The 115343-nt window shown below is 67.3% G+C and carries 100 protein-coding genes, 2 tRNA genes and 3 pseudogenes (1 of these 105 only partly in view); 70 read left to right on the top strand and 35 right to left on the bottom strand.

Translation table 11 applies throughout. The features are described 5' to 3' along the window. Positions 1-132 precede the first annotated feature (132 nt). The 7 genes from LGM56_RS08085 to gltA all read left to right on the top strand — a co-directional run bounded on the left by LGM56_RS08085 (position 133) and on the right by gltA (position 6150). Complete coding sequence (locus LGM56_RS08085) at positions 133-957, top strand: GntR family transcriptional regulator (protein ID WP_039358249.1); 825 nt, start codon at positions 133-135, stop codon at positions 955-957. A 170-nt stretch (positions 958-1127) separates the two neighbouring features. Then, positions 1128-1544, top strand: a complete 417-nt coding sequence (gene sdhC, locus LGM56_RS08080) for a succinate dehydrogenase, cytochrome b556 subunit (protein WP_206138036.1) — start codon at positions 1128-1130, stop codon at positions 1542-1544. A gap of 4 nt (positions 1545-1548) precedes the next feature. After that, the gene (gene sdhD, locus LGM56_RS08075; protein ID WP_011355745.1) at positions 1549-1917 is read left to right on the top strand and encodes a succinate dehydrogenase, hydrophobic membrane anchor protein; all 369 of its coding nucleotides are present in this window, start codon (positions 1549-1551) and stop codon (positions 1915-1917) included. Between the two features lie 3 nt (positions 1918-1920). Further along, positions 1921-3699, top strand: a complete 1779-nt coding sequence (gene sdhA, locus LGM56_RS08070; protein ID WP_089497371.1) for a succinate dehydrogenase flavoprotein subunit — start codon at positions 1921-1923, stop codon at positions 3697-3699. 21 nt (positions 3700-3720) lie between these two features. Then, positions 3721-4422: a succinate dehydrogenase iron-sulfur subunit gene (locus LGM56_RS08065; RefSeq protein WP_011355743.1), complete on the top strand. Its 702-nt coding sequence runs from the start codon at positions 3721-3723 to the stop codon at positions 4420-4422. 87 nt (positions 4423-4509) lie between these two features. After that, complete coding sequence (locus LGM56_RS08060; RefSeq protein ID WP_011355742.1) at positions 4510-4782, top strand: succinate dehydrogenase assembly factor 2; 273 nt, start codon at positions 4510-4512, stop codon at positions 4780-4782. Positions 4783-4848: 66 nt separating this feature from the next. Continuing rightward, a complete protein-coding gene (gene gltA, locus LGM56_RS08055; RefSeq protein WP_011355741.1) occupies positions 4849-6150 on the top strand; it encodes a citrate synthase in 1302 nt (433 codons plus the stop codon). Between the two features lie 90 nt (positions 6151-6240). Here the strand turns inward: gltA and LGM56_RS08050 are convergent, their stop codons facing one another. Further along, positions 6241-7218 (bottom strand): helix-turn-helix domain-containing protein, encoded by a 978-nt coding sequence (locus LGM56_RS08050; RefSeq protein ID WP_226203995.1) that lies wholly within the window; start codon positions 7216-7218, stop codon positions 6241-6243. A gap of 72 nt (positions 7219-7290) precedes the next feature. Here LGM56_RS08050 and LGM56_RS08045 point away from each other — a divergent pair, with 72 nt between their 5' ends. The 5 genes from LGM56_RS08045 to LGM56_RS08025 all read left to right on the top strand — a co-directional run bounded on the left by LGM56_RS08045 (position 7291) and on the right by LGM56_RS08025 (position 12207). Then, positions 7291-7680, top strand: coding sequence for a VOC family protein (locus tag LGM56_RS08045; protein ID WP_089442941.1), 390 nt, complete (start codon positions 7291-7293; stop codon positions 7678-7680). A 110-nt stretch (positions 7681-7790) separates the two neighbouring features. Beyond that, entirely contained in the window at positions 7791-9059 is a 1269-nt protein-coding gene (locus LGM56_RS08040; protein ID WP_226203993.1) for a DUF1479 domain-containing protein, read from the top strand. A 191-nt stretch (positions 9060-9250) separates the two neighbouring features. Beyond that, the gene (locus tag LGM56_RS08035; RefSeq protein WP_226203991.1) at positions 9251-10009 is read left to right on the top strand and encodes a dimethylarginine dimethylaminohydrolase family protein; all 759 of its coding nucleotides are present in this window, start codon (positions 9251-9253) and stop codon (positions 10007-10009) included. A gap of 98 nt (positions 10010-10107) precedes the next feature. Continuing rightward, positions 10108-10572 (top strand): Lrp/AsnC family transcriptional regulator, encoded by a 465-nt coding sequence (locus tag LGM56_RS08030; protein ID WP_089427955.1) that lies wholly within the window; start codon positions 10108-10110, stop codon positions 10570-10572. Positions 10573-10674: 102 nt separating this feature from the next. Then, positions 10675-12207, top strand: coding sequence for an amino acid permease (locus LGM56_RS08025; protein WP_226203989.1), 1533 nt, complete (start codon positions 10675-10677; stop codon positions 12205-12207). Between the two features lie 167 nt (positions 12208-12374). Here LGM56_RS08025 and LGM56_RS08020 read toward each other — a convergent pair whose 3' ends face one another. Both LGM56_RS08020 and LGM56_RS08015 read right to left on the bottom strand, forming a co-directional pair. Beyond that, positions 12375-13100, bottom strand: a complete 726-nt coding sequence (locus LGM56_RS08020) for a glutathione S-transferase (protein WP_226203987.1) — start codon at positions 13098-13100, stop codon at positions 12375-12377. A gap of 143 nt (positions 13101-13243) precedes the next feature. After that, positions 13244-13567 (bottom strand): cupin domain-containing protein, encoded by a 324-nt coding sequence (locus LGM56_RS08015; RefSeq protein WP_226203985.1) that lies wholly within the window; start codon positions 13565-13567, stop codon positions 13244-13246. A 401-nt stretch (positions 13568-13968) separates the two neighbouring features. Here LGM56_RS08015 and LGM56_RS08010 point away from each other — a divergent pair, with 401 nt between their 5' ends. The 7 genes and pseudogenes from LGM56_RS08010 to asd all read left to right on the top strand — a co-directional run bounded on the left by LGM56_RS08010 (position 13969) and on the right by asd (position 20702). Next, positions 13969-14790: a hypothetical protein gene (locus tag LGM56_RS08010; RefSeq protein ID WP_226203983.1), complete on the top strand. Its 822-nt coding sequence runs from the start codon at positions 13969-13971 to the stop codon at positions 14788-14790. Between the two features lie 30 nt (positions 14791-14820). Next, positions 14821-15571 (top strand): annotated as a pseudogene (locus LGM56_RS08005) (Tat pathway signal protein). A gap of 285 nt (positions 15572-15856) precedes the next feature. Then, positions 15857-17266 carry a 3-isopropylmalate dehydratase large subunit gene (gene leuC, locus LGM56_RS08000; RefSeq protein WP_089427948.1) on the top strand — a complete coding sequence of 470 codons (1410 nt, stop codon included), beginning with the start codon at positions 15857-15859 and terminating at the stop codon, positions 17264-17266. Between the two features lie 3 nt (positions 17267-17269). After that, positions 17270-17416: an entericidin A/B family lipoprotein gene (locus LGM56_RS07995; protein WP_089474479.1), complete on the top strand. Its 147-nt coding sequence runs from the start codon at positions 17270-17272 to the stop codon at positions 17414-17416. Between the two features lie 68 nt (positions 17417-17484). Then, complete coding sequence (leuD, locus tag LGM56_RS07990) at positions 17485-18135, top strand: 3-isopropylmalate dehydratase small subunit (RefSeq protein WP_039358292.1); 651 nt, start codon at positions 17485-17487, stop codon at positions 18133-18135. Positions 18136-18214: 79 nt separating this feature from the next. Further along, a complete protein-coding gene (gene leuB, locus LGM56_RS07985; protein WP_089497362.1) occupies positions 18215-19282 on the top strand; it encodes a 3-isopropylmalate dehydrogenase in 1068 nt (355 codons plus the stop codon). A 298-nt stretch (positions 19283-19580) separates the two neighbouring features. Next, positions 19581-20702, top strand: a complete 1122-nt coding sequence (asd, locus tag LGM56_RS07980; protein ID WP_069251145.1) for an aspartate-semialdehyde dehydrogenase — start codon at positions 19581-19583, stop codon at positions 20700-20702. Between the two features lie 103 nt (positions 20703-20805). On the opposite strand, the gene flgE is transcribed toward asd, so the two are convergent. After that, entirely contained in the window at positions 20806-22050 is a 1245-nt protein-coding gene (gene flgE / locus LGM56_RS07975; protein ID WP_226203982.1) for a flagellar hook protein FlgE, read from the bottom strand. Positions 22051-22907: 857 nt separating this feature from the next. Between flgE and LGM56_RS07970 the strand changes: the two genes are divergently transcribed. The 12 genes from LGM56_RS07970 to LGM56_RS07915 all read left to right on the top strand — a co-directional run bounded on the left by LGM56_RS07970 (position 22908) and on the right by LGM56_RS07915 (position 36322). After that, complete coding sequence (locus LGM56_RS07970) at positions 22908-25100, top strand: FimV/HubP family polar landmark protein (RefSeq protein ID WP_226203980.1); 2193 nt, start codon at positions 22908-22910, stop codon at positions 25098-25100. After that, positions 25100-25912, top strand: coding sequence for a tRNA pseudouridine(38-40) synthase TruA (gene truA / locus LGM56_RS07965; RefSeq protein ID WP_179254913.1), 813 nt, complete (start codon positions 25100-25102; stop codon positions 25910-25912). Before LGM56_RS07970 ends, truA begins: the two co-directional genes overlap by 1 nt. Beyond that, a complete protein-coding gene (locus LGM56_RS07960) occupies positions 25909-26610 on the top strand; it encodes a phosphoribosylanthranilate isomerase (RefSeq protein WP_226204230.1) in 702 nt (233 codons plus the stop codon). The genes truA and LGM56_RS07960 overlap by 4 nt, the downstream gene beginning before the upstream one ends. 55 nt (positions 26611-26665) lie before the next feature. Further along, complete coding sequence (gene trpB, locus LGM56_RS07955; protein ID WP_089442928.1) at positions 26666-27859, top strand: tryptophan synthase subunit beta; 1194 nt, start codon at positions 26666-26668, stop codon at positions 27857-27859. 9 nt (positions 27860-27868) lie between these two features. Further along, entirely contained in the window at positions 27869-28720 is an 852-nt protein-coding gene (locus LGM56_RS07950) for a DNA-methyltransferase (RefSeq protein WP_089497357.1), read from the top strand. 41 nt (positions 28721-28761) lie between these two features. Continuing rightward, positions 28762-29577, top strand: coding sequence for a tryptophan synthase subunit alpha (trpA, locus tag LGM56_RS07945; protein WP_089442926.1), 816 nt, complete (start codon positions 28762-28764; stop codon positions 29575-29577). Positions 29578-29641: 64 nt separating this feature from the next. Beyond that, on the top strand, positions 29642-30514 hold the full coding sequence (gene accD, locus LGM56_RS07940) for an acetyl-CoA carboxylase, carboxyltransferase subunit beta (protein WP_089497355.1): 873 nt from the start codon (positions 29642-29644) through the stop codon (positions 30512-30514). A 101-nt stretch (positions 30515-30615) separates the two neighbouring features. Continuing rightward, positions 30616-31926, top strand: coding sequence for a bifunctional tetrahydrofolate synthase/dihydrofolate synthase (folC, locus tag LGM56_RS07935; protein WP_226203978.1), 1311 nt, complete (start codon positions 30616-30618; stop codon positions 31924-31926). Positions 31927-31955: 29 nt separating this feature from the next. Then, on the top strand, positions 31956-32801 hold the full coding sequence (locus tag LGM56_RS07930) for an SPOR domain-containing protein (RefSeq protein ID WP_226203976.1): 846 nt from the start codon (positions 31956-31958) through the stop codon (positions 32799-32801). A gap of 6 nt (positions 32802-32807) precedes the next feature. Further along, positions 32808-33302, top strand: coding sequence for a CvpA family protein (locus LGM56_RS07925; RefSeq protein ID WP_069251156.1), 495 nt, complete (start codon positions 32808-32810; stop codon positions 33300-33302). A 51-nt stretch (positions 33303-33353) separates the two neighbouring features. Next, the gene (gene purF / locus LGM56_RS07920; protein ID WP_089427935.1) at positions 33354-34886 is read left to right on the top strand and encodes an amidophosphoribosyltransferase; all 1533 of its coding nucleotides are present in this window, start codon (positions 33354-33356) and stop codon (positions 34884-34886) included. A gap of 245 nt (positions 34887-35131) precedes the next feature. Next, positions 35132-36322: an O-succinylhomoserine sulfhydrylase gene (locus LGM56_RS07915; protein WP_089497352.1), complete on the top strand. Its 1191-nt coding sequence runs from the start codon at positions 35132-35134 to the stop codon at positions 36320-36322. Between the two features lie 123 nt (positions 36323-36445). On the opposite strand, the pseudogene LGM56_RS07910 reads toward LGM56_RS07915, so the two are convergent. The 3 genes and pseudogenes from LGM56_RS07910 to LGM56_RS07900 all read right to left on the bottom strand — a co-directional run. Further along, positions 36446-37393 (bottom strand): annotated as a pseudogene (locus tag LGM56_RS07910) (NAD-dependent epimerase/dehydratase family protein); the annotation flags it as partial. Further along, positions 37380-38426 carry a GDP-mannose 4,6-dehydratase gene (gmd, locus tag LGM56_RS07905; protein ID WP_089497350.1) on the bottom strand — a complete coding sequence of 349 codons (1047 nt, stop codon included), beginning with the start codon at positions 38424-38426 and terminating at the stop codon, positions 37380-37382. The pseudogene LGM56_RS07910 and the gene gmd, both read right to left, overlap by 14 nt. 37 nt (positions 38427-38463) lie before the next feature. Beyond that, the gene (locus LGM56_RS07900; protein ID WP_226203973.1) at positions 38464-39528 is read right to left on the bottom strand and encodes an acyltransferase family protein; all 1065 of its coding nucleotides are present in this window, start codon (positions 39526-39528) and stop codon (positions 38464-38466) included. A 499-nt stretch (positions 39529-40027) separates the two neighbouring features. Between LGM56_RS07900 and LGM56_RS07895 the strand changes: the two genes are divergently transcribed. Together LGM56_RS07895 and LGM56_RS07890 are read left to right on the top strand one after the other, a co-directional pair. Beyond that, positions 40028-42220 (top strand): hypothetical protein, encoded by a 2193-nt coding sequence (locus LGM56_RS07895; RefSeq protein WP_226204228.1) that lies wholly within the window; start codon positions 40028-40030, stop codon positions 42218-42220. A gap of 26 nt (positions 42221-42246) precedes the next feature. Next, the gene (locus tag LGM56_RS07890) at positions 42247-43713 is read left to right on the top strand and encodes a flippase (RefSeq protein WP_089497347.1); all 1467 of its coding nucleotides are present in this window, start codon (positions 42247-42249) and stop codon (positions 43711-43713) included. A gap of 13 nt (positions 43714-43726) precedes the next feature. Here the strand turns inward: LGM56_RS07890 and LGM56_RS07885 are convergent, their stop codons facing one another. Further along, positions 43727-44779: an RNA-guided endonuclease InsQ/TnpB family protein gene (locus LGM56_RS07885; RefSeq protein WP_226203971.1), complete on the bottom strand. Its 1053-nt coding sequence runs from the start codon at positions 44777-44779 to the stop codon at positions 43727-43729. Between the two features lie 89 nt (positions 44780-44868). Between LGM56_RS07885 and LGM56_RS07880 the strand changes: the two genes are divergently transcribed. After that, the gene (locus LGM56_RS07880; protein WP_226203969.1) at positions 44869-47334 is read left to right on the top strand and encodes a glycosyltransferase family 4 protein; all 2466 of its coding nucleotides are present in this window, start codon (positions 44869-44871) and stop codon (positions 47332-47334) included. A 409-nt stretch (positions 47335-47743) separates the two neighbouring features. Here LGM56_RS07880 and LGM56_RS07875 read toward each other — a convergent pair whose 3' ends face one another. Further along, on the bottom strand, positions 47744-48919 hold the full coding sequence (locus LGM56_RS07875; protein ID WP_226203967.1) for an acyltransferase family protein: 1176 nt from the start codon (positions 48917-48919) through the stop codon (positions 47744-47746). Between the two features lie 217 nt (positions 48920-49136). Here LGM56_RS07875 and LGM56_RS07870 point away from each other — a divergent pair, with 217 nt between their 5' ends. Further along, positions 49137-49280, top strand: a complete 144-nt coding sequence (locus LGM56_RS07870; RefSeq protein WP_175967895.1) for a hypothetical protein — start codon at positions 49137-49139, stop codon at positions 49278-49280. A 230-nt stretch (positions 49281-49510) separates the two neighbouring features. Then, positions 49511-50398 (top strand): UTP--glucose-1-phosphate uridylyltransferase GalU, encoded by an 888-nt coding sequence (galU, locus tag LGM56_RS07865; protein ID WP_011355704.1) that lies wholly within the window; start codon positions 49511-49513, stop codon positions 50396-50398. A gap of 388 nt (positions 50399-50786) precedes the next feature. Here the strand turns inward: galU and LGM56_RS07860 are convergent, their stop codons facing one another. Next, a complete protein-coding gene (locus LGM56_RS07860) occupies positions 50787-51905 on the bottom strand; it encodes an acyltransferase family protein (RefSeq protein WP_226203965.1) in 1119 nt (372 codons plus the stop codon). Positions 51906-52162: 257 nt separating this feature from the next. On the opposite strand from LGM56_RS07860, the gene LGM56_RS07855 reads away from it, so the two are divergent. After that, complete coding sequence (locus LGM56_RS07855; protein ID WP_011355701.1) at positions 52163-52612, top strand: HU family DNA-binding protein; 450 nt, start codon at positions 52163-52165, stop codon at positions 52610-52612. Between the two features lie 278 nt (positions 52613-52890). Next, positions 52891-53682, top strand: coding sequence for an AadA family aminoglycoside 3''-O-nucleotidyltransferase (locus LGM56_RS07850; RefSeq protein WP_226203963.1), 792 nt, complete (start codon positions 52891-52893; stop codon positions 53680-53682). 152 nt (positions 53683-53834) lie between these two features. Here the strand turns inward: LGM56_RS07850 and LGM56_RS07845 are convergent, their stop codons facing one another. The 3 genes from LGM56_RS07845 to LGM56_RS07835 form a co-directional block, all read right to left on the bottom strand. Next, positions 53835-54308 (bottom strand): VOC family protein, encoded by a 474-nt coding sequence (locus LGM56_RS07845; protein ID WP_226203961.1) that lies wholly within the window; start codon positions 54306-54308, stop codon positions 53835-53837. Positions 54309-54695: 387 nt separating this feature from the next. Beyond that, complete coding sequence (locus tag LGM56_RS07840; protein ID WP_089457862.1) at positions 54696-55853, bottom strand: porin; 1158 nt, start codon at positions 55851-55853, stop codon at positions 54696-54698. A 404-nt stretch (positions 55854-56257) separates the two neighbouring features. Then, complete coding sequence (locus LGM56_RS07835; RefSeq protein ID WP_226203959.1) at positions 56258-57193, bottom strand: YihY/virulence factor BrkB family protein; 936 nt, start codon at positions 57191-57193, stop codon at positions 56258-56260. 142 nt (positions 57194-57335) lie between these two features. Here LGM56_RS07835 and fdnG point away from each other — a divergent pair, with 142 nt between their 5' ends. The 10 genes from fdnG (at position 57336) to LGM56_RS07780 (ending at position 68000) form a co-directional block, all read left to right on the top strand. Continuing rightward, on the top strand, positions 57336-60407 hold the full coding sequence (gene fdnG, locus LGM56_RS07830) for a formate dehydrogenase-N subunit alpha (protein ID WP_226203957.1): 3072 nt from the start codon (positions 57336-57338) through the stop codon (positions 60405-60407). A 10-nt stretch (positions 60408-60417) separates the two neighbouring features. After that, complete coding sequence (fdxH, locus tag LGM56_RS07825; protein ID WP_166890531.1) at positions 60418-61332, top strand: formate dehydrogenase subunit beta; 915 nt, start codon at positions 60418-60420, stop codon at positions 61330-61332. Then, on the top strand, positions 61329-61955 hold the full coding sequence (locus LGM56_RS07820) for a formate dehydrogenase subunit gamma (protein WP_021162866.1): 627 nt from the start codon (positions 61329-61331) through the stop codon (positions 61953-61955). The genes fdxH and LGM56_RS07820 overlap by 4 nt, the downstream gene beginning before the upstream one ends. Positions 61956-62061: 106 nt before the next feature. Next, positions 62062-62997 (top strand): formate dehydrogenase accessory protein FdhE, encoded by a 936-nt coding sequence (gene fdhE / locus LGM56_RS07815; RefSeq protein ID WP_174971920.1) that lies wholly within the window; start codon positions 62062-62064, stop codon positions 62995-62997. Positions 62998-63073: 76 nt separating this feature from the next. Continuing rightward, positions 63074-64513, top strand: coding sequence for an L-seryl-tRNA(Sec) selenium transferase (gene selA / locus LGM56_RS07805; RefSeq protein ID WP_089427919.1), 1440 nt, complete (start codon positions 63074-63076; stop codon positions 64511-64513). Beyond that, positions 64510-66435: a selenocysteine-specific translation elongation factor gene (selB, locus tag LGM56_RS07800; protein ID WP_226203955.1), complete on the top strand. Its 1926-nt coding sequence runs from the start codon at positions 64510-64512 to the stop codon at positions 66433-66435. Before selA ends, selB begins: the two co-directional genes overlap by 4 nt. 32 nt (positions 66436-66467) lie before the next feature. Next, positions 66468-66563, top strand: a tRNA-Sec gene (locus tag LGM56_RS07795). Positions 66564-66626: 63 nt separating this feature from the next. After that, entirely contained in the window at positions 66627-67382 is a 756-nt protein-coding gene (locus LGM56_RS07790; protein ID WP_226203954.1) for a Fic family protein, read from the top strand. 110 nt (positions 67383-67492) lie between these two features. After that, positions 67493-67588: transfer RNA gene (locus LGM56_RS07785), tRNA-Sec, on the top strand. A gap of 199 nt (positions 67589-67787) precedes the next feature. Next, positions 67788-68000: a hypothetical protein gene (locus LGM56_RS07780; protein ID WP_226203952.1), complete on the top strand. Its 213-nt coding sequence runs from the start codon at positions 67788-67790 to the stop codon at positions 67998-68000. A 77-nt stretch (positions 68001-68077) separates the two neighbouring features. On the opposite strand, the gene LGM56_RS07775 is transcribed toward LGM56_RS07780, so the two are convergent. From LGM56_RS07775 to LGM56_RS07765, 3 genes are all read right to left on the bottom strand, one after another. After that, on the bottom strand, positions 68078-68503 hold the full coding sequence (locus LGM56_RS07775; RefSeq protein WP_226203950.1) for an NUDIX hydrolase: 426 nt from the start codon (positions 68501-68503) through the stop codon (positions 68078-68080). Positions 68504-68817: 314 nt separating this feature from the next. Continuing rightward, complete coding sequence (locus LGM56_RS07770; protein ID WP_089474503.1) at positions 68818-70206, bottom strand: nucleobase:cation symporter-2 family protein; 1389 nt, start codon at positions 70204-70206, stop codon at positions 68818-68820. A 142-nt stretch (positions 70207-70348) separates the two neighbouring features. Next, positions 70349-71305 carry a LysR family transcriptional regulator gene (locus LGM56_RS07765; RefSeq protein WP_226203948.1) on the bottom strand — a complete coding sequence of 319 codons (957 nt, stop codon included), beginning with the start codon at positions 71303-71305 and terminating at the stop codon, positions 70349-70351. A 103-nt stretch (positions 71306-71408) separates the two neighbouring features. Between LGM56_RS07765 and LGM56_RS07760 the strand changes: the two genes are divergently transcribed. Next, the gene (locus tag LGM56_RS07760) at positions 71409-72146 is read left to right on the top strand and encodes an SDR family oxidoreductase (protein WP_226203946.1); all 738 of its coding nucleotides are present in this window, start codon (positions 71409-71411) and stop codon (positions 72144-72146) included. Positions 72147-72154: 8 nt separating this feature from the next. Here LGM56_RS07760 and LGM56_RS07755 read toward each other — a convergent pair whose 3' ends face one another. Next, positions 72155-73132 carry a LysR family transcriptional regulator gene (locus tag LGM56_RS07755; protein ID WP_226203944.1) on the bottom strand — a complete coding sequence of 326 codons (978 nt, stop codon included), beginning with the start codon at positions 73130-73132 and terminating at the stop codon, positions 72155-72157. A gap of 133 nt (positions 73133-73265) precedes the next feature. Between LGM56_RS07755 and LGM56_RS07750 the strand changes: the two genes are divergently transcribed. From LGM56_RS07750 to LGM56_RS07740, 3 genes are all read left to right on the top strand, one after another. Beyond that, positions 73266-73982: an SDR family oxidoreductase gene (locus tag LGM56_RS07750; protein ID WP_226203941.1), complete on the top strand. Its 717-nt coding sequence runs from the start codon at positions 73266-73268 to the stop codon at positions 73980-73982. A 207-nt stretch (positions 73983-74189) separates the two neighbouring features. Further along, positions 74190-74525, top strand: coding sequence for a putative quinol monooxygenase (locus LGM56_RS07745; RefSeq protein WP_089497331.1), 336 nt, complete (start codon positions 74190-74192; stop codon positions 74523-74525). Next, positions 74522-75679 (top strand): iron-containing alcohol dehydrogenase, encoded by a 1158-nt coding sequence (locus LGM56_RS07740; RefSeq protein ID WP_226203939.1) that lies wholly within the window; start codon positions 74522-74524, stop codon positions 75677-75679. Before LGM56_RS07745 ends, LGM56_RS07740 begins: the two co-directional genes overlap by 4 nt. 80 nt (positions 75680-75759) lie before the next feature. Here the strand turns inward: LGM56_RS07740 and LGM56_RS07735 are convergent, their stop codons facing one another. Further along, positions 75760-77940, bottom strand: a complete 2181-nt coding sequence (locus LGM56_RS07735) for an ornithine decarboxylase (RefSeq protein WP_226203937.1) — start codon at positions 77938-77940, stop codon at positions 75760-75762. Positions 77941-78451: 511 nt separating this feature from the next. Between LGM56_RS07735 and LGM56_RS07730 the strand changes: the two genes are divergently transcribed. Together LGM56_RS07730 and potE are read left to right on the top strand one after the other, a co-directional pair. Beyond that, positions 78452-80752: an Orn/Lys/Arg decarboxylase N-terminal domain-containing protein gene (locus tag LGM56_RS07730; protein WP_226203935.1), complete on the top strand. Its 2301-nt coding sequence runs from the start codon at positions 78452-78454 to the stop codon at positions 80750-80752. A gap of 46 nt (positions 80753-80798) precedes the next feature. Then, a complete protein-coding gene (potE, locus tag LGM56_RS07725) occupies positions 80799-82184 on the top strand; it encodes a putrescine-ornithine antiporter (protein WP_226203932.1) in 1386 nt (461 codons plus the stop codon). A 21-nt stretch (positions 82185-82205) separates the two neighbouring features. Here the strand turns inward: potE and LGM56_RS07720 are convergent, their stop codons facing one another. Then, positions 82206-83114, bottom strand: coding sequence for a LysR family transcriptional regulator (locus LGM56_RS07720; RefSeq protein ID WP_226203930.1), 909 nt, complete (start codon positions 83112-83114; stop codon positions 82206-82208). A gap of 174 nt (positions 83115-83288) precedes the next feature. Here LGM56_RS07720 and LGM56_RS07715 point away from each other — a divergent pair, with 174 nt between their 5' ends. Further along, positions 83289-83873 carry a putative glycolipid-binding domain-containing protein gene (locus tag LGM56_RS07715; protein ID WP_089497324.1) on the top strand — a complete coding sequence of 195 codons (585 nt, stop codon included), beginning with the start codon at positions 83289-83291 and terminating at the stop codon, positions 83871-83873. A 45-nt stretch (positions 83874-83918) separates the two neighbouring features. Here the strand turns inward: LGM56_RS07715 and LGM56_RS07710 are convergent, their stop codons facing one another. Beyond that, positions 83919-84911, bottom strand: a complete 993-nt coding sequence (locus LGM56_RS07710; protein WP_089497323.1) for a sulfonate ABC transporter substrate-binding protein — start codon at positions 84909-84911, stop codon at positions 83919-83921. A 298-nt stretch (positions 84912-85209) separates the two neighbouring features. Beyond that, the gene (locus LGM56_RS07705) at positions 85210-85617 is read right to left on the bottom strand and encodes a DUF427 domain-containing protein (protein WP_089442892.1); all 408 of its coding nucleotides are present in this window, start codon (positions 85615-85617) and stop codon (positions 85210-85212) included. Between the two features lie 288 nt (positions 85618-85905). Here LGM56_RS07705 and LGM56_RS07700 point away from each other — a divergent pair, with 288 nt between their 5' ends. Continuing rightward, complete coding sequence (locus LGM56_RS07700; protein WP_226203928.1) at positions 85906-87567, top strand: ABC transporter substrate-binding protein; 1662 nt, start codon at positions 85906-85908, stop codon at positions 87565-87567. A gap of 100 nt (positions 87568-87667) precedes the next feature. On the opposite strand, the gene LGM56_RS07695 is transcribed toward LGM56_RS07700, so the two are convergent. The 7 genes from LGM56_RS07695 to LGM56_RS07665 all read right to left on the bottom strand — a co-directional run bounded on the left by LGM56_RS07695 (position 87668) and on the right by LGM56_RS07665 (position 94017). Continuing rightward, a complete protein-coding gene (locus LGM56_RS07695; RefSeq protein WP_089457884.1) occupies positions 87668-88615 on the bottom strand; it encodes a TauD/TfdA dioxygenase family protein in 948 nt (315 codons plus the stop codon). 156 nt (positions 88616-88771) lie between these two features. Continuing rightward, positions 88772-89725 (bottom strand): TauD/TfdA dioxygenase family protein, encoded by a 954-nt coding sequence (locus LGM56_RS07690; protein ID WP_226203926.1) that lies wholly within the window; start codon positions 89723-89725, stop codon positions 88772-88774. Between the two features lie 148 nt (positions 89726-89873). Further along, positions 89874-90719, bottom strand: a complete 846-nt coding sequence (locus LGM56_RS07685; RefSeq protein ID WP_226203924.1) for an ABC transporter ATP-binding protein — start codon at positions 90717-90719, stop codon at positions 89874-89876. Between the two features lie 40 nt (positions 90720-90759). Then, entirely contained in the window at positions 90760-91581 is an 822-nt protein-coding gene (locus LGM56_RS07680; protein WP_226203922.1) for an ABC transporter permease, read from the bottom strand. A gap of 39 nt (positions 91582-91620) precedes the next feature. Continuing rightward, positions 91621-92463, bottom strand: a complete 843-nt coding sequence (locus LGM56_RS07675; protein ID WP_226203920.1) for an ABC transporter permease — start codon at positions 92461-92463, stop codon at positions 91621-91623. Between the two features lie 21 nt (positions 92464-92484). After that, positions 92485-93552, bottom strand: a complete 1068-nt coding sequence (locus tag LGM56_RS07670; RefSeq protein ID WP_089497317.1) for an ABC transporter substrate-binding protein — start codon at positions 93550-93552, stop codon at positions 92485-92487. A 141-nt stretch (positions 93553-93693) separates the two neighbouring features. Further along, positions 93694-94017: a hypothetical protein gene (locus LGM56_RS07665; RefSeq protein WP_226203918.1), complete on the bottom strand. Its 324-nt coding sequence runs from the start codon at positions 94015-94017 to the stop codon at positions 93694-93696. Between the two features lie 391 nt (positions 94018-94408). Here LGM56_RS07665 and LGM56_RS07660 point away from each other — a divergent pair, with 391 nt between their 5' ends. The 12 genes from LGM56_RS07660 (at position 94409) to LGM56_RS07605 (ending at position 104964) form a co-directional block, all read left to right on the top strand. Beyond that, on the top strand, positions 94409-94591 hold the full coding sequence (locus LGM56_RS07660; RefSeq protein WP_041493341.1) for a Flp family type IVb pilin: 183 nt from the start codon (positions 94409-94411) through the stop codon (positions 94589-94591). Positions 94592-94680: 89 nt separating this feature from the next. Further along, positions 94681-95154, top strand: a complete 474-nt coding sequence (locus tag LGM56_RS07655) for a prepilin peptidase (RefSeq protein ID WP_089497315.1) — start codon at positions 94681-94683, stop codon at positions 95152-95154. 20 nt (positions 95155-95174) lie between these two features. After that, positions 95175-96212 (top strand): Flp pilus assembly protein CpaB, encoded by a 1038-nt coding sequence (gene cpaB / locus LGM56_RS07650; RefSeq protein WP_089497314.1) that lies wholly within the window; start codon positions 95175-95177, stop codon positions 96210-96212. 54 nt (positions 96213-96266) lie between these two features. Beyond that, a complete protein-coding gene (locus LGM56_RS07645; RefSeq protein ID WP_226203916.1) occupies positions 96267-97649 on the top strand; it encodes a type II and III secretion system protein family protein in 1383 nt (460 codons plus the stop codon). A gap of 13 nt (positions 97650-97662) precedes the next feature. Further along, a complete protein-coding gene (locus LGM56_RS07640) occupies positions 97663-98043 on the top strand; it encodes a CpaD family pilus assembly lipoprotein (RefSeq protein WP_226203914.1) in 381 nt (126 codons plus the stop codon). 19 nt (positions 98044-98062) lie between these two features. Beyond that, positions 98063-99286 (top strand): AAA family ATPase, encoded by a 1224-nt coding sequence (locus tag LGM56_RS07635; RefSeq protein WP_226203913.1) that lies wholly within the window; start codon positions 98063-98065, stop codon positions 99284-99286. Then, positions 99283-100716 carry a CpaF family protein gene (locus LGM56_RS07630; RefSeq protein ID WP_413226761.1) on the top strand — a complete coding sequence of 478 codons (1434 nt, stop codon included), beginning with the start codon at positions 99283-99285 and terminating at the stop codon, positions 100714-100716. Before LGM56_RS07635 ends, LGM56_RS07630 begins: the two co-directional genes overlap by 4 nt. Beyond that, entirely contained in the window at positions 100713-101690 is a 978-nt protein-coding gene (locus tag LGM56_RS07625; RefSeq protein WP_226203911.1) for a type II secretion system F family protein, read from the top strand. Before LGM56_RS07630 ends, LGM56_RS07625 begins: the two co-directional genes overlap by 4 nt. Then, complete coding sequence (locus LGM56_RS07620) at positions 101687-102631, top strand: type II secretion system F family protein (protein WP_089427880.1); 945 nt, start codon at positions 101687-101689, stop codon at positions 102629-102631. The genes LGM56_RS07625 and LGM56_RS07620 overlap by 4 nt, the downstream gene beginning before the upstream one ends. Next, positions 102628-103506: a tetratricopeptide repeat protein gene (locus LGM56_RS07615; RefSeq protein ID WP_226203909.1), complete on the top strand. Its 879-nt coding sequence runs from the start codon at positions 102628-102630 to the stop codon at positions 103504-103506. Before LGM56_RS07620 ends, LGM56_RS07615 begins: the two co-directional genes overlap by 4 nt. Next, entirely contained in the window at positions 103503-103931 is a 429-nt protein-coding gene (locus LGM56_RS07610) for a TadE/TadG family type IV pilus assembly protein (RefSeq protein WP_226203906.1), read from the top strand. Before LGM56_RS07615 ends, LGM56_RS07610 begins: the two co-directional genes overlap by 4 nt. Further along, a complete protein-coding gene (locus LGM56_RS07605; protein WP_226203904.1) occupies positions 103924-104964 on the top strand; it encodes a TadG family pilus assembly protein in 1041 nt (346 codons plus the stop codon). Before LGM56_RS07610 ends, LGM56_RS07605 begins: the two co-directional genes overlap by 8 nt. On the opposite strand, the gene LGM56_RS07600 is transcribed toward LGM56_RS07605, so the two are convergent. The 6 genes from LGM56_RS07600 to LGM56_RS07575 all read right to left on the bottom strand — a co-directional run bounded on the left by LGM56_RS07600 (position 104937) and on the right by LGM56_RS07575 (position 112291). Further along, positions 104937-106190, bottom strand: a complete 1254-nt coding sequence (locus LGM56_RS07600; protein WP_226203902.1) for a glycosyltransferase family 87 protein — start codon at positions 106188-106190, stop codon at positions 104937-104939. The genes LGM56_RS07605 and LGM56_RS07600 overlap by 28 nt on opposite strands. Positions 106191-106205: 15 nt before the next feature. Beyond that, positions 106206-107282, bottom strand: coding sequence for a glycosyltransferase family 2 protein (locus tag LGM56_RS07595; protein ID WP_226203900.1), 1077 nt, complete (start codon positions 107280-107282; stop codon positions 106206-106208). Between the two features lie 274 nt (positions 107283-107556). Beyond that, the gene (locus tag LGM56_RS07590) at positions 107557-108819 is read right to left on the bottom strand and encodes a glycosyltransferase family 87 protein (RefSeq protein ID WP_226203897.1); all 1263 of its coding nucleotides are present in this window, start codon (positions 108817-108819) and stop codon (positions 107557-107559) included. Positions 108820-108825: 6 nt separating this feature from the next. Continuing rightward, complete coding sequence (locus tag LGM56_RS07585) at positions 108826-109923, bottom strand: glycosyltransferase family 2 protein (RefSeq protein ID WP_226203895.1); 1098 nt, start codon at positions 109921-109923, stop codon at positions 108826-108828. A gap of 345 nt (positions 109924-110268) precedes the next feature. Further along, complete coding sequence (locus tag LGM56_RS07580) at positions 110269-111255, bottom strand: ABC transporter substrate-binding protein (protein WP_089427873.1); 987 nt, start codon at positions 111253-111255, stop codon at positions 110269-110271. Positions 111256-111412: 157 nt separating this feature from the next. Further along, positions 111413-112291, bottom strand: a complete 879-nt coding sequence (locus LGM56_RS07575) for a LysR family transcriptional regulator (RefSeq protein WP_089427872.1) — start codon at positions 112289-112291, stop codon at positions 111413-111415. A gap of 100 nt (positions 112292-112391) precedes the next feature. Here LGM56_RS07575 and LGM56_RS07570 point away from each other — a divergent pair, with 100 nt between their 5' ends. Together LGM56_RS07570 and LGM56_RS07565 are read left to right on the top strand one after the other, a co-directional pair. Beyond that, positions 112392-113963, top strand: a complete 1572-nt coding sequence (locus LGM56_RS07570; protein WP_226203893.1) for an MFS transporter — start codon at positions 112392-112394, stop codon at positions 113961-113963. A gap of 24 nt (positions 113964-113987) precedes the next feature. Next, positions 113988-114167 (top strand): annotated as a pseudogene (locus LGM56_RS07565) (AEC family transporter); the annotation flags it as partial. A gap of 77 nt (positions 114168-114244) precedes the next feature. Here LGM56_RS07565 and LGM56_RS07560 read toward each other — a convergent pair. Next, on the bottom strand, positions 114245-115343 hold the 3' portion of the coding sequence (locus tag LGM56_RS07560) for a LysR family transcriptional regulator (protein WP_226203891.1). Its footprint extends 80 nt past the window's final position; only the last 1099 of its 1179 coding nucleotides appear in the window; its start codon lies off the right edge, out of view; the stop codon is at positions 114245-114247.

The raw sequence follows: 115343 nt of genomic DNA, 5'->3' as shown, positions 1-115343 counted from the left end.
TGCACCCGCGAACCCTTGCTCGACCCGGAGTGTAGGAGCCGTCCGGCTCAAAGTCAAACGGTATCATATGTCTTATATAAGACAGATGTTTTGCGGAAATTGAGTGGACTTAAAAGTGCGGTTTGTGATGAAATGCGCGCCATGACATCGAACCAGGCGAATACCGCGAATCAGACCGGCGCAGGCGGCCCAGGGCAGCCGGGCGCGAGCGATCCCGCACCTTCGCCCGCGGCGGCTCCGTCGCCGACGTTCAGCCCGTTATACCAGCAGATTAAGTCATTAATCACGCAAAGTCTCGAAACCGGCGAGTGGAAGCCGGGCGAGATCATCCCGAGCGAGGTGGAGCTGGCGGCCCGTTACAAGGTCAGCCAGGGCACCGTCCGCAAGGCGATCGACGAGCTGGCCGCCGAAAACCTCGTGGTCCGGCGGCAGGGCAAGGGCACTTTTGTTGCGACGCACAATGAAGATCGCGCGCAGTTCCGCTTCCTGCGGCTGCTGGCCGACGACGGTGCCGAGCATCCGCACGTGAGCCGCCTGCTCGAATGCCGTCGCCTGCGCGCGCCGGCCGAGATCGCGCGGCAACTCGACCTGAAGCCGGCCGATCCCGTCGTGCAGGTGCGCCGCCTGCTGGAGTTCGAGAACGAAGTGACGGTGCTCGACGAGATCTGGCTGCCGGGCGCGATGTTCCGCGGGCTCACGTTCGAGCGGCTGAGCGAATACAAGGGGCCGCTCTACGCGATGTTCGAGACGGAGTTCGGCACGCGGATGATCCGCGCGACGGAAAAGATCCGCGCGGTGGCGGCGGAGCCGGCGGTGGCCGACCTGCTGCACGTGCCGGCAGGTTTCCCTTTGCTGTCGGTCGAGCGTGTGTCCTATACATACGGAGACCGGCCGGTGGAAGTGCGTCGCGGCTGGTATGTCACAACCGGGTACTACTATCAGAATGACTTGAGCTGACGGTGTATCGGCTCAAGCCGAGTGCGTTCGCGTTCCCCACGTTCGCGAAGCACGTTTCGGGCCGCCTTTGTTCTTGTTCGCGCAACTATCCAGAGCAGACTTTCGCTGCAGCGCGATATAAAAAGGCGCTAAAATCGCGGATTAGTGTGACAACATAGTAGGGGTCTAGCATGACTGATGCAGTAAGAAAGCCGAGGCCGGAATACCGGAACATCGGACTCGCCGATATCACGATGAAATATCGCATGCCGCTGGCAGCGACTTTGTCGATTCTCCACCGAGTCAGCGGCGCGCTGCTGTTCTTGTTCCTGCCGTTCCTGCTGTTCCTCTTCGACCAGAGCCTCACGTCCGAGCTCAGCTTCGAAGTCTTCAAGGCTTTCCTCTCCAACATCATCGTCAAGCTGATCGTCCTCGCACTGTCGTGGGCCTTCTTCCACCATTTCTGCGCCGGCATTCGCCACCTGCTGATGGACGTCAACCACGACGCCGTCACGAAGGAAGGCGGCAAGCGGACGGCAGTCGTCGTCTTTGTCGTCTCGATCGCGCTGACGATCGCCATGGCACTCAAACTGTTCGGAGCATTCTAAGAAAATGGCAGCCAATAACCGAATCGGCTCGAAGCGCCTCGTCGTCGGCGCACATTACGGCCTGCGCGACTGGCTCGCGCAGCGCATCACCGCCACGATCATGGCGGTCTACACGGTCATCCTGCTCGTCCTGTTCTTCGGCGCGCACGATTTCTCGTACGAAGGCTGGGCATCGATCTTCGCCGCGCAATGGATGAAGCTCGCGACCTTCGTGATGCTGCTTTCCCTCTTCTACCACGCATGGGTCGGCGTGCGCGACATCTGGATGGACTACGTGAAGCCCGTCGGTGTGCGCCTGCTGCTGCAATCGCTGACCATCGTCTGGCTGCTCGCATGTGCGGGCTACGCCGCGCAGATTCTCTGGAGAGTGTAAAGAATGGCTGCAATCAAAACTAACCTCCCGCGCCGCAAATTTGACGTCGTGATCGTCGGCGCAGGCGGCTCCGGCTTGCGCGCAGCGCTGCAACTGTCGCGCGCGGGCCTGTCGGTCGGCGTGCTGTCGAAAGTGTTCCCGACCCGTTCGCACACGGTGGCCGCGCAGGGCGGTATCGGTGCGTCGCTCGGCAACATGAGCGAAGACAACTGGCACTTCCACTTCTACGACACGATCAAGGGCTCCGACTGGCTCGGCGACCAGGACGCGATCGAATTCATGTGCCGCGAAGCGCCGAACGTCGTATATGAACTCGAGCACTTCGGCATGCCGTTCGACCGTAACGCGGACGGCACGATCTACCAGCGCCCGTTCGGCGGCCACACCGCGAACTACGGCGAGAAGCCGGTGCAGCGCGCCTGCGCGGCCGCCGACCGTACCGGTCACGCGCTGCTGCACACGCTGTACCAGCAGAACGTCGAAGCGAAGACGCAATTCTTCGTCGAATGGATGGCGCTCGACCTGATCCGCGACGCGGAAGGCGACGTGCTCGGCGTGACGGCCCTCGAGATGGAGACGGGTGACGTCTACATCATGGAAGGCAAGACGACGCTGTTCGCGACGGGCGGCGCAGGCCGGATCTTCGCGGCATCGACCAACGCGTTCATCAACACCGGCGACGGCCTCGGCATGGCTGCGCGTTCGGGCATCGCGCTGCAGGACATGGAGTTCTGGCAGTTCCACCCGACCGGCGTGGCCGGCGCGGGCGTGCTGATCACCGAAGGCGTGCGCGGCGAAGGCGGTATCCTGCGCAACGCGAACGGCGAGCGTTTCATGGAGCGCTACGCGCCGACGCTGAAGGATCTGGCGCCGCGTGACTTCGTGTCGCGTTCGATGGACCAGGAAATCAAGGAAGGCCGCGGCGTGGGTCCGAACAAGGATCACGTGCTGCTCGACCTGTCGCACATCGGCGCCGAGACGATCATGAAGCGTCTGCCGTCGATCCGCGAAATCGCGCTGAAGTTCGCGAACGTCGACGCGATCAAGGAACCGATCCCGGTCGTCCCGACGATCCACTACCAGATGGGCGGCATCCCGACCAACATCCACGGTCAGGTCGTCGGCACGACGCGCGGCGGTCACAAGGATCCGGTCAACGGTTTCTACGCAGTGGGCGAATGCTCGTGCGTGTCCGTGCACGGCGCGAACCGCCTCGGCACGAACTCGCTGCTGGACCTCGTGGTGTTCGGCCGTGCGGCCGGCAACCACATCGTCGAGCACGTGAAGAACCAGAAGGAACACAAGCCGCTGCCGGCCGATGCGGGCGAATTCTCGCTGGCACGTCTGGCGAAGCTCGACAAGTCGACCTCGGGTGAATACACGCAGGACGTCGCGAACGACATCCGCTCGACGATGCAGAAGCACGCAGGCGTGTTCCGCACGTCGGAGCTGCTGAAGGAAGGCGTCGACCAGATGGCCGGCCTGAAGGCACGCGTGGAAAACATCCACCTGAAGGACAAGTCGAAGGTGTTCAACACCGCGCGCGTCGAAGCGCTCGAGCTGGAGAACCTGATCGAAGTTGCTCGCGCAACGATGGTGTCGGCGGAAGCACGCAAGGAAAGCCGTGGCGCACACGCCCACAGCGACTACGAACACCGCGACGACGAGAACTGGCTGCGCCACACGCTGTGGTACAGCGAAGGCGATCGCCTCGACTACAAGCCGGTTCAAATGAAGCCGCTGACGGTCGAATCCGTGCCGCCGAAGCCGCGCACGTTCTAAGCCGAGTCAAAGGAATCCGAAATGGCAAAACGCATTTTTGAAGTCTACCGCTACGATCCGGACAAGGACGCAGCGCCGCGCATGCAGACGTACGAGCTGGAGCTCGAGCACGAGCGCATGCTGCTCGACGCACTGGTCAAGCTGAAGGCCGTGGACGAAACGCTGTCGTTCCGCCGTTCGTGCCGTGAAGGCGTGTGCGGTTCGGACGCGATGAACATCAACGGCAAGAACGGTCTCGCGTGCCTGACGAACCTGAACGACCTGCCGCAGAAGATCGTGCTGCGTCCGCTGCCGGGCCTGCCCGTCGTGCGCGACCTGATCGTCGACATGACGCACTTCTTCAACCAGTACCACTCGATCAAGCCGTACCTGATCAACGACGCGCCGCCGCCTGAGAAGGAACGCCTCCAGTCGCCGGAAGAGCGCGACGAGCTCGACGGCGTGTACGAGTGCATTCTGTGCGCAAGCTGCTCGACGTCGTGCCCGAGCTTCTGGTGGAACCCGGACAAGTTCGTCGGCCCGGCGGGCCTGCTGCAGGCTTACCGCTTCATCGCGGACAGCCGCGACACGGCCACCGGCGAGCGTCTCGACAACCTGGAAGACCCGTACCGTCTGTTCCGTTGCCACACGATCATGAACTGCGTCGACGTTTGCCCGAAGGGCCTGAACCCGACGAAGGCGATCGGCAAGATCAAGGAACTGATGGTTCGCCGCGCGGTTTAATATGATGACCCCCAAGCTCACTGCGTTCGCTGCCCCCCGAGGGGGCGTCGACTTCCTTGGGGCGGCCCTGCGGGAGTCTGAGTTGTGATGAGCGACGATTCGCATCAATCCGACCCGCACCGCCGCGCACGCCTTCGCTGGCGTGCGCGGCGGGGTCTGCTGGAGAACGACATCATTTTCGAGCGTTTCTTCAGCAGATACGAGCATGACCTCACCGATGCAGACGTAGGCGCGTTGTCGCGCCTGCTCGATCTGAGCGACAACGACCTGATGGACTTGCTCCTCGCGCGCAAGGAACCAGAAGGCGACCTAGACAGCCCGGATATTCACCGGCTGTTGGAGATGCTGCGCAACGTGTAACGCCAAGGTGTAACACGCTGTGCCCGTTATCGAATCCCGTTTCTTTATTTCGATTGAGGATGTGCCATGACTCCGTCTGATGTTAAAGCCACGCTATCGTTCAGCGACAACTCGCCGAGCGTCGAACTGCCGATCTACAAGGGCACGATGGGCCCGGACGTGATCGACATCCGCAAGCTGTACGGCCAGACCGGCAAGTTCACGTACGACCCGGGCTTCATGTCGACGGCAGCTTGTAATTCGGCGATCACGTACATCGACGGCGACAAGGGCGAGCTGCTGTACCGCGGCTACCCGATCGACAACCTCGCGCAAAACGCGGACTTCCTCGAAAGCTGCTACCTGCTGCTGAAGGGCGAACTGCCGAACGCAGCGCAAAAGAAGGAATTCGTCGACACCGTCACGAAGCACACGATGGTGCACGAGCAGATGCACTTCTTCTTCCGTGGCTTCCGTCGCGACGCGCACCCGATGGCGATCCTGGTCGCTGCAGTCGGCGCGCTGTCGGCGTTCTACCACGACTCGCTCGACATCAACGATCCGCGTCACCGTGAAGTGTCGGCGATCCGCATGATCGCGAAGCTGCCGACGCTCGTCGCGATGGCGTACAAGTACAGCATCGGCCAGCCGTTCGTGTATCCGAAGAACTCGCTGTCGTACAGCGCGAACTTCATGCACATGATGTTCTCGAACCCGTGCGAGGAGTACAAGGTCAACGACGTGCTCGTCCGCGCACTCGACCGTATCCTGATCCTGCACGCCGACCACGAGCAGAACGCATCGACGTCGACCGTCCGCCTGGCCGGCTCGTCGGGCGCGAACCCGTTCGCCTGTATCGCTGCCGGTATCGCCTGTCTGTGGGGCCCGGCGCACGGTGGTGCGAACGAAGCCGCGCTGAACATGCTCGAGCAGATCGGTTCGCCGGACAACATCCCCGAATTCATCAAGCAGGTGAAGGACAAGAATTCGGGCGTGAAGCTGATGGGCTTCGGTCACCGCGTGTACAAGAACTACGACCCGCGTGCGAAGCTGATGCGCGAGACGTGCTACGAAGTGCTGAACGAACTGGGCCTGCACGACGACCCGCTGTTCAAGCTCGCGATGCAGCTCGAGAAGATCGCGCTGGAAGACGAATACTTCGTGTCGCGCAAGCTGTACCCGAACGTCGACTTCTACTCGGGCATCGTCCAGCGCGCGCTGGGCATCCCGACGTCGATGTTCACGTGTATCTTCGCGATGGCACGTACGGTCGGCTGGATCGCACAGTGGAACGAAATGATCGGCGATCCGGAGCAGAAGATCGGCCGTCCGCGTCAGCTGTTCATCGGCGATACGCCGCGCGAAGCGAAGCCGCTCAACGCACGTTAAGTCGTGCGCGGCGCGAACGGCCGGCAGGCCGCTCGCGTCGGGCGATCGCAACGCCACGACACCCCGACGGGTCATCCCGTCGGGGTGTTTTCATTTGGGCGGTCGCGGTTCGCTCCGGCCCGCGCGGCGTTCCAGCGACGGCGGGCGCGTGTCGAGTGCGGGTGCGTCGTGATCGGGCGCGTGGCCGTGCTGCACGAAGAACTGCCGGTATGCGCCGGGCGTCATCCCGCGTGCGGCGAGGAACTGGCGGTTGAAGTTCGCGGCATTCGGAATGCCGCAGCGCGCAGCCACCGTCGCGATCGGCCAGTCGGTGCCGACGAGATGACGGCACGCGTGCGCGAGCCGCAGCCGCTGCACGTAGCGGCCGACGCTTTCGCCGAGATGCCGGACGAACAGCCGCTGCAACGTGCGTTCGGACATATGCGCGGTGGCCGCGAGCGCGTCGATGCGCAACGGCTCGTGGAAGTGCCGGTCGATCGCGTCAAGCACGCGGTCGAGGCGTTCGGCTTCGGGGGCGGCTGCGTCGGTTTGGCGTGTCGTGCCGTCGGCCCGCTCGTACGCGTGTGCGGTGGCGAGCGGTTCGCCGCCGGCTTCCGCGAGATCGGCGAGCGTGTCGAGCGCGGCCGCGAGCCGGGTGCGCGGCGACGGATCGAGCAACTGCGGCAGCCGCACGCGCATCGCGCGGGCTGCATCCGCGTCGAAGCGCAGGCCCGGTGCGGCACGCCGCAGCAGCGAGCGCAGCGGTGCATATTCGGGGCAACAGTCGGCCAGACGCCGCGCCCAGTCGCCGTCGAACCAGATGACGAGCGCGACTTCAGGCGCATCTCGATCGATGCGTGCATTCGACGACCACGTATGCGGCAGGTTGGGCGGCACGAGCACCAGATCGTCGTCCGCGTAGTGCGCGACGTGATCGCCGATGAAGCGCCGGCCGCGGCTGTTGAGCGTCAGCGTCAGTTCGTATTCGGGATGGCGATGCCATTCGAACGGGATGCGCGCGAGCTGACGGTGATACACGCGGATCGAACAGCCGGGGGCGAACGTCACGTGCTCGTACTGCGGTTTCATTGCGGCCTCCGGGGGAGAGCCGGCATCGCGCCGTGGCATGATCGTGAGCGATCGTCACGACGGAGCGATGCCATGTTTTCACATGTTTGCGTGGGGGTGGCCGACACCGCGCGCGCCTACGATTTCTACGCGCCGCTGTTCGCGGAACTTGGGCTGCGCCTGAAATTCCGCGAGCCGGACGGCTGGTCGGGCTGGATGCCGGCCGACACCGACCGGCCGCTGTTCTTCTTCGGCCACCCGCTCGACGGCCGCGCGCCCGAACCGGGCAATGGCCACACGATCGCGTTCGTTGCGCCGACCCGCGCGCACGTCGATCGCTGCCACGCGCTCGCGCTGCGCCACGGCGGCACCTGCGAAGGGCCGCCGGGCCTGCGGCCGGACTATCACCGCGACTATTACGGCGCGTATTTCCGCGATCCGGACGGCAACAAGCTGTGCGTGGTCTGCCATCGTCCGGCGTGATGCCAGGTTGTCAGGATTGTATCGATAGTTGGCCGGATAGTGGTAATCGCGACTGCGCGCCGGCCGTACGCTGACAGCACATCACGACACCTGTCAGCGAGGAGACCACGATGCAACTGACGATTGACGACTTGCCTGCCGCGATTCGCGACGCGAAAAGGGCGCTGCGCGCCGACCTGCCCGGTTATGCGGCCACGTTCCGCGAACTGGAGGGCGACATCGCGCGGCAGGTCGATGTGATTCGCCGCGCGCATGCGCATGGTCGTGACGTGATTCCGGTGGTGCCGTTCGCGGACATCGCGAGCGGGGCCGTCGATCCGCACGCGGTTGCCGCGATCCGCACGCACGGCGCGGTCGTGATCCGTGGCGTATTCGATGCGCAGCAGGCGCGCGACTGGAACGACGAGATCGGTGCCTACCTGGACGCGAACCGCTTCACCGACCGGCTGCACGCACGTGCCGAGGACCGCTATTTCGGCAACCTCGCGTCGGGCAAGCCGCAGATCTACGGCGTTTACTGGTCGAAGCCGCAGGTGGCTGCGCGCCAGTCGCCTGCGTTGACTCAAGCGCGCGTGTTCCTGAACCGCCTGTGGCGGCACACGGACGGCGGCCGCACGCACTTCGATCCCGACCAGGTGCCGGCCTATGCGGACCGGATTCGTCGCCGCCCGCCCGGCTCGACGTCGCTCGGGCTGTCGCCGCATGTCGACGGCGGTTCCGTCGAACGCTGGCTCGGCGCCAATTTCCGCAAGGTCTACCGTCACGTGCTGGCCGGCCGCTGGCGCGATTACGACCCGTACGACGCGGCGTTTCGTCCCGATGTCGAGGAGATTCCGTCGCCGGCCGTGTGCTCGATGTTCCGCACCTTCCAGGGCTGGACCGCACTGACGCCGCAGGGGCCCGGCGACGGCACGCTGCAGTTGATCCCGGTGGCGAACGCGATGGCCTATGTCGTGCTGCGGGCGTTGCAGGACGACGTGGCCGACGACGACCTGTGCGGCGCGCGCCCGGGCCGCGCGCTGTCGATCCGGCCCGAATGGCACGCGCTGCTGCTCGACGCGCTGGTGCCGATCCCGCACATGGAGCCGGGCGATGCGGTGTTCTGGCACGGCGACGTCGTGCACGCGGTCGAGGATGCGCATCGCGGTAGCGGCGACAGCAACGTGATGTACATCGCCGCCGCGCCCGGTTGCGCGAAGAACGACGCGTACCTGCAGCGCCAACGCGCTGCGTTCCTGCGCGGCGAGAGCCCGCCCGATTTCCCGGCCGATCATTTCGAGGTCGAATTCGACGGGCGGGGCGGGGAGGACGATCTCACGGTGCTCGGCCGTTCGCAGATGGGGTTCGGGGCGGGCGCGTTGCCAGCGTGCCGCCTGTGAAAGCGACGGCTCGCCGGGTGGCGAACGGCGGGCTGCCGGATCCGCTGCATGTCGCGCGCAATTCGACGCAATCGGCTGTCGGCGCAACTGAAATCGACGCGAATTGCGCAATTTGGCTTCCGATAATGGTCCGGACACAACGCAGCCGCCCCGTGTGAAGCACGGGTGTGGCGCTGACCATGGAGGAGTCGATGCAATTCACGCAAGCGATCGTTCGCCGCCCCGCGCCGTCCTGTGGCGCGGGCCTGACCACCGCCGAACTCGGCGCGCCCGATTACGACAAGACGCTCACCCAGTTCCACGCGTATTGCGAAGCGCTGCGCACGCTCGGCGTCGCGCTGACCGAACTGCCGCCGCTGGAGGCATTCCCCGATTCGCACTTCGTCGAGGACACCGCGGTGGTGACGCCCGAATTCGCGGTGATCACGCGCCCCGGTGCGCCGGCGCGGCGCGGCGAGACGGTGCACATCGAAGCGGCGCTGGCCGCGCATCGCGACCTGCTGCCGATGCAGGCGGGCCGGCTCGACGGCGGTGACGTGATGCAGGTCGGCAAGCGCTTCTACATCGGCCTGACGGGCCGTACCGACGCCGACGGCATCGCCGCATTCGACTCGCTCGTGTCGCGCTACGGCTATTCGGTCGTCGCGGTGCCGGTGGGTGCCGGCCTGCATCTCAAGTCGGTCGTCAACGCGCTCGGCGACGACACGCTGCTCGTCACCGAAGCGCTGGCCGCGCATCCGGCCTTCGCCGACTATCGCCGGATCGCGATTTCGGCCGCCGACGAATACGCGGGCAACACGCTGCGCGTGAACGGCACGCTGATCACCCCGGCCGGCTACCCGCGCGTGCACGACGCGATCGCGTCGCTCGGGCTGCCGCTGCACGTGATCGATACGAGCGAGTTCCGCAAGATGGACGGCGGCCTGACCTGTCTGTCGCTGCGGTTCTAGCCGATTGGCGCGCGGCCGCTTCGGCCGGATAATGTGGCCCCCGCGCGGAACCGGAGACGTTCCGCGCATCAGCCACGACCCGACCGGAGCGAACGCGGATGACCGACAAGAAGATGCAGCTCGACAAGATCGATCTCCGGATCCTCGACATCCTGCGCACCGACGGGCGGATTTCCTACCGGAAGCTGTCCGAGCTCGTGAACCTCACGCCGCGGCCGTGCCAGGCGCGCGTGGAGCGGCTCGAGGCGCTTGGGGTGATCGAAGGGTACCGCGCGGTGATCAAGGCGCCGCGCGCGACCAAGCCGATCGTCGTGATCGCGCAGATCACGCTGGCCGACCACGGGCGTTCGCAGGCGCCATTCGAGGACGAAATGCGGGCGAATCCGGCGGTGCTCGATTGCTGGCTCGTCAGCGGCACGTTCGATTTTCTCGTGCGGCTCGCGTGCGAGGATCTCGACGAGTACCGGCGAATCGCGAACCTGTGGCTGGAAAGTCCGCGGTTCCGGATCGAGAAGATCGTGACGACGGCCGAACTGCAGGCGATCAAGCGCAGCGTCGTGTGATGCAGCCGGCCGGGAAGGACCGGCTTCGACGCGAATGACCCGGCCTGACGATTTGCATTCCGAATCAAATCGTCAGGCCTGAATCCAATCAGGGTGAACACTATGGATGCTTTGCAAGCGGCAGCGGAGACGGCCGCACCGTCCGGAACGACGCTGAAGCGCCGTCTGCAGGGCCGCCACATCGCGATGATCGCGATCGGCGGCTCGATCGGCACGGGGTTGTTCGTCGCGTCGGGGGCGTCGGTCGCGCAGGCGGGGCCGGGCGGGGCGATCGCCGCGTATATCGCGATCGGGCTGATGGTGTACTTCGTCGTCACGGGCCTCGGCGAGATGGCCGCGCTGATGCCGGTATCGGGCTCGTTCGCGATCTACGGCGAGAAGTACGTCGACGAAGGCTTCGGCGTCGCGCTCGGCTGGACCTACTGGTACAGCTGGGCCGTGACGATCGCGATCGAGCTGGTCGCCGCGCAGATCGTGATGCGCTACTGGTTTCCAACCGTACCCGGCATCTGGTGGGGCGCCGGTTTCCTCGTGCTGATCTTCCTGCTGAATACGCTGTCGGTGCGCGGCTTCGGCGAATCGGAATACTGGTTCTCGCTGATCAAGGTCGTCACCGTGGTCGCGTTCATCGCGGCGGGGCTGCTGATCGCCGCCGGCCTGATCGGGAACGGGCATCCGGTCGGCTTGCGCAACTTCACGACGGGCGATGCGCCGTTCGTCGGCGGCGTGCACGCGATGATGAGCGTCGCGCTGATCGCGGGCTTCTCGTTTCTCGGCACCGAGCTGGTCGGGATCACGGCCGGCGAATCTGAAAACCCGCGCAAGACGATCCCGCGCGCGGTGAAGCAGATCTTCTGGCGGATCATGCTGTTCTACGTGTTCGCGATCTTCGTGATCGGGCTGCTGGTGCCGTACACGGACCCGAACCTGCTGAAGAGCGACGTGACCGACATCGGCGTGAGCCCGTTCACGTTGGTGTTCAGCCATGCGGGATTTCGGCTCGCGGCCGGCGCGATGAACCTCGTGATCCTGACGGCCGTGTTGTCGGCCGGCAATTCCGGGACTTACGCGGCCACGCGGATGCTGTACAACCTCGCGGCGGAAGGGCGCGCGCCGGCGATGTTCGCGACGCTGTCGCCGGGCGGCGTGCCGCGCAACGCGCTGTACGCGACGATGGCCGTCGGCGGGCTGTGCTTCCTCACGTCGCTGACCAACAACCAGAGCATCTATCTGTGGCTGCTGAATACGGTCGGCATCACCGGCTTCATCGCGTGGCTCGGCATCGCGGTCTGCCATTACCGGTTCCGCAAGGGGTTCCTGAAGCAGGGCTACCGGCTCGATCAGCTGCCGTACCGCGCGAAATGGTTCCCGTTCGGGCCGCTGTTCGCGATCGCGATCTGCATCGTGATCTCGCTCGGGCAGGATTACCAGGCGTTCTTCGCGGCCCGCATCGACTGGATGGAAGTGCTGTCGATCTACGTGTGGATTCCGCTGTTCGTCGCGATCTGGTGGGCGTATCGCCGTGCGCGCAAGAGCCGGCTCGTGCGCTACGAGGAGATGGACATCGGGCCGTGGCTGACGCGTTCGGTCGAAGCCGTCGATGCAGCGACCACGCAGCACGGGCAGTCGCACTGACTGCCTGGTACGGAAAGCGCGGTAACGGGAGCCGGCATGTTTTGTCCGGCCGGCTCCGATGCATGCGGCTGGCGTGTGGCGTCATCTGCATGAGACGCCGGTCGCCGCGTGAGCAGGGGGCATCCGCTGCCCTACATGAGGGAAGCGGCGCGGATGCCGTGCCTGCGTTACTTGTCCAGCTCCGGATAGTGCCGGAAGATGCCCATGTCGTTGAACGGGATGCGGCGTTCCGACTCGAGATAGAGCGCAACAGGCGTATGCAGTGCAACGCGGTCGTGCAGTGCAACCAGCGCCGCGATCTGCCGCTCCGCACGCTTCATCGCTTTCGGAAACGCGTAGCGCAGGCCCTCGATCAACTGGAACATCGACAGGTCCGCATAGCTGAGTGCGTTGCCGACGAGGTAGCCGCTCTTGTGCGGATTCTGTGCGAGCACACGCTCGAAGTATCCGAGGAATTTCGGCAGCCGGTTTTCGAGGAAATCGGCGGCACGCTCGGCGGCTTCCGCCTGCTGATCCTCGTAGTAGAGGCCGCTTGCGATCGGATGGTGCGTGTCGTGGATCTCGGTGACGAAATCGGCGACGGTCAACTGAAGCTGGTGCACCCACAGCCGGCCGGCTTCGTCGGCGGGCGCGAGCCCCAGCCGCGCGCCGAGAAACAGCAGGATGTTCGCGGTCTGCCCGATGACGACGTCGCCGGCTTTCAGGAACGGCGGCGCGAACGGCACGCATTCCGCCTTCGAGCTGTCCATCATCCGCATCATTGCCGGCACGCCCATGCCGCGCCCCGATTCACGCGCGACGTCGACATAATCGGCTTCGGCCGCTTCGAGCGCGAGCCGCACGTACTCGCCCCGGCCCTGGATCTCGGGCCAGTAATACAGTTCGTATCGCATGCTGTCTTCCCGTTCGTTGAACCGGCTGCCGCCGGCATCGTGACGACCGGGCGGCCGCGCGTCGCGCGCCACCCGCTGCGAATAGACAGTCTAGGCGATCGCAGGAAAAGTGCCGCGTGCGTCGCGCGTGCGTCGTACATGCGTTATGCGCCGCGCTCGCCGCCTTCGGGGCCGTAGAAGAACACCCACGTCGAGAAGTCGTCGGAGAAGCCGATGAAGCGGTGTTCCGCGTGTGCCGGGACGAACAGCACGTCGCCGGCCGCGACTTCGCATTCGCGTCCGGCGACGACGACGCGTGACGTGCCCGTGGCGATCGCGTAGACCTCGTCGCGCGTATGCGGCTTCTGCTTGTCCTCGATGCCCGGCCGGTACAGCTCGACGTCGAGCGTACCGTGGCGAAACAGCGTCGTGAACAGCGTGCCATCTTCGTCGAGGCGGGCGAGCGATTCGTTCAGGCCGAGCTTCATGGCGGGGGCTCCGGATCCGGATCGTGGGGGGCATGCGCGTTGCGCCATCGTATCTCGAAATCAGGAGCGCGATGTGCAGCGCCCGACGAGGCGGGCGAATCACGTCGCTCGCCACCGATGAAACGGTGGCCGCACATGCTCGCCATGGATGAAACGCGTGCGTCCATCGATGAAACAGCGTGACGATCGTCCGCATTCGATCGACAGGTTCACCGCGATTTAATAAACGCCCACTACGATCCCGCATCGTCGATCGACCGATGCGCAGCGATTCGATTCGAGCGTCGACCCTGCCATCCATCGCCCAACCGTGCGACGCAACAGGTCGTCATTCCCGTGAACCCGCGATTTGCAACGTCGTGATCGGCTGCTGGCGTTGCTCGCATCATTTCGTATTTCTCATGAATCGAACCCCGTCGGCTTCTTTACGCAGAAAATTCCTGGCTGCCGCACCCGCGGTTGCCGTGGCGCCGTGGTTGAGCGCTTGCGGTGGCGACGACGTCACGTCGGCGCCCGTCACCGATGAGGCGCTGGCCGCGCAAATGTCCGCGAAGCTCAACGCGCAGCTCGGCGATGCCGCGACGGTCAACGCGATCGTGCCTGCGCTGACCGATGTCGGCTTCACGTGGGACCTGCCGACGGTGCCGGCCGCGCAAATCGGCGCGATCGTCGCATACAGCTTCGGCAATCGCCCGAACGCGGCAAGCGGCAATACGTCGAGCACGGGCGGCAACCAGTCCGCGCTGCCCGATCCGGGGCCCGTCAACGAAGCGCTCGCGGACGCCGTCTACCGTATTCGGCAACTGAAACCGGTCAAGGTCTACGCGCAGTGGGAGATTGCGCGCTTTCTCGTGTCGAAATACGGGATGGGCGCCGACGTGCTGTCGTCGATCGAGCCCGTGATCGCGAGCGACGGCACGATCGTGTACCTCAGTACGGCGGGCGTGGCCGCCGAGGCCGTGGCGCGCGCGGGCGGCGCGGCCGCGATGGGCAGCGTCGCGGTGGTCGGTCATCGGGACCACGCGAAGCGCTGCATCCAGACCTCGCAACAGGCGGGCATGAAGGCGGCCGCGGTTGCCGAGGTGTCGTTGCCGACGCTTTACGACCCGCTGTCGGGCCAGCCGTGGACGCGTAACCGCAGCCTGTACCTCGTGCACGACATGTATGCGCAGATGCTCGGCCGTGCGATCGGCGCGACGATGCAGGCGTTCCCGAAGGGCTGACGCATTTTCTTTCTCCCGATTCCGATGACCATGCAGACCCGCCGCCATTTTCTCGCTTCCGTTTCCGCTTCCGCGCTGGCCGCGACCGGCGCCGCCGGTACGCCGGCCTTCGCGAGGGACGCGCCCGTTTCAGACGCCGAACTGCAACGCCAGATGCTCGGCAAGCTGACGAACGAACTGAACGACCGCGCTGCCGCCACCGACGAGACCGGCTACCTGTTCGAAACGTTTTTCTCGTGGCTGCCGCCGACCGTCCAGAACACGGCCATCAACACGATTGCCGCCTTCAGCTTCGGCAGTCGCGCCGCGCCGGTGCCGGGCCCGGTGAACGAGGCGATTGCCGACGCCGTGTTCCTGCTGCGCCAGACAGTTGCCGTGCGGATCTTCGCGCAGCAGGGAAGTCGCGAGCGTGCTCGCGTCGAAATACGGGCTGACGGCCGGCGTGACGTCGATCGCGACCCCGGCCCTGGCCGCCGGCAGCCCGATCCCGACGCCAGACGGCGTCGCTGCCGCGATCGTCAAGCAGGCCGGCTCGGCTGCGGCACTCGGCAACGTCGGGGTCGTCACCCATACGGATCAGGCGTCGCTTGCCGTGCGCGTGTCGAACGCCGCGGGGATGCAGGCCGCGGTGCCGGCGGACCTGGCGCTACCGTCGCTTTACGACGCGTCCGCGCAGATGCCGGCATTGCGGCGCCGCGATCTCTACCTGCTGAGCAACGTCGGCGTGCAACTGGGCATGCTGCGGCTCGACCTGATCAAACGCGAGTACCCGAACGGCTGACACTGCCGGGCGTTCGCGGAACATCTCCCGTTCATCGACCTCTTCCATTCCGGAACCGTCATGTCCTTTCGCGTGTCGCCGTGACATGCGCAGCGCGGTGGCGGCCGTGGCCACCGCGCCGTGGTGCCCGCGTTGCCGGGTAATGCTTATCCGGGTATCGCGTGTACCACCCAACCCACTGTTTTTATTCACTTTTTTCGTTATCGTGGTACTCCGTGGGCGGATTTTGCGTGGCATAATCGATCACATCCGCAAGGCTTGTAGTCACAACGACCCCGCATACCCATGGCACAGACTCTCTACGACAAACTGTGGAACACCCACGTGGTCCACACCGAGGAAGACGGCACGACCCTGCTCTACATCGACCGTCAGCTGCTGCATGAAGTCACGAGCCCGCAGGCGTTCGAAGGGCTGAAGATGGCGCAGCGTCCGGTGTGGCGCATCAGCGCGAACCTGGCCGTGTCGGACCACAACGTGCCGACCACCGATCGCAGCCACGGCATCGCCGATCCCGTCTCGAAGCTCCAGGTCGACACGCTCGACGCGAACTGCGATGCGTTCGGCATCACGCAGTTCAAGATGAACGACGTGCGCCAGGGCATCGTCCACATCATCGGGCCGGAACAGGGCGCGACGCTGCCGGGCATGACGATCGTGTGCGGCGATTCGCATACGTCGACGCACGGCGCGTTCGGTGCGCTCGCGCACGGCATCGGCACGTCGGAAGTCGAGCACGTGCTCGCCACCCAAACCCTGCTGCAGAAGAAGAGCAAGAACATGCTCGTGAAGGTCGAGGGCACGCTGCCGCGCGGCTGTACCGCGAAGGACATCGTGCTCGCGATCATCGGCAAGATCGGCACGGCCGGCGGCACGGGCTACGCGATCGAATTCGGCGGCTCGACGATCCGCGCGCTGACGATGGAAGGCCGCATGACCGTCTGCAACATGGCGATCGAGGCTGGCGCGCGCGCCGGCATGGTTGCGGTGGACGACACGACGATCGATTACCTGTTGGGCCGCCCGTTCGTGCCGACCGGCGCGGAATGGGACCAGGCCGTCGAATACTGGCGCCAGTTCAAGTCGGACGACGGCGCGCAGTTCGATCGCGTGGTCGAGCTGAACGCCGCCGAAATCGTCCCGCAGGTCACCTGGGGCACGTCGCCGGAAATGGTCACGTCGATCGACGGCCGCGTGCCCGATCCCGAGCGCGAGAAGGATCCGGTCAAGCGCGATGCGATGGAGCGTGCGCTGGCCTACATGGCGCTCGAGCCGAACACGCCGATCGAATCGATCAAGGTCGACAAGATCTTCATCGGCTCGTGCACGAACGCGCGAATCGAAGACATCCGCGCAGCCGCGTATGTCGTGAAGAAGCTGAACCGTCGCGTCGCGTCGAACGTGCGGCTCGCGATGGTCGTGCCGGGCTCGGGCCTCGTGAAGGCACAGGCCGAGCGCGAAGGGCTCGACAAGGTGTTCACGGACGCCGGCTTCGAATGGCGCGAGCCGGGCTGCTCGATGTGCCTCGCGATGAATGCCGACCGGCTCGAGCCGGGCGAGCGCTGCGCATCGACGTCGAACCGCAACTTCGAAGGCCGGCAGGGCGCGGGCGGTCGCACGCACCTCGTGAGCCCCGCGATGGCGGCGGCCGCGGCCATCGAAGGCCATTTCGTCGACATTCGCCAGCTGGGGTAACGCGTGACGGCATCGAAGATCATTGCGCGGCTGGTTGCCGCGCTGGCGCTCGCAGGGCTGGGCTTCGGCCTGGCGGGCTGCAATACCGTCCAGGGCTTCGGGCAGGACGTCAACGCTGCCGGCAGCGCGCTGAAGCGCGCCGCGGAGTGACGTCCCCCACCGAGAATTTGTCGATGTGCGCCGGCTGAACGCCGGCCCTTCAACCGGATAGACGGATCATGGAAAAATTCACAGTGCATACCGGCGTCGTGGCGCCGCTCGATCGCGAGAACGTCGACACCGACGCGATCATCCCGAAGCAGTTCCTGAAGTCGATCAAGCGCACGGGCTTCGGTCCGAACGCGTTCGACGAATGGCGTTATCTCGATCACGGCGAGCCGGGCCAGGACAACTCGAAGCGCCCGCTGAATCCCGACTTCGTGCTGAACCAGCCGCGCTACCAGGGCGCATCCGTGCTGCTCGCACGCAAGAACTTCGGCTGCGGCAGCTCGCGCGAGCATGCGCCGTGGGCGCTGCAACAGTACGGCTTCCGCGCGATCATCGCGCCGAGCTTCGCCGACATTTTCTTCAACAACTGCTACAAGAACGGCCTGCTGCCGATCGTGCTGACCGAGCAGCAGGTCGATCACCTGTTCAACGAGACGGTCGCGTTCAACGGCTTCGAGGTGACGGTCGATCTCGACGCGCAGGTCGTCCGCACGGGCGACGGCCGCGAGTATCCGTTCGAGATCGCCGCGTTCCGCAAGTACTGCCTGCTGAACGGCTTCGACGACATCGGCCTCACGCTGCGCCACGCGGACAAGATCCGCCAGTTCGAGGCCGAGCGCCTCGTGAAGCAGCCGTGGCTCAACACCAAGCTGGTCGGCTGAGATCGCCTTTCGGGCGGGCGCGCCGGCGGCGCGTTCGCCGGCCTGCCTCCATAAAAACCTACCCAGTCAGGAATTTCGCATGAAGATTGCAGTGCTGCCCGGCGACGGCATCGGTCCGGAAATCGTCAATGAAGCGGTGAAGGTGCTGAACGCACTCGACGAGAAGTTCGAACTCGAACAGGCGCCGGTTGGCGGCGCGGGCTACGAGGCGAGCGGCCATCCGCTGCCCGACGCGACGCTGAAGCTCGCGAAGGACGCCGACGCGATCCTGTTCGGTGCCGTAGGCGACTGGAAGTACGACTCGCTCGAGCGCGCGCTGCGCCCCGAGCAGGCGATCCTCGGGCTGCGCAAGCACCTCGAGCTGTTCGCGAACTTCCGCCCGGCAATCTGCTATCCGCAGCTCGTCGATGCGTCGCCGCTGAAGCCCGAGCTGGTCGCGGGCCTCGACATCCTGATCGTGCGCGAACTGAACGGCGACATCTACTTCGGCCAGCCGCGCGGCGTGCGCGCCGCACCGGACGGCCTGTTCGCGGGCGAGCGCGAAGGCTTCGACACGATGCGCTATTCGGAACCGGAAGTGCGCCGCATCGCGCACGTCGCGTTCCAGGCGGCCCGCAAGCGCGCGAAGAAGCTGCTGTCGGTCGACAAGGCGAACGTGCTCGAGACGTCGCAGTTCTGGCGCGACATCATGATCGACGTGTCGAAGGAATACGCGGACGTCGAGCTGTCGCACATGTACGTCGACAACGCGGCGATGCAGCTCGCGAAGGCGCCCAAGCAGTTCGACGTGATCGTCACGGGCAACATGTTCGGCGACATCCTGTCGGATGAAGCGTCGATGCTGACGGGCTCGATCGGCATGCTGCCGTCGGCGTCGCTCGACAAGAACAACAAGGGCCTGTACGAACCGTCGCACGGTTCGGCGCCGGACATCGCGGGCAAGGGCATCGCGAACCCGCTCGCGACGATCCTGTCGGCCGCGATGATGCTGCGCTATTCGCTGAATCGCGCGGAGCAGGCCGATCGCATCGAGCGTGCGGTGAAAACGGTGCTCGAACAGGGCTACCGCACGGGCGATATCGCGACGCCGGGTTGCCAGCAGGTCGGCACGACGGCGATGGGCGACGCGGTGGTCGCGGCGCTGTAACGCGATCATGTAGAAAGGGCGCGAACAGGCCGCGAAATCGGCCGGTTCGCGTGCGGTTGGCCGTTGTGCGGGCCACCGGCTTTGTGTAGACTCGAACGATGGCGCATCTTTCCCTGATCTCCCCGGTCTTGAAACTCCACGGCAACACAGCCCGTGCGGGTGCGCGCGCCATCGTCATCACGAAAACCATTACCACGAAAACGATCATTAAACGCTGATCGTCCGTCGTGCCCGCCTATTTCCCCGCGCGGTCACACCGGGGACGGAATGGCGGGGAAGCTCCATCAAAGGGTTAGTCATGAACGTAGGTCTCGTAGGTTGGCGCGGCATGGTCGGTAGCGTCCTGATGCAGCGCATGCAGGAAGAGGGCGATTTCGACCTGATCGAACCGGTGTTTTTCAGCACCAGCAACACGGGCGGCAAAGCGCCGTCGTTCGCGAAAAACGAGACTACGCTCAAGGACGCGACCAACGTCGACGAGCTGAAGAAGTGCGACGTGATCATCACGTGCCAGGGCGGCGACTACACGAACGACGTGTTCCCGAAGCTGCGCGCGGCCGGCTGGAACGGCTACTGGATCGATGCGGCATCGTCGCTGCGGATGAAGGACGACGCGGTCATCATCCTCGATCCGGTCAACCTCGACGTGATCAAGGACGCGCTCGTCAAGGGCCAGAAGAACTTCATCGGCGGCAACTGCACGGTCAGCCTGATGCTGATGGCGCTCGGCGGCCTGTTCCGCGAGAACCTCGTCGACTGGATGACGGCGATGACCTACCAGGCCGCATCGGGCGCGGGCGCGCAGAACATGCGCGAACTGCTGGCGCAGATGGGCACGCTGAACGGCGCGGTTCAGGCGCAACTCGCCGATCCGGCTTCCGCGATCCTCGACATCGACCGCCGCGTGCTGGCCGCGATGAACAGCGACGCGATGCCGACGAGCAACTTCGGCGTGCCGCTCGCCGGTTCGCTGATCCCGTGGATCGACAAGGATCTCGGCAACGGGATGTCGAAGGAAGAGTGGAAGGGCGGCGCGGAAACCAACAAGATCCTCGGCAAGCCGGCGATGGGCGAGCCGGGTTCGATTCCGGTCGACGGCCTGTGCGTGCGAATCGGCGCCATGCGCTGCCACTCGCAGGCGCTGACGATCAAGCTGAACAAGGACGTGCCGCTCGACGAGATCAACGGCATTCTCGCATCGGCGAACGACTGGGTGAAGGTCGTGCCGAACGAGCGTGAAGCGTCGATGCGCGACCTGTCGCCGGCGAACGTCACGGGCACGCTGACGGTGCCGGTCGGCCGCCTGCGCAAGCTCGCGATGGGCGGTGAATACCTGTCGGCGTTCACGGTCGGCGACCAGCTGCTGTGGGGCGCGGCCGAGCCGCTGCGCCGCATGCTGCGCATCCTGCTCGACAAGTAATTGCGTGTCCGGCCCGCGAGACGCGGGCCGCGGTGCACGAGATTGCGCGCCGCGTCTGCCTTGACGATATCAAGGCGGGCGCGGCGCGTTTTTCATGTGCGGGTCAGCGCATGTTCAGGAGCGTCTGGTCGACGGCCTGCTGCGTCTTGATCGTCTGCGCATTCGCCTGGTAATCGCGCTGCGCCTTGATCAGGTTCACGAGCTCGGTCGTCAGGTTGACGTTCGAGTTTTCCAGCGCGCTTCCCTGCAGCGTGCCGTGGTTCGTGCTGCCCGGCGCGGAGATCTGCGGCACGCCCGACGCGGTGGTTTCCACATACTGGTTGCCGCCGATGTTCTCGAGCCCGTTCGGGTTGTTGAAGTTCGCGAGCGCGATCAGGCCGAGCACCGCGCTCTGGCCGTTCGAGTAATTGCCGGTGAGCTTGCCGTCGGTGCCGATCGAGAACGTCGTCAGCGTGCCGCTCGCGAAGCCATCCTGTGCGAGGTTGTTCACGCCGCTTTTCCCGCCGAACTGCGTCGTGCCGGTCAGGTCGAGCGTCAGGTTTTGCGGATTGGTGCCGCCCGACGCGTTGGGGATCGAGAACGCGAACTGGCCGAGGCTCGGCGTCGGCTGACCGGTTGCGGCCGACGTCGTCGAGCTGATCCGGCCCGATGCGTCGAACGTGACGGTGCCGAGATTCGTCGGCGTCTGGCCCTGCACGCCCGCGTAGGCCTGCCAGGTACCTGCCGCGTTCTTCGCGAAATACATCGACACCTGTTGCGAGCCACCGAGCGTGTCGTACACCTGGATCGACGAATTGTAGTTGTACGTGGTGTTGTCGCCCGCGTTGAACGGTGTCTTGGCCGGCACCTTGTCCTGCGAATTCAGGTTGAACTGGCCGGTGATCTTCGTCGTTGCCTGCGGCGCGATGTTGGTGGTCGGCGCTTGCAGCGGCGCGGTCGCCGCGGTGTTGATCGCGCCGCCCGGCCCTGCCGCATAGCCCATCAGGTTGCGGTTCTGCGCGTCGACGATGGCGCCGCTCTTGTCGCGGTGGAATACACCGTCGCGCGAGTACGTCGTCACGCCGTTGTTCGACATCTGGAAGAAGCCGTTGCCGTTGATCGCGATGTCGAGCGACGACTTCGTCGTGTTGATCGTCCCCTGGCCGAATTGTTGCTGCACCGACGTGAGCCGCGTGCCGATGCCGATCTGCGTGTTGGTCGACGTCGCGACCGAGTTCGCGTACATGTCGGCGAAGTTCGCGCGACCCTGCTTGTAGCCAACCGTGTTTGCGTTCGCGATGTTGTTGCCGATCACGTCGAGATGGTTCGCCGCGCCGGCCAACCCGCTCAAGCCCTGTTGATAGCCCATGTTCGATCCCCGTAACGAGCTGGTGAGTAAATGCAGTCGTGCGACTGCGCGATGCCTCCCTGACATCTCACGGCGTCAGTCAGGTCGACCGCGTTCCGCTGTTCCGGCGGGTGCGGGCGCGATGGTCGAACTGCGCCGATTCTTGTTTGAGGACGATCCTAGCGACGGCAATTATTTGATCTGTGTAATTTTGTGTAATGAAATTGAATTGTTGTCGAAATGATCGATTTCGTATGAGCAATGAAGCTGGGGCGAGGCGGTAAAGCCTTGTGGGGCGGGGGTTTGGCGGCGATGGCGTTCAATTCGACGATCAGAGAGGGGAATTGGCCTCTTATCGATCAATTGAAATTCATTTGAATGGGGTGATGGCCGACTGGATTTATTTTGATTGGCGCTTGTTAATCCATTAACGGCAAGCAACGCGAATTATTGAGCAAACGCACCTGATTCCCCGGTCGTGGTTCCGTGTCGGCCCGCGGGTTGTGCGAACCGCATCGTTGAGTGAGCAAAGGCATGCGGGATGCGTTCGGCATGCGATGCGGCCGGATGGCTTTGCATCTGGGCATCTGAGCGAGGCGCACTTCCGGTCGATCGGGGGCGCCGGCCGCAGCGTGCGCAACCGGATACCCCACGCGGCCCGATCACGGGGCGCACCGACGCGCGCACGCAATCGGTTGCACCTGTCGGCGATGAATTCGGCCCGAACCTGATCACGTGAAGTAAACTACGCGGTTACGACGCACAGACCCGCCGAAAGCGTCGCGTTCCACGCGACGCTTTTGCATTTCTGCGGCAACTTTATTGACGCTTTCAACCGCGAATCCGAGCCGCGCCCGCGCGCGGCGATAGAGCCAACGATGTCCCGAATTTCCTTGTTTCCGCGGCAGTCCCGTCTGTCGCGCGCCGTGCGTGGCGCGCTGGCGATCCTGGCGCTCGGCGCAACCGCATCGGCCTGGGCGGCCGGCACCGGCGAACTGCCGGCGTCCGCTGCCGACGGCGCGGCCCCGCTTACCGTGACGGTCCAGCCGGGCCAGTCGCTGAACGACATCGCGAAGGCGGCCACGCAGTCGCGCGATCCCGGGGTGCTCGCACGCGCCGGCCGCGCGCTGTTCGACGCCAATCCGCAGGCGTTCATGAAGCGCGACGCGAGCCGCCTGAAAGTCGGCGCGACGCTGACCGTGCCGGCGCTCGATGCGACAGGCGCGGCAGTCGTCCCGGCCGCTGCATCCGCTGCATCCGGTGCGGCGGCAGCGTCCGCACCCGCAGCCGCATCGGGCGGCACGGCAGTCGCGCAGCATGGTGCGTCCGCACCGCATCCGGGGTCGACCGTGCAATCCGCGCCGGTGGCGCCGGCCGTGCATGCGGCACCTGTCAGCGGTGCGAGCGTCGCGACGGCCGCCGGCGCGTCGGCATCGGTCGGTGCTTCGGCTGCCCACGGCGCATCGGCTGTCGAAAGCATGCAGCCGGCGGCACCCGTTGCCGGTGCAAGCGGTCCGCATGTGTGGAGCGGCACGATCCAGTCGGTGCCGTCGTCCGCGAGCGGGGCCGTGATCCCGCCTGCGTCGGGCAGCCAGGTTCCGGGCATGAACGAACCGGCTGGCGCGGCACCGGTCACGGGCGCGTCGCAGCCGCGGCCGTCGAGCCTGCAGCAACTGCTGGCGCTGAAGAACCGCGTGCTGATGGAATTGCAGAAGCACGGTATCGGCAAGCCGGCCACGACGAACGAGGTCAAGCCGGCGTCGGCGCCGGCGCCGGCACCTGTCGCGCCGCGTCCGGCCGCGAGCGATGCGGGCGCGTCCGCGGCTGCGGCTGCGTCAGCGACCGGCGAAGCGGCATCCGGCGTTGCTGCCAGCGCAGTGCCGCCGGCATCGGTATCGGCGCCCGCGCAGCCGGCCGCGCCGGTGGTGGCGCCTGCACGTAGTCACGAGCAGATGGACTGGCGTCCGGCCGCGGTGGCCGGTGCGGCCGTGATCGTCCTCGCCGCAGGTTTCGCGTGGCGCAAGCGCAGGAAGAGCCGCCGCACGGACGATGCGGGGGCGGACACGGTGGCGGCCGCTACGGCAGCGGGCGGTGTCACGGCTGCCGCTGCCACTGCGCAAGCCGAAGCGGCGCCTTTTGTCGAACCTGAACTGCCGATTCGGCCCGAGATGCCGGTCGCGCGTGATGCCGCTTCCGACTTGAACCTTGCCGCGGCGACTGCCGCCGCGGCGGAGCCGGTCGAGACACCGGATGCGGATCTGTCGCCGTCGTCGAATGTGGCGAAGCCGCATGTCGAGCAGCCCGAATTGCCGACCGCACACGCGGCAGTGCCGGCCGCGAGCGAGACGGCTCCGGTTTCGCACGATGCCGAGCCGATCGAAAAGGTTGCGGCCGAAACGCCGGCCGAAAAGCCGGTCGAAACGTCGTCAGCGACGCCGATCGAGACGTCGGTGGAGCCACGGGTAGCGACGCCAGTGGAGACGCCGGCCGCACCCGCGGCCACCGAAGCGCAGCATGCGGCGCTGATGCAGAACGCGATCAGCGCGCTCAGCAGCCTCGACATGCCGCTGCCGCCGCGCACGCCGGACGAGCCGTCGCTGGCGGCGGATGAGCCGGCTGCGCAAGCAGGGCAGTCCGACATCGATAAAATCGCAACTAACGGTCAAGTCGCCCAGCGTCTCCCGTTTGGCTCGATCGATCCGGCCCCGGAACATCCGGCCGACCAGGACGACGAGTTCGATTGGGATCCGGACGCAGCGACGCCGGCGAGCCAGGCGGGCAGCCCGTTCGCGACGTCGTCGCTGCCGCCGCTAGGCGGCGCGCAGTTCGGCGCGCTGAAGCTCGATTTCGATCTCGACCTGCCGTCCGCGCCGGGGGCTGCGTTGCCGGCGCTGACGCCGGACGAACTCGCCCGCATCGCGCGCAACAAGCTCGACCTCGCGTCCGAGTATGTCGAGCTGGGCGACCTGTCCGGCGCGCGGACGCTGCTGCAGGAAGTGGTCGACGCGAACGACGCCGCGACGCGCGACGATGCGCGCGCGCTGCTCGCGAAACTGGCGGACGAGGCGTGATGCGGATCGCGCTCGGCATTCAGTACGACGGCGCGGCGTTCTGCGGCTGGCAGGCGCAGCCGCACGGCAAGACCGTGCAGGATCGGCTCGAGCGCGCACTGGCCGAGTTCGCGCGCGTGCCGCTGCATACGACGGTGGCCGGGCGGACCGATACGGGCGTGCACGGGCTCGGGCAGGTCGTGCACTTCGATACCGACCTCGATCGGGAGGTTTTTTCGTGGGTGCGCGGCACCAACGCGTTCCTGCCGCCGACCGTGGCGGTGCAATGGGCGAAGCCGATGCCCGACACGTTCCACGCGCGTTTCTCGGCGTTCGAGCGCACCTATTACTACACGCTGTACGTGCATCCCGTGCGCTCGCCGATGCTGGCGGGGCGCGCGGGCTGGATCCATACGCCGCTCGACGACGACGCGATGCGCGCCGCCGCCGCGCACCTGATCGGCGAGCATGACTTCTCGTCGTTCCGGTCGTCGGAATGTCAGTCGAAGACGCCGGTCAAACACCTGTATCAGATCGACGTGCGGCGCGTGGGCCATTTCATCCATTTCCGGTTCCGCGCCAACGCGTTCCTGCACCATATGGTGCGCAACCTGATGGGCTGCCTCGTCGCGGTCGGTCGCGGCCGCTATCCGGCCGACTGGCTCGCCGATGTGCTGGCCGGGCGCGATCGCAAGCTTGCGGCGCCCACGTTCATGGCCGACGGGCTGTACCTCGCCCACGTCGGCTACCCGGCGGAATTCGCCGTCCCGCCCGCGCAGCTCGGCAGTGTGCCGTGGAGCAGCGTCTGGGCCGATCTGGACCCGCAATCATGACGGATCACGCCGTGTCTTCCTCGATTCCCGCCGCGGCCGGCCTGCCGCCGCGCACGCGCATCAAGCTGTGCGGGCTGTCGAAGCCCGAGGACGTGCTGCATGCGGCCGCGCTCGGCGCCGATGCGATCGGCCTCGTGTTCTATCCGAAGAGCCCCCGCGCGGTGTCGATCGCGCAGGCGGCGGAGCTGGCGCGCCTCGCGCCGCCGTTCGTGTCGGTGGTCGGGCTGTTCGTGAACGCGACCGAGGCCGAGATCGAGGCCGTCGTGCGCGACGTGCCGCTCACGCTGCTGCAGTTCCATGGCGACGAGACGCCCGAGCAGTGCGACGCACTTGGCCGCGCGGCACGCCTGCCGTGGCTGCGTGCGGTGCGCGTAGGCCCCTCGACGCAATCGGCCGATTTGGTAGAATCGGGGCTTCATTATTCGAAAGCGCGCGGCCTCCTGTTCGACACCCTGGTGCCGGATTACGGTGGTAGCGGCAAGGTCTTCGATTGGTCTCTTATTCCCGCAGAGCTCGCGCATCGGGCCGTTTTGAGTGGTGGCTTGAGCGCGCAAAACGTCGGTGATGCGATTCGCCAGTTGCGCCCGTTTGCTGTCGATGTCTCGAGTGGCATCGAAGTGGAGGGCGCGAAGGGCGTGAAGGATCACGCCCGGATGGCGGCGTTCGTACGCGCGGTGCGCGAAGCGGACGCCGGGTGATGCAAGCCGGTGCGGCCCGACAAGCGGGGCGCGCCGACCGATCGAGAGAGACACCATGTACAACCTTCCTGATGATCGCGGCCACTTCGGCCCGTATGGCGGCACGTTCGTCGCCGAGACGCTGATTCACGCGCTGGACGAACTGCGCGCGGCGTATGAAAAATTCCAGAACGATCCCGATTTCGTCGCCGAATTCGAGCGCGAGCTGAAGCATTTCGTCGGCCGCCCGTCGCCGATCTATCATGCGCAACGCTGGAGCGAGACGCTCGGCGGCGCGCAGATCTACCTGAAGCGCGAAGACCTGAACCACACCGGCGCGCACAAGATCAACAACGTGATCGGCCAGGCGCTGCTCGCGAAGCGCATGGGCAAGAAGCGCGTGATCGCCGAGACGGGCGCCGGCCAGCACGGCGTCGCGACCGCGACGATCTGCGCGCGCTTCGGGATGGAGTGCGTCGTCTACATGGGTTCGGAAGACGTGCGCCGCCAGGCCGCGAACGTCTACCGGATGAAGCTGCTCGGCGCGACGGTCGTGCCGGTCGAATCGGGTTCGCGCACGCTGAAGGACGCGCTGAACGAAGCGATGCGCGACTGGGTCACGAACATCGAGAGCACGTTCTACATCATCGGCACGGTCGCGGGCCCCCACCCGTACCCGATGATGGTGCGCGACTTCCAGCGCGTGATCGGCGACGAGTGCAAGGTGCAGATGCCCGAGCTCGCAGGCCGGCAGCCTGACGCCGTGATCGCCTGCGTGGGCGGGGGTTCGAACGCAATGGGCATCTTCTATCCGTACATCGACGACACCTCGGTGCAGCTGATCGGCGTCGAAGCGGCCGGCGACGGCCTCGACACGGGCCATCACGCGGCGTCGCTGATCGCCGGCAGCCCGGGCGTGCTGCACGGCAACCGGACCTACCTGCTGCAGGACGACAACGGCCAGATCATCGAGACGCATTCGGTGTCGGCGGGCCTCGACTATCCGGGCGTCGGCCCCGAGCACGCGTGGCTGAAGGACAGCGGCCGTGCGCAGTACGTCGGCATCACCGACGAGGAAGCGCTGAAGGCGTTCCACGACTGCTGCCGGATCGAGGGGATCATTCCCGCGCTCGAGTCGAGCCACGCGATCGCGTATGGCGTGAAGCTCGCACCGACGTTGCCGAAGGACAAGATCCTGCTCGTCAACCTGTCGGGCCGCGGCGACAAGGACATGCACACGGTCGCCGAGCGATCGGGCATCGAGCTCTGACCCCGACCGATGCGTGACCTGATCGAAGAACCGGGCGGCGGTGCCGCGAGCGAGGCGGGGGCGGTTCAGCCCGCCGCTGCCGAGCCGCGCGCGCTGCCGTCCGGTATCGAACTGCATAACCGCGATTTCCTGACCCATGCCATGCACCTGCCGGACGCGTCGATCGACCTGATCGTCGCCGATCCGCCGTACGGGCTCGGCAAGGACTACGGCAACGACTCGGACAAGCGTTCGGGCGACGACTTTCTCGCATGGACGCGCGAGTGGCTCGAGCTCGCGATTCCGAAGCTGAAGCCGAGCGGGTCGATGTACATCTTCTGCACGTGGCAGTACGCGCCGGAAATCTTCAGCTTCCTGAAGACGCAGCTCACGATGGTCAACGAGATCATCTGGGACCGGCGCGTGCCGAGCATGGGCGGCACGACGCGCCGTTTCACGTCGGTGCACGACAACATCGGCTTTTTCGCGGTTTCCAGGGCGTATTACTTCGATCTCGATCCGGTCCGCATCCCGTACGACGCCGACACGAAGAAGGCCCGCTCGCGCAAGCTGTTCGAAGGCAGCAAGTGGCTGGAGATGGGCTACAACCCGAAGGACGTCTGGTCGGTCTCGCGCCTGCATCGGCAGCACGCGGAGCGCGTCGATCATCCGACCCAGAAGCCGCTGGAAATCATCGAGCGGATGGTGCTCGCAAGCTGCCCGCCGGGCGGCCGCGTGCTCGATCCGTTCATGGGCAGCGGCACGACCGCGGTGGCCTGCGCACGGCAGGGGCGCGACTTCGTCGGCTACGAGATCAACGAAAGCTATTGTGCGATCGCGCACGAGCGCGTGAACGCGCTCGCTGCGCCGGCGTGCGCGTGAATCGCGCCGCCGCATCGCCGAACGCATTTAGGAAAATTGCCATGTCCCGTATTCAGCAGACCTTCGCCGCGCTCGCCGAACAAGGCCGTAAGGGCCTGATCCCGTTCATCACGGCCGGCGACCCGGATCCGGCCAAAACCGTCGAATTCATGCACGCGCTCGCCGAAGGCGGCGCGGACGTGATCGAACTCGGCGTGCCGTTCTCGGACCCGATGGCCGACGGCCCCGTGATCCAGCGTTCGTCGGAACGCGCGCTCGCGCGCGGCGTCACGCTCAAGAGCGTGCTCGCCGACGTGAAGCGCTTTCGCGAAACCGACCCCAAAACCCCCGTCGTGCTGATGGGCTATGCGAACCCGATCGAGCGGATGGGCGTCGACGCGTTCGCGGCCGAAGCACAGGCGGCCGGGGTCGACGGCGTGCTCGTCGTCGACTATCCGCCGGAAGAGGCGGGCGTGTTCGCCGAGAAAATGCGCGCCGCGCAGATCGATCCGATCTTCCTGCTCGCGCCCACGTCGACCGATGAACGCATCGCCGACGTCGGCAAGATCGCGAGCGGCTACGTGTATTACGTGTCGCTCAAGGGCGTGACCGGTGCAGGAAATCTGGATGTTTCGAGCATTGCGGGTAAAATCCCGGCCATCAAGTCGCGCGTGCCGGTTCCGGTCGGCGTCGGCTTCGGGATCCGCGACGCCGAAACGGCGCGCGCGGTGGCCGAGGTGTCGGACGCCGTCGTGATCGGCAGCCGCCTCGTGCAGCTGCTCGAAAGCGCTGCGCCGGAGGGTGCCGCCGCCGCGCTGAAGACGTTCATCGCCGAGCTGCGTGCCGCCCTGGACGGCGCGGGCAAGGCGGCGCGATAAACACAACACAGGAAGCGGGAACGGGCCGGTTGGCCCGCCCCGCCACGGAACAGGAAACCATACGATGAGCTGGCTCGACAAACTGTTGCCGCCGAAGATCAAGCAGACCGACCCGAAAAGCCGCAAGGGCATTCCGGAAGGCCTGTGGGTCAAATGCCCGTCCTGCGAGGCCGTGCTGTACCGCAACGACGTGGACGCGAACCTGCACGTGTGCCCGAAGTGCGATCACCACATGCGCATCGGTGCGCGTGAGCGCCTCGACGGGCTGCTCGATCCGGAAGGCCGCTACGAGATCGGCCAGGAAATCGTGCCGGTCGACACGCTGAAGTTCAAGGACAGCCGCAAGTACCCCGATCGTCTGAAGGAAGCGATGGACGACACGGGCGAGACCGACGCGATGGTCGTGATGGGCGGTGCGATTCACACGCTGCCGGTGGTCGCGGCCTGCTTCGAGTTCTCGTTCATGGGCGGCTCGATGGGCTCGGTGGTGGGCGAGCGCTTCGTACGCGGCGCGCAGAACGCGCTGGAACAGCAAGTGCCGTTCATCTGCTTCACCGCTTCGGGCGGTGCGCGGATGCAGGAAAGCCTGTTGTCGCTGATGCAGATGGCGAAAACCACCGCGATGCTGACCAAGCTGTCGGAAGCGAAGCTGCCGTTCATTTCGGTGCTGACCGACCCGACGATGGGCGGCGTGTCGGCGAGCTTTGCGTTCCTCGGCGACGTCGTGATCGCCGAACCGAAGGCGCTGATCGGCTTCGCCGGCCCGCGCGTGATCGAGCAGACGGTCCGCGAGAAGCTGCCGGAAGGCTTCCAGCGCGCCGAATTCCTGCTGAAGACGGGCGCGATCGACATGATCGTCGACCGCCGCAAGCTGCGCGACGAGATCGCGCAGCTGCTCGCGCTGCTGCAGCGGCAACCGGCCGACGCGCTGGCCTGACCGGCGCGAGGTTGTGAACACTGCGCGTCGCCTGGCTTCAGCGTCAGGCGGCGCGCTTCGTTTTTTTGGCGTAGTGGCGGTCCCGATCCAGATTTGAACCGATGAGCACTTTTCCCACTCTCGACGCGTGGCTTGCGCATCTCGAACGCGCGCACCCGGTCGGCATCGACATGGGCCTGACCCGCATCGGGCAGGTCAAGGCGGCGCTGCAGCTCGAATTCGCGTGCCCCGTGATCACCGTCGGCGGCACGAACGGCAAGGGCTCGACCTGCGCGTTCCTCGAGACGATCCTCGTGCGCGCCGGCTACAAGGTCGGCTGCCACACGTCGCCGCACCTGCTCGAATTCAACGAGCGCGCGCGCGTGAACGGGCAGAACGTCACCGATGACGAGCTGCTGCCGCACTTCGAGGCCGTCGAAGCCGCGCGCACGTCGTTGGCCGAGCCGGTGTCGCTCACGTACTTCGAATTCACGACGCTCGCGATCCTGCACCTGTTCGCCTCGCGCGGGCTCGACGCGGTGATCCTCGAAGTCGGCCTCGGCGGCCGGCTCGATGCGGTGAACATCATCGATACCGATTGCGCGATCGTCACGAGCATCGACATCGACCACACCGAATACCTCGGCGACACGCGCGAGAAGATCGCGTTCGAGAAGGCCGGGATCTTCCGCGCCGGCAAGCCGGCGATCTGCGGCGATCCGGCCGCGCCGCAAACGCTGATCGACCACGCCGAAGCGATCGGCGCCGATCTGTGGCTGGTCGGCCGCGATTTCCGCTACGAGGCGCAGGCAGGCGCGGAGCGCCAGCAATGGAGCTACCTCGGCCGCGAGAAGCGCTATCCGGCGCTTGCGTACCCGGCGCTGCGCGGGGCGAATCAGCTGATCAATGCGTCGGCCGCGCTCGCCGCGCTCGAAGCGCTGCGTCCGGTGCTGCCGGTGTCCGCGCAGGACATCCGGCTCGGCCTCGCGAACGTCGAGCTGCCGGGGCGCTTCCAGGTGCTGCCCGGCAAGCCGGCGATCGTGCTCGACGTCGCGCACAACCCGCATGCGTCGGCCGTGCTCGAGCAGAACCTCGGCAACATGGGCTTCTTCCCGTACACGTACGCGGTGTTCGGCGCGATGCACGACAAGGACATCGACGGCGTGCTGCAGCACCTGAAGGGCGAGATCGACCACTGGTGCGTGACCGACCTGCCGCTGCCGCGCGCGGCCTCCGCGGAGCAGCTCGAAGCTGCGCTGCGCAAGGCCGGCGTGGAGGAGGGGCCCGATTCGAGCGTCACGCGTTACACGTCGCCTGCCGAAGCGTTTCGCGATGCACTAAAAAGAGCATCCGAGAATGATAGAATCGTGGTTTTCGGCAGTTTCCATACGGTTGCCGGCGTGCTGGCCTACCGTAAATCGCAGCAACACTGACTGACGGGCAGTTTCGGACTCAGCCATTCATGGGAATTTTCTCGTTCGGCAAGAAAGACGACGACGCGCCCCCGCGGCGCGGCGGTCGCACCGGGACCTCCCGGAACGTGCGCACGGAGCGCACCACTGAGCGCGTCGAGCGACGCTCGCGCCGCACCGAGCGTCCGGAATCGGACGCACTGCTCCTCGATCCGACCCTTCCAGAAAAGCAACGCGCGCGCCGTCGCCTCGTCGGCGCGATCGCGCTCGTCGTCGCCGCCGTGATCGTGTTGCCGATGGTGCTCGACTCGCACCCGAAGCCGGTCACGGACGACATCGCCATCGACATTCCGAACCGGCCCGCGCACCAGGCGGTCGCACCGCGCGACGATGACGCCTCCGACGTACAGGCAGGCGTCGCGCACGACGAACCGCCGGCATCCGATGTGGCCGTGGCGGCTGCACCGGCGCCCGCGCCGAAGGATGCCGACAAGCCGGCCGCGAAACCCGATACCACGACCACGGCGAGCGTGACGCCGCCGAAGCCCGCGCCGAAACCGGCCGCCCCCGTGGCGAAGCCGGCCGCGCCGAAGCCTGCCCCCGCGCCCGCGGCCGTCGCGCATGCCGACACCGCCAGCCCGGACAGCAGCGACGCTTCGTCGCCGTCGTCGCCGGCCGGTGCGCGTTTCGCGGTGCAGCTCGGTTCGTTCAAGGACGACGCGACGGCCCGTTCGTGGGCCACCAAATTGAAATCGGCGGGTGTGCCCGCATATGTCGAGCATCGCAAGCAGGCAGACGGCAGCACGGCTACACTGTTGCGTGCGGGCCCGTTCGCGGATCGTGCGGCGGCTTCCGCCGCGATCGCGAAGGTGCGCGAAGCCGGTCTGACGCAGTAACGCACGATGCTGACGGCTTTCGACTACGCTGTATTGGCGGTGATCGCGTTGTCTGCGCTGCGTGGCGCGTGGCGCGGTTTCGTGTCCGAGATTTTCGGGCTGATCGGCTGGATCGCGGCGATCGTGATCGCGGGCCGCTACGTCGGACTGGTCGTGCCGTATATCCCGGCGAACTGGCCGGGTGGTGCGCTGACGCAGTGGGTGATCGCCTTCGCGTTGGTCGTGATCGGCGTGGTGCTGGTCGCCGGCGTGGCGAACGCGTTGCTGTCGCGGATCGCGCAGGCGAGCGGCCTGGGCGGCGTCGACCGCTCGCTGGGCATGATGTTCGGGCTCGTCCGCGGCTGCGTGCTGGTGGTGCTGCTGGTCGCGGCGGCCGGGCTGACCGAGCTGCCCAAACAGGAATTCTGGCGCAATGCGCTATTGCGTCCTTTCGCCGAACAGGGCGTGCACGAGCTGAAGCAGCTCCTGCCCGACGGCATGGCCCAGTACGTACGCGTGTGACGACGCGGCCGGGCAGGACGGAACCGATTTTGTCATTCTGAAGGACATGCCATGTGCGGCATCGTAGGCGTTATCTCCCAATCCCCGGTCAACCAGCTGATCTATGACAGCCTGCTGCTCCTGCAGCATCGCGGTCAGGACGCCGCGGGCATCGCGACGGCGGACGGCAGCAATTTCCACATGTACAAGGCGAACGGCATGGTGCGCGACGTGTTCCGCACGCGCAACATGCGCAGCCTGCCCGGCACCTACGGCATCGGCCAGGTGCGCTACCCGACCGCCGGCTCGGCGTCGAGCGAAGCCGAGGCGCAACCGTTCTACGTGAACGCGCCGTTCGGGATCATCCTCGCGCACAACGGCAACCTGACGAACTGGCAGCAACTGAAGGACGAGATGTTCCGGATCGACCGCCGGCACATCAACACCAATTCCGACAGCGAAGTGCTGCTCAACGTGTTCGCACACGAGCTGCAACTGTCGACCACGGGCCTCGAGCTCGATCCGGCCTCGGTGTTCAAGGCCGTCTCGGGCGTGCATCGCCGCCTGCAGGGCTCGTATGCGATCGTCTCGCTGATCGCCGGCTACGGCCTGCTCGCGTTCCGCGACCCGTTCGGCATTCGCCCGCTGTGCATCGGCAAGCTCGAGACCGAAAACGGCACCGAATGGATGGTCGCATCGGAGTCGGTGGCCGTCGAAGGTATCGGTTTCGAATTCGTCCGCGACGTGCAGCCGGGCGAAGCGATCTTCATCGATCCGGCCGGCAACTTCCACAGCCAGCAGTGCGCGGAGCAGCCGACGCTGAATCCGTGCATGTTCGAATACGTGTACCTCGCGCGTCCGGACTCGTGCCTCGATGGCGTGCCGGTCTACAACGTGCGCCTGCGCATGGGCGACTATCTCGCCGAGAAGATCAAGCGCGAGCTGCCGAACGTGCCGATCGACGTCGTGATGCCGATTCCCGATTCGTCGCGCCCGGCTGCGATGCAGGTCGCCGCGAAGCTCGGCGTCGAGTATCGCGAAGGCTTCTTCAAGAACCGCTACGTCGGCCGTACCTTCATCATGCCGGGCCAGGCCGTGCGCAAGAAGTCGGTGCGCCAGAAGCTCAATGCGATGAGCATCGAGTTCAAGGACAAAAACGTGCTGATCGTCGACGATTCGATCGTGCGCGGCACGACCTCGCATGAAATCGTGCAGATGGCGCGCGATGCGGGCGCGAAGTCGGTGATCTTCGCGTCGGCCGCGCCGCCCGTGAAGTTCCCGAACGTGTACGGCATCGACATGCCGACGCGCGGCGAACTGGTCGCCCATGGCCGCACCGACGAAGAAGTCGCGAAGATCATCGGCGCCGACCACCTGATCTATCAGGACGTCGACGATCTGCGCCGCGCGGTGCGCGACATCAACCCGAAGCTCGAACGCTTCGAGGCGTCGTGCTTCGACGGCAACTACATCACCGGCGACGTGACGCCCGAGTATCTCGATGCGATCGAGCGCGCGCGCCTCACGCCGGCATCGCAGGCCGATCGCGACACGGCTGGCGACACCGAACGCTCGCAGATGAACCTGCAGTTGTCGGTCGAGTGACACCGGCGCACGCTTTTGACGAGGCGTGATAGGATGTGGCCTTGCGTCGATTTGATATCAGCTTGCGGACGCGGGGCGACTTCCCAAAACAGCTAAAGCGAAGGCCGGTGGCAACCGGCCCGAGTCGATCGCTGTCGTACCGCACCGAAGCCCGCTGATGCCGACGCATAGCGGGCTTTTTGTTTTGGCCTGGTTTTGACTGGGTTCGCGCCACCCGCGCGACCATCGAATACGGAAAACGGAACATGGACGACTCCCTCAACTTCGACACGCTTGCCGTGCGCGCGGGCACGCTGCGCAGCGACTTCAACGAGCACTCGGAAGCGCTGTTCCTCACGTCGAGCTTCTGCTTCCAGAGCGCGGCCGACGCGGCCGAGCGCTTCGCGAATTCGGAAGACTACTTCACCTATTCGCGCTTCACGAACCCGACCGTCACGATGTTCCAGGAGCGTCTCGCGGCGCTCGAGGGCGGCGAGGCCTGCATCGCGACGGCGTCGGGGATGGCCGCGATCATGTCGGTCGTGATGGCCGCGCTGCAGGCCGGCGACCACCTCGTCAGCTCGCGCAGCCTGTTCGGCTCGACGCTCGGGATGTTCTCGCAGATCTTCAACAAGTTCGGGATCACGACGACCTTCGTCGACCCGACCGACCTGAACGCGTGGAAGGAAGCCGTGCGTCCGGAGACGAAGATGTTCTTCCTCGAGACGCCGTCGAACCCGCTGACCGAACTCGCCGACATCGAGGCGATCGGCAAGATCGCGAAGGCATCGAATGCGCTGTTCGTCGTCGACAACTGTTTCTGCAGCCCGGTGCTGCAGCAGCCGCTGAAGCTCGGCGCGGATGTCGTGATGCACTCGGCGACGAAATTCCTCGATGGGCAGGGCCGCGTGCTCGGCGGCGCGCTGGTCGGCTCGAAGGAATTCATCATGGGCAAGGTGTTCCCGTTCGTGCGCAGCGCGGGCCCGACGCTGTCGGCGTTCAATGCGTGGGTGCTGCTGAAGGGGATGGAGACGCTGTCGCTGCGCGTCGAGAAGCAGTCGGCGAATGCGCTGGAAATCGCACGCTGGCTCGATACGCATCCGGCGGTTGCGCGCGTGTTTCACCCGGGTCTCGAATCGCACCCGCAGCACGAACTCGCGAAGCGTCAGCAGAAGGCGGGCGGGTCGATCCTGTCGTTCGAGCTGAAGGGCGACACGCCCGAGCAGCAGCGCGCGAATGCATGGCGCGTGATCGACAACACGAAGCTGATCTCGATCACCGGCAATCTCGGCGACACGCGGTCGACCATTACCCATCCGGCGACGACCACGCACGGCCGCATCACGCCGGAAGCACGCGCGGCGGCAGGGATCACCGAAGGGCTGATCCGGTTGTCGGTCGGCCTCGAAGACGCGGGCGACCTGCGCAAGGATCTCGCGCGCGGCCTCGAAGGTTGAGCGAACGGACAAGCGCCCTCATAGCGATGCGACGGGGCGTGCCTGCGAGGACGCCCTGTCGCCATCGACGACGTAGCTGCGGCGCACGCCTTCGCGCGTGCGCGATCCGTTCAGCGGACGTGCCGGCACGTCGTCGCGTACCGCACTCACCATCCACCGCAGCGTTTCGTCGAGCGGCGTGACGGGCAGTTCACCCACTGCACGCCGCAGCTTGTCCCGCGACCCGCTCAAGCTCTTCACCTCGTTGTGCCGCACGAAGCGCGGATCGATCGTCACGTCGATCACGTAGCCGGCGATGCGGGACAGTATCGCCAGCACTTCTTTCAGCGAATACGCGCGCTCCGAGCAGACATTGAGGATCTCGCCGGCCGGCGCGGTCTGGATCAGCTTCAGATAGGCGGCCGTTACGTCGCGCACGTCGGAGAAGTCGCGGCGCACGTCGAGATTGCCGAGCGAAATCCGCGGTTCGTTGCGCGCATAGTGCGCGACGAGCTTCGGCAGCAGATACGCATCGCTCTGGCCGACCCCCGTGTAGTTGAATGGCCGTGCGATCACGATCGGCAGCCGGTCGGCCCACAGCTTCGCCGCATATTCCATCGCAAGCTTGCTGATCGCGTAGTCGTTCGCGGGGTCGGGCGGGACGCTTTCGTCGAGCACGCCAGCCGTCGAGTTGCCGTAGATGTTCGCGCTGCTCGCGAGCAGCACCGCCGACGGGCGGCGGTCGAGACCCGCGAGCGCCGCCAGCAGGTGGCGCGTGCCGACGACGTTGACTGCGTAGGTCTGCGACGGGTCGTCTTGCGTGACATGCGCACGCGCGGCGAGATGCACGACCGCATCGGGGCGCGCGTCGGCCGCGGCCGCGCGTACCGCATCCGCGTCGAGCAGGTCGACGGGCAGCAGCGTGCAGTTCGCGAATACCGGATCGTCGGACGGCGGCGAACCGGGCGCGACCGTGCCCCAGACTTCGTAGCCGGCGGCTTCGAGATGCTGCGCCATGTAGCGACCGGTGAAACCCGTCAAGCCCGTGACGAATGCACGGCGCGGTGCGTGTTCGATATCAGAACGTGTCATGGTGTTGGTTCCTCGTGAGGTCCGCCTCGACCATCATCTGGCAAAGCTGTTCGAGCGTTGTTTCCGGTGCCCAGCCGAGCTTGCTTTTGGCCTTGTCCGCGCAGCCGATCAGCAGATCGACTTCCGCGGGACGATAGAACTTCGGATTCACTTCGACGAGCACGTTGCCCGTTGCCGCATCGAGACCGCGTTCCTGCTCACCCTTGCCGGTCCATTCGATCTGATAGCCGGCCGCCGCGAACGCCATCCGCACGAAGTCGCGCACGGTTTCGGTCCGGTTGGTGGCCAGCACATAGGTATCGGGCTCGTCGACCTGCAGCATTCGCCACATTCCTTCGACGTACTCGAGTGCAAAACCCCAGTCGCGCTTCGCATCGAGGTTGCCGAGCTCGAGGCGCGTTGCCTTGCCGAGCCTGATCTTTGCGACGGTGTCAGTAATCTTGCGCGTGACGAATTCGCGGCCGCGCAGCGGCGATTCGTGGTTGAACAGGATCCCGCTGCAACCGAACAGGCCGTACGACTCGCGGTAGTTCACGGTCATCCAGTGCGCGAACAGTTTTGCGACGCCGTACGGGCTGCGCGGATAGAACGAGGTCGCTTCCGTTTGCGGAATCGACTGCACCTTGCCGAACATCTCGGAGGTCGACGCCTGGTAGAAGCGCGTCTTCGGGCTCACGAGACGAATCGCCTCGAGCAAGTGGAGTGGACCGAGGCCGGTGACGTCGGCGGTCGTGGACGGCTGCTCGAACGACACGCCGACGAAGCTTTGGGCGGCCAGGTTGTACAGCTCATCGGCCTGTGTGCGTTCCAGCAGGCGCATGCTCGAGCCGGCGTCCGTCAGGTCGTGCTCGACGAGCGTGAGGTTCGGGTGCGTGTCGACGCCGAGCTCGGCGATGCGCCAGAGGTTGACCGAGCTGGTGCGGCGATAGGTCCCCGTGACCTCGTAGCCCTTGTCGAGCAGTAGCTTGGTCAGGTAGGCGCCGTCCTGTCCCGTGATCCCCGTGATGATGGCCTTCTTGCGAGTTTGGGTCATGGCGTTGTCCTTGTGGAAATCGATGAGTGGAGAGAGTTCAGGCGGTCGTGCCGGCGGCGGCCGGCAGCGCGCGGCGTGCGGGGCCGCGCGTCAGGCGCCGTTCGAAGCCGTACCAGCTCACGGTCGCGTACGCGAGCGTGAGCGCGAGCGCCAGCGCGGCCGTGACGAAGCGGTTCAGGTGCAGCGGCCACAGCGCGTACAGCACGCTGAGGTGGATCAGGTACACGGTGTAGCTGACGGTGCCGACGTAGACGAGCATCGGGTTCGTCAGCACGCGCTGCACGAGGCCGCGGCCGCGCAGCGCGATCACGACGATCGACGTGCACAGCAGCAGCGAGATGCTGTAGAGCGCGGCATTCGACAGCGGCGTGTTCGCGGCGCGGAAGCGCGGGAACGACAGGTGCAGCCAGCCGAGGATCGCGAGCGACACGAGCGCGCCGACGATCGCGAGCGGATAGAACGGCTCGAGCGCGCGCCGGTCGCGGCGCAGCACGATCGCGAGCAGCGCGCCCGCGGCGAGCAGGTCCATGCGGAACGGCGTCAGGTAGTAGATCGGCCAGAACGAGTCGAACCACGGCGTCGCGATCGCGCGCAGCACGGGGGCCGCGACGATCAGCGCGGCGGCGACCCACAGCAGCGCGCGCTCCGAGCACCACAGCACGACGAACGGCCAGAAGATATAGAACTGCTCCTCGACCGCGAGCGACCACAGCACGTTCAGGCTGTCATGGCCGATGCTGCCGAGCGACAGCCCGATGTTGGTGGAGAAGAACGCGAACCACGGCCAGTGCGGCAGCCAGCCCGCGCCGAACAGGAGCGTCGACACCACCAGCAGCAGCACGTACGGCGGCAGGATGCGACGCACGCGGCGTGCGTAGAAGTGGCTGAAGTACGACTGCCCGCGCGCCTTGCGATCGAGCAGGATGCCGGTGATCAGCAGCCCGCTCAGCACGAAGAACAGGTCGACACCCATCCAGAGCGGCGCCTTTAGCGCGTGCTGCAGGAACACGGCGCCGACCGCGATCGCGCGCAGCCCGTCGAGCTGCACGATGCGGCCGTGTTGCGACGGGGTGAGGTCAGCGGGTCGCGAGATGCCCGTCATCGCGCCGCTCCTTCGCGACGCGCGGCGTGAGCCGGGGCGTGTCGCACATCCGATGCGTAAACGTGAACGTAATGCATGCCATTAAATGAAATATCGAATCGAAATCGATTCTAGGGAAAAGAAATCGGCAAAAAAACGCGCGTCATTTATCTGACGGCAAATATTCAAATGCCGATTATTTCTGTCGTGGGATGAAAGGTCGGCGCCCGGACGGCCCCGTCGGGCGGTGGAAGGCGGCATTTTCTACGGGGCGGAAACCGAAAGGCGGTCGTTATTGCCGCTTTCGGGCACCTTTTCGGCGCTGTTCCGGTTCGATATTTCACGCGGAAACATCCCCAAATATTTCCAAATTTCTTGTGATTATTTTTGCTTGTAACCTGCATCGCGACGTTTGAAACCCATTTAGCGACAGGGTGCGCCGGCGGCAGTCCTTGCGGCGGCCCGGCCGCTGTTGCATCAAGTCTGGAGAAGCGCATTGCGACGTCTGATTCTGGTAGGCATGACGGTATGCGTGACGCTGCTGACGAGCGCCGCACCGGCCGAAACGGTGTTGCCCGCGACGACGTCGTGGATCGGCAATACGTTCGGCTATGGCGACGGCAGCTGGACGCAGATCGACATCCGCGCGATCGCGGTGACGCCTGAAGGCAAGGTGTATACGAATGCGCCGTGGGACGAGAGCGGGGCCGAGGCGAGCGTCTACCAGGACGGGAAGATGCTCGGCTTCGCCGGCGGCACGCACGGCTGGGGCAACCTCGGCGGCAGCGCGATCGCGGTGAACGGCAAGTACGCGTATGTCGCGATCGGTGTCGGCAACGAGCGCGGCCACTTGCAGTCGCCCGGCATATGGCCGGACAAGGGCAAGCAGTGGTTCGGCATCTCGCGTCGCACGATCGGCGACCTGAAGCAGCCCGCGCCGTTCCGCGCGGCGCCGCAGGTCGCGCCGGGCGGCCGCGCGGACACCGGCCGCGCACGGATGGCCGCGAGCTTCATGATGATGAACGAGGTGGCGGCGCCCGCGCGCTCGGAAGTGGGCGAGCAGAAGGCGGAAGTCGGCGGCCTCGCAGCCGACGACAAGACGCTGTTCGCGACGAATCCGTCGCGCGACGCGGTGAACGTGTACGACGCGGAGACGATGCAGCAGAAGGGCACGTGGAGCGCGCACGAGCCGGGCCGCCTCGCGCTCGCGGGCGACGGCACGCTGTGGCTGCTCACGGATACGCTCAACGGGCCCGCGCACCTCGTGCACGTGCGCGCGGACGGCCGCAAGCTCGACGACGCGCCCGCGCTGCCGGAAGGCACCGAGGCGGTGGACGTGGCCGTCGACGCGAAAGGGCGCGTGCTGGTGGCGGACAACGGGCCCCGCCAGCAGATCCTGATCTTCTCAAAAGGCGGCAAGGGTTATGCGCAGTCGGGCACGCTCGGCGAGCGCGGCGGCATCTTCGCGGGCCCGGTGCCGGGCCGGCCGGGGCCGCAGCGTTTCAACGGGCTGACGGGCGTCGGTGTCGACCGCGCGGGCAACATCTACGTGTCGATGAACGGCATCGGGCCGCGCCACGACACGATCGGCGCAGGGCTCGGCGCGGTGCTCGAAAGCTACACGCCGGACGGCAAGCTGCGCTGGCAGGTGCAGGGGCTGCTGTTCGTCGACGGCGCGTGGCTCGACCCGGCGCGGCCGAACAGCGTGTACACGGGCAACAAGCGCTTCGAGCTCGACCTGTCGAAACCGCCGGGCCAGGACTGGAAATACGTCGGCTTCCTGTCGAACCGCTTCAAGTATCCGGACGATCCCGTGTTCCACACGGACCAGTATCCCGGCATGCCGTTCGCACGGCGCCTCGACGGCCGCACGTTCCTGTACCTGACCGACATGTACGCCGATCACCTGAAGATCTACCGCTTCGACGCGAAGCGCGACGGCGAGGTCGCGATTCCGTCCGGCCTGATCGCGGGGCGTGCGCGACCGGTCGACAAGGTGCCGAACAAGCCGCCGGGCGGCGACTGGCTGTGGCGCGACGCGAACGGCAACGGCCGGATCGATGGCGACGAGGCCGAGATCAACACGACGGGCAAGGCGAAGGCGGGCGGCTGGGGCTGGTGGGTCGACACGAAGGGCGACATCTGGCGCACCAGCGACGTGCGCGGCATCCACCGCTTCCAGTACGGCGGCGTCGACAAGGCCGGCAACCCGATCTACTCGTACGACAAGGTCACGACCTACCCGATGCCGCAGCCGTTCACGCAGTTGCGCCGCGCGATCTACGAGCCGCAGACGGACACGCTGTACGTGACCGGCTACACGGCCGACGCGCCGCCGCAGCCGGGCATCAACAAGGAAGTGGGGCGCGTGCTGATCCGCTTCGACAAGTGGTCGACGGGTTCGCCGGTCGTGCGTTACCAGGTCGCGCTGCCGTGGCAGCTCGACGCGAAGCCGATCTTCGACCTGATCGGGCTCACGGCCGAGGGCCGCTACCTGTTCGGGGTGGAGCCGGTCGGCAAGATCCACGTGTACGACAAGGAAACCGGCAAGGAAGTGGGCGTGATGAGCCCGGGCGCCGAGGTCGGCAAGGCCTCCGGCTGGGTCGACGTGCCGTTCGGCATCAGCGCGTTCCGGCGCGAGAACGGCGAGTACCTCGTGTTCGTCGAGGAAGACGCACGCGGCAAGGTGCTGATGTATCGCTGGAAACCGTGACGGGCGACGTCACACAAGGCAGAAGCATGGACAAAGGCATACTCAAGAACGTTTCGATCAACTTCATCGGGCTGATCCTGCCGACCTTCGTGTCGCTGGTGACGGTGCCCGCCTATATCCACGCGCTCGGCGTCGAACGCTACGGCGTCGTCAGCCTCGTGTGGACGCTGATCGGCTATTTCGGGATCCTCGATCTCGGGATGAGCATGGCCGCGCAGAACCACATCTCGAAGGCGCTCGCGAGCGGTAATGCCGACGAAAGCGCGCGTGTGTTCTGGAGCGCGTTCTGGCTGAATCTCGGCACCGGCATCGTCGGCGGGCTGCTGATCTATTTCGGCGCGTTCGTCTACACCGCGTACTTCACGAAGGTGTCGGCGGCGATGCAGCACGAGGTGTATCTCGCGCTGCCGTGGCTCGCGCTCGCGATTCCGCTGGCGAACGTGTCGTGGGTGTTCGCCGGCGCGATCAATGGCGCCGAACGCTTCGGCGTGTTCAACACGAACCAGACGATCGGCACGTTCCTGTTCCAGTTGCTGCCACTCGGCGCCGCGTGGTGGATCGCGCCGAACCTGCAGACGGTGCTCGCCGCGGCGGTCGTCGCGCGGCTGATCGCCGCGGTGATGCTCGGCCAGGCCAGTATCAAGGTGCTCGGGATCCGGCGCATCGATCCGCCGCAGTGGGGCACCGCGAAAGGGCTGTTCAACTTCGGCGGCTGGATGCTGATCGCGAGTACGACGAGCATGATCGCCGACACGCTCGACCGCGTGATGCTGGGCGCCGGCATGGGCGCGAAGTTCGTCACCTACTACACGGTGCCGCAGAACCTCGTCACGCGCCTGAACATGCTGCCGAACGCGCTGGTGCGCACGCTGTTCCCGCGCCTGTCGGCGGTCGGCCGCGACCATGCGGACACGCTCGCGCGCCAGTCGCTCGAATTCCTGAACGGCGTGTTCACGCCGGTCGGCATCGTCGCGATCTTCGCGCTCGCGCCGTTCCTCACGCTGTGGGTGGGCGCGGATCTCGCCGCGCATTCGGCGCCGGTCGGCCGCGTGCTGGTGATCAGCGTGTGGCTCGTCGGCCAGGCGAGCGTCACGCGAATCCTGATCCAGTCGCAGGTCAACCCGGCCCGCGCGGCGTTCGCCGGGCTCGTCGAGATGCCGTTCTTCGTCGGCGGCCTGTGGTTCGGCATCCATCACTTCGGGCTGATCGGCGCGGCGGTGGTCGTCGCGGCGCGCGCGCTCGTCGACTACGGCGTGCTGCTGTACCTGTCGGCGATCCGGATGCGCGCGATCGTGCTCGACATGCTCGCGCATCTGGCGTTTCTGCTGGCGAGCCTGTTTCTGGCGCAGGCGTGGCCGGGGCTCGTCGAGTCGATCGGCATCTGCGCGGTCGTGCTGCTGTTGAATGTTGCGTGGTCGCTCACGATGACCCCCGGGCTGCGTGCGCTCGTGCGCGACCTGTTTGTCCGTCTCAATGCGAGGAAAACTGCTTGACGTCCTCTCCCGACTAACGGCGGGAGATTCCCACACCTGGTGATGCACGTCCGCATCGGAGAATGTTCAAAGCAGCGTTGGTATCACGATCATGCAAGACACCACAGTCACTGCAGGCCCACTCTCTTATTCGCAGTCCCGCGATACCTTTCGGCCGCGTCGTGCTGTCTTTCGATCCGCACGCCGAACAGGACTGGGTCGAACCGCTTTCGTCGACTTCCTCGAACGTGGCTCCGTGCGCGATCGCCTTGTAGCGGAGCTTGTTTCGGAAAGACGACCAGGACGCGTCGTAGACGCTCTTCGCCATCCTGGTTCTGGCGAGCTTGGCAGCCGACACGTTGCCGACCGCGATGTAATCGAAACGCCGCACCAGATCGAGCGCGAGCTTGTGTTGGAAATCGGCACGGGCATTCGCGACCTTGGCGTGCAGCTTCGCGATATGCCGTTTGTGTTTTCGCGCCCGTTGCGCTTTCGCCAGCTTGTCCGCCGCTCGTCGACCGAACGGGTCATTGGGCAGCTTCTCGCCCGTCGAAAGTGTGGCGAAGTCTTTCAGGCCAAGATCGATGCCGACGCCGGAACGGATCGGGCGCGCCTGAACATCGGGCATCTCGATCACGATGTTGAGAAACCAGTTGCCGCGCGCATCCTGCGCAAAGTTGGTGCCGTCCTTGATCTTGCCTTCAGGAAGCGGCTTGCTATTGAACACACGAAAGGTGTTGCCGGCGAAGCGAAACGCGTCGCCTTCGCGTTTAAGTTCACGGCCCTTCAGCGGCACCCAGCCCAGCGATTTCTTGCCGCGATAACGCAGGTAGGGCCGACGGTGTTGGCTGCGCGACTTCGCGTATTGCTCGCACGTTGCGTTGACGGTGCCCGAGTGGATGCCGAGTTCCTTGCTGCTACCCGTCGTCAACACGTTCAGGTCGAAACCCGTCGGCCACTTCTTGCGCCACCTGAGCGCGTGCTTTTGCGTGTCGTTGCAGAAGTTCCAAACGTAGTTCACCGCACGGCTTTGCTTGTTAAGCAGTCCATTGAGCGACTTAACCCGGTAGCGATAGACAAGGATCATGCCGGCCATCCTAGCCTGCAGACCAAGCTGGCTGTCAAGGACACACCTGTCCTCCCCGCCGTCAATGGCACCGTTTCTTGGAGCGACTGATGAATCGCGATCTGGCGGAACACGCCGTATTGAATCTCGCCACCGCCGATGCGGCCGTGGCCGAAGCGGGCGACGCCGCCGCGCTGCGCCGGGCGCTGCCGGCCGAACGGGCCAGCGCGCGCCATCCGACGCGCGCGCTGCGCGTGGCGATCGTCCACGACTGGCTCGTCACCTATGCCGGAGCCGAACGCGTGCTCGAGCAGATCGTCGCGTGCTTTCCCGACGCGGACCTGTTCAGTCTCGTCGACTTCCTCGACGATCGCGCGTTCGTGCGCGGCAAGCCGGTGACGACGTCGTTCATCCAGAAGCTGCCGTTCGCGCGCACCAAGTACCGCAGCTACCTGCCGCTGATGCCGCTCGCGATCGAGCAGCTCGACGTGTCCGAGTACGACCTGGTGATCTCGAGCAGCCACGCGGTCGCGAAGGGCGTGCTGACGGGGCCCGACCAGGTGCACATCAGCTACGTGCATTCGCCGATCCGCTATGCGTGGGATCTGCAGCACCAGTATCTGGAGCAGTCGAACCTCACGCGCGGGCCGAAGTCGCTGCTCGCGCGGATGATCCTGCATTACATCCGCAACTGGGACACGCGCACCGCGAACGCGGTGGACGGTTTCGTCGCGAACTCCGCGTTCATCGCGCGGCGTATCAAGAAGGTCTACCACCGCGACGCGGCGGTGATCTTCCCGCCGGTCGACGTCGACGCGTTTTCGCTGAACGCGGAGAAGGAGGATTTCTACCTGACCGCTTCGCGGATGGTGCCGTACAAGAAGATCGACCTGATCGTCGAAGCCTTTTCGCGCACGCCGGAGCGCAAGCTCGTCGTGATCGGCGACGGCCCCGAGATGCAGAAGATCCGCGCGAAGGCCGGCCCGAACGTCGAGATCATGGGCTACCAGCCGTTCGCGGTGCTGCACGACCGGATGCGGCGCGCGAAGGCGTTCGTGTTCGCGGCCGAGGAGGATTTCGGGATCTCGGTGGTCGAGGCGCAAGCGTGCGGCACGCCGGTGATCGCGTACGGCAAGGGCGGCGCGCTCGAAACCGTGCTCGACCCGCAATCGGACCTGAACCCGACCGGGCTCTTTTTCGACGAACAGACGCCGCACGCGATCGTCGCGGCCGTCGACGATTTCGAGCGTGCGCCGCAGCGCTTCACGCCGACCGCCTGCCGCACGAACGCGGAGCGGTTTTCCGCCGATACGTTCCGGCGGCGCTTCCTCGACTATGTGGAAGCCGCGCTGCCCGGCTCGACCGCGCAGCGCGGTACGGCCAGCGCGCCGATGCCGGCTGCGCGCGGCCCGGCGACGCTCGTGCTCGACCAGAGCGGCGTGCTCGGCGGTGCCGAGCTGTCGCTGCTCGAGATCATGAAGCACATGCGCGCAAACGCCGATGTGCTGCTGTTCGACGACGGCCCGTTCCGCGCGGCGCTCGACGAGATCGGCGCGCGCGTCGACGTGGTCGACCAGGGCGCGCTCGCGGGCGTGCGCAAGCAGGGCGGCGTATCGGCCGGCGCGCTGAAGCAACTCGTGCGGCTGGTGCGCGACGTCGCGCGCCGCGCACGCCGCGCCGAGGTGATCTACGCGAACACGCAGCGCGCGATGGTGGTCGCCGCGCTGGCCGGGCGGCTCGCGCGTAAGCCGGTGGTATGGCACCTGCGCGACATCGTCAGCACCGACCATTTCGGCAGCAAGCAGTTGATGGCGATCAAGTACTGCGCGCGGCTCGGCGTCACGCGCGTGATCGCGAATTCCGATGCGTCCGCGCAGGCGTTCCGGACGCTGACGGGCTTCACGCCGCAGCACGTCGACGTCGTGTTCAACGGCATTTCGGCCGAGCCGTTCGACGCGCTGGAAGGCGTCAGCCAGGCCGCGCTGCGCACGCGCCTCGGGTTGCCCGAAAACGCGTGGCTCGTCGGTTCGTTCAGCCGGCTCGCGCACTGGAAGGGGCAGCACGTGCTGCTGGAAGCCGCCGCGCGGCATCCCGACATGCACGTGGTGCTGGTCGGCGCGCCGCTGTTCGGCGAGGACGAATACGCGGCGCAGCTGCACGAATACGTCGCGCGGCACGGGATGGACGAGCGCGTGCATTTCCTCGGGTTCCAGCGCGACGTGGCTGCCTGCATGACGGCGGTCGACGTCGTCGCGCACACGTCGATCACGCCCGAGCCGTTCGGGCGCGTGATCGTCGAGGGGATGCTCGCGCGCCGGCCGGTCGTCGCGGCCCGCGCGGGCGGCGTCGTCGAGATCATCGAGGACGGCGACAACGGGCTGCTCTGCGCGCCGGGCGACGCGGCCGCGCTGGCCGATGCGCTGGCTACGCTGAAGCGCGACGGCGCGCTGCGCGAGCGGCTCGTCGCGAGCGGGCGGGCGACGGCGGTGCGCCGGTTCGGCACCGAAACCTACGTGGAGCGGGTCGAGAAGATCCTCGCGGATACGGCGAAGGCGGCGAAGGCGAAGAAGCGGTAAGCGGCGCGAGCCGGCGGGAAACGGGCCCTCATGCGGCGGTGTGCTGCGTGGGGGCTTTGTTTTTCAGCGCCCGGGCCTTCGTCGGGCGGGTGGTGGGCAGGTTGTTGTGCGTTGCGTGGGGCGCGTGCTTGGCCGATTGTTGATTGGGAGGGCGTGGTTGGCGACGCGAGAAGGTGACGCGAGAAGGTGACGCGAGAAGGTGACGCGAGAAGGTGACGCGAGAAGGCCGCGCCCAGGCAGTCCCGATGGTGAAAGGCGGTCGAGGGCGGCTCACGCGGGCCGTAGCGCGGCCCGACGCCGGAAGGCTAACCCACCCCCGTCAACCCGGTATGCCGGCGCGCTCAGGCCATGAAAAAGCCCCCGCGCAACGTACCGCCGCGCGAGGGCTCGGGAAAGCGTTCCGGCCGGATCAAACAGCCCGTTCAGGCGCCGGCGTCACGACCCGAGCGGGGCGAGCCGGCTTGAAGCTGGCCGACCACGTCATCGCGGGTCGTTCGAACATCCGGTAGAACACATACGCGACCGGGATCGCGGCGGCCATGAACGCGAATGACGGCCAGATCGACAGCTGCAGCTCGGAATGGAACAGCACCGAGCCGAGACAGACGAACAGCGGCAGGTGGATCAGGTACAGCGAGTAGCTGAAGTCGCCGAACCAGCTCAGCACGCGCAGCGGCGGCGTCGGGCGCGGCGGACGGGCGAGCGCGCGGTACAGGAAGCACGCGAAGCCGGCCGACCACAGCTGGAACGCGCCGTACTGGCCGAAATGGAACGCGCCGCAGCCGGCGGCCAGCAGCACGGCGGCCGCGCCGTACCACGCGCGCGACGGCACGGCGGCCGCGCCGCGGGCCGGCTGCGCGCGCACGTCGGCGATCCACGCGCCGATCGTCCACGACAGCCAGTACGACGTGAAGAACTGCAGGTCGTGCCGTTCGAGCAGCCACGCCGACGCGACGTTGATGAGCGCGACCGCGGCCACGACCGCCGGCATGCCGATACGCCGGCGGATCGCGAACAGCAGCGGGTAGATCGCATAGAACTGCACTTCGAGCGACAGCGTCCACAGCGCGCCGTTCGACCCGTACGTGTAGCCGGCGACACCCTGCAGCGAGAACAGGTTCACGAGGAACGCGACGAGGCCGGCGTCGCGGATCTTGTGGCTGACGGGCTCGATCTGCAGGCTGACCGAGTCGAGTGCGAGCGTAAACAGCAGCGCGGCGAGCAGCACCGGGTAGATGCGCGCGAACCGGCGCATCCAGAAGTTCGGCGCGTCGAGCCGGTACGCGGGATCGGCCGCGAGCTTGAGCGCCGCGTTGCGATGGATGCAGTAGCCGCTGATCACGAAGAAGATCGGCACGCCGGCGGAGCCCCACGCGAACGGGAAGGTCAGGTAGCCGGCGATCGCGCTCGGGGTGAGCGCATGGCCGTAAGCGTGATGGAAGCTTTGCATGCCGACCCAGACGATCTGGCGGCAGTGGAAATAGGCGACGAGCAGCGCCGCGAAGCCGCGCATCGCGTCGATCACGTGTTCCTTGTGATCGGCGACGGGCGGCGCGGCCAGAGACGATCCGCTGAAAGCTTGCATGCGATTCGATTCCTTGCGACGGATGGACGGGAAGTTTCATCCAATCGTAATGCGCAAGAATTCGATCAATGAATAAAAAAATCTCGCCGGGAAATATCGCAATTCCACATCATGGTTTTATCGCGTTCAGAAAGCGGTTCCGCGAGGCGGGTCAATTATTTACCGATTTTTTTCTGATAGTTTGAAGCTCCAGTTGATTGATGCAAGGAGCGGCAAGATGGACATGCATTGGATCGCGAGCGCTGCAGTACTGCTGGTCATGGCCATGCTGTCGGCGTACCGCGAGGCGCTGAAGAACGAACCGATTCGCCCGGGTCTCGAACGGGGCGGCGTGCCCTATATCGAGGAATTCGAATCGTAAGAATTTGTATCTGGAAAATCGGTAATTTGTTTCTGCCTCGGCACTCGGTTCGGCAATATCGACCGGGTTGAAAGGATTATATTTTTTCCGGAATCATTGGGCAATCAGTCCATATCGAAAATGAGCGGAGTCGAATTGGCAGTACCGTCGATTCTCGATATGCCGTTCGGAACACAATCGCGCCGGGTCGCGGGTCGACGCGGCGCAGTCAACGCAATCAGGATGCGAACATGTTGAAAGTCACCAAGGCCGTGTTCCCCGTCGCCGGTCTCGGCACGCGGTTCCTCCCGGCAACGAAGGCGAGCCCGAAGGAGATGTTGCCCGTCGTCGACAAGCCGCTGATCCAGTACGCGGTCGAGGAAGCGATCAACGCCGGTATCACCGAGATGATCTTCGTCACCGGGCGCAGCAAGCGCGCGATCGAGGATCACTTCGACAAGTCCTACGAGATCGAGGCCGAACTCGAGGCGCGCGGCAAGGAAAAGCTGCTCGAACTGGTGCGCGGCATCAAGCCGAGCCACGTGAACTGCTTCTACGTGCGCCAGCCGGAAGCGCTCGGCCTCGGCCACGCGGTGCTGTGCGCGGAGAAGCTGGTGCACGGCGAGCCGTTCGCGGTGATCCTCGCCGACGACCTGCTGCATGGCGAACAGCCGGTGCTGAAGCAGCTCGTCGACGTGTTCGACCACTATCACAGCTCGGTGATCGGGGTCGAGACGATCCCGCGCGAGGACAGCCGTTCGTACGGCGTCGTCGAAGGCCGCGAATGGGAAGAGGACATCATCAAGCTGTCGGGCATCATCGAGAAGCCGGCGCCCGAGGATGCGCCGTCGAATCTCGGCGTGGTCGGACGCTACGTGTTCATGCCGACGATCTTCGATCACCTGCGCAAGCTCAAGCCGGGCGCCGGCGGCGAACTGCAGCTGACCGACGCGGTCCAGTCGCTGCTCGCGAACGAGCAGGTGCTCGCGTATCGCTACTTCGGCACGCGCTTCGACTGCGGCAGCAAGATCGGCTATCTCAAGGCCACCGTCGAGCTCGCGCTCCAGCATCCGGAAGTGAGCCGCGAATTCGAGGCCTACCTGCGTACCTGTTTGCCCGCGCTGGCTGCTGTCGCCTAAGCAGCCGCGCGCTCCGTTGTTTCAGGTGGTGGTTGTTCCGTTGGCCCCGGCCGCTCGCGCGCCGGGGCTTTTTTGCGTGTGCGGATGCGCCACTGCGCCATGCGGGCCGTCGGGGTGCGAGTCGTGGCAGCTCGGCGTCAGGATCGGGGCTGCGTGTGGAGCGGGGCGCGCCGACGAGAACGGACGTCATGGCTGAAACCAGTGCCGCGACGGGCGCCCGGATCACCGGATCGGCGGCTCGATGGCGCGACGCGTATCGACGTTCGTGACCGCATCGGTTTTGCCGGCGCCGGTCGACGACGCGACGGCTCGAGCGTTGCGCGTCAGCGCCAGAGTGTGGCGTGAAGCACCGTTTCCCCGCTCAACCGTTGCCGCGTTCGTGCCGTGTTCAACGCGCCGACGTACTCGGCTGTGCGACGAAATACCGGGCCAGCATCGCGGCGACCGGCTTCTTGAAATCGAGCAGCCGCTTTTCCAGATAGCGCCACGACAGGTGCGCGAGCAGCACGGCGAGCGCGAACTGCAGCAGTTCGGGTAGCGTGTCGCGGACGATTTCAGGGATGGCCACGTGCCCGACGTGCGCCGGCAGCACGCCGAAGCGCGCCGGAATCAGGTTGTGGAACAGGTAGAAGCCGTAGCTGATCGTGCCGAGATAGGCGAGCGGCGCCCAGTCGAGCAAAGCGACGACCGGATGCTCGGGTTCGCTGACGATCCACAGCAGTAGCGCGCCGAGCGATGCGGACAGGCCGAGATCCGCGAGCCCCGCGATCGCATCGGGCAGGGGCGTGCAGGCGGGCAGCACGAGGAAGAACACGACGCCGGCCGCGCCGAGCCAGCCGGGCGGAACGCGGCGCACGGCGGCCGTGCCGCGATCGGCGAGCGCCATCGCGCCGACGCCGCCGAGCGCGATCAGCGCGAAATTCCACGGGGAAAACGCATAGATCAGCACCGGCGACGCGTCGCACAGGTAGAGCGCGAGATGCGCGAGCGCGCCCAGTACGATGGCCCCGATGCCGAGCGCGACGTGTCGCGCGGCGGGCACCGCGAGCAGCGCGAGCGGCGCGATCAGATAGAACTGCTGTTCAACCGCGAGGCTCCAGAAGTGCGACGTGGAGCCCGGCCAGCCGTCCTTGACGGCGCCGATCCAGTAATTCGACAGAAACACCGCGTGCCATGCGAGCCCGAGATTGACGCCGCGCTGGTAGAACAGCGCGTGCGCGATCGCGAGCGCGGCGAGCAGCAGGTAATAGACGGGAAAGATCCGCAGCGCGCGTTTCGCGAGGAACAGCGCGAGCGCGTGGCGGCGCGTCATGGTGCCGCGCTCGACCGCCTGGCGGTTGCGATGCAGCTCGCCGACGATCAGGAATCCGCTGATGAGGAAAAACGTCCACACGCCAAGCTTGCCGACGTCGACGGCAAGGACGTGGCCCTTGTGGGACAGGAAAACGAGGATGACGGCGAGGGCTCGCAGGCCGTCGAGTCCTTTGACGTATCTGGCTTCGCGCATGGAGGCATCCGGGCATTGAGCGAGCCCAGTATAGGTGCGCAAATATCGAACGTAATTCGCATTCGGGTGCCTACGTGAAGGCGTTTTTTGATGCTGGAGCGTCGATGAAATCGGTCGCATGCAAAAAAACCTGCGGGAAACCCCGTGAAAACGCATAAAAGTACTGCACGAAGCGTCAAGGCGCTTGTAGAATCCGGCGTTGAAGCGCGCGCGTTGCACGCTTCGTGTATCCAACGACCACACCTGGTAGGAGAAACATGGCGACTTCCGCAAAAAAGGTGGCCAAGAAGGCTGCCGCACCGGCCACCAAGAAAGTGGCTGCCAAAAAGGCTGCGCCCGCGAAGAAAGTAGTGGCCAAGAAGGTTGTCGCGAAGGCGGCACCGGCTGCTCCGACGCCGCTGAAGGACAAGTTCACGAAGGCATCGCTCGCAACGCACATCGCTGAGCGCGCAGCTGTCGAAGTGAAGGCTGTCAAGGCAGTGCTCGTCGCACTCGAGAACGTCGTGCTGGGCTCGGTCCACAAGAAGGGCGCGGGCGAGTTCACGCTGCCGGGTCTGCTGAAGATCACGGCGCAAGTCGTGCCGGCGAAGAAGAAGCGCTTCGGCAAGGATCCGTTCACGGGCGAAGAGCGTTGGTTCCCGGCGAAGCCGGCCAGCGTGCGCGTGAAGGCACGTGCGCTGAAGAAGCTGAAGGACGCGGCAGCGTAATGCTGCGCAGTGGCTGCCGAACGCATGTCGGCAGCCGCTGCGATGTCCGACGATCCCCGCACGCGAAAGCGTGCGGGGATTTTTATTGCGCTGCGCAAATCGCGCGGCAGCGAAGCAGTGAAATGGCGGAAGGTCCGGTTCGACGCGTGACGCACGACGGAAGACGCGCCGCGCACGCGCGATGACGAACGGCAATCCTCCGCGCGCTTGCAGCAGATCCGCCGCTGCCCGTCGCGCGCGCTGTGCCGGTTGCGTGCGCCTCGCGAGGCACGTGCATCGTGACTGAATGCATTCCCGACGAAATCGCAGCCCAGGTCACCGCCGCGTGCGACACGATCGAGCGGCATCTCGGCGCGACGCTCACGGCGCTTCACCTGTTCGGATCGGCGCTCGACGGCGGACTGAAGCCGCGCAGTGACATCGACCTGCTGGTGACGGTGTCGGCCCGGCCGGACGAGTCGACGCGGCACGCACTGATGCTCGACCTGCTGGCCGTGTCGGCGCCGCCTGGTCGCGCCGGCGGCATGCGCGCCCTGGAAGCGACCGTCGTCGCGCACGATGCGGTCGTGCCGTGGCGTCATCCGGCGCGTCGTGAACTGCAGTTCGGCGAGTGGCTGCGTCACGAGCTCGAGGCCGGCATCGTCGAACCGGCGCGCGTCGATCACGATCTGGCGATCCTGTTGACGAAGGTGCGGCAACACAGTGTCGTGCTGGTTGGCGCGCCGGCGGCGGCGCTTTTCGAGCCAGTGCCCGCACGGGATTTTGTCGCCGCGCTGCTGGCGACGGTTGCGCAGTGGAATGCCGAACCGGACTGGCGCGGCGACGCGTGCAACGTGGTGCTCGCGCTCGCGCGCATCTGGTACAGCGCCGCGACCGGCAGGATCGCGCCGAAGGACGTCGCGGCGACAGGGGTTCTGGAACGCTTGCCGCAAGCCTGCCGGCCGGTCGTCGCGGCGGCGCGTGCCGCCTATCTCGGCGGCGAGGAGGACGCGGCGATCCTGTCGGGCGAACCCCTTGCCGCATTCATCGGCTACGCGCGGCGAACGGTCGAATCGATGCTGTCGACGTAGCGGCGGATACCGCGCGCGTGCCCGGGGCTTGGGGCGACGCCGAGGAAGATCATCGGCACTGGCGCGGCAGTCGCATGCGCATGCGGTCGAGCCGGATGCCTGTCGGTGACCCGGCGCGTCATCGCGCATGCGCCGTGCGACGTGCTGCTTCGTCAGCCCGCCGTACCGGCGTAGGCGGCCTTCAATGCGGCGTCGTCGAGCTTGATCATCTGCATCATCGCGGCGGCCACGCGCGTGGCCTTGACCGTGTCCCGGTCGGACACCATCGGGATCAGCGTTTCCGGAACGATCTGCCACGACACGCCGTAGCGGTCTCTCAGCCAGCCGCAGGCGTCGGCCGTGCCGCCGTTGTCGAGCAGGGCATGCCAGTAGCGGTCGAGTTCCGCCTGGTCGGCGCAGCTGACCAGCAGCGAAATTGAATGGTTGAACGTATCGGTGCGCGGGTGGCTCATCGCGAAGAACGGTTGCCCGAACAGTTCGAACTCGACCATCCGCGTGCCGTCGGTGCCGGGCACCGTCGTGACGCGCACGACGCGCGAATCCGGAAAGATGCCGGCATAGAAGGCGGCGGCTTCTTCTGCTTCCGCCGCGTACCAGAGGAAAGGCGTGATCTTCTGAATCGTCATGGCGTATCTCCTGTGTGAATGGGGCGATGCGCGAACCGCGTGCCGCCATCGAGACGACGGATGACGATTGCCGAAATCGACACGCCTCGGCACATTGCGATCGCACCGGACGAGCGGTGCCGGCAGTGCGGATGGTAGTCGCTCGGCGGACGGATCGCGACCGGCGCGGCGCTTCGCAAACGGTGTTCCCGGCGCGTGGCAGCCGCCAGGCGCCGCTGCCGGCCGGCGGGCGTGGGTCGGGGCGCGGGTTCCGGTTCCCGGCCCGTGCGGGCGCTGCGGGCACGCGGGAGACGGACGAAAAAAAGCCAGTCGCGGCCGAAACCGGGACTGGCTTTCCAGGTCGGCGGCAAGGCGTCGGAGACGCCATGCACGCCGGAAACGTACTTCTTAGAACTTGTGACGCAGGCCGAGTGCGACCAGCTCTTGGGACTTCGTGCCGGCGATGCCGTACGAGCCGACCGAAGCTTGCGCTGCCGACGTCGTGCCATCCGCGTTGAGTTGCGTGCCGCTCGCGTGCTGGTAAGCGCCGACCAGGTAGATGTCCGTGCGCTTCGACAGCGAGTAGTCGCCGCCCAGCGAAACCTGATGGTACTTGGCGTTCGTGTTGCCGCTCGCCTTCGTGTACGAGTAGCCGAGGCCCAGCAGCAGCGGCGGCGTGACCTGATACGTCACGAACCCGCGGCCCGTGTTGTATTTTTCGGTCGAACCGAAGCCCGACGATGCGTCCGGCTTGTACTGTGCATTGCTGTAACCGAGGCCGAACGTCACCGGGCCGAATGCGTACTGGCCTGCCACTTGCGCGATGCCGATCGACTTCGCCGACACGTAACCCGCGTTGATCGGACCGTCGACGATATTGTCCGACGTCGTCGAACCCCAGCCCGCGCGCGCGCCGGCTGCCGGCGTCGGGTTGTTCGCGTAGAAGTAGCCAGCAGCAACGCCGACCGGGCCGTTGTTGTAAGCGGCCGCGACCGACCACGTTTGGCCGGCGCCCGTCTTGCCAGCGACACCGCCGAGGGCGTACATGCCTTCGACCTGGAAGCCGGCGAACACCGGCGACGTGTACTTGATTGCGTTGCTGACGCGCAGGCTGTTGTCGTTGTTGTCGACGTCGCCCGGCGTGGCGAACACGCTGCCGAAATAGTTGTCAGCCGTCACGCCCTGGACCAGGTCGACGATCGGATCGTATTGGCGGCCGAGCGTCAGCGTGCCGTACTGATCGCTTTGCAGGCCGACGAAAGCCTGGCGACCGAACATGCGCTTGCCTTGGCCCAGTGCGCCCGACGTCGAGTCGAAGCCGTTTTCCAACTGGAAGATCGCCTTCAGGCCGCCACCGAGGTCTTCTGCGCCCTTGAGGCCGAAGCGGCTGCCTTGCAGGTTGCCGCTACCCATCGACCACGCATTGTTACCTTGACCGTCGTTACCGTGAACATAGGTGATCGACGTGTCGATCACGCCGTACAGCGTCACGCTCGACTGGGCCTGTGCGGCACCAGCGGCGCCCAGCAGGGCGAGCGAGAGGGTCGAGAGAGCAAGTTTCTTCATCGTTGAATATCTCCACGCAAGTGATTCATCGTTATTTGTTGCGGATTGGAGAATAGCTCAGTGCCATCGACGCAAGAAAGCTTAAAAAATAAAGTGTCTCGAAAAGGTAACAGCGAGAAAAAGTCCATATATATCAAGCACATCAACGACTGTTTCTGTTTTTGAAAAAGTTGACAATTGCTGCGATGCGATTGTTTCGCTCGTTGATGCGCATCGCGGCAGGAAGCCTGTTTCGGCTCGTTCACGCACGGAAACCGAAGCGTGCAAACGTTTGCGGTTGCGGCAACGAATGCGCGGGCATGCAAAGAACGTGTCAACGCCGCGCGAATGCGCGGCGGGCAGCGTGGTTGCAAAGCGGCGGACGGGTGTGCGGGGGCGTGCGGCGGCGTGGCGACAGCGGTGCGTCAGTCGTCGCGCATGCCGTCGGTGGGGCGATCGGCTTGAGCAGTAACGGCCGGTGGGATGGTCGCGGCGGGCCGATGCGCGTTGCCGCGGGCGGCCGCGAATTCCGCGCCGAGCAGCAGCACGATCGCGGAGAAGTACAGCCACATCAGCAGGACCGCGAACGATCCCGCTGCGCCGAATGCACTTGCGGTGCCGGCATGCGCGAGGTATAGCGCGAACAGCTTCTTGCCGCCGGAGAACAGGATCGCGGACACGATGCCGCCGATCGCGGCGTCACGCCAGGCGACGCGCGCATCGGGCAGGAACTTCATCAGCGCGGCGAACGCGCCCGCGAGCACCGCGATCCCGACGAAGAACTGCACGAGGTTCGTGACGATCACGTACGGCGAATTGCCCAGCAGCCAGGTGCCGACGAACGTGATCGCGGTGTCGAGCACGAGCGACACGATCAGCAGGAACGCGACGCCGAGCACGAGCCCGAACGAGATCAGCCGCACGCGCACGAGCCCGAGCATGCTCGACCAGCGGTTCTCGGTGGCCGGCCAGATCACGCTGAGCGCGGCGCTGAGCGACGCGAAGGTGGCCGACGCGCCGATCGCGAGCGCGGCGAACGAGATCAGGGTGGCCAGGCCGCCGCGCTCGCCCGCGCGGTGCGCGTTCTGCACGATCGTCTGGATGCTGGCCGCCGCGTCGTCGCCGATCAGTTGGTGGGCCTGTTCGAACACCTGGCCGCGCGCGGCATCGTCGCCGTAGAACCAGCCGGCCACGGCAATCACCATCACGAGCATCGGCGCGAGCGAGAACGCGGAGAAAAAGGCGATGCCCGCGGCCATCGCGGAGCAGCGGTCGGACGAGAAGCGCTTGAACGCGGTGAGGGCCCAGTTGGCCTGTTCTTGCGCGAGACGAGTGGCTTCGGAGGTGATCTGTCGTTTCATGACGGTTCGGTGGCGCGGGGAACGCGGATCATCGTTGGTAATCAGACAATTCAGTATTGATCCGAGGATTCGAACATAGTTGCGCGAACTGTCTATAATTCCTTTCAGTTTCCTCACCCCCACAATAACGCCGAGACCAGCCATGCTACAAATGTCCCGGCGCCAGTTCCTGAAGGTGACGGCTACGTCGCTTGCCGGATCGAGTCTAGCCCTGATGGGCTTCTCTCCGTCCGAAGCGCTTGCCGAAGTCCGACAGTACAAGCTGGCGCGCACCGTCGAAACGCGCAACACCTGTCCTTACTGTTCAGTGGGTTGCGGCATCCTGATGTACAGCCTCGGAGACGGCGCGAAAAACGCCCAGCCGAGCATCATCCACATCGAAGGCGATCCCGACCATCCCGTCAATCGCGGCACGCTGTGCCCGAAGGGCGCGAGCCTGATCGACTTCATCCACAGCCCGAACCGCCTGACGCACCCGGAGTATCGGGCGCCCGGCTCGGACAAGTGGGAACCGATTTCGTGGAATGACGCGCTCGACCGCATCGCGAAGCTGATGAAGGCCGACCGCGACGCGAACTTCGTCGAGACGGCCGAAGACGGCTCCAAGGTCAACCGCTGGCTGACCACCGGCATGCTGGCCGCGTCGGCAGGCAGCAACGAGGTCGGCTACCTGACGCACAAGACCATCCGCAGTCTCGGGATGCTCGCATTCGACAATCAGGCGCGTGTCTGACATGGCCCGACGGTGGCAGGTCTTGCCCCGACGTTTGGCCGTGGAGCGATGACGAACCATTGGGTCGACATCAAGAACGCGGACGTGATTCTCGTGATGGGCGGCAATGCAGCCGAGGCCCATCCGTGCGGTTTCAAGTGGGTAACGGAGGCGAAGGCGCACCGCAAGGCGCGGCTGATCGTCGTCGACCCGCGCTTCACGCGTACGGCCTCGGTGGCCGACTACTACGCGCCGATCCGCACCGGCACCGACATCGTCTTCCTGGGCGGCGTCATCAACTATCTGCTGACGAACGACAAGATCCAGCATGAGTACGTGAAGAACTACACGGACTTCTCGTTCATCGTGCGCGAGGATTTCGCGTTCAACGACGGCATCTATTCCGGCTACGACGCGGAGAAGCACGCGTACCCGGACAAATCGAGCTGGGACTACGAGCGCGGCGACGACGGTTTCGTGAAGGTCGACCCGACGCTGCAGCATCCGCGTTGCGTGTACAACCTGCTGAAGCAGCACTACGCGCGCTATACGCCGGACATGGTCCAGCAGACGTGCGGCACGCCGAAGGAGAAATTCCTGAAAGTGTGCGAGATGCTCGCGACCACGGCCGTTCCCGGCCGCGCCGGCACGGTGCTGTACGCGCTCGGCTGGACCCACCACTCGATCGGCGCGCAGATCATCCGCACCGGCGCGATGGTGCAGTTGCTGCTCGGCAACATCGGCATCGCCGGCGGCGGGATGAACGCGCTGCGCGGCCACTCGAACATCCAGGGGTTGACCGACCTCGGGCTGATGTCGAACCTGCTGCCGGGCTACATGACGCTGCCGATGCAGGCCGAGCAGGATTTCGACGGCTACATCAAGAAGCGCGTGCAGCTGCCGCTGCGGCCGAACCAGTTGAGCTACTGGAAGAACTACAAGGCCTTCCACGTGAGCTTCATGAAGTCGTGGTGGGGCGATGCGGCGACCGCCGAGAACAACTGGGGCTACGACTACCTGCCGAAGCTGGACAAGCAGTACGACCTGCTGCAGGTGATCGAGCTGATGAATGCCGGCAAGATGAACGGCTACATCTGCCAGGGCTTCAACCCGCTTGCGGCGTCGCCGTCGAAGGTGAAGACGGCGGCCGGGCTCGCGAAGCTGAAGTGGCTCGTGATCATGGACCCGCTCGCGACCGAAACCTCCGAGTTCTGGAAGCATCACGGCGACTACAACGACGTCGATTCGTCGAAGATCCAGACCGAGGTGTTCCGTCTGCCGACCACGTGCTTCGCGGAGGAAAACGGTTCGCTCGTGAGTTCGAGCCGCGTGCTGCAATGGCACTGGAAGGGCGCGGAGCCGCCGGGCGAGGCGAAGAGCGACCTCGAGATCATGTCGGGGCTGTTCCTGCGCATGCGCAAGATGTACCAGACGGACGGCGGCAAGTATCCGGATCCGATCGTCAACCTGACCTGGCCGTACGCGAACCCGGAAAGCCCGACGCCCGAAGAGCTCGCGATGGAGTTCAACGGCAAGGCGCTCGCCGATCTGCCCGATCCGAAGGATCCGACCAAGACGCTCGTGAAGAAGGGCGAGCAGCTGGCCGCGTTCGCGCAGTTGAAGGACGACGGCACGACCGCGAGCGGCTGCTGGATCTTCTGCGGTGCCTGGACGCAGGGCGGCAACCAGATGGGGCGGCGCGACAACGCCGACCCGACCGGCATCGGCCAGACGCTGAACTGGGCGTGGGCGTGGCCGGCGAACCGGCGGATCCTGTACAACCGCGCGTCGTGCGACGTTGCCGGCAAGCCGTTCGACCCGACCCGCAAGCTGATCGGCTGGAACGGCAGCGCGTGGAAGGGGGCCGACATTCCCGACTTCAAGGCGGATGAAGCGCCCGAAAACGGGATGGGGCCGTTCATCATGAACCCGGAAGGTGTCGCACGCTTCTTCGCCCGGGCGGGGATGAACGAAGGTCCGTTCCCCGAGCACTACGAGCCGTTCGAGACGCCGCTCGACGCGAACCCGCTGCACCCGAACAACCCGCAGGCGCTGAACAACCCGGCTGCCCGCGTGTTCCCGGACGACCGCGCGTCGTTCGGCAAGGTGGCGGACTTCCCGCACGTGGCGACGACGTACCGGCTCACCGAGCACTTCCACTACTGGACCAAGCATGCGCGGCTGAACTCGATCATCCAGCCCGAGCAATTCGTCGAGATCGGCGAAGACCTCGCGAAGGAAGTCGGCGTCGCGCATGGCGAGCGCGTGAAGGTGTCGTCCAAGCGCGGCTACATCATCGCGGTCGCCCTCGTCACGAAGCGGATCAAACCGCTGACGGTCGACGGCAAGAAGGTCCAGACGGTCGGCGTCCCGTTGCACTGGGGCTTCAAGGGTCTGACGAAGCCCGGCTATCTCGCCAATACCCTGACTCCGTCCGTGGGTGACGGCAACTCCTATACACCGGAATTCAAGTCGTTCCTGGTGAAGGTCGAAAAGGCGTAAGGGGAAAGAGATGGCATTGCAATCGCTGGATATCAAGCGCGTCTCGGCCACCACGACGCCACCGCCCACGGTGCGCGAACCGGTGACCGGGAGTGTCGCGAAGCTGATCGACGTATCGAAGTGCATCGGCTGCAAGGCATGCCAGACGGCATGCATGGAGTGGAACGACCTGCGTGACGAGGTCGGCACCAACGTCGGCGTGTACGACAACCCGGCCGACCTGACCGAGCATTCGTGGACGGTCATGCGGTTCTCCGAATACGAGAACCCGGCCGGCGACCTCGAGTGGCTGATCCGCAAGGACGGCTGCATGCACTGCGAGGATCCGGGCTGCCTGAAGGCGTGTCCGTCGCCGGGCGCGATCGTGCAGTACAACAACGGGATCGTCGATTTCCACGAGGAGAACTGCATCGGTTGCGGCTATTGCGTGACCGGCTGCCCGTTCAACGTTCCGCGGATCTCGAAGAAGGATCATCGCGCATACAAGTGCACGCTCTGTTCCGACCGCGTCGCGGTCGGCCAGGAACCGGCCTGCGTGAAGACCTGCCCGACGGGCGCGATCGTGTTCGGTACCAAGGAGGACATGAAGCAGCACGCGGCCGAGCGGATCGAGGACCTGAAGGAGCGCGGCTTCGAGCATGCGGGGCTGTACGACCCGCAGGGCGTCGGCGGCACGCACGTGATGTACGTGCTGCACCATGCGGACAAGCCGTCGCTGTACCACGGGCTGCCCGACAATCCGTCGATCAGCCCGATGGTGAAGCTGTGGAAGGGCATCGCGAAGCCGCTCGCGGTGGCCGGCCTCGCGCTGACCGCGCTTGCCGGGTTCTTCCACTATGTCCGGGTCGGTCCGAACGAGGTGAGCGACGAAGAGGAACAGGCCGCGCGCGACGAGGCGCGACGCATCAAGGAGGACGCGAAATGAACCACGACGACCCCAACCTGATCGTCCGTTACACGCCGAACGAGCGCACGAACCACTGGATCACCGCGATCACGTTCGTGCTGCTCGCGCTGTCCGGGCTCGCGCTGTTTCATCCGTCGATGTTCTGGCTGACCGCGCTGTTCGGCGGCGGCCAGTGGACGCGGATCCTGCATCCGTTCGTCGGCCTCGTGATGTTCGTGTCGTTCGCGATCCTGGTGGTGCGCTTCTGGCACCACAACGCGCTCGACGCGGACGATCGCCAGTGGCTCAAGCAGATCGGCGACGTGCTGACCAACCAGGAAGACAAGCTGCCGCCGGTCGGGCGCTATAACGCCGGGCAGAAGCTGCTATTCTTTACGTTGGTCGCGTGCCTGCTGCTGCTCCTGCTGTCGGGAGTCGTGATCTGGCGGCGCTACTTCTCGTTCTACTTCCCGATCGGGGTGATCCGCGCGGCCGCTGTCGTGCATGCCGTGGCGGCCTTCGTGCTGATCGCGAGCATCATCGTGCACATTTACGCGGCGTTGTGGGTGAAGGGCTCGATCGGCGCGATGGTGCGCGGCACCGTCACGCTGGGCTGGGCTCGCAAGCATCACCCGAAGTGGTTCCGTGAAAGCGTGAAATAACGCACCGGAGCGGGGCGGCTCGCCGATCGCGGTGGCCGCTCCGTCAGCCGTCGGAACCGCCTGAAGCGCCGACCTGTCGGCGCTTGTTTATTTGGAAGATATATTTGTGACACAACGCATCCTCGAACCGACCGAGATCTCGACCCTCGATCATTCGGCCATCCCGCGCTTTCGCCTGCCGGAGCGCGCCACCGCGTTCTCGGCGCGCGCCGCGCGGCTGCGCAAGCTGGCCGACCTGAACCCGATCAGCGGCTACCTGCGGCTGATGGCCACCGTCGCCGATGCGCAGCACGCGACGCTGCAAACGCTCGAACTGCCGCTGCCGTCGAAGGAAGCAATCGCGCGTGCGCAGGAGCACTCGATGCCGCTCGTGCCGGCGCTCGACGGCGAGCGCGATCCGCGCTGGCGTGCCGTGCTGTACGAACTGCTCGACCGCGTCGAAGGCGCCGGGCTCGTCAACCCGCAGCTCGCGAAGCTGCTCGACCGGCTGCGCCTGATGGCGCCCGCCGAACTCGACGCGCAAGCCGACGCGATTCTCGCGCTGCGTTTCGCCGAAGTCGACCCGGCTATCGCGCCGTTCCTGATGGCCGCGCTGCAGGTCGTGTGGACGGACCTCGCCAGCCGCGTTCCGCCGGCCGACGTTCCGTATCTCGATCAGCCGGGGCTGTGCCCCGTGTGCGGCACGCATCCGGTCGCGAGCGTCGTGCGGGTCGGCGGCCAGTACCAGGGCTACCGTTTCCTGCAATGCGGGCTGTGCACGACCGAGTGGCACATGGTGCGCACGAAGTGCTCGCACTGCGATTCGACGAAAGGCATCGCCTATCACGGGATCGAGGGCGGCAGCGAAGCCGTCAAGGCCGAATCGTGCGACGAGTGCAAGACCTATCGCAAGATCGGCTATCAGGACAAGGACTACGAGTTCGAGCCGCTGGCGGACGATCTCGCGAGCCTCACGCTCGACCTGCTGATGAACGAAGCCGGCTACCAGCGCAGTTCACCGAACCCGCTGCTGTGGCCGGATGTCTCGCGGGACGCGAATTGACGGCACGGGCCGGCGGGACGGTGCGCGAGCACCGGCGCCGGCCCGCTGCGAAGCATGAGACTGGAGCCACAACGACGTGACCGAACCGGGTGTGAATGAACTGAATGCGGTACTGGCGCGCGTGCCGTCCGTCGAGCGCGTGCTGTCGTCGGCGCCGCTGCAACCGCTCATCGCGGACTACGGCCGCACGCGCGTGCTGAACGCCGTGCGTGCCGAGCTCGAACGCTGGCGTACCGCCGCGCAACACGATCCGGCGGCGGCCGAGCCGCTCGACGAGCCGCGCATCGCCGCGGCCGTCGCGCGCACGCTGGCCGCGCAGAGCGCGGGCGCGGTGCGCGCCGTGTTCAACCTGACCGGCACCGTGCTGCACACGAACCTCGGGCGCGCACTGTTGCCCGACGACGCGGTGCGCGCGGTGGTCGACGTGCTGACACGGCCGGTCAACCTCGAATTCGATCTCGCCACGGGCCGCCGCGGCGATCGCGACGACCTGATCGACGATCTGCTGTGCGAACTGACGGGCGCGGAAGCCGCGACCGTCGTCAACAACAACGCGGCGGCCGTGCTGCTGGCGCTGTCGGCGCTGGCGACGAAACGGGAAGTCGTGGTGTCGCGCGGCGAGCTGGTGGAGATCGGCGGCGCATTCCGCATTCCCGACATCATGAGCCGCGCGGGCGCCAGGCTGCGCGAGGTCGGCACCACCAACCGCACCCATCTGCGCGACTACGCGGAAGCCATCGGCCCGCGTACCGCGCTGCTGATGAAGGTGCATTGCAGCAACTATGCGATCAGCGGCTTCACGAAAGAGGCGACGCTCGCCGAACTCGCGCCGCTCGCGCGCGAGCATGGGCTGCCGGTGGCCGTCGATCTCGGCAGCGGCACGCTCGCCGACCTGTCGCAATGGGGCTTGCCGCACGAGACGACCGTGCAGGAAACCGTCGCCGCCGGCGCAAACGTTGTCACGTTCAGCGGCGACAAGCTGCTCGGCGGGCCGCAGGCCGGCCTGATCGTCGGCGACCGCGCGCTGATCGCGAAGATCAAGAAACATCCGCTCAAGCGCGCGCTGCGCGTCGGCAAGCTGACGCTCGCGGCGCTCGAGCCGGTGCTGCGCCTCTACCAGTCACCCGAGTTCCTGCGTGACCGGCTCACCACGCTGCGGCTGCTGACGCGCCCGCAGCGCGAGATCGCCGAGGCCGCCGAGCGCGTGCGTCCGGCGCTGCAGGCCGCGCTCGGCAGCGGTTTCGACGTGACGGTCGAGCCGATGTTCAGCCAGATCGGTAGCGGCGCGCTGCCGGTCGACCAGTTGCCGAGCGCCGGGCTCGTCGTACGCACGGCGGACGGCAAGCGCGGCGGCCGTGCACTGGCGCAGCTCGAGAAACGGCTGCGCGAATGGCCGCGCCCGGTGATCGGCCGCGTCGCCGACAATGCGCTGCGGCTCGACCTGCGCTGCCTCGAAGCCGCCGACGAGGCGGTGTTCGTCGCGCAATGCGTGCCGCTCGCGGGGCCTGCTGCATGATCGTCGGTACCGCGGGACACATCGACCACGGCAAGACGACGCTGGTGCGCGCGCTGACGGGCGTCGATACCGATCGCCTGAAGGAAGAGAAGGCGCGCGGCATCTCGATCGAGCTCGGTTACGCGTATACGCCGCTCGACAACGGCGACGTGCTCGGCCTGATCGACGTGCCGGGCCACGAGAAGCTGATTCATACGATGGCGGCCGGCGCATGCGGGATCGACTTCGCGCTGCTCGTGATTGCCGCCGACGACGGCGTGATGCCGCAGACGCGCGAGCATCTCGCGATCCTGCAGCTGCTCGGCGTCACGCATGGCGCCGTCGCGCTGACGAAGTGCGATCGCGTCGATGCCGCGCGCGTGGCCGAAGTGCGCGACGAGATCGCCACGTGGCTGAACGACTCGACGCTGGCCGGCGTGCCGATTGTCGAAACGCGCGCGACGGCTGCGGACGATCCGGGCGTCGCCGCGTTGAAGCGTTATCTGGCGGACGCGGCGATCGCGTGGCGTGCGCGCCGCGACGACGGGCTGTTCCGGCTCGCGGTCGATCGCGTGTTCACGCTCGCGGGGCAGGGTACCGTCGTGACGGGCACCGCGTTCGCGGGCCGCGTCGCGACCGGCGACACGCTCGCGATCGTGCGCACGGGCGGCGCGGCGCGCGTGCGCAGCATCCACGCGCAGAACCGGCCGGTCGAGGCCGGCCGCGCGGGCGAGCGTTGCGCGCTGAATCTGGCCGGGGTCGACAAGGCCGATGTCGAGCGAGGCGACACCGTCGCCGATGCGCGGCTCGTCGCGACGTCGCCGCGTCTCGACGTCGAGCTGACGCTGCTCGCGGATGCGGGGCTCACGCTGACGCACTGGGCGCCGCTGCACGTGCATCTCGGCACGTTGCATCGCGTCGCGCATGTCGCGCTGCTCGACGGCGATACGCTCGCGGCCGGCCAGCGGATGCGCGTGCAACTGGTGTTCGACGAGCCGGTGTTTGCGCTGCCGGGCGACCGGTTCATCGTCCGCAATCCGCAGGCGACGCGCACGGTCGGCGGCGGCCGCGTACTCGATCCGTTCGGGCCGGCGCGCAAGCGTCGTACGCCTGCGCGCCGCGCATGGCTCGACGCGCTGGCCGAATGGCTCGACGCGGGCCGCCTCGATGCGCTGCTCGCGCAGGCGCCGCTCGGCATCCCGCGCGCGATGCTCACGCATCTGACGGGTTTCGCGCCGAATGCGCTGGCCTTGCCGGAAGACGCGCTGGCGATCGGGCCGCGCGACGCCGCGTCGAACGACGGCGCGGTGATTGCCCAGGCGCACTGGCGCGCACTGCAGACGCGGGCGATCGATACGCTGCGCGCGTATCACGAGCGCATGCCCGACGAGCAGGGGCTCGACGCCGCGCGGTTGCGGCGGATGGCCGCGCCGCTCGCCGGCGATGCGCTGTGGCGCGCGCTCGTCGATGCGCTGGTGGCCGGCGGCGAAGTCGCGCGAAGCGGGCCGTGGCTGCATCTGCCGTCGCATTCGGTGAGCCTCGAGCCGCGCGAGGAGGCGCTGGCGCAGCAACTGCTGCCGCTGATTCACGCAGGGCGCTTCGATCCGCCGTGGGTGCGCGACCTGGCCCGTGACACGGGCGCGGCCGAGGACGCGGTGCGCGCGTTGCTGCGCAAGCTCGCGCGGCGCGGTGACGTGCACCAGGTCGTGCGCGACCTGTTCTATCACGCGGGCGTGGTGCGCGAGCTGGCGGAACTGGTCGCGCATCTCGCGCCGTCGCGCGAGGGCGGGCTCGATGCCGCGACGTTCCGCGATGCGACGGGGCTCGGCCGCAAGCGCGCGATCCAGATTCTCGAGTTCTTCGACCGGGTTGGGTATACTCGCTTCCACCGCGATCTTCACCTCCTGCGGCCTGACAGCGGTTGGGCGGGTATTCAGGCGTAGGCGCTCGTTGTTCTTTGGGTTCTTTTCCCCACGGAAGGCATTCGTATCCGGTGGTACGGCTGGACTTCAAATCCAGTTGGGGGTGTCAGACACTCCCGGGTAGGTTCGACTCCTGCTGCCTTCCGCCATTTGCCATTCGCCATTCCAGACGCGGAGTAAAATGGCGCGCATTGGTCGATTTTGGTGATTTCATGGATTCGTCCGTATCGCTTCTGCTGGAAGCCGTCGATGCCGACAAGGCAAAGCTGGACGCGGCGCGTCCGCTTCCGCCGCACACGCTGGCGTCATTGCGCGAAAAGCTGATGCTGGAGTGGACTTATCATTCGAATGCGATCGAGGGCAACACGCTGACGTTGCGGGAAACGAAGGTCGTACTCGAAGGCATTACGGTCGGCGGAAAGTCGCTGCGCGAGCATTTCGAGGCGACCAATCATCGCGACGCGATTCTCTATGTCGAAGAAATCGTCGGCAAGCAGGAGACGCTGTCCGAGTGGCAGATCCGGAATATTCACGGGCTGGTATTGAAGGGGATCGACGACGGCGAGGCCGGCAGGTATCGCCGGGAGAACGTCGTGATCGCAGGCGCAAGCACGACGCCCCCGGATTTCCTGCATTTGCCGGCTGAAATGGCCGCGCTCATCGATTGGGATACGCAGGCGGGCGCGATGCATCCGGTGGCACGGGCCGCCGAACTGCATACGCGGTTCGTGAAGATCCATCCGTTTGTCGACGGCAATGGAAGAACGGGGCGGCTGCTCCTGAATTTCGAACTGATGAAGTCCGGCTATCCGCCAGCGGTCATTCGCAAGGAAGACCGGCTGGCTTACTACGATACGCTGGACGAGGCGTGCACGACCGGCGACTACAGCGGCATCATGCGCCTGGCGGCCGAGTCAGTGCAGCGCTCGCTCGACGCCTACCTCGGCGTGCTTGGATTGCGCACGTAGCGGGCCATTCCGAACGCCTGTCAGGCTGGTTCGATCACTGAGGCGTCCTGTCTGGGCCGGTTACGTCCACTCCGGTAAATGTGCCGTCTGCCAGGTGTTCTTCCCCCCACGGAAGGCATTCGTATCCGGTGGTACGGCTGGACTTCAAATCCAGTTGGGGGTGTCAGACACTCCCGGGTAGGTTCGACTCCTGCTGCCTTCCGCCACCCCGTATTTCTTGTCGACTCGACGCGCTTCAATCAACGTGCAATTGCACGACATCACCGGCGATTGCAATCGCCAAAACTTGATCGGGAAAAGCACTAAAAGTTTGCTATTTTTTTCCGGGCTATAGTCGAATCACTGAAGGTAGACGCGGCGTCCCTTGCCGATACCGTTCAGGTAATGACTGTAGACGGGTGCTGTATGAAAAATAAAATCGACAAGACCGCCGGACCGATCTGGGGCGTGGCTGCAGGACTGCTTCTTGCTGGTGCAGGATTGAGTCTCGGCATTTTCCCGACGTCCTTGCAAAGCTCGGGAAGCGCGAACGACTTCATGGCGTCCGGTATTGCGATGCTCGGCATCTTCCTGGTCGTCTATGCCGCGCACGAGTTGCGAAGAAGGCGCCCGCACTGAGCGCTTACGCGCTGCCGATCCACGCAGGACGATCCGGGCCGGTCCGCCGGCTCGTGAATACGCTCGTCCGCCGCGGGCTACGTCTTGCGGATTTCGTGTTGATAAACGAGTTCGACGATGCGCTTCGTCGGAATGCTGGCGCGCAACCCGTCGACGCTGTCGATCGGAAACCACTTGCATTTCTCGATCTCGTTGTTTGCTTGCGGCGTCTGGTCCGGGCCGACTTCCGCGAAGAACACGTGATGGATTTTGGCGAGGCCGGTGAACTGCATCGAGTAGACGAGATGCTGGCCGGTCATGCCGGTTTCTTCGCATAACTCGCGATGTGCGGCGTCGAGCGGCGTTTCCCCACGCTTGATCGTGCCGCCGGGAAGCGCCCAGCGCGACGCCGCACGGGCAACGAGCAAGACCTGTTCGCCGCGATAGCAGACGATGGTCGCGCGTTCCTTGACCGGGACGGTGCTCGCTTCGGGGGCGGTATTGGGCGCTAGGGTTTGAGGCATGAAGCAATTCTAACCATCGCGGAACGATCGGCAAAGCGTGTCTGACGTGGTTTGACGATCGATCGTCACCGTCGCGTGTCCGGCCAGGCCGCCGCTGCGTTTCGCAGGTTCGAATTCGTGTCAGGCCGGCGCGCGGTCGTCCGCGCCCAGGGGGGCGGGGCGTCGGCATGAAGTGCGCGATGGGCTCGCCCTTCGCTTCGAATCGGGCGAGGCTATCTCTCGGTGCGGGATACCGCATCCGTCATGAAAAAAGCCGCGCATCCCGATGCACCGGAAGCGCGGCTTGAGGGGGGCGCCGGTCAGGCGTCGCGCCGTTACTTCTTTTCCGGCAGGAACCAGTTCATCACGAGCGCGCAGATGCCGCCCGTCGCCACGCCCGATTCCAGCACGTTCTTCAGCGCGTGCGGCAGGCTGTTGAGGATGTCCGGCACTTGCGACACGCCGAGGCCGAGCGCGAGCGACACCGCGATGATCAGCAGTGCGCGACGATCGAGATGGACGCCCGCGAGGATGTTGATGCCCGATGCGGCCACCGCGCCGAACATCACCATCGCCGCGCCGCCGAGCACGGGCTCCGGCACGGCCTGCAGCACGCCGGCGACGACCGGGAACAGGCCGAGCACCACGAGCATCCCCGCGATCCAGATGCCGACGTAGCGGCTCGCGACGCCGGTGATCTGGATCACGCCGTTGTTCTGCGCGAATACCGAGCTCGGGAACGTGTTGAACACGCCGGCCAGCAGCGAGTTCGCGCCGTTCACGAGCACGCCGCCCTTGATCCGCTGCATCCATACCGGGCCTTCGACCGGCTCGTTCGAGATCTTGCTGGTGGCCGTGACGTCGCCGATCGCCTCGAGCGACGTGACGAGGTAGATGATCAGCATCGGCACGAACAGCGCCCACGAGAAGCCGATGCCGAAGTGCAGCGGCGTCGGGACCTGGAACAACGCGGCCTGGTGCATGCCGGTGAAATCGAGGCGGCCGAGGAACGCGGCCGCGAGATAGCCGATCACGAGCGCGATGACGAGCGCGGTGCTGCGCACCCACACGATCGGCACGCGGTTCAGCAGGATGATCGTGCCGAGCACGAGGCCGGACAGCGTCAGGTTCTCCGCGCTCGCGAAGGTGCCCTTGGCCATCGCGCCAAAGCCGCCGCCCATGCTGATCAGGCCGACCTTGATCAGCGTGAGGCCGATCAGCAGCACGACGATGCCGGTGACGAGCGGCGTGATCAGGCGCTTCACGAACGGCAGGATGCGCGACACGCCCATCTCGACGAACGACCCGGCCATCACGACGCCGAAGATCGCGGCCATCACGGTCTCGACCGGCGTGCCTTGCTTGACCATCAGGCTGCCGCCGGCGATCAGCGGGCCGACGAAGTTGAAGCTCGTGCCCTGGACGATCAGCAGGCCGGCGCCCAGCGGGCCGAAGCGCTTGCACTGGACGAAGGTGGCGATGCCGGAAATCACCAGCGACATCGACACGATGAGGGTCGTATCGCGGCTGGACACGCCGAGCGCCTGGCAGATCAGCAGGCCGGGCGTGACGATCGGCACGATGATCGCCAGCAGGTGCTGCAGCGCGGCGACGAAGGCGACCATCGGCGCCGGCCGGTCGTTCGGGCCGTAGACGAGGTCGCGGGCCGAATCTGCGGCGTCGGCGCCGTGGGCGGCGGGTTGGGCGGGGGAGGCGGGTTGCATGGCGAGCGGGCCGGACAAGGTGGAAAGTGCGGCATTTTAGCCGAACGGCCCGCCGGCGCCGCTGCAATAGCGGGGATTCGGCGGATCGGGAAAACGGTGGCGGATCGACGCCCGGGCCGGCCGTGGCCGCGGCGAGCGTCGACTAGCGGGCCTGCCGCGGTGTGGGCGCGGTCGGGGTACGGGTCGGGGCGGTGATCGCATGGAACCCGGGCAGCTCGGGAATCCGCTGCTCCATGAACTGCAGGAACGTGCGGGTCCGCAGCGGCAGATACCGGCGCGACGCATAGACGAGGTGCAGCGCATGTGGCGGCACCATGTCCCACTTCGGTAGCAACCGGACGAGCTGGCCGCTGTCGATCAGGTCCTGAACGAGCCACGCGGGCCCGCTGCCCACCGCGTTTCCGGCAAGAAAGCATTCCCGCAGCGCCATCGAGCTGTTCACGCGATACCGGCCGCGCACCGGAACGACGACTTGCTCGCTGCCGCGCGCGAAGGCCAGTTCGTTGCCGATGTCCGCGCGCGCGTAGCCGACATACTCGTGCTTCGCGAGGTCGTCCGGCCGGCGGAGCTTCGGCGCCCGCGCCACGTACGCCGGCGTGGCGACCAGCAGGCGCGGCGACGACGCGATGTGGCGCGCCACGGCATCCGGCGGCAGCAGCTGGCCGAGGCGAATGGCGACATCGACGCCTTCTTCGACGAGGTCGATCACGCGGTCGGTCAATTGGAGCTCGACCTCGATCTCCGGCCACGCGGCGAGGAATTCGAGCACGAGCGCGTTCAGTCTCAGCTCGCCCAGCCCCAGCGGCGCATTGACGACCAGCTTGCCGACCGGCCGCACCGTTTGCCCGCGCACCTCGGCCACCGCGCTCGCGTACTCGTCGATCACGCGCTTGCAGCGATCGTAGAACCGGCGGCCTTCGTCGGTGGGCGCGAGGCTCGTGGTCGAGCGTTCAAGGAGGCGAACGCCCAGTTCCTTTTCGAATGCGGCGACGATCTTGCTGATCGTCGGCTGGCCGGTGCCTTCCTCCCGCGCGACTGCCGAGAAATTGCCGAGCTCAATGGCGCGGACGAACACGCGCATGGATCGCAGTGAATCCATCTTATTCCCTTAGGGCATGAACCTTATTCAAGTCTCCCACGTTCCTGCGCATTGGAGAATGACCTAACGTTCGCGAACCTTCAATCCCTGACGAGGCGTCGACATGAACGAGGCAACGCAATCTTCGGCACTGGACGGTGCGCAGGTCGTGGTATTCGGCGGGAGTTCCGGCATCGGCCTCGAGGCGGCGGCCGCCGCGAAGGCGAAAGGCGCCAGCGTCACGCTGGTCGGCCGGACCCGCGCGAAGCTCGAATCCGCCGCACAGGCGATCGGCGGCGCACGCGTCGCGGTGGCCGACATCGCGGACCGGCTGGCAGTGGAGGCCGTGTTCGACACTATCACGCGCGTCGATCACCTGGTCGTCACGGCCGGCCGGTTCATTGCCGGCAAGCTGAACGAGACCGATCCCGATCACCTGCTCGCCGCGTGGCAGGAGCGTATCGCCGGGCCGGTCTACGCGATCCGCGCCGCGTTGCCGCTGATGCCCGAGAGCGGCTCGATCGTGCTGACCGGCGGGCAACTGTCGGATCGTCCGGCCGCGCAGGGCGTTTCCGTCATTGCCGCCGCCGTGCGCGGGGTCGAGGCACTGGCGCAGTCGCTCGCGCTGGAACTGAAGCCCATTCGCGTGAACGTGGTTGCGCCCGGTTTCGTCGAGACGCCGCTTTACGACGCGTTCGGTGCGGAAGCGCGCGATGCGATCCTCGCGGGCGCGGCGGCGGCATTGCCCGGCGGCCGTGTCGGGCGCGCCGATGAAGTGGGGGAAGCGATCGCGTTCCTGCTGGGCAACGGCTTCATGAACGGCGAGATCCTGCACATCGACGGCGGCGGGCGGCTGGTCTGAGCCGCGCGTCAGCCTGCCGCGCGCGTGCCGGTGCGACGTGCCGGCGGGCGCGGCGCGCGGCCCTCCGGATACGCTCGCTGGCAGACGGCAATGACCGCATCGCGCAAGCGACGGTGCACGGGGTCGCCGTGCATGCGCGGATGCCACAGCGCGGACACAAGGATCTCGGGCAGGCGCACCGGGATCTCGAAGCTGCGCAGCCCGAGCGCCTCCGTGAGGCCCGGCGAGAACGCGTTGCCGAGGCTCGAGCGCGGCACGAGCGCGATCAGGTCGGTGCTGGCCGCGACCCGCATCGCATCGGGGTAGCCCGGTACGACGACGTGCACGGAGTGGCTTGGGCCGGCCTTGTCGGTCGAGTCGCCAGCCGGACCGCCGAAATCGCCCAACTGCGACGCGATCACGTGACGGCAGGCCGCATAGCGCGCGGGCGTGATCCGGCCCGATGCGAACAGCGGGTGCCCGGCGCGCGCCACGGCGACGTGCCAGTCGTGAAACAGCATGCGGGTGTGCAACTCGGGCGCATCGTCGCCGCGTTTGCCGATTTCCAGGTCGACGGTGCCGTCGCGCAACGCTTGCGGATCGCGGTCGGGCTTCGGGACGAAGCGGATGCGCACCTGCGGCGCGATTTCGCCGAGTGCGGCGACCACCGGGCCGGACAGCATTTCCATGAACGAGGCGGCTGCGCGGAGGGTGAACGTGGAAGTGTGCGTCGCCATGTCGACGTCGGCCGTCGCCGGCCGCAGCACCGCGCGCGCATCGCTGGCGATCGCGTGTACGCGGTCGCGCAACGCGGCGGCGTGTGGCGTCGGCACGAGCTTGCGCCCGGCGCGCACGAGCAGCTGATCGCCGGTGGCCATCCGCAACCGTGTGAGCGTGCGGCTCATGGCCGATGTGCTCAGGCCGAGCCGGCGCGCGGCGCCGGTCACGCTGCCTTCCGACAGCAGCACGTCGAGCGCGGTGACGAGATTCAGGTCGATGTCTTCCATGGCGACAGGATACGCTTCCGTGCGATTTGACATGGCGCGTGATGCAACTATAAGTTGAATCTGGTGCGTCTGGCGCCTATCGTGGTGCGCACCTATAGTGGCTGCATGACGAAACCCGGCAAAGGCGGAAACCATGCAATCAACAGTATCGAACGCGAATGTGCCTACGATCCTGCTCGTCGCGGCCTCGCGCGGCCTCGGGCTCGCGATGGCGGAGACGTTCCTGGACAAAGGCTGGCACGTAACGGGCACCGTGCGCGCAGGATCGGGGCGCACGAAGCTGCACGACCTCGCCGACCGGTTCGACGGCCGGCTCGACATCGAGACGCTCGACATCTGCGAACCGGTGCAACTGGCCGTGCTGCGCGAGCGGCTGGCGGGCCGGCGCTTCGACATGCTGTTCGTGAACGCGGGCACGACGAACGAGCCCACCGAAACGATCGGCGAAGTGACGACCGACGAGTTCGTGCGCGTGATGATCACGAATGCGCTGGCGCCGATGCGCGTGATCGAGACGCTGCAGGATCTCGTGACCGACGATGGCCTGATCGGTGCGATGTCGTCGGGGCAGGGCAGCGTCGCGAACAACGTCAGCGGGATGCGCGAGGTCTATCGCGGCAGCAAGGCCGCGCTGAACCAGTTCATGCGCAGCTTCGCGGTGCGCCAGGCCGATACGCGGCGTGCAATGGTGCTGATGGCGCCCGGCTGGGTCCGCACGGAACTCGGTGGGCCCGATGCGCGCCTGACGATCGAGGAAAGCGTGCCGAGTCTCGTCGACGTGCTGATCGCCAAGCGTGGGCGCCCGGGGCTCGAGTATCTCGACTATCTGGGGCGGACGGTGCCGTGGTAGTCGGCGCGTCGCACGAGTAGAGGCCGATGGCGATCGGCGTTGTTGTTCGTGGCGCGGTGGCGTCACTGCGAAGGCCGCGCCGATTCAATACAATGCGACGACCCGCCAGTGACACTGCGTTGCGCCGTCGCGTTCGAATCCTTCCGGTTCGCCGCGCATTGCGTGCGTCCCCGTCGTGACGGCCCCCAGTCGAACCCGGAGCGCAACATGAACGAACCTTACCTGCAGGTCATCGCGCATTTCCACGCCAAGCCCGGCAACGGCGACCGCGTGGTCGCATTGCTCGCGGAGCTCGCGCCGCTGACGCGCGCCGAGCCGAAGAATCTCGACTACGCGTATTTCCGGTCGCCGGAGGACCCCGACCACATCGTGATCCTCGAACGCTACCGCGACGCGGACGGTCTCGACGTGCATCGGGAAACGCCGCATTTCCAGCGGATCGGGTTCGGCGCGATCATTCCGTTGCTCGATCGCCGCGAAGTGTCCAGCTACATGGTGCAGCCGGGCACCGGCGCGGCGACGCCACCGGGAGGCGCCCGATGAACCCGTTTCAATTCCGTACCGTTCCGACGCAGGTCGTCGAATTCGGCGCCGCGCGCCGGCTCGGCGTGTTGTTGCGCGAACGCTTTCCGGCGCTCGTGCGGCTCTGTGTCGTCACCGACGCGTTCCTGCATCGCAGCGGCGTGCTCGCGCCCGCGCTGGAGAGCCTCGCCGCGCACGGCTGGCAAGTCACCGTGATCGACGACGTGATCGCCGATCCGCCGGAGCACGTGGTGCTGGAAGCGACCGAGCGGGCCGTCGCGGCCGATGCCGAGATCGTGCTCGGCCTGGGCGGCGGATCGTCGATGGACGTCGCGAAGCTGATCGCGGTGCTCGCGCCGGGGCAGCAGGCGCTGGCCGACATGTACGGCGTCGACAAGGTGACGAGCGCGCGGCTGCCGCTCGTGCAGATGCCGACGACGGCCGGCACCGGCTCCGAAGTGACGGCCGTGTCGATCGTCACGGTCGGCGAGGCGCGCAAGATGGGCGTCGTGTCGCCGCACCTGTTCGCGGACGTCGCGATCCTCGATGCCGAACTGACGCTCGGCCTGCCGCGTGCGGCCACGGCCGCGACGGGCATCGACGCGATGGTGCATGCGATCGAGGCCTTCACGTCCGCGCGGCTGAAGAACCCCATATCCGACATGCTGGCCGTGCACGCGCTGACGCTGCTGTCGCGCAACCTGCTCACGGCGTGCGACGATGGCCGGAATCGCCAGGCGCGCGAGGCGATGCTGGTCGGCGCGATGTTCGCGGGGCAGGCGTTCGCGAATGCACCGGTCGCGGCCGTGCACGCGCTGGCCTATCCGGTCGGCGGGATCTTCCATGTGCCGCACGGGTTGTCGAATGCGCTCGTGCTGCCGCACGTGCTGCGTTTCAACGCGGCGGCCGCCGCGCCGCTGTATGCGGAACTCGCGTCGATCGTCGCGCCGTCGGCGACGGGCAGCGATGAAGCGCGCACGCACGCGCTGATCGCCGAGATCGACCGGCTGATCGTCGCGACGGGCATTCCGCGCACGCTGCGCGAGGTCGGCATCGGGGAGGGCGACCTGCCGAGGATGGCATCGGACGCGATGCTGCAGACGCGCCTGCTCGTGAACAATCCGCGCGAGGTGACGGAGGCGGACGCGCTGGAGATCTACCGGCAGGCGTGGTGAGGCGGCGGGCGCGCCGCCCGTCATGCGTTCACGATGCGCTCAGGACCGCGAGCGGCGCGTGGCCGCCCGCCAGGCCGCCGTTACGCGCGTGACGCGTCGGCGCCGGCCGCCACCACGTACGCCGAAGCCTGCTTCGTGCCGTCCGGCCGCGTTTGCAGATAGACGCCCTGGATTTCCGGCTCGAAACCCGGCAGCGCGTTGATCCCCGCTTCGAGCGCACGGAAGTAGTCGAGCGCCGGGCCGCCCCACCTTTCGCCGGGCACCACGCAGAAGATGCCGGGCGGATAGGGCAGCGCGCCTTCCGTCGCGATCCGGCCTTCGATGCGATCGAGCGTGACGAGTTCGACGTTGTTGCGGATCAGCTCGGCGTTCGCGGCCTGCGGCAGCATCGCCTGCTTCGGGAACTGCGCACGCCGGAACATCATCTTCTGCAGATGCTTCATGTCGTGGCTGCGGTAGAAGTCGTGCATCCGCTGGCACAGCTGCCGCAGGCGCATGTTGCCGTACAGCTCAGGATACGCTTCGCACAGCGATGGAATCGCTTCGCGCAGCGGCGTGTCCTGGTCGAGATGGCGTTCGAACTGCGCGAGGTGCGCGACCAGATGCTGCAGCTTGCCGAAACTTTCGGAAGGCGTGAGCAGGAACAGGATCGTGTACAGGTCGGCCTTCTCGGGCACGACGCCGTGCTCGCGCAGGTAGCGCGCCAGGATCGGCGCCGGTGCGCCGAACGCCGCGTATTCGTGCGTGTCGCGATCGATGCCGGGCGTCGTCAGCAGCAGCTTGCACGGATCGACGAAATACTGGTCGTCCGCATAGCCTTCGAAGCCGTGCCACGTGTCGGCCGGATGAAAGCGGAAGAAGCGCAGGTCGTCGACGATCTGCTCGGTCGGGTAGTCGGCCCACGGGCGGCCGTCGATGTTCTGGGGAACGAACGGTCGGATCTGCCGGCAGGTCTTCATCAGCAGCTTGCGCGCATCGACGCCGTGCGCGACGCAGTCGCGCCACAGGCGCTTGCCGGCCGGGCCCGCGTGCATCTGCGCGTTCACGTCGAGCGCCGCGAACATCGGATAGAACGGGCTCGTCGACGCGTGGATCATGTACGCGTTGTTGAAGCGCCGGTGATCGCAGAAGCGCTTCTGGCCTTCGATGTGGCTGTCCTTCTTGTGGATCTGCGACGTCTGCGAGAAACCGGCCTGCTGCTTGTGCACCGACTGCGTGACGAAGATGCCGGGATCGTCGGGGCCGAGCGTGAGCATCAGCGGCGAGCAGTCCTGCATCATCGGGATGAACTGCTCGTAGCCGACCCACGCCGAATCGAACAGGATGTAGTCGCACAGATGCCCGATCCGGTCGACGATTTCGCGCGCGTTGTAGATCGTGCCGTCGTAGGTGCCGAGCTGGATCACCGCGAGCCGGAACGGGCGCGGCAGGCCGGCGCGCTCCGGTGCGACGTCGCGGATCGCGTCGCGAATGCGCGTTTCGTCCAGCGCCGCGCTGTCGACGCCGCCGATGAGGCCCCACGCGTTGCGGGCGGTCTCGAGGTAGACCGGCCGCGCGCCCGACAGCACGAGCGCGCCGAGGTGCACCGACTTGTGATTGTTGCGGTCGAACAGCACGAGATCGTCGGGCGCGAGCAGCGCGCTGGTGACGACCTTGTTCGACGTGGACGTGCCGTTCAGCACGAAGTACGTCTTGTCCGCGTTGTAGATTCGAGCGGCATTGCGCTGCGCTTCCAGCGCGGGGCCTTCGTGGATCAGCAGGTCGCCGAGCCGAACGTCGGCGTTGCAGAGGTCGGCGCGAAAGATCGTCTCGCCGAAGAAGTCGAAGAACATCCGGCCGAGCGGGTGGTTCGAGAAGAACTGGCCGCCCTGATGGCCGGGGCAGTCGAATTCGACATAGCCGCGCTGCACGTATTCGCGCATCACCTTGAAGAACGGCGGCAGCAGGTTCTCGCTGTAGATGTCGGCGGCGGCGGAGATCTGCCGGCCGTAGTAGTGGCGTCCGCCATGGCGGAGCTGGATCACGCCGCTCGCGCTCGGCAGGATCGACGGCGGCACTTCCTGGTCGGGCTCGACCGCGACGAAAAACGGAATCGCGAATCCGGTTCTTTCGACGGTTTCAAGCACCTGTTGCGCCGAATCGATCCCGACGACGATTGCCGCGATATTCGTGAAATCGGTCTGGAATACGTCGACCTGTTCGTGCGTGGTGAGGAAGGCGCCAATCAGCGCCGGCTCGACTGCGATTTTCAACAGGCTCACGCGAACTCTCCCGTAAATGTGCGGAAAACGAGAGCCGCATTCGCACGGGCGCGCAATCCGCGTCATCCGACACGCGCCGCCGCCGATTGAAACGCTCCCGCGAATGCTGAATGCCGCATGGCGCGCCGCACGAAAACACCTTGCGCGGTGCGGCGCAGCCGCCGCCGGTCAATGCACGGCGCAGCCGATCGTAGCAACAAAACCCGGCGAATTCAATCGAGCGGAATCGGCAATCCGATTGGTGGGCGAAACCGATCCGATAATCGGAAATCGGCGTGCTGCAATGCACATCAAAATGAACCGATTGTGAAAGGCGATTTGAAAACGTTCGACCGTTTCGCCGATTCGTCTGCTTTTCATCAAAAGGCATCTATGGCATAGTCGGCTCCGAATTGGATGGCGAATCAAACCGGATTTGCGAGCGTCTCATGCCGCCGCCCGTGGCCTGCTGTCCGCGTGCTCGTGAGACGAATTAAACCCAACGAAGCATCGGAACAACGAGGGCAAAAACATGAATACGTCCGTCGGTGGCATTCGTCGTCTCGGCCTGCGCGCGTTATTGGTCGACGACGAGATCACGCGGGAAACCGCGACCGGGCGTGCGGTCCGCACGCTGAGCGCGGAGCTCGTGCAGCGCGACATCGACGTGCTCACGGCCACCTCGGCCGACGACGCGATCATGCTGATCCGCTCCGATCCGTCGATCCAGTGCGTGCTGCTCGACTGGGATCTCGGCGTGGACGGCCACGGGCCGTCCGAGGCCGTGGTCGACGCGATCCGGCATCGCAACGCCAACGTGCCGATCTTCCTGCTGGCCGACCGCAGCGTCGCATCGTCGGTGCCGTCCGCGGTAATGGGCAAGGTCGACGATTTCGTGTGGCTGCTCGAAGATACGGCCGACTTCATCGGCGGGCGCATCCACGCGGCGATCGAGCGCTACCGCGCCACCGTGTTGCCGCCGATGTTCGGCGCGCTCGCGAAATTCTCGCGCGTCTACGAATACTCATGGCATACGCCCGGCCACACGGGCGGCACGGGCTTCCTCAAATCGCCGGTCGGCCGCGCGTTCTTCGAATACTTCGGCGAAGCGCTGTTCCGTTCCGACCTGTCGATCTCGGTTGGCGAACTCGGCTCGCTGCTCGACCACTCGGGCCCGATCGGCGAAAGCGAGCGCTACGCGGCCCGTGTGTTCGGCGCGCATCGCACGTATCACGTGACGAACGGCTCGTCGACGTCGAACCGCATCATCCTGATGGCGAGCGTGAGTCGCGACCAGATCGCGCTGTGCGACCGCAACTGCCACAAGTCGGCCGAGCACGCGATGACGATGTCGGGCGCGATCCCGACCTACCTCGTGCCGACGCGCAACCGCTACGGGATCATCGGGCCGATCGCGTCGGAGCGCCTCACGCAGGCGGCGATCCGCGAGGCGATCACGTCGAATCCGCTCACGGCCGGGCTCGCCGATCGCCAGCCGAAGCATGCAATCGTCACCAACTCGACGTACGACGGCTTGTGCTACAACGTCACGCGCGTCGAGGAGCTGCTCGGCGCGAGCGTCGACCGGCTGCATTTCGACGAAGCGTGGTACGGCTATGCGCGTTTCAACCCGATCTACCGCGATCGCCACGCGATGCACGGGGACCCACGCGACCATCGTGCGGACCGCCCCACGGTGTTCGCGACGCAGTCGACGCACAAGCTGCTGACCGCGCTGTCGCAGGCGTCGTACATCCACGTGCGCGACGGCCGCAACCCGATTCCGCATGGTCAGTTTAACGAAACGTTCATGATGCACGCGTCGACGTCGCCGAACTACGCGATCATCGCGTCGAACGACGTCGCGGCCGCGATGATGGACGGCCCCGGCGGCGCGGCGCTCACGCACGAGTCGATCGAGGAGGCCGTCGCGTTCCGGCAGATGATCGCGCGGATGAACAGCGAGTTCGGCGCGAAGGGCGACTGGTTCTTCGAGTGCTGGCAGCCCGACACGGTGCTCGAGACGCGCACCGGCCGCACGCTGCCGTTCCACGATGCGCCGCCCGAGCTGCTCGCGAGCGACCCGTCGTGCTGGGTGCTGCGCCCCGGCGCGCAATGGCACGGCTTCGGCAATATCGAGGACGGCTACTGCATGCTCGATCCGATCAAGGTGTCGATCGTCACGCCGGGCGTCGCGCCGGCCGGTGGCCTGATGCCGGTCGGCATTCCGGCGAGCGTCGTGACCGCGTATCTCGATGCGCGCGGGATCGTCGTCGAGAAAACCACCGACTTCACGATCCTGTTCCTGTTCTCGATCGGCATCACGAAGGGCAAGTGGGGCTCGCTCGTCAGCGCGCTGTGCGACTTCAAGCGCGACTACGACGCGAACCTGCCGCTCGACATGGCGATTCCGTCGCTCGCGAAGGCGCATGGCTCGCGCTATGCGGGCATGGGGCTGAAGGACCTGGCCGACACGATGTTCGCGGCGATGGAGCAGCTCGGCACGACGCGGTTGATGTCGGAAGCGTTCTCGATCCTGCCGAAGCCGGAGATGAGCCCGGTGCGCGCCTACGAGCATCTGGTGCAGGGCCGCGTCGAGCAGGTCACGCTCGAGGAACTGGCCGGGCGCACGGTCGCCACCGGCGTCGTGCCGTATCCGCCGGGCATTCCGCTGTTGATGCCGGGCGAGAACGCGGGGCCGGCGGACGGCCCGGTGCTCGGTTACCTGAAGGCGCTCGAAGCGTACGACCGGCGCTTCCCGGGCTTCGCGCACGATACGCACGGCGTGGAAGTCGAGGACGGCACGTACCGCGTGTATTGCCTGACGGCCTGAACGCGCGACCGGCCGTGCAACGGCCTTACATCGAGGGATCGACATCATGGAAAACACAGCGCGCATGTCCGACGCGGCCGCCGCGGCCGCGCCGAAGAACCGGATGAACGTCTGGCAGCTGACCATTCTCACGGCGGTCAACATGATGGGCTCCGGCATCATCCTGCTGCCGTCGAAGCTCGCGCAGGTCGGCACGATCTCGCTGCTGTCGTGGATCGTCACGGCCGGCGGCTCGCTCGCGCTGGCCTATGCGTTCGCGCGCTGCGGGATGCTGAGCCGCAAGCCGGGCGGGATGGGCGGCTACGCGGAATACGCGTTCGGCAAGGCCGGCAACTACATGGCGAACTACACGTACGGGCTGTCGCTCGTGATCGCGAACGTCGCGATCGGCGTCACGGCGGTCGGCTACGGCACCGTGCTGTTCGACGCGACGTTGTCGCCGCTGCAGACCGGCCTGTGGACGATCTTCCTGCTCGTGCTGACGACGGTCGCGAACTTCGGCGGCTCGCGCATCACCGGCCGGATCGGCGCGGTGACGGTGTGGGGCGTGATCATTCCGGTCGTCGTCGTGTCGCTGATCGGCTGGTTCTGGTTCAGCGGCGCGACCTGGGGCGCCGCATGGAATCCTAACAACCTGCCGTTCGGGCCGGCCGTCGGCAGCTCGATCGCGGTGACGCTGTGGGCGTTCCTCGGGCTCGAATCGGCGTGCGCGAACTCGGACGCCGTCGAGAATCCGGAGCGCAACGTGCCGATCGCCGTGCTCGGCGGCACGATCGCGTCGGCGATCTTCTACATCGTGTCGACCAACGTGATCGCGGGGATCGTGCCCAACGCGCTCCTCGCGAAGTCGAATGCGCCGTTCGGCATCGCGTTCGCGACGATGTTCACGCCGACGGTCGGCACGATCGTCACCGCGCTGATGGTGATCGCGTGCATCGGCTCGCTGCTCGGCTGGCAGTTCACGGTCGCGCAGGTGTTCAAGAGCTCGGCGGACGTCGGCTACTTCCTGCCGGTGTTCGCGCGTGCGACGCGCACCGGCACGCCGATCGTCGGGATGGTGATCCTGCTGGTCGCGCAGGTCGCGCTGGCGCTGATGACGATCAGCCCGGAGCTGAGCAGCCAGTTCCAGAAGATCGTCGATCTCGCGGTCGTCACGAACCTCGTGCCGTACGTGATGTCGATGGCCGCGCTGATCACGATCCAGAAGGTCGCGAAGGTGCCGCCGGCGAAGGCGCTGCTGACCAACGTGATCGCGATGGCGGCCACCGCGTACAGCTTCTATGCGCTGTTCAGCTCGGGCGAGCAGGCGCTGATGCTCGGCGGCCTGTGCGTGTTCCTGGGCTGGACGCTGTTCGGCTTCGTCAGCGCGCGCTTCTACCAGATGGAAGTCGATGCCCACGTGAAGGAGCCGGGGAAGTCGCTGCAGGCGTGACGGGGGCGGCGCTCGCCGCCGTTATCGGGCAGCGCGGGCCAGCAGCGGCGGGAGGTCCTGCTTCAGCAGGTCGACGACGGCCCGCACGCGCGGCGGCAGCGGCCGCTGCGCATGCACGAGCACGTTGAGCGCGAAGTCGGGAATCACGTAGTGCGGCAGGAGCTCGACGAGCGTGCCGGACGCGAGCGCGTCGGCGCAGGCCGGCTGCTGGACCACGCCGATGCCGCCGCCGGCCACGATCGTGTCGAACATCGGGCGCCAGTGGCTCGTCGTCATGATCGTGCGGATGCGCGCGTAGTCGAGCGCGTCGCCGTCGCGCCGCAGCGGCAGCCGCTCGCTGGCGAAGACGCCTTTCACGCGGACGAACGGATGGTTCGCGAGATCGGCCGCCGTGTCGATCGGGCCGTGCCGCTCGAGATACGACGGCGCGGCCACGAGCCGGCGGCCGACCGCGCCGACCGGATGCGCGACGAATCCGCCGTCGCCGAGCTGGCCGACGCGAATCGAGATGTCGACGCCTTCCGTGACCGGATCGACGATGTCGTCGTTCAGGACCAGGTCGATGTGCAGGTTCGGATACGCGCGGCGGACATGCATCAGCACACCCGGCAGCACGACCTCGCCGATGCACTGCGGCGCCGCGAGCCGGATCGTGCCGTCGAGTGCGTTTTCCGTCTTCGACACCGACGCGACCGCTTCGTCGGCCGCTTCGAGCAGTTCCTTGCTGCGTTCGTAGAAGATCCGGCCTTCTTCCGTGCACGTGAGGGTGCGGGCGCTGCGCAACAGCAGCCGTGTGCCGAGATGCTTCTCGAGCCGCTCGATACGCTCGCTGACGGCCGGCTGGCCCATGTCGAGATCGCGCGCCGCGCCGGACATCGTGCCGCGCTCGACGACCCTCACGTAGATGCGCATCGTCGCCAGCAAATCCATGAAGTCGCGCCCCTTGTCCGGTTCCGGTTGATGCCGATCGACGGATGGTATCAAAGCAGGGCTGCCCGAAGGTACGCGTCGAACCGATACTGACCATCGGTCGGCGAAGCCGCGTGTGTTCGCCGGTGCGATGGGGGACAATCGGCATCCGTGCGATCGACGGGAGACGACGACATGACGCAGCAGGATGACGCGGTGCGCACGCGCTGCGTCGCATGGCAGATCGTGCAGACGTGGCAGGCAGCCGAATGGTGCCGGCTCGTCGAATCGCGAACGGGAATCGATCTGTCGGGATCGGTGTCGGGTGCGATCGACGGCTCGCCGTTTCGCATCGATTACGCGATCGCATGCGGCGCCGACTGGCTCACGCGCTCGGCACGCATCACGCAGTGGGACGGCACGCAGCCGCCGCGGCAGTGGGATATCCGCCGTGACGCAGGGCGATGGACGGTCGACGGCGTCGACGTCCCGGCGCTCGCGGGCGCGACCGACCTCGATCTCGGTTTCAGCCCGTCGACGAATACGCTGCCGATCCGGCGGCTCGGGCTGGCCGTCGGCGAAGCGGCGGTGATTCACACCGCGTGGCTGCGTTTTCCGGATGTCGTGTTCGTGCGCGGCGAGCAGCGCTATACGCGTACGGCGGAGCGCGTGTACCGCTACGAAAGCGGCACGTATGCGGCCGATATCGCGGTCGACGAAGCGGGGCTGGTCACCGACTACGACGAATGGCGGCGCATCGGCGCGGCTACCGCGCGCTGATTCGCGCGTACCGCGCCGCGCGTTAGCGGCACCGGCACCGGCGCGTCAGCGTGCGCTCGCGACCGACAGCTTGCCCGGAATCAGCTTCAGCGCGCTGAATGAATCCGCGATGTTCTGCTGATACGCGAGCGTCGCGTCGCTGATCGGCTGCACGCCGTAGCCGGCGCGCTTGAGGGCGACTTCGAGCGTCGGCGCATCGAGGCCGACGAGCGGCGACAGTTGCGTGGCGACTTCGGGCACATGGTCGCGCGCCCAGCGGTCGACCGCGTCGACTTCGTCGAGCAGCGCGCGGATGACCTGCGGGTGGGCCGCCGCGTATTTGCGCGCGGCGAGGTAGTACTGCGTATTGCGCACGAGCCCTTCGCCGTTCGCGATCACGCGCGCGCCGATCTGGCGCTCGGCGGCGGCCAGGTACGGATCCCAGATCACCCATGCATCGACGTTGCGCTGCACGAACGCGGCGCGGGCGTCGGCGGGCGTCAGGTAGATCGGCTGGATGTCGGCATACGTGAGCCCTGCATGTTCGAGCGCCTTCACGAGCAGGTAATGGACGTTCGAACCCTTGTTGAACGCGACCTTCTTGCCGCGCAATTGCGCGACGTTGCGGATCGGCGAATCGGGCAGCACGACGATCGCCTCGCCCTGCGGCGCGGGCGGCTCGTTGCCGATGTAGACGAAGTCGACGCCGCCTGCCTGTGCGAAGATCGGCGGCGTCTCGCCGACCGTGCCGACGTCGATCGCGCCGGCGTTCAGGCCCTCGAGCAATTGCGGGCCGGCCGGAAATTCGAGCCACTGCACGGTGACGCCCTGGCTCGCGAGCCGTTTCTCCAGCGTGCCGCGCGCCTTGAGCACGACGAAGTTGCCGTATTTCTGGAAACCGACGCGCAGCCGCGTGCTGCTGTCTTGCGCATGAGCAGGCAGGCCCGCGAGCGGGCCGAGCGCGAGCCCGGCCAGCCCGGCGGCCGCGCCTTGCAGCCACTGGCGGCGATGCGGGTTCGCCGGTGTCGGTTCAACGTCTGCGTGGGGTGTGTCGTTCATCGAGGCGTCCTGCGTGCGGGTTCACGGGCCGCGCGCGAAAGACGGCGCGGCCGGCGCAGGGCGGGCCCGATGCGGGCGATGCGCGCCACGGGCCGGCCCGCGCCGGATTCAGGACGATACGGCCGCGCAGGCCGGCGGCCAACCAACGAATCCGCATATGCAAATCAGCGGCGGGCCAGGTGGGCGGGTGCGGGCCGGTCATCGGCACGCGAACCCGCCGGCACGGCGCGCCGTCCCGGCGAATGCGCCCACGCGCACGCGCAGCCGCCCGCAATTCGACGAACGGCTGTCACGACCCTCAATCGGAGCCGGCGGGGCTTTCCTCGATCGAATCGACGCGATCCGGATAAAACGCGAGGTGCCCGCGAATCGCGTCGACGGCCGGATAGGGCGCCTCGTAGGTCCAGACGGCATTCACGGCGCGCTCGCCGCCGACCGGAATCGAGTAGTAGGCGGCGTCGCCCTTGTACGGACAGTACGTCGCGTGGTTGGTGCGTTGCAGCAGTGTCAGGTCGGCGTCCTCGCGCGGAATGTAGAACACCGCCGGGTAGGCGGCCTCGCGCAGCGCCAGCGCGCGGCGCGTATCCGCGACGACCCTGCCGGCCGCCTTGACCACGACGCGCCGCGGATGCAGTTCGACCGTGATCGGGTGATCGGGGCCCGGCGTCTTCACCGGGCGAGCAGACGTTTCGGAGCTGACGGGCATCGTGTGTCCTCCTGGAATCGGCGGCGCGGCGGCGTCGGGCGAATCCCGGCGCGCCCGTGCCGGCGTTGGCTAGCCGATACGATGCGCCATTTCGGGCGAGTCTGCAGGGGGCCGGAAGACGGCGGCTCGAGACGGCCGCCGACGTTCGCGTGGACGTTTTCATGCACGGGCAGCGGGATGCAGCCACGACGATAAGCAACGCGAAATTAATTGGTAAGCGATCGGCGGGAGGCGCGCGAAGATCGGCCGTCTTCATTTGTATGACAGCGCTCTCCTGTCCCCGTCACCATGAAAAACGCTTTCGTTTCGTCAGCTGCGCGTCGTGCGCGTGGCGTCCCTCATGCCGCTGCCGTCCTGCGCTGCATCGCGGCGTCGCTGCTGCTCGCCGGCGCGGCCACGCACGCGCTTGCCGCTCCATCCGGCAAGACGCTCGTGTATTGCACCGAAGGCAGCCCGGCCGGCTTCGATCCGGGCCAGCATACGACGAGCACCGATTTCGATGCGAGCACGTACCCGGTCTACAACGGGCTCGTGCAGTTCAGGCGCGGCACGCTCGATCTCGAGCCGGCGCTCGCGACGAGCTGGGACGTGTCGCCCGACCAGCGCACGATCACGTTCCACCTGCGGCGCGACGTGAAATTCCAGACCACCGCCTGGTTCACGCCGACGCGGCCGTTCCAGGCCGACGACGTCGTCTTCACGTTCCACCGGATGCTCGATCCCGACGATCCGTTCCGCAAGGCCTATCCGGTCAGCTTCCCGTATTTCAGCGACCTCGGCTTCGACCGCAACATCGAGCGCATCGACAAGGTCGACGACTACACGGTGCGCTTCGTGCTGAAGACACCCGACGTCGTGTTCGTGCGCAATCTCGCGATGGCGTTCGCGTCGATCCTGTCGGCCGAGTATGCGTCGCAGCTCGCGGCGCGCCACCGCGAGGCTGACATCAACCAGTTCCCGGTGGGCACGGGGCCGTTCCTGCTGCGCACGTACCAGAAGGACGCGCTGATCCGCTACGACGCGAATCCCGACTACTGGAAACCGGACGACGTGAAGCTCGCGCGCCTCGTGTTCGCGATCACGCCCGATCCGGCCGCGCGCCTGCAGAAGCTGGTGGCCGGCGAATGCCAGGTATCGGCGTTCCCGCGGCCGGCCGATCTCGACACGGTGCGGCGCGACCCGAAGCTGACGTTGTTCTCGGGGATGGGTTTCAACGTCGGCTTCGTCGCGTACAACACGCAGCATGCGCCGCTCGATCGCGTCGACGTGCGGCGCGCGCTCGACATCGCGATCGACAAGTCGGCGATCGTGAAGACCGTGTTCAACGGCGACGCGAAGATCGCGACGAACCCGATGCCGCCCGCGCAATGGTCGTACAACCCGCGGCTGAAGGATGCGCCGCGCGACCCGGCGGCCGCGAAGGCGCTGCTCGCGCAGGCCGGTTTCCCGAACGGCTTCGACCTGACGCTGTGGGCGATGCCCGTGCAGCGCCCGTACAACCCGAATGCGCAGTTGATGGCGCAGCTGATCCAGCAGGACTGGGCGAAGATCGGCGTGCGCGCGAAGATCGTCAGCTACGAATGGGGCGAATACAACCGCCGCGCGAAGCACGACGGGCAGCACGACGCGATCCTGTACGGCTGGTCGGGCGACAACGGCGACCCCGACAACTGGCTCGGCACGCTGCTCGGTTGCGACGCGGTGCACGGCAGCAATCTCGCGAAGTGGTGCAACCAGGATTTCGAGAAGCTGGTGGACGCGGCGCGTTCCAATGGGGACGTCGCGAAGCGCACGGCGCTGTACGAGCAGGCGCAGGTCGTGTTCAAGGACCAGGTGCCGTTCACGCCGATCGCGACGTCGATCGTGTCGCTGCCGGTCTCCAAGCGCGTGCACGGGCTGACGTTCTCGCCGCTCGGCGGGCATCGCTTCGACGGGGTGTGGCTGGATTGACGGGCGGGCCGCGCGGACAAGCGTTTTCGTCCGCGCGGTGCGATGAAGGGAAAGGCCGGCGCGATGCAGTGCGCGCCGGCTGCCGGCAGAGCGGTTCGGTTCAGTTGAGCGCGACCGCCGCCGCGGCTTCGACCGGCGAGCCTTCGAGCGCGACCGACGGCCGGCCGTCGGGGCCGACCGGCACGTCGCCGATGAGCGTCGTGCGATACAGCTGGCGATCGAAGTCGAGATCGAAGATGTCGACCGGCGCGAGGTGGGCGGTCGCGCGGTTGTCCCAGAACGCGATGCTGCGCGGTTCCCACTTGAAGCGGATCGTGAATTCCGGCCGTGTCACGTGTTCCCACAGCAGTTCGAGCAGCGCCTGGCTTTCGCGCGGCGTCAGCCCGACGATCGACTTCAGGAAGCTCGGGCTCACGTACAACGCGCGTTCGCCGGTCTCCGGATGCACGCGCACGAGCGGATGCTCGGTGACGAGCGGGCGGCGTTCGACCGCGTCGTCGAACGCACCGGTGGCGCGCGCGCCGGCCGGCGGCGTGAAGCGGTGAATGCCGCGCAGGCCGTCGACGAAGCCGCGCAGCGGCGCCGACAGCGTTTCGTACGCCCGCACGAGGTTCGTCCAGTGCGTGTCGCCGCCGTACGGCGGGATCGTCACGCCGCGCAGGATCGACGCCCACGGCGGGTTCACGGCGGCCGTCACGTCGGTGTGCCAGCCGGTCCACGGGCGGCGCACCGGTTCGCCTTCGAAGCGCGTCGCCTTGCGGTGCTTCGCGATCGAGTAGATGGCCGGATGCCCGTCGACGTGCCCGAACACCGGATGGCCGACCGTCGGCTCGCCGAACTGCGCGGAGAACGCGACATGCTGCTCGTGCGTGAGGAATTGCTCGCGGAAGAAGATGACGCGCCATTTCAGCAGCGCGGCGCGGATCGCCGCAATCTGCGGCGTGGTCAACGGTTGCGTGAGGTCGACGCCGCGGATTTCCGCGCCGATATGGGCGGACAGCGGAATCACGTCGACCGGCTGGGCGGCGGGTTCGAGTAGGGCGCTCATGCGACGCTCCTGGCGGGAGTGGACGGGGCGGAGGGCCGACATCGTTGCGCGTGCAAGTGTCGGTCCGGAGGCGGGAAGGGCATGGTCGGGGTCCGGTAGCGGAAAGCGGGGCAGGCGCGGCGGCGCACGGAGCGCCGCCGCCGCGTGACGCGGGCGTTACTGCAGCGTCGCGCCCGGCCCCTTCAGCACGACGCTCTGGCGGCCGTCGATGCCGATCGGCACGTCGCCGTGCACGGTGGCGCGGCGCACGACGCGGCGCGCATCGCCGTAGTCGTTGATCGCGTAGTGCTGCGTCGCGCGGTTGTCCCAGATCGCGACGTCGCCTTCCTGCCAGTTCCAGCGCACGGTGTTCTCGAGACGCGTCACGTGTTCATGGAACACCTGCAGCAGGTGCGCGGAATCCTGCGCCGACAGCCCCTTGAGCCGCTGCACGAAATGCCCGAGCACGAGCGTGCGTTCGCCGGTTTCCGGATGGACGCGCACGACCGGGTGCTCGGTTTCGTAGACGGTCGACGTAAACACTTCGCGGTAGCGCTTCAGTTGCGTATCGTCGGCATGCACGTGCGTCGACGCGTAGTCGTATGCGTTGGTATGGAGCGCCCACAGCGTGTCGGCGAGCGCGCGCAGCGGGTCCGGCAGGTTCGTGTACGCGGCGGCCGTGTTGGCCCACACGGTGTCGCCGCCGAACGGCGGAATCACGACGGCGCGCAGGATCGAGATCTTCGGATACGCATCGACGAAGGTCACGTCGGTGTGCCACGAATTGGCGCGCGCGCCGTGCGCGGAATCGAGTTCGAGCAGGGCTGCGCTGCCGTCGACGGACGGCACGGTCGGGTGCGCGACGGTCTTGCCGAAGCGGCGTGCGAACGCTTCCTGCGCGGTGTCGTCGAGATGCTGCTGGCCACGGAAGAACAGCACCTTGTGGCGCAGTAGCGCGGCCTGGATCGCGTCGAACGTCGCGTCGTCGAGCGTGCCTGACAGGCGCACGCCAGCGATCTCGGCGCCGATCCGGCCGGCGACCTGGCGAAGCTGGAGCGGCGTGGCGGCCGTGCGCGGTGCGGCGTGCGAAGCATGCGAAGACGGGTGAGCGGCGTGCTGGACTTCGGACATCGGGAGTCTCCTGGAGTCGGGTCGGGCGAGTCTCCATTCAAGCAGGGACCGCGCGCAATCGGAACCGATGAATCGTCACAACCTTAGCGTGTGCGCAGCGATGATCGATATGCGTCGTCATGCTGAGCAATGCGGTGCGACATGCGTGCTACCACGCAAGCCGCCATTCGCCGATCCGGTGCGGGCGCGGCGTGTCGATGCGCTTACCGCCCGGGCGATCGTCGCCCGGCGGTTCGTGGTCGTCGAAATCGGCGAGCACGGTGTCGCGCAATCGCGCGAATTCCGGCGAATCGCGCCGGCGCGGGCGCGGCAACGCGACATCGACGATGCGTTCGATGCGGCCCGGGCGGGGCGCCATCGTCACGACGCGGTCGCCGAGATACACGGCTTCGTCGACGTCGTGCGTGACGAGGATCATCGTGATGCGCTCCTGTTCCCAGATGCGCAGCAGTTCGTTCTGCATCCGCGCGCGCGTCTGCGCGTCGAGCGCGCCGAACGGTTCGTCGAGCAGCAGCACGCGCGGGCGGTTCACGAGGCCGCGCGCGATCGCGACGCGCTGCGCCATCCCGCCCGACAGCTGGTTCGGATACGCGTGCTCGAAGCCGTTCAGCCCGACGAGCGCGACGTGATCGGCAACCGCGCGCCGCTTCGCGGCCGCGTCGAGCGGCGCGTTGCGCAGCGCGGCTTCGATGTTCTGCGCGACGGTCAGCCACGGGAACAGCCGGTGATCCTGGAACACGATCCCGCGCTGCAACGACGTGTCGTGCACGCGTTCGGTGCCGGCCCGGATCTCGCCCGCATAATCGGTATCGAGCCCGGCGATCAGCCGCAGCAGCGTCGACTTGCCGCAACCGCTCGAGCCGACGATCGTGACGAATTCACCCGCGCGCACGTGCAGCGACACGTCGTCGAGTACGGCGAGCGCGGCGCCGCGTTGCGCGTAGTGCTTGCTCACGTGGAGGATGTCGAGCGAATCGGAGGCGAGGGTCGTCATGGCGGTGCGAGGAAAAGGGTGACGAGGAAGGAAAAGGCGATCAGCGCGCCAGGTCGCCGCGCCGGGCCAGCACCTTGCGTTCGATCGCACGCGCGATCGCGTTCAGCGCCCAGCCGGTCACGCCGACGACGATGATCCCGAACAGCACGAGATCCATCCGGAACTGTTCGCTGCCGTCGATCAGCGTGTTGCCGATCCCGCTGCCGGCGACCAGCAGGTATTCGGCGCCGAGCGTCGCGAGCCACGAATAGATCAGGCCGAGATACAGCCCGGTGAAGATCGACGGCAGCGCGGCCGGCAGGATCACGTGGCGCACGAGCTGGAGCCGCGAGTAGCGCAGCGCGCGGGCGACGTCGACATACGCGCGCGGCACCGCGTGAATGCCGTCGCAGGTGTGCGCGGCGACGGGCAGCAGCGCGGCGAGCGACAGGAACACGACCTTGGCGACGTCGCCGAGGCCGAACCACACGGAAATCAGCGGAATCCACGCGAACAGCGAGACCTGCTTGAACGTGTCGAAGCTCGGGCCGACCATGCGCGCGGCGACGCGCGACAGCCCGAGCGCGGCGCCGAGCAGCAGCCCGCCCGTCGCGCCGAGCACGAAGCCGCACGCTTCACGCGCGAGCGACGCGGACAGCGCGCGGCCGAGTGCGCCGCTCGTGGCTTGCGCCCATGCGGTGCGCAGCACGTCGGCGGGGCCGACGAGCAGCCCGCTGCTGACGAGGTGCGCGGAAGCGATCGCCCACCACAGCGCGAACGCGACGAGCGGCAGCACGAAGCCGCGCCAGTCGGGGGTGTGCAGGCGACGGGCGGTTGCGCCAGCAGGCGGGGTGGCGTCAGGCGCGGCAGCAGGATACGTCAAGGTTGGGACTCCTTCGGTTGCACGGGCAGGGGCGGCGCTTCAGCCGCGGAACGCGGACGGCACGCCGCGCCGCAAGCGCGCTTCGAGCGCATCGAGCAGCCGGTTGATCAACAGGCCGACCGCGCCGACGACGATCACGGCCGCCATCACGAGGTCGAGCTGGAACAGCTGCCGCCCGTACACGATCAGGTAGCCGAGCCCTTCGGACGATGCGACGAGCTCGACGACGACGAGCGCGAGCCACGACTTCGTGAACGCGAGCCGCACGCCGGTCGCGAGCGTCGGGATCGCGGCGGGCAGCACGACGTGCACGATGCGTTGCCGCCGCGTGTAGCCGAATACGCGCGCGACTTCGTCGAGCGCGGGCGGCGTCTGGCGAAACCCTTGCAACGTGCTCAGCGTGACGGGGACGAGCGCCGCATGCGCGATCAGCAGGTACTTGAGCGGCTCACCGACACCGACGAGCAGCAGCAGGAACGGCAGCCAGCCGAGCACCGGAATCTGCACGAGCGCATTGAAGCTCGGCAGCACGTAGGCTTCCAGCGTGCGCGACAGCCCGAGCGCGACGCCGGTCGCGAAGCCGAGCAGCGTGCCGGCGGCGAAGCCGACCAGCACGCGCTGCAGGCTGATCAGCGTGTGGCGCACGAGGTCGCCGCTCGTCGCGAGATCTTTGAGTGCGTCGAACACGCGTTCGGGCGGCGGCAGGATCTGCGGCGCGATCCAGCCGCGCGCGCTGCCGACGCTCCACAGCGCGAACAGCAGCGCGGGCAGCAGCCACGGCGCGAGCCGCCACGACCACCGCTTCACGGCCGCCGCACGGCGAGGCGGCGCGGCAAGCGCGCGGCGTTCGGATGACGGGAGGGAAAACGCGGTGTCGCTCATCGTGGCAGGTCCGGATCCGGGTCAGGAAAGCGGCTTACCGGCCGCGTCGTAGCGTGGCCAGTAGCTTTCGAGCTTCAGCGTGCGCAGCGCATTGTCGAGATACTTCGGCTCGAACCAGCCATCGACGTCGACCGGCTGACGGATCAGCTTCAGCGCCAGCGCATCCTGCGCGACGGACTTGTAGCGCGCGACGAAGAACGGATCGATCAGCGGCGACAGGCGGTCCTTCAGGCGCTGGTTCGCATAGTCGGCCTGCCACGACGACACCGGCACGCCACTTTTCGCCCACAGCTTGAACAGCGCGTCGCGGTTCGCTTCATCGGACGACCATTGCGCGCCCTTCACGACGGCGGTGACGACGCGCTGCACGATGTCCGGATGCGCGCGCTCGAAATCGTCGAGCACGAGCAGGTGGGTCTGGCGCGTGAGTTGCGGGCCGTCGTTCTGCGATTCGTAGATGATCTTCGCGAGCCCCGCGTCGCGCAGCTTGTACAGCTGGTAGTCGCCCACCGACGCATCGATGCCCTTCGACGCGAGCGCGGCGAGCGAGCTCGCGGCGTCGAGGTTGATCACGCGCAGGTCGCGTTCGCCGAGGCCGTTCTTCGCGAGCGCGTTGTCGGCGACGAGCTGCAGGTTCGTGCCGCGGAAGATCGACACGCGGCGATCCTTCAGGTCCTTGATCGAGCGGATGGGGGAATCGGGCGGTACCGCGATCTTGACGCCGGAACGCACGCTCGCGGCGAGCAGCAGGCGCGTCTTGATCCCGTTCGCCCGCGCGAGCACGGCGGGCAGGTCGCCCTGGTACGCGAAGTCGAGCGCCTTGTTGGCGATCGCCTCGTTGACGGCCGGCCCCGCGCCCTTGAAGAACAGCCACTCCACCTTGATGCCGTCGGCCGCGAACTCCTTTTCGACCAGCTGCTGCAACTGCGCGGTGGCCGCACTCGAGCCGCCGAACGTCGGCGGATCGCCGGCGCCTTGCTGGGCGACGCCGATGCGGATGGTGGCGGGCTTGTCGGCGTGCGCGGCGGCGGCCGGCAACGCAATGAGGGACGCGATCAGCAGCGAGCGAAGCAGGCGCAGTGGAAGCATGAATCGATGGTTCCGGAACGTTGAGGGGAAGCGAGGCCGGGCCTCAGCCCGTCGGCGCATTCTCGATGACGGCCCGGGGCCGGACAAGAAACGATTTGAACTATGCTTATCGCCGTTTTCCCGGTTGGTGCGCCGGGCGATTCATTCCATCCGGATGAGAACGGTATTCACATGCATCCGACATTCAATCAGGATTCCAATCAAGTCGATTGAAGCCGGAAGCAGCGTCATGAAATTTCCGATTGGAAAGTCGCAAAGAACACGCGCGTGGATTCGCGCGGCGATCACTTTCCGAATCCGGGCCAAAAAACGGGGCAGGTAGTCGGTGACATGCGATGCGAGTCCGTCATGCAAGCGGGAACGGCAAGCCGGGTGGGGCAAGACGCGCGCATGGGGAGCGGCCCGGCATGCCGATAAATCGAGTGGAAGCCGGGGCGGAAATTCACGCGCTGCAACAGTCGGCATGCGCGTTCCGATCGGCGAACCATTCGCGGTCATGCGAGAAAAAATGACCGTAAATGAAGGGTATGGATTTCATCGTTGCAGGATGAAATCCATAAATGCATCCGACGCCAAATAATTTGAATTCGCCTGAAAAATTGTCTATACCCTAGACGAATCAGCGCGGTTGCATCGTGCGGGAAGACCGCACCACGGATGCAGGCACGCAACGATCGAAGATGTCGTTGCACGCCGCGTGTTGCAGTCATCGAGAGGATTCCGGGGGATGCGGGCGGCCTCGTGCCAGGGTCGCGCGCATGCGTCGCAACGGGCGAAGGCCCTGCGCAACCGCCGGAGCAACGGAGCATCTTTGCGTTCAACGGTCGGTTATCGGCCCCGTTACACGGAGGTTGCCATGCTGCAATACGTCAAGTCCCTGCTGCGTGACGAACGTGGCGTCAGCTCGCTCGAATACGCCGTGCTGGCCGGCATCGTCGTGGTCGCGCTCGCGGCGGTCGGCGTGATCCTCAGCAGCACCAGCGGCGGCCTGCCGAGCGTGTTCACGACACTGATCAACAAGGTGACGAGCCTGATCTGATCCCCCGAACCCGCGCGCCACCGACGAACACCGGGATCCGCAGCGGTAGAACGTGTCCGGCCGGGGGCGTGTCGACGGACGGCTCTCCCATGCTCACGCTCGTGCAGTCGGTGGCCACGGTGTTGCTGGCCTCGCTCGCCGCGCAGGATCTGCGCGACCGGCGCCTGTCCAATCGCGCGGTGCTCGCGTTCGCGGCGCTGTATTTCGTCGCGGCGGCGCTCGTGCGCGACGGATTCGCGCCGCTGGCCGGCCATGTCGCGACCGGGGCGGCGATGCTGCTGCTGTTCGGCGGCATGCGCCACGCGGGCTGGATCGGCGGAGGCGACGTCAAGCTGGCGGCGGCGGTATTCCTGTGGGCCGGCCCGGCACTTGCGTTTCCGGTGCTGACGGGCGTCGGTGCGGGCGGTGCGCTGTGCGGCGTCGCGTTGCTGGCGTCGCGGCCGTGGCGCGCAGGCTCGGTTCGCGCGGTCGCCGCGCGCGGCGTGCCGTACGGCGTTGCGCTCGCGCTCGGCGGCACGCTGGCCGTCTGGGCGTCGTTTCCACACACGGTTTCGCTTACCTAGCCGGGGGGACGCACGCCGCCATGCCCAAACCGCTGAGACTGGCCGTGCTCGTCGTTGCCGCCGGCATCGGTGCGTTCATCCTGCGCGAGCTGTACGTCGCCGCGTCGACGCCGTCGGTGCCTGCCGAAACGGATCAGGCGCGCGTGCGGGTCGCCGCCGCCGATTTGCCGGAAGGGCTGCTGCTGCGCGACAACGATCTCGCGTGGAAGCGCATGCCGCGCGCGCAGGTGCCGGCCGGCGCATTCGTCGAGTCGCAGCCGGGCGCGGACCTGAAGGGCGCGCTGCTGCGCAACCATGTCGGCGCGGGCGCACCGATTCGCGTCGAGAACGTGATACCGGCCGGCGCGCCGGATTTTCTCGCGGCCGCGCTGCAGCCCGGCATGCGCGCGATCTCGGTGCCGGTCGACGACGTGTCCGGCAACGCGGGGCTGATCCAGCCGGGCGACTTCGTCGACGTGTTGCTGACGCAGCAGATCGGCGGCTCGGCGACGTCGCCCGGCACGTTCGAAGCGGAGACCGTGGTGCGGCGTGCGCGCGTGCTCGCGGTCGGCTCCGAATTCCAGCGCGCGAAGGCGCCCGCGAGCGCACCGGACGCGACGGCCCGCGCCCGCACGGTCACGCTCGAGGTCGCGCCGCGCACCGCGCAGGTCGTGCTGGTGGCGACCCGCCTCGGCTCGCTGTCGCTCGCGCTGCGCAGTTTCGCGACGAGCGACCGGCGGCAGCCGGCAGGCGGCGACGCGCAGGAGCCCGATACGCAGCCCGTGTGGGCCGGCGACGTGTCGCGCGCGGCCCGCGAGGCCGCACGCGAACCGTCCGCCAGGCCGGAGCCGGGCGCGCGGCCGGCATGGCGGAGCAACGCGGTCGTGATCTATCGCGGCTCGTCGGTGGACGACGGATCGCGTGGCGGCGGCACCGGCACGCCGGGCCTGCCGCCGCTGCCGGCCGGGCTGCCGGCGTGGCCGGCGATGCCTGCAGTGCCTGCAATGCCCACGACGACGGGCGGCGCCAACGTCGCGGCGGAGGCGACTGCGCAACCGCCGGCAATGGCGGCGCAGTGACGGATTGACGATTCGGGCCGGCCGCCCGGCGGCCGGCATTTGACGGGAACACGCATGGTGCGCATGGTTCGTTGGATCGCTCTCGGGGGCCTGGCCTGCATCGTCGCGTTCGGGGGCGCGTTGGCGCAGGTCGCACGCGTGCCGGACGCGGGCGCGGCGCTGTCGATCGCGACCGGCAAGGGGGAACTGCTGTCGCTGCCCGAACCCGCGGCCGCGATGTTCGTCGCCGATCCGTCCGTCGCCGACATCCAGGTGCCGTCCCCGCGCACCGTGTTCGTGTTCGGCAAGAAGGCGGGCACGACCACGCTGATCGCGCTCGGCGCGAACCACCGCCCGATCCTGCGCAAGACGGTGATCGTGCAGGTCGACACGGCGTCGCTGCAGGGCGTGCTCGACAGCCGCTTTCCGCAGCTGAAGCTGTCGGTGTCCGGCGCGCCGGGTTCGCTGATGGTGTCGGGCAAGGTGCCGAGCGCGGCCGACGCGGACGCCGTGATGCAGTCGCTCACGCCGTACCTGCACGACAAGGAAAAGATCGTGAACCGGCTCGCGCTGTCGCGCCCGATCCAGGTGAACCTGCGCGTGCGGGTGACCGAGGTGAGCCGCAACATCACGCAGCAGCTCGGCATCAACTGGAGCGCGCTGGGCGGCGCCGGCAACTTCGTCGGCGGGCTGTTCAACGGGCGCACGCTGTTCGATCCGACGAACGGCCTGTTCAACCTGTCGCCGACGGGCGCCTTTTCGGTACTCGGCGGATTCCGCGCGGGGCGCTGGTCGATCGACGTGGTGCTCGACGCACTCGACCAGGAGGGCTTGATCACGATGCTCGCCGAACCGAACCTCACCGCGATGTCCGGCGAGACCGCGAGCTTCCTCGCGGGCGGCGAGATTCCGATCCCGGTCGCGCAGGCCGGTTCGTCGACCGGCGCGATCACGGTCGAGTTCAAGCCGTTCGGCGTGTCGCTCGACTTCACGCCGACCGTGCTCGCCGACAACCGCATCAGCCTGAAGGTGCGGCCGGAAGTGAGCGAGGTCGATGCGAACAACAGCGTGACGACCGGCGGCGTCAAGGTGCCGGGGCTCACGGTGCGGCGCGTCGACACGACGGTCGAGTTGTCGAGCGGGCAGAGCTTCGCGATCGGCGGGCTGCTGCAGAGCCAGACGGCCGACACCGTGTCGCAGATTCCGGGGCTCGGCCGGTTGCCGATCATCGGCAGGCTGTTTTCGTCGAAGAACTTCCAGGACAACAAGACCGAGGTGGTCGTGATCGTCACGCCGTACATCGTGCAGCCGACCGGGCCCGGCCAGCTCGAGCAGGCGATCGACACCGTCGCGCGGCCGAGCAGCGACCTCGAGTTCGCGGTGCAGCGCAACCTCGGGCTCGACCTGCTGTCGGGCGACACGCCGCGCCTCGTCGGCGCCGCGGGCTTCGTGTACTGAACCGGAGGCGCACATGCGAACCCGATCGATCGTTGCCGCACTCCTGCCGCTGGTGTGGGCGGGCTGCCTGTCGGCGCCGCCGCCGGTCAACCTGCCCGATGCGCGGTCGATCGGCTTCGACGGCGCGCATGCGGTGGCGCCCGATTGCGCGAAGCTGATGCAGCCGTCGCATCTCGTCGACGCGGGGTACGCGCGGCCCGGCGTGCCGTTCGGCTGCGCGACCTATTCGAACCTCGCGGCGATGCTCGCGCGGCCGGAGGATCTCGTCGCGCCCGTGCCGTACGGCGGCGCGGATGCGCAGACGGCCGCCGACGCGGTGCGCCGCTACGTCGAGGATCGCGTGAAGCAGCCGACGCCCGGCAAGACGCAGACGACCGGCTCGCCCAGCCATTGACCGCCCGGATGCCATCACGATGCCGCCCATGAACCTCCTCGACCGTCAGCACGCCCGGCGCGCCGCGTCCGCGGGCGCGGCCGATCTCGTCGCGGTCGTCGCCGATTCGGGCAGCGAGGACGTGATACGCCGCGTCGCGCAGGAGCTGGCGATCACGCGCACCCAGCTGCAGCTTGGCACCTGCGACGATGCGATCCGGCTGCTGCAGCAGTACGAGCGTTCGCCGCGCCAGCTCGTCATCGACGTGTCGGATTCGGTGCTGCCGGTGTCGGACCTGATGCGGCTCGCCGACGTGTGCGACCCGTCGGTGCGCGTCATCGCGATCGGCACGCAGAACGACGTCGGGCTGTTTCGCAACCTGCTCGGCATCGGCGTGCAGGACTACATCGTCAAGCCGCTGACCGTCGAGTTGATGCGGCGTGCGCTGACCGCGACGGAATCGGTCGTGCAGGCGCGCACCGGCAAGGTCGTCAGCTTCGTCGGCGCGCGCGGCGGCGTCGGCGCGACCACGATCACGGTGAGCCTCGCGCGCTTCCTGGCGAGCGAGAAGCGCCGCCGGGTGGCCTACGTCGACCTGAACCTGCATGGCGGCGGCGCGAACTCGATGTTCGGGCTGTCCAGCAACAACGGGCTGATCGAGTTGCTGAACATGGGGCAGCGTCCCGACGACGCGTTGTTCGAGCGCATGTTCGTGACGAAGGGCGACCGGCTGCACGTGCTGTCCGCCGAGCTGGCCTACGGCGCCGACGTCACGCTGGGCGACCAGGCCGTCGCGCGCCTGGTCGACATGCTGAAGGACCGTTTCCACTACGTGCTGTTCGACGTCGGCAGCGGCGCCGGCAAGCTGCTCGAGGACGCGCTCGTGGCGTCCGATCTCGTCCACGTCGTGGTCGACCGTTCGGTGCACGCCGCGTACGAAGCCGCGCGGCTCGTGCGCTTCGTGCGGGAACTGCCCGGCGAGCGGCTGCTGTCGATGGTGCTGAACAACCCGCTCGCCCCGGTCGCGGGCCGCGTCGAGCCGGTCGATTTCGAGGCGGCGTTCGGCGGTGCGACGCTGCACGAGCTGCCGCACGAGCCGCAGACGCTCGCCGTCGCCGAGAACCTCGGCGAGCCGATCGAAGGCGCGAAGCGCAACGGCTTCCTGGACCAGATCCGGCAGCTTGCGAACGGCATCACCGGCGAGCCGATGGCCATCGCCGAGCCGTGGTATGCACGGCTCGTCAAGTGGAGGAAGGGAACGTGACGTTCGGCACCCGCAACCGGCCGCCGGCGGATCCGGTGCCGGCCGAGCCACAGGCCGCGACGCCCGCCGTGGCGCGCGAGGCCGCACCATCGGCCGCGGCCCCGACCGCGGCGGACACGCCTGCACCGATTCCGGCCCGTACACCCGTGGCAGCCGACACCCACGAGGCGCTGATCCGGTCGAGCAAGTTCGACGCGATCCGCAGCGCGGTGTTCGCGTCGATGAACATGTCGGCGGCGCTGATGAAGACGCGCGACGAAGTGCGCGCGGGCATCGAGCAGGTGGCCGCGCACACGGTCGAGCGCGAGCGGCTGAAGATCACGGCCGGCGAGCAGGTGCTGATCGTCGACGCGATCCTGAACGACATGTTCGGCGTCGGGCCGATCGAGCCGCTGCTCGCCGACGATTCGGTCACCGACATCCTCGTCAACGGGCCCGACCAGGTCTACGTCGAGCGCGCGGGCCGGCTCGAACTCACGTCGCTGAAGTTCCGCGACGACGCGCACGTGGCGAGCGTCGCGCAGCGGATCGCGGCGGCGGTGGGGCGCCGCGTCGACGAGAGCAGCCCGATGGTCGACGCGCGGCTCGCCGACGGCAGCCGCGTGAACGTCGTGCTGCCGCCGATCGCGATGCGCGGCCCGTCGATCTCGATCCGCAAGTTCGCGAAGCGCGACATCACGCTCGCGCGGATGGCGCAGCAGGGCAACATCTCGCCTCCGATGCTGCAGGTGCTCAAGGTCGCGTGCGCGTGCCGGCTGAACATCGTGATCTCGGGCGGTACCGGCTCGGGCAAGACGACGCTGCTCAACGCGCTGTCGCAGCACATCGAGCAGCACGAACGGATCGTGACGATCGAGGATGCGGCCGAGCTGCAGTTGCTGCAGCCGCACGTCGTGAGCCTCGAGACGCGGCCTGAGAATACCGAGGGGCTCGGCGGGATCTCGCAGCGCGATCTCGTGCGCAACGCGCTGCGGATGCGGCCCGACCGCATCATCCTCGGCGAGATTCGCGGCCCCGAGGCGTTCGACGTGCTGCAGGCGATGAACACGGGGCACGACGGCTCGATGACGACGATCCACGCGAATTCGCCGCGCGATGCGATCAGCCGGCTCGAGAGCATGGTCATGATGGCGAACGCGAACCTGCAGCTGCTGTCGATACGGCGCCAGATCGCGAGCGCCGTGCACCTGTTCGTGCAGATCGAGCGGATGCGCGACGGCGTGCGGCGCGTCACGCGGATCACCGAGATCGTCGGGATGGAAGGCGAGGTGGTGATCACGCAGGACCTGTTCGCGTTCCGCCAGGAAGGCGACACGACGCGCGACGCGGTAAAGGGCGTGTTCGAGGCGTCGCCGTTGCGGCCGTCGTTCGCGGCGCGCGCCGCGTATTACGGCGTCGAGGATGCGCTCGCCGAGGTGTTCCGGCAATGAGGGCTGCCGACCTGTTCGCGGTGGGCGCGTTCGTGATGATCCTCGCGATCGGGCTCGTGCTGTCGTCGTGGTTCGATCGCGCGAGCCGCACGCCGGCCCAGCGCATCCGCGCGCGGATGCGCCGGCTGTCGCCGTCGCTCGCCGGGCGCGCCGGGCTCGCCTCCGCCGCGCCCGGCGTCGCGTTGTTCAACCTCGAGCGCCGCCAGGGCCGCCTGCGCGCGTGGCTGCAGCGCCGCGTGACGCGTGTGCGTGCCGTCGGCGGCAAGGGCGGCGTGAGGATCGTCGTCGCGAGCACGATCGCCGGCGCGATCGTCGCGATCGTCGCGGTGAAGCTGATCGGGCCGCCGGGCTTCCTGCGTCCGCTGATCTACGTCGGGTTGCCGCTGGTCACGATGCGCGCCAGCTACCGTGCGTTGGTCGAGCGCTTCCGGATGCGTTTTCTCGAAGCATTCCCCGACGCGATCGACGTGATCGTGCGGGCCGTGCGCGCGGGCATTCCGGTCACGCAGGCGATCAGCATGGTCGGCGACGGCGCGGCCGAGCCGGTGCGCGCGACGTTCCGCTCGATGGGCGACAGCCTGCGCGTCGGCGCGGATCTCAAGGACGTGCTGACGCAGGCGGCCGACCGGCTGATGATCGCGGACTTCTCGTTCTTCACCGTCTACCTGCTGCTGCAGCGCGAGACCGGCGGCAGCCTCGGCGAAACGCTCGACGAGCTGTCGAGCATCATCCGCACGCGTCGCGACATCCGCCTGAAGACGCGCGCGCTGACCGCCGAAGGGCGCATCACGACGAACATCATTTCGGCGGTGCCGTTCGTGATGATCGGCGCGCTGTTCCTCGTGAACCGCGACTACGTGATGCTGCTGTTCACGACGCACCCGGGACACACGATGCTGACGATCGCGGCCGGGTTGCTGACGGTCGGCCTGCTGGTGATCCGCAAGATCTCGAAACTGGATACCGCGCGATGACGATGTCGATACTGGCCGCCCGCGGCCTCGAGTTGCTGTTGTTGCTCGGCTGTGTCGCGGTGGCGCTTGCCACGCCCGGCGGCGGCACCCGCCAGCGGATCGCCGCGCGCGTGCGGCAGGCTGCCGGCCAGCATCCGCCGGCGTCGATGGCGGGGTGGCTGCAGCCGGGCGGCGTCCGGCTGGATCTCACGCGCCGGCTCGCGCAGCTGGGCGAACGGCTGCCGGTGCTCGACCCGATGCAGCGCGTGAAGCTCGGCCTGCAGCTGACGCGCGCGGGCTTTCGCGAGCGCCGCGCGGCGTCGGTGATGATCGGGATCAAGCTGAGCTGCGGCGTGCTGTTCGCGTGCGGCGCGATCGTGTTCAGCCCGCTGATTCCGCGCTTCGGCGAATACTTCGTGATCCGCGCGCTGGCGATGATCGCTGCCTTCGTGATCGGCGTGATCGTGCCGGAATACGTGCTCGGCGTGATGATCCGGCGGCGGCGGCGGATCATCGCCGCGTGCTTTCCCGATGCGCTGGACCTGCTGGTGATCTGCACGATGGCCGGCAACAGTCTCGCGTCGGGCATCCGGCGCGTCGCGCACGAACTGGCGCGCATCTGCCCGCCGCTCGCCGACGAACTGACCGTATGCGCGGACGAGCTGACGCTGAGCGGCGACGTGTCCGCGACGCTCGCGCATTTCGCGATGCGTGTCGATTTCACGTCGGCGCGCTCGCTCGCGACGACGCTGACGCAGTCGCAACGGTTCGGCACGCCGATCACGCAGGCGCTGCGCACGCTGTCGCGCACCGAGCGCACCGAGCAGATCGTCGCGCTCGAGGAACGCGCCGCGAAGCTTGCGCCGAAGATCACGCTGCCGATGATGCTGTTCATCCTGCCGACGGTCTGCCTGATCGCGGCGGGCCCGGCGGCGATTCGCCTGCTCGAGGTGTTCAGATGACACGATCCGTCATACGCGCGTTCGCGCTCGCAGCCGTGCTGCCGGTGCTGGCCGGCGGCTGCGGCGCGCCGGGCGTCCAGACGCGGCCGGTGCTGTCGCACAAGAGCGACGACCCGCAGGCCGAATTGCGCATCGCCGACAGCGCATTGGCCGGCGGCAACGTCGATCTCGCGTCGACGCTGTACGAGAAGGTGCTCGCGAAGCATCCCGATTCGCTCGCGGCGCGCCTGGGGCTCGGCGACGTCAACTACCGCGCGGGCGACCTGGAGCGTGCGCGGATTCTCTATGACGAAGCGCAGCGGCAGGCACCCGCGGAACTCGGCCCTCGGCTCGGGCTCGCGCGCGTCGCGTTGCGGCAGCGGCGCCTCGACGAAGCCGCGCAGCGCTACCGCGACCTGCTCGCCGCGCAGCCGAACCATCCGCTCGCGGCGGAAGGGCTCGGCACCGTGCTCGACCTGCAGGGGCGTCATGCGGATGCGCAGGTCGTGTATCGCGACGCACTGCGCGCGCACCCTGACGCGCAGGGGCTGCGCGTCGACCTCGGGCTGTCGCTCGTGCTGAGCAACCGGCCGCGCGAAGGCGTGAACGTGCTGCTCGACGTCGCCGGGTTGCCGTCCGCGCCGTGGCAGGCGCGCCAGAACCTCGCGTTCGCGTACGGCGTGCTCGGCAACACCGATTCGGCGAAGAAGCTGCTGTCCGCGGAGTTGCCCGCGTCGGCGGTGGCCGACAACCTGCGTTTCTACCAGGCGGTGCGCGCGCGGCTGGCGTCGCGCGGGGGCGCCGGGGTGGCCGGCGGGGCCGGCAGCCCGCCGCCGCTGTCCGGCGCGGCGCTGGAGCCGGGTGTCGTACCACCGGGTGCGGGGGCCGCAAAATGACACGCGGGGCGATGGGCGCCCGCCACGCGCGCGGCGTCGTGTCCCTCGAGTTCGTGCTGATGCTGCCGTTCCTGTTGATGGTGCTGATCGGCATCATCGACACGAGCCTGCTCCTGTGCGACAAGGCCGTCATCACGAACGCGAGCCGCGAGGCGGCGCGCGCCGGCGTCATGCTGCGCGTGCCGATGCTGACCACGACGCAGATCGCCAACATCGCGCAGACCGCGATGCAGAACAGCCTGATCACCGGCGGCACCGCGACGACAGCGGCGGTGACCGTGACGCAGGCGAACGGCACGACGTCGGGCACCGCGCTGACGGTGACGGTGACCTACACGTATTCGGGGCTCGTGCTGGGTTCCGCGTTCAGTGCGCTCACCGGCCCGGTGACGGTCTCGGCGACGTCGGTGATGCTCTATGAATGACGTGACCGCCACGCCACCCGTCGACGCCGAACGGCAGCGCGGTTCGGTCGCGCTGTTCTTCCTGCTGTTCCTGATTCCGCTGCTGTCGTTCGGCGCGCTGGCGATCGACATCGCGTGGATCATCACGGTGAACAACCAGTTGCAGAACGCGGCCGACGCGGCCGCGCTCGCGGGGGCCGATGCGATGATGTCGCCAAGCGGCGGCGCGGTGAACTGGTCGCAGGCCGCGCCGGCCGCGAATGGCGTGATCGCGAAGAACTCGGCGGCCGGCGCGGCGCTGTCGACCGGCACGGTGACCACCGGATACTGGAACGTGACGCGCAACCCCGCCTCCATGCAGCCGACGACCATCACGCCGGGCCAGTACGACGTGCCGGCGGTGCAGGTCACCGTGTCGCGCGCGCCCGGCGTGAACGGCGGCTCGATTCCGCTGCTGCTCGGCGGGCTGCTGGGGATTCCCGGCGCATCCGACAGCGCGACCGCCGTGGCGGTGCTGGCGGCGCCGGGCGGGGTCGGGGCAGGCGGGCTGTTTCCGGTCGCGATCGACCAGTGCGTGTACAACCTGTACTGGAACGCGTCGACCAACCAGCCGCTGATCAATCCGCTGACGGGCCAGCCGTTCGAATTCTCGATCACGAACGGCCAGATCTACGGCCTGCTGTGCATGGGCGGGCAGTGGACGTCGTTCCAGTCGAGCGCGACCGACACGACGACGATGGGCGGCCTGATGACAACCGGCAATCCGACGACGCTCAACATCGGCGACACCATCAATCTCGCGACCGGCGTGAAGGCGACGCTCTATACGTCGGTGCCGGTCGGCGCGACGGTGGTGCTGCCGGTCGTCACGCAGACCGCGACCAGCACCTCCGTGCCGATCGTCGCGTTCGCGCCGTTCCATATCGACGTGTCGCTCGGCGGCTCGTACAAATACATCCAGGGCCATTTCGTCGCCGGCGTGAAGATGACCGGCGTCGCGACCGGCGTCGGGCCGTACTACGGCATCTACGTGCCGCCGCGGCTCGCGTTCTGAGCCTCCGGGCCGGCGCGGCGCAGCAGCACCAGGAGCGCGAACAGCGTCACGACCGGGCCGATCTGCGGCCCTTGCAGCCACGGGTTCAGGTATTCGACGGCCGGCAGCAGCCACATGAGCGCGATCGCGATCTGCTCGCCGCGCAGCCAGCCGTCCTGCCAGCCCATCGCCAGCAGGCACGCGATCGCGATGCCGAGCCAGGCGAGCTCGTAGTGCCACACGTACGGGTTTGCCGCGAGCGTGGCGACGGCCAGCACCGCCGCGCGCAAGCGGATGTCGCGCGAGCGTGTCCACACGATGCAGGCGGCGGCGATCGCCAGCGCCGCGACGCACGCTTGCGCGGCATACGCGGCGCCAGGCGGCAGGCCCGCGAGGCGGAGCGCGGCGAACGGCGCCGGCGACGCGAGCCAGAACACGATGCCTTGCTCGAGGAGGAGCGTGCGCGCGAGCGCCGTGCCGGCGACGAACAGGCGCAGCGATTCGACGCCGCAGATCAGGACGCTCAATGCGGTGAACGCGGCGGTGGCGAGCGCGGCCCACGCGATCGTGCGCCAGGCGCGCGTGGCGACCAGCACGAACGGGAACAGCAGCGCCATCTGCGGCTTGGCCGACAGCAGGCCGATGCAGAGGCCGGCCCACATCGGCCGACGGTCGGCCCAGCAGACGGCCAGCGCCGCGCACGACGCGGTGAGGAACGCGTTCTGCCCGAACATCCCGGTGACGAACACGCACGGGGCGGCGAGCAGCGCGAACGCGCCGACGCGCCGCAAGCCGGGGAGCGCGCCGAGCCCCGATACGCGCGCTGCGGCGAATCCGAACACGACGATGCCGAACGCGACGAACAGCGGGTAGCCGACTGCATAGGGCAGCAGCGCCAGCGGCGTCACGAGCAGCAGGTTGGTGGGCGGGTACAGCCACGCGACGAGGTCTTCGCGGCGGAACTGCGGGAACAGCTCGGCCGCCAGCCGGGAGAAGGTCGGCAGATCGTACGCTTGCCACGGCGAGCCATGCAGCATCACGTACGACGCCGACCAGAACACCGCGTAGTCGGGGCCCGGGCGCGACGGCGCGGTCGCGGGCGCGTGACGGACGACGGCGATCCAGATCGCGACGAACAGCGCGTAACACGCGAGCGCGACCGCGCTGTACGCCACGACGCGCCGGGGCGTCAGCCATGCGCGGACGGCAGGGGCCGCGGATCGTATCGCTTGTCGGGGGAGATCCATGCGTCGTGCGCGCGGTTACTTGATGGACGCTTTCCGCGCGGCGCCGTGGCCGGCGGCGGGCTGCGCCGTTCGGCGCCGGGCCGCGTGCGTGCGCTTCAGCGGAAACTGCAGCAGCTGCGACGCCGGATGCGCGGCGGCGTCCCGTTGCGCGTGATAGCGCCGTCGTACGAGATAGACCGGCCGCTGCTTGGATTCGTGATAGATGCGTCCGAGGTATTCGCCGATCACGCCGATGCCGATCAGCTGGATGCCGCCGACGAACAGCATCACGGAGATCAGCGACGCGTAGCCGTGCACGGGATTGCCGAACAGCAGCGTACGCATGACAATGAACGCGCCGTAGACGAACGACAGCGCGGCGAACGCGAGGCCGATGTAGGTCCACACGCGCAGCGGCACGGTGCTGAAGCTGGTGATGCCTTCGAGCGCGAAGTTCCAGCGGCGCCAGCCGGAGAATTTGGAGCGGCCGCCGCTGCGCGGCGCGCGGGTGTATTCGATGAGCTCGATGCGATAGCCGACCCACGCGAACAGGCCTTTCATGAAGCGCCGCCGCTCGGGCAGCGCGCGCAGCGCGTCGACGACCTGGCGATCCATCAGGCGGAAATCGCCGACGTTTTCGGGCATCTCGACTTCGGAAAGGTGGTTGTGCACGCGGTAGTAGAGCGCGGCGGCCACGCGCTGCATCAGCGGGTCGCACATGCGGTCGGTGCGCTTGGCCGCGACGACCTCGGCGCCGGCGAGCCAGCGCTCGACCATCGCGGGGATCAGTGCGGGCGGATCCTGCAGGTCGGCGTCGATCAGGATCACGGCGGAGCCGGCGGCTTCGTCGATGCCGGCGGTGAGCGCGGCTTCCTTGCCGAAGCGCCGGGTGAGATCGACGATACGCACGCGCGGGTCGCCGGCGGCGACGTCGATCAGCCTGTCGAGCGTGTCGTCGCGGCTGCCGTCGTTGATGCAGACGATCTCGAAACGGACCGACTCGACCGATTCGAGGATCGGCAGCGTCGTGGCAAAGAACGCGTCGATGGCTTCGTCCTCGTCGTGGAACGGCACGACGAGCGAGACCAGTGGTTTTCTGGCATGCGCGGACATACGTCCCCCGAGAGATCCGGCCTGCGCTGCGCCGTATGGATCCGGTCGTCGCCGGCGGCAGGCCGGACGACTGGCGTTCTGAACATTGTAGGCAGGAATCGGGGATTCGTAACACGAATCGATGCCGGCGCGGCAATGCACGCGCGGACGCCGGGTCGCCTGGCCGGACGTTGAGGCTGGTGGCGTCGTGCCGCGCGAGCGCGACCCGGTGCGCGATTGCCGGGCGTAGCCACCGGCACGGGCAGAGTGCAGGGCGTGGCGCCCGGCGACCGGCTCAGGAGGCGCGAACGACCGCGGCGCGTGTGCCGCGGCGTGCAAGCCGGGCGCGCCGCAGCAGCACGAGCAACGCGATCGTCGTCACGAGCGGCCCGATCTGCGGCAGATGCAACCACGGATTCAGAAACTCGTACAACGGCAGCGCCCACAGGACGGCCAAGAGACTTTGCTCGCCGCGCAGCCAGCCGTCCTGCGAGCCGATGGCGATCATGCACGCGATCGGAATGCACAGCCAGGACAGTTCGTAGTGCCAGAGATAGGGATTCGCGGCGAGCGTCGCGATGACCAGCATGGCGCCGCGCAGCCGCGCATCCCGATGGCGGTGCCAGACGACGCACGCGGCCGCGATCGCGATCGCGGCGATGGCGGCTTGCCCGGCATAGGCGAGCGTCAGCGGCAGGCCGGCGAGACGAAACGCCGCGAACGGCGTCGGCGATGCAAACCAGAACGCAACGCCATGCTCGATGATCAGTGAACGCAGCGCGCCGGTGTTCTGCGTGAAGAGATGGAGCGATGCGATGCCGCCCGTCGCGATGCCCAGCGCGGTGAAGGCGGTCGCGAACGCCGCGGCCCACGCGAATGCGCGCCACGCGCGCGCGGCGATCAGCACGAACGGGAACAGCAACGCGAGTTGCGGCTTGACCGACAGGAGTCCGATGAAGAAGCCGGCCAGCATCGGCCGACGGTCGACGAAATGCACGGCGAGCGCCGCGCACGCCGCGGTCAGCATCGCGTTTTGCCCGTACATCGCGGTGACGAACACACCCGGGCACGCGAGCAGCGCGAGCCAGCCGACGCGTTTCGCGCCGGGCGTCGCCGCGAGCCCAGACACGCGCCAGGCTGCTACCCCGAGCAGCACGATGCCGAGCGCGACGAACAGCGGATACCCGACCGCATAGGGCAGCAGCGCGAAGGGGGCGACCACCAGCAGATACGTGGGGGGATACAGCCACGGCAGGAACGCATAGCGGGCCGCGGTCGGGAACAGGCCGACGAGCACCCGCGAGAACGCGGGGACGTCGTAGATCTGCCACGGCGAACCGTGGAGCATCAGATGGGACGCGGACCAGAACACCATGAACCCCGAGCCGGGGCGGAACACGCCCGGGTCGGTCGAGTGGGCGCCGATCCAGACCAGGATCGTCATGAACAGCACGCCGACCGTCAGCATGACCGTGCTGTACAGCGCGACGCGTCCGGGCGTCAGCCAGACGCGGACAGGACGTTCGTCGGCCTGGATCGATGAGGTGGAAATATCCATGCGGCGCTACTTGACCGACAGATTGCGCGCGACCGCCGCGCTCGCGACGGCCGGCTGCCGTCGGCGGGCCGCGGCGGCGCGCCGGACCGGAAACGGCAGCAGTTTCGCGGCGTCCGGCTGCGCGGCGTGCCGCGCCGGGTGCTGGCCCACCAGCGCGTCGGCGCGGTAGCGCCGCCGCACGAGATAGACCGGCCGCTGCTTGGACTCGTGATAGATGCGGCCGAGGTATTCGCCGATCACGCCGATGCCGATCAGCTGGATGCCGCCGACGAACAGCATCACGGAGATCAGCGACGCATAGCCGTGCACGGGATTGCCGAACAGCAGCGTACGCATGACGATGAACGCGCCGTAGACGAACGACAGCGCGGCGAACGCGAGGCCGATGTAGGTCCACACGCGCAGCGGCACGGTGCTGAAGCTGGTGATGCCTTCGAGCGCGAAGTTCCAGCGGCGCCAGCCGGAGAATTTGGAGCGGCCGCCGCTGCGCGGCGCGCGGGTGTATTCGATGAGCTCGATGCGATAGCCGACCCACGCGAACAGGCCTTTCATGAAGCGCCGCCGCTCGGGCAGCGCGCGCAGCGCGTCGACGACCTGGCGATCCATCAGCCGGAAATCGCCGACGTTTTCGGGCATCTCGACTTCGGAGAGATGGTTGTGCACGCGGTAGTAGAGCGCGGCGGCCGCGCGCTGCATCAGCGGGTCGCACCTGCGATCGGTGCGCTTCGCGGCGACGACCTCGGCGCCGGCGAGCCAGCGCTCGACCATCGCGGGGATCAGTGCGGGCGGATCCTGCAGGTCGGCGTCGATCAGGATCACGGCGGAGCCGGCGGCTTCGTCGATGCCGGCGGTGAGCGCGGCTTCCTTGCCGAAGCGCCGGGTGAGATCGACGATACGCACGCGCGGGTCGCCGGCGGCGACGTCGATCAGCCGGTCGAGCGTGTCGTCGCGGCTACCGTCGTTCACGCAAACGATTTCGAAGCGCGTGGTGTCGATGGATTCGAGAATGGGAAGGGTGGTCGCGAAGAATGCGTCGATCGCTTCCGCCTCGTCGTGGAAGGGTACGACGAGCGATACCAGTGGCTTTCGGGTGTGCCTGGACATATGTCCCCCCGTGTAATCCGGTCTGCGCCGCATGGTCTGGTCCGGTTGTCGCCGACCTTGCGGAAACGGGTCCGGATCGGCGCAATTCTTGTGCGTTTTCTGTTTGTAATGTCCTCGTCCGCTTGCCGCGAACCGCGGCGGCAAGCGGTCAGATCATTGTACGCACGAATGACGGGGCGGTGACAGCGTGCGCGGGTTTGCTCGGGGCAGGGATTTCAGCGATAGGGCCGCGCGCGGCGGCGCCATTCGCCGCGATGCGCACGCTCGTCGCGTCGACGTTCGGTAACGACGGGCCCGACCTCGACATGGCGCGCCCACGCTGATCGTAGCCACGCGCGTCATCGTTCAGGCCGATACGCTCCGGATCGCGATCGATGCGACATCGACGCGCCGCGGCAGGATCGCGTCGGCCGCCGCGCGGTCGGCGACACGCTGCAGCACGTCGATGTCCGCGCCGCTGAGGCTGCGCTGCGCGAGCGCGGCCCGTCGTGCGATGTCGGTGGCTGCGTCGGGCGGCAGGCGCGTGAGCGACGCATAGACGCTCGCATAGTCGGCCGGATGCGCGAGCGCCCACTGGCCCGCGCGGGCGAGCCGCGCCAGCACGTCGGCGAGCGCCGCGCGCTTCGCGCGATCGTCGAGCGTCTCGACCGGCGACGTCAGGAACGCCAGCCCGGAATTGATGCCGCTGCCGTCGCGGACGATGCGCGCGCCGCGCCGTACCGCATGCCCGTAGTACGGATCGAACGTCGCCCAGATGCCGATCCGCTTCGCCTCGAACGCGGCGAACGCATCGACGGGCAGCACGAAGCGCACGTCGACATCGCGCGGCGCGAGGCCGTGTTCGCGCAGCGCGCCGTACAACTGGTACTGCGAGATGCTGCCGCGCGCGGACGACACGACGACGGTTTGCCCTTTCAGGTCGGCGACGGTGCGGACCGGCGAATCGGGCTGCACGACGATGCCGAGCGACGTCGGCGAGCCGACGCGCGTCGCGACGATCCGCAACGACGGGTCGCCGAGCGCGGCGGTCAGCACGGGCAGGTCGCCGGCCGGCGCGAGATCGATCGCGCCCGCGCGCTGCGCCTCGAACAACGGCGCGGCACCCTGGAAATTGGCCCAGCGGAACCGGTACGGCGTGCCGTCGAGCACGTGCGCGGCTTCCGCGAGCGCGCGCAGGCCGCCGGCCTGGTCGCCGAGCACGAGCGTCACGCCCGACAGGTCGGCGCCGGCCGCCTGGGCGGGCCGTGCGATGGCGCCGGCGAGCGGCGCGGCGGCGAGGGCGGCAAGACGCTGCAGCACGCGGCGGCGCGGCGGGGCGGAGGCGGGATTCATCGGCGGGGTGTCCTCGGTGATCCGCGCGCAGGCGGCGCGGCTGCCGGGCAGGTTACGGAATCGGTTTCCGGCCGACAAACATCGAATCGTGCAATGCATATTCGCGCGGCGACGGCCGGCATCGTCGCCCTCGCCGCGCGGGGGCGTGAGGCGGGGCTTACGCGGCAGACGGAACCGTCCGCAGGAACGCGCGTACCGCCGGCGCCTTCTCGAAGCGCCGGTGCGCGAGCGCCAGTTCCGACGTGATCGGCTTGCCGGCGATCGGCCGGTACACGACGCCCGGCAGCGACACGCAGCCGGCGAGCGCATCGGGAATCACCGCGACCCAGCCATTCACGGACACGCACGCGAGCACCGCGAGCAGGCCGCCCGGGCGGGCGGCGATCAGCGGTGCGAAGCGGCCGCGGCGCGCGACGTCGAGCGTGCCGCGCTCCTGTTCGGGTACCGCGAAGCGCGCGTCGGCGAGGTCGGCCGCGCGAATGGCCGACATCGACGCGTAGCGCGACCCGGCCGGCACGGCCGCGACGAACACGTCGCGCTGCAGCGTGACGACCCGCAGGCCGCCGGGCAGCGGCAGTGGCGGGCGCACGTATGCGAGATCGAGCCGGCCCGTGTCGAGCTGGTTCGCGACGTCGTCCATCGGCACTTCGCGCAGGTTCAGCTCGATGCGCGGGTGCGCGTCACGAAACGCGCCGACGGTGCGCTGCAGCGTGCCCGAATAGACGGCCGACGACACGTAGCCGATCTCGATCCGGCCGAGTTCGCCGCGCTCGGCCAACGCAGCGAGTTCGCGGCCGCGCTGCAGGTGCTCGACCGCGGCGCGTGCCTCGGCGAGATAGGCCTCGCCGGCCGCGCTCAGCGTGACCGCGCGGCGCGACCTGTGAAAGAGGCGCACGCCGAGCACGCGCTCGGCCTCCTGGATCTGCCGCGTGAGCGCGGGCGGCGCCATGTCGAGCGCTTCGGCCGCGCGGGCGAAGTGCAGGTGCTGCGCGACGCTGAGGAACGCCCGCACGTGGCGGAATTCGAGCCGGTCCATGATTGCAATTTTCGTCAATAAAACAGCATCCGTGTGTCAATGACAGTCAATACCGGTCAAGCCTAGCATACGGCTCGTCGATCCTGTTCCGGAGTAACCGATGTCCCAGCCTTCCCCGGCGTCGCGCGCAGGCGCGGCTGCCGCCCCGCGCACGGGCGCCCGCCTGCCCGCCGCCGCGACGCTCGCCGTCGCGTCCGCCACCTGCTCGCTGATCGTGCTCGACACGAACGTCGTCGCCGTGTCGCTGCCGAGCATCGCGCGCGGTTTCCACGCGAGCTTCGCCGAGATCGAATGGGTCGTGAGCGCGTACATGACCGCGTTCGCCGCCTGCCTGCTGCCGGCCGGCGGGCTCGCCGACCGTTTCGGGCGCAAGCGGATGCTCTTCACGGGGCTCGCGCTGTTCTTTCTCGCGTCGCTCGGCTGCGGCGTCGCGCCAACGGCCGGCTGGCTGATCGCCGCACGGGCGGTGAAGGGCGGCGGCGCCGCGCTGCTGCTGACGGCCGCGCTCGCCGTGATCGCGAACCGCTTTCCGGACGGGCGCGAACGGGCGCGCGCGTGGGCGATCTGGGGCATGTGCATGGGGATCGCGACGGCCATCGCGCCGCTCGTCGGCGGCGCGATCACTCAGTGGATCGGCTGGCGCTGGGTGTTCCTGCTGAACCTGCCCGTCTGCCTGCTGCTGGCGGCCGGTGCGCGTGTCGCGATCGACGAGTCGCGCGATCCGCACGCGAAGCGCGTGGACGCGGCCGGCAGCCTGCTGTTCGGCGCGGCGCTCGCGTGCGCGATCGCGGCGCTGATCGGCGCGCCGTCGCACGGCTGGGTGTCGGCCGCGACGCTCGGCCGGCTCGCGCTGGCCGCCGCGCTCGTCGCGGCATTCATCGGCGCGGAGCGCTGGCAGGCACGGCCGATGATCGATCTCGCGCTGTTCCGCCAGCCGCGCTTCGTCGGCGCCGTGCTGGCGATGTTCGGCTATGCGGCGTGCGCGCAGGTGATGATGACGTTCCTGCCGCTGTATCTGCAGAACGCGTTCGGGATGTCGGCGATCGACGCGGGGCTCGGGATGCTGCCGTTTGCATTCGCGATGATCGCCGGGCCGTCGCTCGGCGCGGCGCTGGCCGCGCGCGTGTCGTCCGGCGGCGTGCTGGCGGGCGGGCTCGCGCTGATCGGCGCGGGCAACCTCGCGACCGCGGCGCTGACGGCCAGCGGCGACTACCGGCTCGTCGCGCTCGGCATGTTCGTGACGGGCTGCGGCGCGGGCATCATGAACGGCGACACGCAGAAGGCGATCATGGCGTGCGTGCCGCCGAGCCGCACCGGCATGGCATCGGGCATCAGCACGACGACGCGCTTCTCGGCGATCGTGACGGCCGTCGGCGTGCTCGGCGCGGTGCTGGCGGCGAGCACGCAAGCGCGGCTCGACCGGTTGCTGTCCGCCGCGCCCGGCCTGCGCGCGTTCGCCGATGCACAGTTCATGTCGAGCCTGCTGGCCGGCGACCTGGCGCGGGCGCTCGAGCGTGTGCCGCCGTCGGCCGCCGGTGCGCTCGCGCAGGCGGCGCCCGTCGCGTTCGCGAGCGGGTTCGCCGATGCGCTGACGGTGAGCGGCGGGCTCGCGCTGGTTGCGGCCGTCGTCGCCCGCAAGTTGCTTGCGCAACCGATGCGCGACGGTGCGTGACGCACGGCGCAGCCCGCGCCGCGTATCGGACGCGACCCGGCGGAACCATCAAGCGGGCGCGTTCCGGTTTCCCGCAGCGTGTTCAAGATGTCATCGACGAACGAGATGCTGTTGCCCGTGTTCGGGCTGATCGCGGCAGGGTTCCCGTGCCGCCGGCGCGGGGTGCTTGGGCCGGCCGCGGCTTCGGAACTCAACCGCTTGATCGGTCGTCGGGCCGTGCGGCTGGTCGACGGAGATTGAACGACGTATCGGCCGGTTGTCGCGCGTATCGATCGCGCCCGTCAATGCGGCTTCGTCGCGAGGCGATGGATGCGTGCTGCGTGGGGGACATGCCGAGGATGCGACGCATGGCAATGCGTCGCCTGCCTGCGGCGCGTGCGTCGCGCGGGTTCGGGGGTATCGGCCGAGACCGGCGTGCTATTCCGTGCGTCCACGTCCACGACTGCACCGGCGGCCACCGCGGCAACCGCCGGCTGCATCGCCTCCACATCGAGCCACGCACGCGTCGCTTCCGCGATCAGCCCGCGCAACCAGCGCACGCCCTCGACGCACTCGCCCGATTCGTTCCAGGTCATCCGGTACACGATGTCCGGCGGTTCGGCCGGCAGCGCGACGGCGGCGAGCGGCAGCAGTTTCGCATAGTGCCGCGCGAGCCGGTACGTGGTGGTCAGCAGCATGTCGGTGCGCACGAGCGCATGCGCGGCGAGTTCGAAGTGCGGCAGCGTGACGACGATCCGCCGCTGCAGGCCCACGCGTTCGAGTTGCCGGTCGATCGCGCCGGACGCCTCCAGCCACGACGGTGTCGGGCACAGCTGCGGCGCGTCGGCAAACTCGGACGCCGTCATCGTGCCGCGCCGCGCGAGCGGATGGGTCGCGCGCATCAGGCACACGACGCGATCGTCGAACAGGTCGTCCTGCCTGAACCGCGACGCGCGCGCCGGGCGATTGTCGATCACGATGTCGAGCTCGCCGTCGGCCAGTGCGCGCTCGTCGTCGAAGCCGTCGCCGAGCGGATGGAACACGAGTTGCGCGTCCGGCGCACGTTCGCGGAACAGCGCGACGAGCTTCGGCACGAACAGCACGTTCAGGTAGTCGGGGCAGCCGATCCGGTAGGTCCGCACCGACGTGCGCGCATCGAACCTCGGCTGCTGGATGCGGAGGAAGTCGATCACGCGCAGCGCGTTGCGCAGCGGTTCGATCAGCCGCGCGCCGAATTCGGTCGGCACCATCCCGTAGCGGCTGCGCACCAGCAGCGGATCGCCGAGCAGCGTGCGCAGGCGCTTGAGCGCGGCGCTGGTGGCCGGCTGCGACATGTTCAGGCGCACGGCCGCACGCGACACGGTGCGCTCGGTCAGCAGCACGAGCAGGATGCGCATCAGC

It is taken from the genome of Burkholderia sp. AU38729, from assembly GCF_020419725.1.
Taxonomy (GTDB): domain Bacteria; phylum Pseudomonadota; class Gammaproteobacteria; order Burkholderiales; family Burkholderiaceae; genus Burkholderia.
This window is presented reverse-complemented; position numbering and strand designations above follow the sequence as displayed.

What these genes read in the sequence shown, in the direction of transcription:
- LGM56_RS07960 (WP_226204230.1), top strand. Translation starts at nt 25,909, where the DNA reads ATGACGGATCACGCCGTGTCTTCCTCGATTCCCGCCGCGGCCGGCCTG.
- folC (WP_226203978.1), top strand. Translation starts at nt 30,616, where the DNA reads ATGAGCACTTTTCCCACTCTCGACGCGTGGCTTGCGCATCTCGAACGC.
- LGM56_RS08085 (WP_039358249.1), top strand. Translation starts at nt 133, where the DNA reads ATGCGCGCCATGACATCGAACCAGGCGAATACCGCGAATCAGACCGGC.
- LGM56_RS07895 (WP_226204228.1), top strand. Translation starts at nt 40,028, where the DNA reads ATGACGGTATGCGTGACGCTGCTGACGAGCGCCGCACCGGCCGAAACG.
- LGM56_RS07925 (WP_069251156.1), top strand. Translation starts at nt 32,808, where the DNA reads ATGCTGACGGCTTTCGACTACGCTGTATTGGCGGTGATCGCGTTGTCT.
- LGM56_RS07840 (WP_089457862.1), bottom strand. Translation starts at nt 55,853, where the DNA reads ATGAAGAAACTTGCTCTCTCGACCCTCTCGCTCGCCCTGCTGGGCGCC.
- LGM56_RS07620 (WP_089427880.1), top strand. Translation starts at nt 101,687, where the DNA reads ATGACGATGTCGATACTGGCCGCCCGCGGCCTCGAGTTGCTGTTGTTG.
- LGM56_RS07615 (WP_226203909.1), top strand. Translation starts at nt 102,628, where the DNA reads ATGACACGATCCGTCATACGCGCGTTCGCGCTCGCAGCCGTGCTGCCG.
- LGM56_RS07855 (WP_011355701.1), top strand. Translation starts at nt 52,163, where the DNA reads ATGGCGACTTCCGCAAAAAAGGTGGCCAAGAAGGCTGCCGCACCGGCC.
- LGM56_RS07750 (WP_226203941.1), top strand. Translation starts at nt 73,266, where the DNA reads ATGCAATCAACAGTATCGAACGCGAATGTGCCTACGATCCTGCTCGTC.
- LGM56_RS07715 (WP_089497324.1), top strand. Translation starts at nt 83,289, where the DNA reads ATGACGCAGCAGGATGACGCGGTGCGCACGCGCTGCGTCGCATGGCAG.
- LGM56_RS07600 (WP_226203902.1), bottom strand. Translation starts at nt 106,190, where the DNA reads ATGGATCTCCCCCGACAAGCGATACGATCCGCGGCCCCTGCCGTCCGC.
- potE (WP_226203932.1), top strand. Translation starts at nt 80,799, where the DNA reads ATGGAAAACACAGCGCGCATGTCCGACGCGGCCGCCGCGGCCGCGCCG.
- LGM56_RS07845 (WP_226203961.1), bottom strand. Translation starts at nt 54,308, where the DNA reads ATGACGATTCAGAAGATCACGCCTTTCCTCTGGTACGCGGCGGAAGCA.
- LGM56_RS07590 (WP_226203897.1), bottom strand. Translation starts at nt 108,819, where the DNA reads ATGGATATTTCCACCTCATCGATCCAGGCCGACGAACGTCCTGTCCGC.
- gltA (WP_011355741.1), top strand. Translation starts at nt 4,849, where the DNA reads ATGACTCCGTCTGATGTTAAAGCCACGCTATCGTTCAGCGACAACTCG.
- LGM56_RS08050 (WP_226203995.1), bottom strand. Translation starts at nt 7,218, where the DNA reads ATGAAACCGCAGTACGAGCACGTGACGTTCGCCCCCGGCTGTTCGATC.
- LGM56_RS07835 (WP_226203959.1), bottom strand. Translation starts at nt 57,193, where the DNA reads ATGAAACGACAGATCACCTCCGAAGCCACTCGTCTCGCGCAAGAACAG.
- leuD (WP_039358292.1), top strand. Translation starts at nt 17,485, where the DNA reads ATGGAAAAATTCACAGTGCATACCGGCGTCGTGGCGCCGCTCGATCGC.
- LGM56_RS08015 (WP_226203985.1), bottom strand. Translation starts at nt 13,567, where the DNA reads ATGAAGCTCGGCCTGAACGAATCGCTCGCCCGCCTCGACGAAGATGGC.
- asd (WP_069251145.1), top strand. Translation starts at nt 19,581, where the DNA reads ATGAACGTAGGTCTCGTAGGTTGGCGCGGCATGGTCGGTAGCGTCCTG.
- LGM56_RS07635 (WP_226203913.1), top strand. Translation starts at nt 98,063, where the DNA reads ATGCCGCCCATGAACCTCCTCGACCGTCAGCACGCCCGGCGCGCCGCG.
- trpA (WP_089442926.1), top strand. Translation starts at nt 28,762, where the DNA reads ATGTCCCGTATTCAGCAGACCTTCGCCGCGCTCGCCGAACAAGGCCGT.
- sdhC (WP_206138036.1), top strand. Translation starts at nt 1,128, where the DNA reads ATGACTGATGCAGTAAGAAAGCCGAGGCCGGAATACCGGAACATCGGA.
- LGM56_RS07890 (WP_089497347.1), top strand. Translation starts at nt 42,247, where the DNA reads ATGGACAAAGGCATACTCAAGAACGTTTCGATCAACTTCATCGGGCTG.
- LGM56_RS07640 (WP_226203914.1), top strand. Translation starts at nt 97,663, where the DNA reads ATGCGAACCCGATCGATCGTTGCCGCACTCCTGCCGCTGGTGTGGGCG.
- LGM56_RS07710 (WP_089497323.1), bottom strand. Translation starts at nt 84,911, where the DNA reads ATGAACGACACACCCCACGCAGACGTTGAACCGACACCGGCGAACCCG.
- LGM56_RS07625 (WP_226203911.1), top strand. Translation starts at nt 100,713, where the DNA reads ATGAGGGCTGCCGACCTGTTCGCGGTGGGCGCGTTCGTGATGATCCTC.
- LGM56_RS07860 (WP_226203965.1), bottom strand. Translation starts at nt 51,905, where the DNA reads ATGCGCGAAGCCAGATACGTCAAAGGACTCGACGGCCTGCGAGCCCTC.
- LGM56_RS07780 (WP_226203952.1), top strand. Translation starts at nt 67,788, where the DNA reads ATGAAAAATAAAATCGACAAGACCGCCGGACCGATCTGGGGCGTGGCT.
- galU (WP_011355704.1), top strand. Translation starts at nt 49,511, where the DNA reads ATGTTGAAAGTCACCAAGGCCGTGTTCCCCGTCGCCGGTCTCGGCACG.
- truA (WP_179254913.1), top strand. Translation starts at nt 25,100, where the DNA reads ATGCGGATCGCGCTCGGCATTCAGTACGACGGCGCGGCGTTCTGCGGC.
- LGM56_RS07700 (WP_226203928.1), top strand. Translation starts at nt 85,906, where the DNA reads ATGAAAAACGCTTTCGTTTCGTCAGCTGCGCGTCGTGCGCGTGGCGTC.
- accD (WP_089497355.1), top strand. Translation starts at nt 29,642, where the DNA reads ATGAGCTGGCTCGACAAACTGTTGCCGCCGAAGATCAAGCAGACCGAC.
- gmd (WP_089497350.1), bottom strand. Translation starts at nt 38,426, where the DNA reads ATGACCCAAACTCGCAAGAAGGCCATCATCACGGGGATCACGGGACAG.
- LGM56_RS08040 (WP_226203993.1), top strand. Translation starts at nt 7,791, where the DNA reads ATGCAACTGACGATTGACGACTTGCCTGCCGCGATTCGCGACGCGAAA.
- LGM56_RS07705 (WP_089442892.1), bottom strand. Translation starts at nt 85,617, where the DNA reads ATGCCCGTCAGCTCCGAAACGTCTGCTCGCCCGGTGAAGACGCCGGGC.
- LGM56_RS07900 (WP_226203973.1), bottom strand. Translation starts at nt 39,528, where the DNA reads ATGACGGGCATCTCGCGACCCGCTGACCTCACCCCGTCGCAACACGGC.
- LGM56_RS07670 (WP_089497317.1), bottom strand. Translation starts at nt 93,552, where the DNA reads ATGCTTCCACTGCGCCTGCTTCGCTCGCTGCTGATCGCGTCCCTCATT.
- flgE (WP_226203982.1), bottom strand. Translation starts at nt 22,050, where the DNA reads ATGGGCTATCAACAGGGCTTGAGCGGGTTGGCCGGCGCGGCGAACCAT.
- LGM56_RS07575 (WP_089427872.1), bottom strand. Translation starts at nt 112,291, where the DNA reads ATGGACCGGCTCGAATTCCGCCACGTGCGGGCGTTCCTCAGCGTCGCG.
- LGM56_RS07870 (WP_175967895.1), top strand. Translation starts at nt 49,137, where the DNA reads ATGGACATGCATTGGATCGCGAGCGCTGCAGTACTGCTGGTCATGGCC.
- leuC (WP_089427948.1), top strand. Translation starts at nt 15,857, where the DNA reads ATGGCACAGACTCTCTACGACAAACTGTGGAACACCCACGTGGTCCAC.
- LGM56_RS07585 (WP_226203895.1), bottom strand. Translation starts at nt 109,923, where the DNA reads ATGTCCAGGCACACCCGAAAGCCACTGGTATCGCTCGTCGTACCCTTC.
- selB (WP_226203955.1), top strand. Translation starts at nt 64,510, where the DNA reads ATGATCGTCGGTACCGCGGGACACATCGACCACGGCAAGACGACGCTG.
- purF (WP_089427935.1), top strand. Translation starts at nt 33,354, where the DNA reads ATGTGCGGCATCGTAGGCGTTATCTCCCAATCCCCGGTCAACCAGCTG.
- LGM56_RS07765 (WP_226203948.1), bottom strand. Translation starts at nt 71,305, where the DNA reads ATGGATTCACTGCGATCCATGCGCGTGTTCGTCCGCGCCATTGAGCTC.
- LGM56_RS07930 (WP_226203976.1), top strand. Translation starts at nt 31,956, where the DNA reads ATGGGAATTTTCTCGTTCGGCAAGAAAGACGACGACGCGCCCCCGCGG.
- LGM56_RS07880 (WP_226203969.1), top strand. Translation starts at nt 44,869, where the DNA reads ATGAATCGCGATCTGGCGGAACACGCCGTATTGAATCTCGCCACCGCC.
- LGM56_RS07915 (WP_089497352.1), top strand. Translation starts at nt 35,132, where the DNA reads ATGGACGACTCCCTCAACTTCGACACGCTTGCCGTGCGCGCGGGCACG.
- LGM56_RS07610 (WP_226203906.1), top strand. Translation starts at nt 103,503, where the DNA reads ATGACACGCGGGGCGATGGGCGCCCGCCACGCGCGCGGCGTCGTGTCC.
- fdxH (WP_166890531.1), top strand. Translation starts at nt 60,418, where the DNA reads ATGGCATTGCAATCGCTGGATATCAAGCGCGTCTCGGCCACCACGACG.
- LGM56_RS08010 (WP_226203983.1), top strand. Translation starts at nt 13,969, where the DNA reads ATGAATCGAACCCCGTCGGCTTCTTTACGCAGAAAATTCCTGGCTGCC.
- leuB (WP_089497362.1), top strand. Translation starts at nt 18,215, where the DNA reads ATGAAGATTGCAGTGCTGCCCGGCGACGGCATCGGTCCGGAAATCGTC.
- LGM56_RS07595 (WP_226203900.1), bottom strand. Translation starts at nt 107,282, where the DNA reads ATGTCCGCGCATGCCAGAAAACCACTGGTCTCGCTCGTCGTGCCGTTC.
- LGM56_RS07675 (WP_226203920.1), bottom strand. Translation starts at nt 92,463, where the DNA reads ATGAGCGACACCGCGTTTTCCCTCCCGTCATCCGAACGCCGCGCGCTT.
- LGM56_RS07790 (WP_226203954.1), top strand. Translation starts at nt 66,627, where the DNA reads ATGGATTCGTCCGTATCGCTTCTGCTGGAAGCCGTCGATGCCGACAAG.
- LGM56_RS07655 (WP_089497315.1), top strand. Translation starts at nt 94,681, where the DNA reads ATGCTCACGCTCGTGCAGTCGGTGGCCACGGTGTTGCTGGCCTCGCTC.
- LGM56_RS07690 (WP_226203926.1), bottom strand. Translation starts at nt 89,725, where the DNA reads ATGTCCGAAGTCCAGCACGCCGCTCACCCGTCTTCGCATGCTTCGCAC.
- LGM56_RS07755 (WP_226203944.1), bottom strand. Translation starts at nt 73,132, where the DNA reads ATGGAAGACATCGACCTGAATCTCGTCACCGCGCTCGACGTGCTGCTG.
- LGM56_RS08065 (WP_011355743.1), top strand. Translation starts at nt 3,721, where the DNA reads ATGGCAAAACGCATTTTTGAAGTCTACCGCTACGATCCGGACAAGGAC.
- LGM56_RS08030 (WP_089427955.1), top strand. Translation starts at nt 10,108, where the DNA reads ATGACCGACAAGAAGATGCAGCTCGACAAGATCGATCTCCGGATCCTC.
- LGM56_RS07745 (WP_089497331.1), top strand. Translation starts at nt 74,190, where the DNA reads ATGAACGAACCTTACCTGCAGGTCATCGCGCATTTCCACGCCAAGCCC.
- cpaB (WP_089497314.1), top strand. Translation starts at nt 95,175, where the DNA reads ATGCCCAAACCGCTGAGACTGGCCGTGCTCGTCGTTGCCGCCGGCATC.
- LGM56_RS07645 (WP_226203916.1), top strand. Translation starts at nt 96,267, where the DNA reads ATGGTGCGCATGGTTCGTTGGATCGCTCTCGGGGGCCTGGCCTGCATC.
- LGM56_RS07570 (WP_226203893.1), top strand. Translation starts at nt 112,392, where the DNA reads ATGTCCCAGCCTTCCCCGGCGTCGCGCGCAGGCGCGGCTGCCGCCCCG.
- trpB (WP_089442928.1), top strand. Translation starts at nt 26,666, where the DNA reads ATGTACAACCTTCCTGATGATCGCGGCCACTTCGGCCCGTATGGCGGC.
- LGM56_RS07775 (WP_226203950.1), bottom strand. Translation starts at nt 68,503, where the DNA reads ATGCCTCAAACCCTAGCGCCCAATACCGCCCCCGAAGCGAGCACCGTC.
- LGM56_RS08035 (WP_226203991.1), top strand. Translation starts at nt 9,251, where the DNA reads ATGCAATTCACGCAAGCGATCGTTCGCCGCCCCGCGCCGTCCTGTGGC.
- sdhD (WP_011355745.1), top strand. Translation starts at nt 1,549, where the DNA reads ATGGCAGCCAATAACCGAATCGGCTCGAAGCGCCTCGTCGTCGGCGCA.
- LGM56_RS08025 (WP_226203989.1), top strand. Translation starts at nt 10,675, where the DNA reads ATGGATGCTTTGCAAGCGGCAGCGGAGACGGCCGCACCGTCCGGAACG.
- LGM56_RS07760 (WP_226203946.1), top strand. Translation starts at nt 71,409, where the DNA reads ATGAACGAGGCAACGCAATCTTCGGCACTGGACGGTGCGCAGGTCGTG.
- LGM56_RS07740 (WP_226203939.1), top strand. Translation starts at nt 74,522, where the DNA reads ATGAACCCGTTTCAATTCCGTACCGTTCCGACGCAGGTCGTCGAATTC.
- LGM56_RS07720 (WP_226203930.1), bottom strand. Translation starts at nt 83,114, where the DNA reads ATGGATTTGCTGGCGACGATGCGCATCTACGTGAGGGTCGTCGAGCGC.
- LGM56_RS08045 (WP_089442941.1), top strand. Translation starts at nt 7,291, where the DNA reads ATGTTTTCACATGTTTGCGTGGGGGTGGCCGACACCGCGCGCGCCTAC.
- LGM56_RS07730 (WP_226203935.1), top strand. Translation starts at nt 78,452, where the DNA reads ATGAATACGTCCGTCGGTGGCATTCGTCGTCTCGGCCTGCGCGCGTTA.
- LGM56_RS08020 (WP_226203987.1), bottom strand. Translation starts at nt 13,100, where the DNA reads ATGCGATACGAACTGTATTACTGGCCCGAGATCCAGGGCCGGGGCGAG.
- LGM56_RS07695 (WP_089457884.1), bottom strand. Translation starts at nt 88,615, where the DNA reads ATGAGCGCCCTACTCGAACCCGCCGCCCAGCCGGTCGACGTGATTCCG.
- LGM56_RS07605 (WP_226203904.1), top strand. Translation starts at nt 103,924, where the DNA reads ATGAATGACGTGACCGCCACGCCACCCGTCGACGCCGAACGGCAGCGC.
- LGM56_RS07770 (WP_089474503.1), bottom strand. Translation starts at nt 70,206, where the DNA reads ATGCAACCCGCCTCCCCCGCCCAACCCGCCGCCCACGGCGCCGACGCC.
- LGM56_RS08060 (WP_011355742.1), top strand. Translation starts at nt 4,510, where the DNA reads ATGAGCGACGATTCGCATCAATCCGACCCGCACCGCCGCGCACGCCTT.
- LGM56_RS07875 (WP_226203967.1), bottom strand. Translation starts at nt 48,919, where the DNA reads ATGCAAGCTTTCAGCGGATCGTCTCTGGCCGCGCCGCCCGTCGCCGAT.
- LGM56_RS07820 (WP_021162866.1), top strand. Translation starts at nt 61,329, where the DNA reads ATGAACCACGACGACCCCAACCTGATCGTCCGTTACACGCCGAACGAG.
- sdhA (WP_089497371.1), top strand. Translation starts at nt 1,921, where the DNA reads ATGGCTGCAATCAAAACTAACCTCCCGCGCCGCAAATTTGACGTCGTG.
- LGM56_RS07665 (WP_226203918.1), bottom strand. Translation starts at nt 94,017, where the DNA reads ATGCCGACTGTTGCAGCGCGTGAATTTCCGCCCCGGCTTCCACTCGAT.
- LGM56_RS07685 (WP_226203924.1), bottom strand. Translation starts at nt 90,719, where the DNA reads ATGACGACCCTCGCCTCCGATTCGCTCGACATCCTCCACGTGAGCAAG.
- LGM56_RS07950 (WP_089497357.1), top strand. Translation starts at nt 27,869, where the DNA reads ATGCGTGACCTGATCGAAGAACCGGGCGGCGGTGCCGCGAGCGAGGCG.
- LGM56_RS07970 (WP_226203980.1), top strand. Translation starts at nt 22,908, where the DNA reads ATGTCCCGAATTTCCTTGTTTCCGCGGCAGTCCCGTCTGTCGCGCGCC.
- LGM56_RS07580 (WP_089427873.1), bottom strand. Translation starts at nt 111,255, where the DNA reads ATGAATCCCGCCTCCGCCCCGCCGCGCCGCCGCGTGCTGCAGCGTCTT.
- LGM56_RS07885 (WP_226203971.1), bottom strand. Translation starts at nt 44,779, where the DNA reads ATGATCCTTGTCTATCGCTACCGGGTTAAGTCGCTCAATGGACTGCTT.
- LGM56_RS07660 (WP_041493341.1), top strand. Translation starts at nt 94,409, where the DNA reads ATGCTGCAATACGTCAAGTCCCTGCTGCGTGACGAACGTGGCGTCAGC.